General features: G+C 50.4%; 112 protein-coding genes and 6 pseudogenes (2 of these 118 running past the window's edge). 28 read left to right on the forward strand and 90 right to left on the reverse strand.

All coding sequences use genetic code 11. The features are described 5' to 3' along the window. From ACZ41M_RS03345 to ACZ41M_RS03390, 10 genes are all read right to left on the reverse strand, one after another. Nucleotides 1-74: the 5' portion of an IS481 family transposase gene (locus tag ACZ41M_RS03345; RefSeq protein ID WP_464729930.1), read on the reverse strand. 1,003 nt of this gene lie to the left of the window's left edge; the window shows 74 of its 1,077 coding nt (coding positions 1-74); it begins with the start codon at nt 72-74; the stop codon falls past the left edge of the window. A 49-nt stretch (nt 75-123) separates the two neighbouring features. Further along, a complete protein-coding gene (locus ACZ41M_RS03350) occupies nt 124-360 on the reverse strand; it encodes a DUF7446 family protein (RefSeq protein ID WP_464730325.1) in 237 nt (78 codons plus the stop codon). Between the two features lie 21 nt (nt 361-381). Beyond that, entirely contained in the window at nt 382-726 is a 345-nt protein-coding gene (locus ACZ41M_RS03355; protein WP_464730324.1) for a hypothetical protein, read from the reverse strand. 18 nt (nt 727-744) lie between these two features. After that, entirely contained in the window at nt 745-2,670 is a 1,926-nt protein-coding gene (locus tag ACZ41M_RS03360) for a DNA topoisomerase 3 (protein WP_464730323.1), read from the reverse strand. Next, the gene (locus ACZ41M_RS03365) at nt 2,667-2,990 is read right to left on the reverse strand and encodes a hypothetical protein (protein WP_464730322.1); all 324 of its coding nucleotides are present in this window, start codon (nt 2,988-2,990) and stop codon (nt 2,667-2,669) included. The genes ACZ41M_RS03360 and ACZ41M_RS03365 overlap by 4 nt, the downstream gene beginning before the upstream one ends. A 247-nt stretch (nt 2,991-3,237) precedes the next feature. Continuing rightward, the gene (locus tag ACZ41M_RS03370) at nt 3,238-3,417 is read right to left on the reverse strand and encodes a hypothetical protein (protein ID WP_464730321.1); all 180 of its coding nucleotides are present in this window, start codon (nt 3,415-3,417) and stop codon (nt 3,238-3,240) included. A gap of 6 nt (nt 3,418-3,423) precedes the next feature. Next, nucleotides 3,424-3,768 (reverse strand): hypothetical protein, encoded by a 345-nt coding sequence (locus tag ACZ41M_RS03375; RefSeq protein ID WP_464730320.1) that lies wholly within the window; start codon nt 3,766-3,768, stop codon nt 3,424-3,426. Between the two features lie 71 nt (nt 3,769-3,839). Continuing rightward, nucleotides 3,840-4,349: a single-stranded DNA-binding protein gene (locus tag ACZ41M_RS03380; protein ID WP_464730319.1), complete on the reverse strand. Its 510-nt coding sequence runs from the start codon at nt 4,347-4,349 to the stop codon at nt 3,840-3,842. 161 nt (nt 4,350-4,510) lie between these two features. Continuing rightward, nucleotides 4,511-5,062 carry a hypothetical protein gene (locus ACZ41M_RS03385; protein ID WP_464730318.1) on the reverse strand — a complete coding sequence of 184 codons (552 nt, stop codon included), beginning with the start codon at nt 5,060-5,062 and terminating at the stop codon, nt 4,511-4,513. After that, nucleotides 5,055-6,194: an AcaB family transcriptional regulator gene (locus tag ACZ41M_RS03390; RefSeq protein WP_464730317.1), complete on the reverse strand. Its 1,140-nt coding sequence runs from the start codon at nt 6,192-6,194 to the stop codon at nt 5,055-5,057. Before ACZ41M_RS03390 ends, ACZ41M_RS03385 begins: the two co-directional genes overlap by 8 nt. 317 nt (nt 6,195-6,511) lie before the next feature. Between ACZ41M_RS03390 and ACZ41M_RS03395 the strand changes: the two are divergent. Further along, nucleotides 6,512-7,623 (forward strand): annotated as a pseudogene (locus tag ACZ41M_RS03395) (IS3 family transposase). Nucleotides 7,624-7,786: 163 nt separating this feature from the next. Further along, nucleotides 7,787-7,909 (forward strand): hypothetical protein, encoded by a 123-nt coding sequence (locus tag ACZ41M_RS03400; RefSeq protein ID WP_464730316.1) that lies wholly within the window; start codon nt 7,787-7,789, stop codon nt 7,907-7,909. Between the two features lie 864 nt (nt 7,910-8,773). Here the strand turns inward: ACZ41M_RS03400 and ACZ41M_RS03405 are convergent. The 7 genes and pseudogenes from ACZ41M_RS03405 to ACZ41M_RS03435 form a co-directional block, all read right to left on the reverse strand. After that, a complete protein-coding gene (locus ACZ41M_RS03405) occupies nt 8,774-10,312 on the reverse strand; it encodes a hypothetical protein (RefSeq protein WP_464730315.1) in 1,539 nt (512 codons plus the stop codon). 11 nt (nt 10,313-10,323) lie between these two features. Continuing rightward, complete coding sequence (locus ACZ41M_RS03410; protein WP_464730314.1) at nt 10,324-11,091, reverse strand: hypothetical protein; 768 nt, start codon at nt 11,089-11,091, stop codon at nt 10,324-10,326. A gap of 12 nt (nt 11,092-11,103) precedes the next feature. Then, nucleotides 11,104-11,667, reverse strand: a complete 564-nt coding sequence (locus ACZ41M_RS03415) for a hypothetical protein (protein ID WP_464730313.1) — start codon at nt 11,665-11,667, stop codon at nt 11,104-11,106. 15 nt (nt 11,668-11,682) lie between these two features. Then, nucleotides 11,683-13,275, reverse strand: coding sequence for a ParB N-terminal domain-containing protein (locus ACZ41M_RS03420; protein ID WP_464730312.1), 1,593 nt, complete (start codon nt 13,273-13,275; stop codon nt 11,683-11,685). Then, nucleotides 13,265-14,197, reverse strand: a complete 933-nt coding sequence (locus tag ACZ41M_RS03425; RefSeq protein WP_464730311.1) for a ParA family protein — start codon at nt 14,195-14,197, stop codon at nt 13,265-13,267. Before ACZ41M_RS03425 ends, ACZ41M_RS03420 begins: the two co-directional genes overlap by 11 nt. A gap of 300 nt (nt 14,198-14,497) precedes the next feature. Further along, nucleotides 14,498-15,609 (reverse strand): annotated as a pseudogene (locus ACZ41M_RS03430) (IS3 family transposase). Between the two features lie 53 nt (nt 15,610-15,662). Continuing rightward, a complete protein-coding gene (locus ACZ41M_RS03435) occupies nt 15,663-16,121 on the reverse strand; it encodes a lytic transglycosylase domain-containing protein (protein ID WP_464730310.1) in 459 nt (152 codons plus the stop codon). A 291-nt stretch (nt 16,122-16,412) separates the two neighbouring features. Between ACZ41M_RS03435 and glnE the strand changes: the two genes are divergently transcribed. Next, entirely contained in the window at nt 16,413-19,160 is a 2,748-nt protein-coding gene (gene glnE / locus ACZ41M_RS03440; protein WP_464730309.1) for a bifunctional [glutamate--ammonia ligase]-adenylyl-L-tyrosine phosphorylase/[glutamate--ammonia-ligase] adenylyltransferase, read from the forward strand. Nucleotides 19,161-19,368: 208 nt separating this feature from the next. Next, nucleotides 19,369-20,130 (forward strand): rhodoquinone biosynthesis methyltransferase RquA, encoded by a 762-nt coding sequence (rquA, locus tag ACZ41M_RS03445; protein WP_464730308.1) that lies wholly within the window; start codon nt 19,369-19,371, stop codon nt 20,128-20,130. Nucleotides 20,131-20,207: 77 nt separating this feature from the next. Here rquA and ACZ41M_RS03450 read toward each other — a convergent pair whose 3' ends face one another. From ACZ41M_RS03450 to radA, 8 genes are all read right to left on the reverse strand, one after another. Next, on the reverse strand, nt 20,208-21,599 hold the full coding sequence (locus ACZ41M_RS03450; RefSeq protein ID WP_464730307.1) for an SLC13 family permease: 1,392 nt from the start codon (nt 21,597-21,599) through the stop codon (nt 20,208-20,210). A gap of 217 nt (nt 21,600-21,816) precedes the next feature. After that, the gene (gene frdD / locus ACZ41M_RS03455; protein ID WP_464730306.1) at nt 21,817-22,164 is read right to left on the reverse strand and encodes a fumarate reductase subunit FrdD; all 348 of its coding nucleotides are present in this window, start codon (nt 22,162-22,164) and stop codon (nt 21,817-21,819) included. Nucleotides 22,165-22,174: 10 nt separating this feature from the next. Next, nucleotides 22,175-22,564, reverse strand: coding sequence for a fumarate reductase subunit C (locus tag ACZ41M_RS03460; RefSeq protein WP_464730305.1), 390 nt, complete (start codon nt 22,562-22,564; stop codon nt 22,175-22,177). Nucleotides 22,565-22,567: 3 nt separating this feature from the next. Next, the gene (locus tag ACZ41M_RS03465) at nt 22,568-23,323 is read right to left on the reverse strand and encodes a succinate dehydrogenase/fumarate reductase iron-sulfur subunit (protein WP_464730304.1); all 756 of its coding nucleotides are present in this window, start codon (nt 23,321-23,323) and stop codon (nt 22,568-22,570) included. Nucleotide 23,324: 1 nt separating this feature from the next. Next, nucleotides 23,325-25,091, reverse strand: coding sequence for a fumarate reductase (quinol) flavoprotein subunit (gene frdA, locus ACZ41M_RS03470; protein WP_464730303.1), 1,767 nt, complete (start codon nt 25,089-25,091; stop codon nt 23,325-23,327). Between the two features lie 297 nt (nt 25,092-25,388). Next, nucleotides 25,389-26,729, reverse strand: a complete 1,341-nt coding sequence (locus ACZ41M_RS03475; RefSeq protein WP_464730302.1) for a vWA domain-containing protein — start codon at nt 26,727-26,729, stop codon at nt 25,389-25,391. Between the two features lie 150 nt (nt 26,730-26,879). Next, a complete protein-coding gene (locus ACZ41M_RS03480; RefSeq protein ID WP_464730301.1) occupies nt 26,880-28,673 on the reverse strand; it encodes an O-linked N-acetylglucosamine transferase, SPINDLY family protein in 1,794 nt (597 codons plus the stop codon). A 63-nt stretch (nt 28,674-28,736) separates the two neighbouring features. Then, on the reverse strand, nt 28,737-30,101 hold the full coding sequence (gene radA, locus ACZ41M_RS03485; protein WP_464730300.1) for a DNA repair protein RadA: 1,365 nt from the start codon (nt 30,099-30,101) through the stop codon (nt 28,737-28,739). Between the two features lie 179 nt (nt 30,102-30,280). On the opposite strand from radA, the gene ACZ41M_RS03490 reads away from it, so the two are divergent. The 5 genes and pseudogenes from ACZ41M_RS03490 (at nt 30,281) to crcB (ending at nt 32,875) form a co-directional block, all read left to right on the forward strand. After that, nucleotides 30,281-30,475 (forward strand): zinc-finger domain-containing protein, encoded by a 195-nt coding sequence (locus ACZ41M_RS03490; protein WP_464730299.1) that lies wholly within the window; start codon nt 30,281-30,283, stop codon nt 30,473-30,475. A gap of 36 nt (nt 30,476-30,511) precedes the next feature. Next, nucleotides 30,512-30,970, forward strand: a complete 459-nt coding sequence (locus ACZ41M_RS03495) for a YybH family protein (protein ID WP_464730298.1) — start codon at nt 30,512-30,514, stop codon at nt 30,968-30,970. A gap of 70 nt (nt 30,971-31,040) precedes the next feature. After that, nucleotides 31,041-31,670 (forward strand): DsbA family protein, encoded by a 630-nt coding sequence (locus ACZ41M_RS03500; protein WP_464730297.1) that lies wholly within the window; start codon nt 31,041-31,043, stop codon nt 31,668-31,670. A gap of 12 nt (nt 31,671-31,682) precedes the next feature. Then, a pseudogene (gene nth, locus ACZ41M_RS03505) lies at nt 31,683-32,306 on the forward strand (endonuclease III); the annotation flags it as partial. Nucleotides 32,307-32,476: 170 nt separating this feature from the next. Further along, entirely contained in the window at nt 32,477-32,875 is a 399-nt protein-coding gene (gene crcB / locus ACZ41M_RS03510) for a fluoride efflux transporter CrcB (protein WP_464730296.1), read from the forward strand. A 61-nt stretch (nt 32,876-32,936) separates the two neighbouring features. On the opposite strand, the gene ACZ41M_RS03515 is transcribed toward crcB, so the two are convergent. Next, the gene (locus tag ACZ41M_RS03515) at nt 32,937-33,167 is read right to left on the reverse strand and encodes a hypothetical protein (protein WP_464730295.1); all 231 of its coding nucleotides are present in this window, start codon (nt 33,165-33,167) and stop codon (nt 32,937-32,939) included. A gap of 16 nt (nt 33,168-33,183) precedes the next feature. After that, on the reverse strand, nt 33,184-33,813 hold the full coding sequence (locus tag ACZ41M_RS03520) for a DUF7677 family protein (RefSeq protein WP_464732126.1): 630 nt from the start codon (nt 33,811-33,813) through the stop codon (nt 33,184-33,186). 192 nt (nt 33,814-34,005) lie between these two features. On the opposite strand from ACZ41M_RS03520, the gene nfsB reads away from it, so the two are divergent. Beyond that, nucleotides 34,006-34,659, forward strand: coding sequence for an oxygen-insensitive NAD(P)H nitroreductase (nfsB, locus tag ACZ41M_RS03525; protein ID WP_464730294.1), 654 nt, complete (start codon nt 34,006-34,008; stop codon nt 34,657-34,659). A gap of 76 nt (nt 34,660-34,735) precedes the next feature. Then, complete coding sequence (locus ACZ41M_RS03530; RefSeq protein WP_464730293.1) at nt 34,736-35,500, forward strand: SDR family oxidoreductase; 765 nt, start codon at nt 34,736-34,738, stop codon at nt 35,498-35,500. Between the two features lie 104 nt (nt 35,501-35,604). On the opposite strand, the gene ftnA is transcribed toward ACZ41M_RS03530, so the two are convergent. From ftnA to ACZ41M_RS03610, 16 genes are all read right to left on the reverse strand, one after another. After that, the gene (gene ftnA, locus ACZ41M_RS03535; RefSeq protein ID WP_464730292.1) at nt 35,605-36,129 is read right to left on the reverse strand and encodes a non-heme ferritin; all 525 of its coding nucleotides are present in this window, start codon (nt 36,127-36,129) and stop codon (nt 35,605-35,607) included. Between the two features lie 85 nt (nt 36,130-36,214). Then, nucleotides 36,215-38,020, reverse strand: coding sequence for an FTR1 family iron permease (locus ACZ41M_RS03540; protein ID WP_464730291.1), 1,806 nt, complete (start codon nt 38,018-38,020; stop codon nt 36,215-36,217). 5 nt (nt 38,021-38,025) lie between these two features. Next, a complete protein-coding gene (gene efeB / locus ACZ41M_RS03545) occupies nt 38,026-39,351 on the reverse strand; it encodes an iron uptake transporter deferrochelatase/peroxidase subunit (protein WP_464730290.1) in 1,326 nt (441 codons plus the stop codon). Nucleotides 39,352-39,460: 109 nt separating this feature from the next. After that, complete coding sequence (efeO, locus tag ACZ41M_RS03550) at nt 39,461-40,360, reverse strand: iron uptake system protein EfeO (RefSeq protein WP_464730289.1); 900 nt, start codon at nt 40,358-40,360, stop codon at nt 39,461-39,463. A gap of 207 nt (nt 40,361-40,567) precedes the next feature. Beyond that, on the reverse strand, nt 40,568-40,846 hold the full coding sequence (locus tag ACZ41M_RS03555) for a putative hemolysin (RefSeq protein WP_464730288.1): 279 nt from the start codon (nt 40,844-40,846) through the stop codon (nt 40,568-40,570). 158 nt (nt 40,847-41,004) lie between these two features. Then, nucleotides 41,005-42,705 carry a bifunctional UDP-sugar hydrolase/5'-nucleotidase UshA gene (ushA, locus tag ACZ41M_RS03560; protein ID WP_464730287.1) on the reverse strand — a complete coding sequence of 567 codons (1,701 nt, stop codon included), beginning with the start codon at nt 42,703-42,705 and terminating at the stop codon, nt 41,005-41,007. A gap of 135 nt (nt 42,706-42,840) precedes the next feature. Continuing rightward, nucleotides 42,841-43,161, reverse strand: coding sequence for a DsrE/DsrF/TusD sulfur relay family protein (locus ACZ41M_RS03565; RefSeq protein WP_464730286.1), 321 nt, complete (start codon nt 43,159-43,161; stop codon nt 42,841-42,843). Continuing rightward, nucleotides 43,158-43,889 (reverse strand): carbonic anhydrase, encoded by a 732-nt coding sequence (locus ACZ41M_RS03570; RefSeq protein ID WP_464730285.1) that lies wholly within the window; start codon nt 43,887-43,889, stop codon nt 43,158-43,160. Before ACZ41M_RS03570 ends, ACZ41M_RS03565 begins: the two co-directional genes overlap by 4 nt. 19 nt (nt 43,890-43,908) lie before the next feature. Further along, entirely contained in the window at nt 43,909-44,595 is a 687-nt protein-coding gene (narI, locus tag ACZ41M_RS03575; protein WP_464730284.1) for a respiratory nitrate reductase subunit gamma, read from the reverse strand. A gap of 24 nt (nt 44,596-44,619) precedes the next feature. Further along, entirely contained in the window at nt 44,620-45,267 is a 648-nt protein-coding gene (gene narJ, locus ACZ41M_RS03580) for a nitrate reductase molybdenum cofactor assembly chaperone (protein WP_464730283.1), read from the reverse strand. 14 nt (nt 45,268-45,281) lie between these two features. After that, a complete protein-coding gene (narH, locus tag ACZ41M_RS03585; protein ID WP_464730282.1) occupies nt 45,282-46,835 on the reverse strand; it encodes a nitrate reductase subunit beta in 1,554 nt (517 codons plus the stop codon). A 126-nt stretch (nt 46,836-46,961) separates the two neighbouring features. Next, nucleotides 46,962-50,678: a nitrate reductase subunit alpha gene (locus tag ACZ41M_RS03590; RefSeq protein WP_464730281.1), complete on the reverse strand. Its 3,717-nt coding sequence runs from the start codon at nt 50,676-50,678 to the stop codon at nt 46,962-46,964. Nucleotides 50,679-50,887: 209 nt separating this feature from the next. Further along, on the reverse strand, nt 50,888-51,643 hold the full coding sequence (locus ACZ41M_RS03595; RefSeq protein WP_464730280.1) for a sulfite exporter TauE/SafE family protein: 756 nt from the start codon (nt 51,641-51,643) through the stop codon (nt 50,888-50,890). Continuing rightward, the gene (locus ACZ41M_RS03600; protein WP_464730279.1) at nt 51,644-52,084 is read right to left on the reverse strand and encodes a DUF2214 family protein; all 441 of its coding nucleotides are present in this window, start codon (nt 52,082-52,084) and stop codon (nt 51,644-51,646) included. 189 nt (nt 52,085-52,273) lie between these two features. Continuing rightward, on the reverse strand, nt 52,274-53,650 hold the full coding sequence (locus tag ACZ41M_RS03605) for an MFS transporter (RefSeq protein ID WP_464730278.1): 1,377 nt from the start codon (nt 53,648-53,650) through the stop codon (nt 52,274-52,276). Between the two features lie 30 nt (nt 53,651-53,680). Then, entirely contained in the window at nt 53,681-54,931 is a 1,251-nt protein-coding gene (locus tag ACZ41M_RS03610) for an MFS transporter (RefSeq protein ID WP_464730277.1), read from the reverse strand. Between the two features lie 266 nt (nt 54,932-55,197). On the opposite strand from ACZ41M_RS03610, the gene ACZ41M_RS03615 reads away from it, so the two are divergent. Further along, complete coding sequence (locus ACZ41M_RS03615) at nt 55,198-56,394, forward strand: NnrS family protein (protein ID WP_464730276.1); 1,197 nt, start codon at nt 55,198-55,200, stop codon at nt 56,392-56,394. Between the two features lie 16 nt (nt 56,395-56,410). On the opposite strand, the gene ACZ41M_RS03620 is transcribed toward ACZ41M_RS03615, so the two are convergent. The 7 genes from ACZ41M_RS03620 to moaC all read right to left on the reverse strand — a co-directional run bounded on the left by ACZ41M_RS03620 (nt 56,411) and on the right by moaC (nt 61,609). Then, nucleotides 56,411-56,689, reverse strand: a complete 279-nt coding sequence (locus tag ACZ41M_RS03620) for a methylated-DNA--[protein]-cysteine S-methyltransferase (protein ID WP_464730275.1) — start codon at nt 56,687-56,689, stop codon at nt 56,411-56,413. Between the two features lie 75 nt (nt 56,690-56,764). Further along, the gene (locus ACZ41M_RS03625) at nt 56,765-57,454 is read right to left on the reverse strand and encodes a bifunctional transcriptional activator/DNA repair enzyme AdaA (protein WP_464730274.1); all 690 of its coding nucleotides are present in this window, start codon (nt 57,452-57,454) and stop codon (nt 56,765-56,767) included. A 77-nt stretch (nt 57,455-57,531) separates the two neighbouring features. Continuing rightward, a complete protein-coding gene (locus ACZ41M_RS03630; RefSeq protein WP_464730273.1) occupies nt 57,532-57,930 on the reverse strand; it encodes a YbaN family protein in 399 nt (132 codons plus the stop codon). Between the two features lie 12 nt (nt 57,931-57,942). Next, nucleotides 57,943-58,404, reverse strand: coding sequence for a CopD family protein (locus ACZ41M_RS03635; RefSeq protein ID WP_464730272.1), 462 nt, complete (start codon nt 58,402-58,404; stop codon nt 57,943-57,945). Between the two features lie 49 nt (nt 58,405-58,453). Then, a complete protein-coding gene (locus ACZ41M_RS03640; RefSeq protein WP_464730271.1) occupies nt 58,454-59,143 on the reverse strand; it encodes a response regulator in 690 nt (229 codons plus the stop codon). Continuing rightward, entirely contained in the window at nt 59,140-61,074 is a 1,935-nt protein-coding gene (locus ACZ41M_RS03645; protein ID WP_464730270.1) for a histidine kinase, read from the reverse strand. Before ACZ41M_RS03645 ends, ACZ41M_RS03640 begins: the two co-directional genes overlap by 4 nt. A 13-nt stretch (nt 61,075-61,087) precedes the next feature. Continuing rightward, nucleotides 61,088-61,609, reverse strand: coding sequence for a cyclic pyranopterin monophosphate synthase MoaC (gene moaC, locus ACZ41M_RS03650; RefSeq protein WP_464730269.1), 522 nt, complete (start codon nt 61,607-61,609; stop codon nt 61,088-61,090). Between the two features lie 135 nt (nt 61,610-61,744). Here moaC and ACZ41M_RS03655 point away from each other — a divergent pair, with 135 nt between their 5' ends. The 5 genes from ACZ41M_RS03655 to mog are packed head-to-tail and all read left to right on the forward strand — an operon-like array spanning nt 61,745 to nt 64,929. Next, nucleotides 61,745-61,993, forward strand: a complete 249-nt coding sequence (locus tag ACZ41M_RS03655; RefSeq protein WP_464730268.1) for a MoaD/ThiS family protein — start codon at nt 61,745-61,747, stop codon at nt 61,991-61,993. A gap of 3 nt (nt 61,994-61,996) precedes the next feature. Beyond that, on the forward strand, nt 61,997-62,476 hold the full coding sequence (locus ACZ41M_RS03660; RefSeq protein ID WP_464730267.1) for a molybdenum cofactor biosynthesis protein MoaE: 480 nt from the start codon (nt 61,997-61,999) through the stop codon (nt 62,474-62,476). Continuing rightward, nucleotides 62,473-63,123, forward strand: coding sequence for a molybdenum cofactor guanylyltransferase MobA (gene mobA / locus ACZ41M_RS03665; RefSeq protein WP_464730266.1), 651 nt, complete (start codon nt 62,473-62,475; stop codon nt 63,121-63,123). Before ACZ41M_RS03660 ends, mobA begins: the two co-directional genes overlap by 4 nt. Beyond that, nucleotides 63,116-64,318 (forward strand): molybdopterin molybdotransferase MoeA, encoded by a 1,203-nt coding sequence (locus tag ACZ41M_RS03670; protein ID WP_464730265.1) that lies wholly within the window; start codon nt 63,116-63,118, stop codon nt 64,316-64,318. The genes mobA and ACZ41M_RS03670 overlap by 8 nt, the downstream gene beginning before the upstream one ends. Before the next feature lie 14 nt (nt 64,319-64,332). Further along, on the forward strand, nt 64,333-64,929 hold the full coding sequence (gene mog, locus ACZ41M_RS03675; RefSeq protein WP_464730264.1) for a molybdopterin adenylyltransferase: 597 nt from the start codon (nt 64,333-64,335) through the stop codon (nt 64,927-64,929). A gap of 5 nt (nt 64,930-64,934) precedes the next feature. Here mog and ACZ41M_RS03680 read toward each other — a convergent pair whose 3' ends face one another. Then, a complete protein-coding gene (locus ACZ41M_RS03680) occupies nt 64,935-65,756 on the reverse strand; it encodes a HesA/MoeB/ThiF family protein (RefSeq protein ID WP_464730263.1) in 822 nt (273 codons plus the stop codon). A 145-nt stretch (nt 65,757-65,901) separates the two neighbouring features. On the opposite strand from ACZ41M_RS03680, the gene moaA reads away from it, so the two are divergent. Beyond that, entirely contained in the window at nt 65,902-66,876 is a 975-nt protein-coding gene (gene moaA / locus ACZ41M_RS03685) for a GTP 3',8-cyclase MoaA (protein WP_464730262.1), read from the forward strand. Nucleotides 66,877-66,893: 17 nt separating this feature from the next. Here the strand turns inward: moaA and udk are convergent, their stop codons facing one another. Continuing rightward, a complete protein-coding gene (udk, locus tag ACZ41M_RS03690; RefSeq protein WP_464730261.1) occupies nt 66,894-67,532 on the reverse strand; it encodes a uridine kinase in 639 nt (212 codons plus the stop codon). Between the two features lie 384 nt (nt 67,533-67,916). Then, nucleotides 67,917-68,203 (reverse strand): annotated as a pseudogene (locus tag ACZ41M_RS03695) (cyclophilin-like fold protein). 290 nt (nt 68,204-68,493) lie between these two features. On the opposite strand from ACZ41M_RS03695, the gene ACZ41M_RS03700 reads away from it, so the two are divergent. Then, on the forward strand, nt 68,494-69,426 hold the full coding sequence (locus ACZ41M_RS03700; RefSeq protein ID WP_464730260.1) for a site-specific integrase: 933 nt from the start codon (nt 68,494-68,496) through the stop codon (nt 69,424-69,426). A gap of 69 nt (nt 69,427-69,495) precedes the next feature. Here the strand turns inward: ACZ41M_RS03700 and ACZ41M_RS03705 are convergent. Further along, nucleotides 69,496-70,032, reverse strand: a pseudogene (locus ACZ41M_RS03705) (restriction endonuclease subunit S); the annotation flags it as partial. A 199-nt stretch (nt 70,033-70,231) separates the two neighbouring features. Between ACZ41M_RS03705 and ACZ41M_RS03710 the strand changes: the two are divergent. After that, nucleotides 70,232-70,603, forward strand: coding sequence for a restriction endonuclease subunit S domain-containing protein (locus ACZ41M_RS03710; RefSeq protein ID WP_464730259.1), 372 nt, complete (start codon nt 70,232-70,234; stop codon nt 70,601-70,603). A gap of 54 nt (nt 70,604-70,657) precedes the next feature. On the opposite strand, the gene ACZ41M_RS03715 is transcribed toward ACZ41M_RS03710, so the two are convergent. The 12 genes from ACZ41M_RS03715 to ACZ41M_RS03770 all read right to left on the reverse strand — a co-directional run bounded on the left by ACZ41M_RS03715 (nt 70,658) and on the right by ACZ41M_RS03770 (nt 86,030). Next, on the reverse strand, nt 70,658-72,256 hold the full coding sequence (locus tag ACZ41M_RS03715) for a type I restriction-modification system subunit M (RefSeq protein WP_464730258.1): 1,599 nt from the start codon (nt 72,254-72,256) through the stop codon (nt 70,658-70,660). A 27-nt stretch (nt 72,257-72,283) separates the two neighbouring features. Beyond that, entirely contained in the window at nt 72,284-73,519 is a 1,236-nt protein-coding gene (locus ACZ41M_RS03720) for a restriction endonuclease subunit S (RefSeq protein ID WP_464730257.1), read from the reverse strand. Continuing rightward, nucleotides 73,506-74,507 carry a virulence RhuM family protein gene (locus ACZ41M_RS03725; RefSeq protein WP_464730256.1) on the reverse strand — a complete coding sequence of 334 codons (1,002 nt, stop codon included), beginning with the start codon at nt 74,505-74,507 and terminating at the stop codon, nt 73,506-73,508. The genes ACZ41M_RS03720 and ACZ41M_RS03725 overlap by 14 nt, the downstream gene beginning before the upstream one ends. A gap of 10 nt (nt 74,508-74,517) precedes the next feature. Next, entirely contained in the window at nt 74,518-77,715 is a 3,198-nt protein-coding gene (locus ACZ41M_RS03730; protein WP_464730255.1) for a type I restriction endonuclease subunit R, read from the reverse strand. Then, entirely contained in the window at nt 77,708-78,286 is a 579-nt protein-coding gene (locus tag ACZ41M_RS03735) for a restriction endonuclease subunit S (protein ID WP_464730254.1), read from the reverse strand. Before ACZ41M_RS03735 ends, ACZ41M_RS03730 begins: the two co-directional genes overlap by 8 nt. Nucleotides 78,287-78,517: 231 nt before the next feature. Further along, nucleotides 78,518-78,817, reverse strand: coding sequence for a class I ribonucleotide reductase maintenance protein YfaE (yfaE, locus tag ACZ41M_RS03740; protein WP_464730253.1), 300 nt, complete (start codon nt 78,815-78,817; stop codon nt 78,518-78,520). A gap of 93 nt (nt 78,818-78,910) precedes the next feature. After that, complete coding sequence (gene nrdB, locus ACZ41M_RS03745) at nt 78,911-80,065, reverse strand: class Ia ribonucleoside-diphosphate reductase subunit beta (RefSeq protein ID WP_464730252.1); 1,155 nt, start codon at nt 80,063-80,065, stop codon at nt 78,911-78,913. Nucleotides 80,066-80,128: 63 nt separating this feature from the next. Continuing rightward, the gene (gene nrdA / locus ACZ41M_RS03750; protein WP_464730251.1) at nt 80,129-82,411 is read right to left on the reverse strand and encodes a class 1a ribonucleoside-diphosphate reductase subunit alpha; all 2,283 of its coding nucleotides are present in this window, start codon (nt 82,409-82,411) and stop codon (nt 80,129-80,131) included. Between the two features lie 468 nt (nt 82,412-82,879). Beyond that, nucleotides 82,880-83,083 carry a DUF3126 family protein gene (locus ACZ41M_RS03755; RefSeq protein ID WP_464730250.1) on the reverse strand — a complete coding sequence of 68 codons (204 nt, stop codon included), beginning with the start codon at nt 83,081-83,083 and terminating at the stop codon, nt 82,880-82,882. A gap of 141 nt (nt 83,084-83,224) precedes the next feature. After that, a complete protein-coding gene (locus tag ACZ41M_RS03760) occupies nt 83,225-84,598 on the reverse strand; it encodes an NAD(P)(+) transhydrogenase (Re/Si-specific) subunit beta (RefSeq protein ID WP_464730249.1) in 1,374 nt (457 codons plus the stop codon). After that, nucleotides 84,595-84,903: an NAD(P) transhydrogenase subunit alpha part 2 gene (locus ACZ41M_RS03765; protein WP_464730248.1), complete on the reverse strand. Its 309-nt coding sequence runs from the start codon at nt 84,901-84,903 to the stop codon at nt 84,595-84,597. Before ACZ41M_RS03765 ends, ACZ41M_RS03760 begins: the two co-directional genes overlap by 4 nt. Before the next feature lie 2 nt (nt 84,904-84,905). Next, nucleotides 84,906-86,030, reverse strand: a complete 1,125-nt coding sequence (locus ACZ41M_RS03770) for an NAD(P) transhydrogenase subunit alpha (protein WP_464730247.1) — start codon at nt 86,028-86,030, stop codon at nt 84,906-84,908. Between the two features lie 130 nt (nt 86,031-86,160). Here ACZ41M_RS03770 and ACZ41M_RS03775 point away from each other — a divergent pair, with 130 nt between their 5' ends. Next, entirely contained in the window at nt 86,161-87,315 is a 1,155-nt protein-coding gene (locus tag ACZ41M_RS03775; RefSeq protein WP_464730246.1) for a methyltransferase, read from the forward strand. Nucleotides 87,316-87,385: 70 nt separating this feature from the next. On the opposite strand, the gene ACZ41M_RS03780 is transcribed toward ACZ41M_RS03775, so the two are convergent. After that, nucleotides 87,386-87,901: a cytochrome b gene (locus ACZ41M_RS03780; protein WP_464730245.1), complete on the reverse strand. Its 516-nt coding sequence runs from the start codon at nt 87,899-87,901 to the stop codon at nt 87,386-87,388. A gap of 100 nt (nt 87,902-88,001) precedes the next feature. Continuing rightward, nucleotides 88,002-89,366: an adenylosuccinate lyase gene (purB, locus tag ACZ41M_RS03785; protein WP_464730244.1), complete on the reverse strand. Its 1,365-nt coding sequence runs from the start codon at nt 89,364-89,366 to the stop codon at nt 88,002-88,004. Nucleotides 89,367-89,516: 150 nt separating this feature from the next. On the opposite strand from purB, the gene ACZ41M_RS03790 reads away from it, so the two are divergent. Together ACZ41M_RS03790 and ACZ41M_RS03795 are read left to right on the forward strand one after the other, a co-directional pair. Then, nucleotides 89,517-90,347 (forward strand): acyl-CoA thioesterase, encoded by an 831-nt coding sequence (locus tag ACZ41M_RS03790; RefSeq protein WP_464730243.1) that lies wholly within the window; start codon nt 89,517-89,519, stop codon nt 90,345-90,347. Nucleotides 90,348-90,367: 20 nt separating this feature from the next. Beyond that, complete coding sequence (locus ACZ41M_RS03795) at nt 90,368-91,165, forward strand: thymidylate synthase (protein ID WP_464730242.1); 798 nt, start codon at nt 90,368-90,370, stop codon at nt 91,163-91,165. Between the two features lie 69 nt (nt 91,166-91,234). On the opposite strand, the gene ACZ41M_RS03800 is transcribed toward ACZ41M_RS03795, so the two are convergent. Together ACZ41M_RS03800 and ACZ41M_RS03805 are read right to left on the reverse strand one after the other, a co-directional pair. Then, nucleotides 91,235-91,795 (reverse strand): uracil-DNA glycosylase, encoded by a 561-nt coding sequence (locus ACZ41M_RS03800; RefSeq protein WP_464730241.1) that lies wholly within the window; start codon nt 91,793-91,795, stop codon nt 91,235-91,237. A 7-nt stretch (nt 91,796-91,802) separates the two neighbouring features. Continuing rightward, a pseudogene (locus ACZ41M_RS03805) lies at nt 91,803-92,657 on the reverse strand (LysR family transcriptional regulator). 160 nt (nt 92,658-92,817) lie between these two features. Between ACZ41M_RS03805 and ACZ41M_RS03810 the strand changes: the two are divergent. The 4 genes from ACZ41M_RS03810 to ygiD all read left to right on the forward strand — a co-directional run bounded on the left by ACZ41M_RS03810 (nt 92,818) and on the right by ygiD (nt 95,137). Continuing rightward, on the forward strand, nt 92,818-93,213 hold the full coding sequence (locus ACZ41M_RS03810; RefSeq protein ID WP_464730240.1) for a DoxX family protein: 396 nt from the start codon (nt 92,818-92,820) through the stop codon (nt 93,211-93,213). A gap of 40 nt (nt 93,214-93,253) precedes the next feature. Next, entirely contained in the window at nt 93,254-93,865 is a 612-nt protein-coding gene (locus tag ACZ41M_RS03815) for an FMN-dependent NADH-azoreductase (protein WP_464730239.1), read from the forward strand. Between the two features lie 14 nt (nt 93,866-93,879). Further along, nucleotides 93,880-94,194 carry a MoaF-related domain-containing protein gene (locus ACZ41M_RS03820; protein WP_464730238.1) on the forward strand — a complete coding sequence of 105 codons (315 nt, stop codon included), beginning with the start codon at nt 93,880-93,882 and terminating at the stop codon, nt 94,192-94,194. A 97-nt stretch (nt 94,195-94,291) separates the two neighbouring features. After that, nucleotides 94,292-95,137: a 4,5-DOPA-extradiol-dioxygenase gene (gene ygiD, locus ACZ41M_RS03825; RefSeq protein ID WP_464730237.1), complete on the forward strand. Its 846-nt coding sequence runs from the start codon at nt 94,292-94,294 to the stop codon at nt 95,135-95,137. A gap of 32 nt (nt 95,138-95,169) precedes the next feature. Here the strand turns inward: ygiD and ACZ41M_RS03830 are convergent, their stop codons facing one another. The 19 genes from ACZ41M_RS03830 to ACZ41M_RS03920 all read right to left on the reverse strand — a co-directional run bounded on the left by ACZ41M_RS03830 (nt 95,170) and on the right by ACZ41M_RS03920 (nt 112,391). After that, nucleotides 95,170-95,721, reverse strand: a complete 552-nt coding sequence (locus ACZ41M_RS03830) for a hypothetical protein (protein ID WP_464730236.1) — start codon at nt 95,719-95,721, stop codon at nt 95,170-95,172. Nucleotides 95,722-95,742: 21 nt separating this feature from the next. Then, complete coding sequence (locus ACZ41M_RS03835; protein WP_464732125.1) at nt 95,743-97,218, reverse strand: Rne/Rng family ribonuclease; 1,476 nt, start codon at nt 97,216-97,218, stop codon at nt 95,743-95,745. Between the two features lie 56 nt (nt 97,219-97,274). Next, nucleotides 97,275-97,898 (reverse strand): Maf family protein, encoded by a 624-nt coding sequence (locus ACZ41M_RS03840; protein WP_464730235.1) that lies wholly within the window; start codon nt 97,896-97,898, stop codon nt 97,275-97,277. 34 nt (nt 97,899-97,932) lie between these two features. Beyond that, the gene (gene rlmH / locus ACZ41M_RS03845) at nt 97,933-98,403 is read right to left on the reverse strand and encodes a 23S rRNA (pseudouridine(1915)-N(3))-methyltransferase RlmH (RefSeq protein WP_464732124.1); all 471 of its coding nucleotides are present in this window, start codon (nt 98,401-98,403) and stop codon (nt 97,933-97,935) included. Nucleotides 98,404-98,426: 23 nt separating this feature from the next. Beyond that, entirely contained in the window at nt 98,427-99,737 is a 1,311-nt protein-coding gene (locus ACZ41M_RS03850; RefSeq protein ID WP_464730234.1) for a homoserine dehydrogenase, read from the reverse strand. A gap of 125 nt (nt 99,738-99,862) precedes the next feature. Next, nucleotides 99,863-101,758, reverse strand: a complete 1,896-nt coding sequence (locus ACZ41M_RS03855; protein WP_464730233.1) for a potassium transporter Kup — start codon at nt 101,756-101,758, stop codon at nt 99,863-99,865. A 25-nt stretch (nt 101,759-101,783) separates the two neighbouring features. Further along, nucleotides 101,784-102,290: a glutathione peroxidase gene (locus ACZ41M_RS03860; protein ID WP_464730232.1), complete on the reverse strand. Its 507-nt coding sequence runs from the start codon at nt 102,288-102,290 to the stop codon at nt 101,784-101,786. Nucleotides 102,291-102,335: 45 nt separating this feature from the next. Next, the gene (locus ACZ41M_RS03865; protein WP_464730231.1) at nt 102,336-103,475 is read right to left on the reverse strand and encodes a type IV pilus twitching motility protein PilT; all 1,140 of its coding nucleotides are present in this window, start codon (nt 103,473-103,475) and stop codon (nt 102,336-102,338) included. Nucleotides 103,476-103,496: 21 nt separating this feature from the next. Beyond that, nucleotides 103,497-103,901 (reverse strand): hypothetical protein, encoded by a 405-nt coding sequence (locus tag ACZ41M_RS03870; protein ID WP_464730230.1) that lies wholly within the window; start codon nt 103,899-103,901, stop codon nt 103,497-103,499. Beyond that, the gene (locus ACZ41M_RS03875; RefSeq protein ID WP_464730229.1) at nt 103,898-104,356 is read right to left on the reverse strand and encodes a hypothetical protein; all 459 of its coding nucleotides are present in this window, start codon (nt 104,354-104,356) and stop codon (nt 103,898-103,900) included. Before ACZ41M_RS03875 ends, ACZ41M_RS03870 begins: the two co-directional genes overlap by 4 nt. Next, nucleotides 104,353-105,822: a metalloprotease TldD gene (gene tldD / locus ACZ41M_RS03880; protein WP_464730228.1), complete on the reverse strand. Its 1,470-nt coding sequence runs from the start codon at nt 105,820-105,822 to the stop codon at nt 104,353-104,355. The genes ACZ41M_RS03875 and tldD overlap by 4 nt, the downstream gene beginning before the upstream one ends. A gap of 60 nt (nt 105,823-105,882) precedes the next feature. Continuing rightward, nucleotides 105,883-106,848: a lipoyl synthase gene (gene lipA, locus ACZ41M_RS03885; protein ID WP_464730227.1), complete on the reverse strand. Its 966-nt coding sequence runs from the start codon at nt 106,846-106,848 to the stop codon at nt 105,883-105,885. A 33-nt stretch (nt 106,849-106,881) separates the two neighbouring features. Beyond that, a complete protein-coding gene (lipB, locus tag ACZ41M_RS03890) occupies nt 106,882-107,568 on the reverse strand; it encodes a lipoyl(octanoyl) transferase LipB (RefSeq protein ID WP_464730226.1) in 687 nt (228 codons plus the stop codon). Next, on the reverse strand, nt 107,568-107,837 hold the full coding sequence (locus tag ACZ41M_RS03895) for an HP0495 family protein (protein WP_464730225.1): 270 nt from the start codon (nt 107,835-107,837) through the stop codon (nt 107,568-107,570). Before ACZ41M_RS03895 ends, lipB begins: the two co-directional genes overlap by 1 nt. A gap of 54 nt (nt 107,838-107,891) precedes the next feature. Continuing rightward, nucleotides 107,892-108,881, reverse strand: a complete 990-nt coding sequence (locus ACZ41M_RS03900; RefSeq protein WP_464730224.1) for a tyrosine recombinase XerC — start codon at nt 108,879-108,881, stop codon at nt 107,892-107,894. A 4-nt stretch (nt 108,882-108,885) separates the two neighbouring features. Next, complete coding sequence (locus tag ACZ41M_RS03905; protein ID WP_464730223.1) at nt 108,886-109,665, reverse strand: DUF484 family protein; 780 nt, start codon at nt 109,663-109,665, stop codon at nt 108,886-108,888. A gap of 62 nt (nt 109,666-109,727) precedes the next feature. Further along, the gene (gene dapF / locus ACZ41M_RS03910) at nt 109,728-110,588 is read right to left on the reverse strand and encodes a diaminopimelate epimerase (protein ID WP_464730222.1); all 861 of its coding nucleotides are present in this window, start codon (nt 110,586-110,588) and stop codon (nt 109,728-109,730) included. Between the two features lie 10 nt (nt 110,589-110,598). Then, nucleotides 110,599-111,528, reverse strand: coding sequence for a lysophospholipid acyltransferase family protein (locus tag ACZ41M_RS03915; RefSeq protein ID WP_464730221.1), 930 nt, complete (start codon nt 111,526-111,528; stop codon nt 110,599-110,601). Beyond that, complete coding sequence (locus tag ACZ41M_RS03920; RefSeq protein WP_464730220.1) at nt 111,525-112,391, reverse strand: lysophospholipid acyltransferase family protein; 867 nt, start codon at nt 112,389-112,391, stop codon at nt 111,525-111,527. Before ACZ41M_RS03920 ends, ACZ41M_RS03915 begins: the two co-directional genes overlap by 4 nt. A 316-nt stretch (nt 112,392-112,707) precedes the next feature. On the opposite strand from ACZ41M_RS03920, the gene metK reads away from it, so the two are divergent. Next, complete coding sequence (metK, locus tag ACZ41M_RS03925; protein ID WP_464732123.1) at nt 112,708-113,877, forward strand: methionine adenosyltransferase; 1,170 nt, start codon at nt 112,708-112,710, stop codon at nt 113,875-113,877. Nucleotides 113,878-114,275: 398 nt separating this feature from the next. Here metK and ACZ41M_RS03930 read toward each other — a convergent pair whose 3' ends face one another. Next, nucleotides 114,276-115,343: the 3' portion of a glycerate kinase gene (locus ACZ41M_RS03930; protein WP_464730219.1), read on the reverse strand. The gene runs 63 nt beyond the window's last position; the window shows 1,068 of its 1,131 coding nt (coding positions 64-1,131); its start codon lies beyond the right edge, outside the window — the gene reads right to left on this strand; its stop codon occupies nt 114,276-114,278.

Consider the following 115,343-nt stretch of genomic DNA (forward strand, 5'->3'; position numbering starts at 1 on the left):
CTGCCCAAAGTTTGGGCTAAATTGAGCAAACCTAATTTATTTTTGATAATCTTGTGACTTGATTGAGTGTTCATTTCTGACTCCTTTGTTTCCTATATGATAAACAAAACGTCAGATTAAGTCTTAACTAATACAGTTAAGCTCACGAATCATCATTTCATACTGCTTACCTTCGTTTTGAAACACAAATCGATGTGAGTCTTGAATCATCAAGTGCTGTGAAACAGCCTTACAAGCCTCCCAAGTCACGTCTTGCTTCTCTAAAAGCCCTGGATTATCTTTGGCTGTCAAGCCGACGTAAATAATCCCAGAGCCTGGTGAAACCCCAATACCGTATCGTTTATCAAGTTGTGTTCCCATGCCATTTTCCTTACTAACCATTCATTTTTGGATTTCAAACCACTCCGGTTTGTAATACTTCACACCATCGTCGCACAACCATCCTGTTTGTACTGATTGAAAAACTCCTCCTGTCAGAACACCTCGCTCAACCACCTTACAATTGTGTTCCTGAACAAATGACTTCCAGTTCAACTTGTCCAATTTTTTTGACTGGACAATATCTCTTATCAAAAGAGAACAGCTGACAACAGATGCGGTTAGAATGATTATCGTGACCTTGGCCGGAATATTAATGTCTGGTTGCCGAATAATGGCAATTGCTAAAACCACAAATAGTGCCAATAATCCCCAAAAGATAACGCTGTTTTCAACTAAATTGCTCATAGTAAATTCCTTCCTTTGTTATTTAACCAATGACTTCCCATGTTCCACCCAAACCTTGACCGCCTTCTCCAGTTCACCCATAAACCGCTCATAACTCATATTCTTGGTGCCTTTGGCCAATTGATCGAGCTGAAACTCCCACAGAGCCGTTGTTTCCGGCTGGGTCAGAGATACAGTCTTTGCATCAGCTGATAGTTTGTTGATCATCATCTGACCTTTGGCGGTAGAGACAATTTTGCTTCCCTGACGTTGCAGGGCATCAATCTCATAAAGCCGTTCGAATATTCCCGCGCGTGTTGCCGGTGTCCCCAGTCCATTGGATTGACTCAGAATCTTCTTCATCACCGGATCAGTCACCGTGGACGCGATATTGATCATCGCCTCAAGCAGAGTGGCCTCCGTAAATGGCTTGGGTGCTGTGGTTTTGCCGGTATTGATGTCGCAACCTACGTTTCGAACGGCGTCACCTTGCGCAACTGGAGGCAATTTTTGCTCAGGCTCTTTGTCTGCATTCTTGGATTTGGACTCATCCTCATCTGTTTGAAATAGACCTTTCCAACCAATCACCCGTTCAACTTTACCTGTCGCAAGAAACGTCTCACCCACACATCCAACCACAATCCGAGTTGCATCAAACTCATAGTCCGGTGCAAATTGCATCAAATACCGATCACGAACCAACTTAAATACTGCCAGTTCTTGTTTACTCAGTACAGACCAATCAAACTTACCATCCACAGCTTTAGGTATGATCGCATGGTGATCATGCTTTGCTACTTGAGCGCTGTTCCAGGCGCGACCCTTACGATTTAAATTCAGTTTTGGCACAAGCTCTGACAAACTGGGATCCATACGCACCAAAGTACCGACCACATCCGTGACTTCAGAGAACTGGTTTTCATCTAAGTATTGGCAATCACCGCGTGGGTAACTGATGATCTTGTGCTTCTCATACAGCACTTGCGCCACATCCAGCACCTGTTTGACGCTAATCTTTAGTTTGCGTGAGGCCTCCTGCTGTAATGCTGCTAAATCATAGGGCAGGGGAGCCAGTATCTTCTTCGCCTCGGTGATCGCTTCGACGATCTCGCCGTCTTCATTCCGACACTTATCGGCGACCGCATTCAGCTGCTTCATATCGACACAATGACCATCTACATCCAGTAAATCGTCCTTGAGCTTGAGTTGTGCTGCAAACTCACCATTCGCGTGTTTGAATGTACCCACCATGGTGTAGAAGGTTTTGGGCTTAAAGTTGGTAATCGCCTGATCTCGGCGCACCACCAAAGCAAGGGTAGGGGTCTGTACCCGACCCACAGAAAACGCCGCGCTCTTCGTTTTGGGTTTGTTCTTCGCGTTATCATCTGTCTTGGCCGTTGACTGTGAACGATCTTTATAAGCCGCTGTGAACACACGGCTGCAATTCATCCCAACCAACCAATCAGCCCGCTGTCTGGCCAAACCTGCCCAATACAAGCCTTCCTTCAGCTCCGCAGAAATCAGTTTTGCCAAACCTTCACGAATACTCTTATCATCCAAAGACTGGATCCACAGGCGTTCCAGCTTCTTACGCTTGGGATCAAACCCACAAAAGTACAATATCGAACGAGCGATCAACTCACCTTCGCGCCCAGCATCAGTCGCAATCACAGCTGAATCACAACGGTTAACCAAACCACGAATGGCAGCGACATGCTTGTCAAAACCATGGGCAATTTTCATTTTCCATTTTTCCGGAATCAAGGGTAGCGCATCAATATCCCAATATTTCAAACCCTCGATGTAATCCTCCGGCATCGCCATTTCGAGAATATGACCCACGGCATACGTCACGCAAACGTTGCCTTGCTCGTAATAAAACCCTTGGTTGCGAACGTCTTTGCCAAAGAGCACACGTGCAATGTCACGAGCTTGAGCCGGTTTTTCGCAGATGAACAATTTCATTGCTTATCTCGCTTCAAAAAAATACTCAGCAGGTCGCTTCCAATTTTGTACGCGACAGAAGAACAAGCAAAGAATAGAGCAATGATCACGATTAACGTCAAAATGCTGAATAAACCACTGGCCATGCCCCCTAAAATAGACTCATCTACTGGTGTATGAAACATACCGCTTGGTGGAAGCATATAGTATTCATAGCCCCCATTAAACTTCAGTTCCAGATATTGGCGTAGTTTCCCAACACCATAGATACAAGCGAATAAAATAAATATTACAACCCAACCCAACATAACCTTAACTGATGCCTTTGTATTGTTACTCATCTAAGTTTTCCTTATTTTTCTGACGAAACCTTTTGAATGCAGCTTCAATAAATATTTCAAAAAAAATAATCAAAAAGAACAAACTTACTGTCAAGAATGCACCAAAACCATTCAACATGTTGTTGTACCGTCGCCCTAAACTCAAGCAAAATAATATGACTACAGTTCTCCATATAGCCTTCAAGAAACTCATCAACAGTTTTTTGACATTCATTATTTATTTCCAATTAATTTTCAAATACATACCTTATTGAGAGATCCCTAAACCCGCCAATACCAACGCCTTGACCCAATACAGCAACATAAAAATACAAAAACCAAACACACCGACTTTAAATGCAATGGCTAAAACCTCAACCAGTAATGCCTTGCTCCAAATCCATAGCTTTTCCGAAGTACTCACGTCCATCCAATCACCTCTGCTCATCAAACTTCAGAACTCAATTCCAGCCTGTCTACAGGACTTGCTCCACTCAGCGATCGTCATATAACCGTCGCGCCAAACACGATCACGCCATTCCTCGCCCATCTGAGCTCCAACCAACTGAATATTTGCAATTCCGATCTGCTCCAATGTAACCTTGGCTTTGAACTGCATAAACCACCAACAAGCCCAACTCAAGAGCAGAAGTACAGCAACAATTAAAGCGTTGATCCAATGTAAAGCCCCAGCAATTAACCCACCAATAAAGATCACGGTTTGTACCAAGAACATTACGGCAAGGATTTTATTTGTCTTTATCAGCCTCTTTATCGCCGAGTTCTGCAACTTCGTCATCGTTTCAAATCCTTAATATTTGAATAAAAGCCCATGGCAATAGTCATTACTTATCGCCATGAGCATACACATTACAGGGGAATATCATCCGATTCCGGTGTTGGGATCTCATACCCAGTACCAGCGGCCACGTCTTCAGGCGAATTACCGACTTCCTTCTTATCCAACAAGCGGAACTCATCACCGATAATTTCCGTTGTCCAGCGATCCACACCTTTTGAATCAGTCCACTTGCGTGTACGCAATCGACCCGTAAGTGCCACATGCGAACCCTTTTTTAAGAGGTCAAGTGCATTTTCCGCATTCTTATCAAAGAACACTACACGATGCCAATCAGTACCGGTTTGTCGTTCACCGGTTGTTTTGTTCTTGTAAAAAAAGTTGGTCGCAACGTTTAATGTTGCAACCATCACCCCAGTCCCAGCAACCATAGCTTTCTCAGGATCACGACCTAAATGGCCAATCAAACTCACATGATTTTCAACACCCATTTCCCACTCCTCAAAAAATGCCGCATTACGGCGATATAAAATTGGTGAGCTACTTGCAGCCAACTGTTGTGAATGACTGCGTTCGCTCATTGAAATTAAAACAGCATTGGTATCAAACGTAATGTACCGTTACATCCCGTCAACGCTACAGCTACTCCTACTGCAATCACAAGACGGAATACCTTAATCATTAAATTCATAACCCCTCCAGCAATATTACGAAAACCATTCAAAATTGAACCCATAAGGATTCATGCTGTGAAATGCAACCATGTAGGCTTAAACGGCAATGAATCATCGACCGATTGCAAACTATCGTATTCGGTTGCCTTCAATAGCAAGGATTCCTTCACTTCATTCACACGGCTCATGACCAAAATACGTTGCCGTTCGATGAACCAATACAGCCAACGCTCTTCAATTGAAAACCGCCGATTAACAAGCTCGGAAAATACCTGTGCCGTGGAAATCATCTTCACAGGCTTAACACGCGTCTTCCATGTGATCTGATATTTCAAAACCGGCTCTTCCATACTCAAATGAGCATTGATGTATGACGCTTCAATAGGTCGCGCAATCCGCTTGAGCTGCATTGGATAAGAAGGGCCAATATGACGTTGTAACAACTCATTACCCCAGACCACAAAATCATTCACCAACAGATCAATCTTCTTCTGGTTTTCCAAGCGAACTATCAGTTCTTGATACACCGTATTTGATTTTTTGAACTCAATAGATTGATCGTTTTGAACCAGCAATCCGTGGTGATCTGGAAAGATATAGTCTTCCCGTGACTCAAACATTTTTCGCCTCGCTTTGTTCCAATGCTTGTACAGATAGGCGAATCTTGTTATTCACATCCAATAGCTTCTTAATATCCGCTTCAGAAAATCCCGTTGGATTTCCAACTGAAAATTTCGGTTGAGTTTTGCGCGTCAGTATGTCATCCTCAATCACTTGATACCCAGCTGCTGCGATCTTTGCAAAAGTTTGAATCATTGCATCATCCGCCGCAAGCCAGTTGCCATAATGCAATTTCTTATTGAATCCATCCTTGAATAAAAACTTCGATTGCACATGAGTGTCATAAAATAAGGTACGCATACAGGTTTGAATTTCCTTACGTTGCTTATTCGCCTGATCGCGTGTTAAAGCGCCCTGGAAGAGCAATGCAAACAACAGACGGTTATAGTCATCAAACTTATGAACCAAGTGTGTGTACTGGATCGCATACGGGCAATTAAAGTCGATCTGAAAGCACTTGGGTTTTGTGCTTTCAACTTCTTGTAACACAAAACCCGACTCAGCCGACTCCGACATCTGACGGCGAATGTTGTTGATCCGTTGATCCAGACTTTGCATAACACTAGCTAATTTACGCTCCAAATATATTAAAGTCTGATCCACATATGGATTCGCGACACGATTTGAAAAAAACAACGCACTGATCTGCGTACATGCTTGTTCGCAACCAACAGAGCCTTGACCTTTACCTTTCTCTGTTAAATAGGATCCGGTATATAGGTTCACCGCTTCACCTGTATGCAACCAAAGCTCAGTCTTGCTAACAGGCACTAATTTACCCAAGCGCGGACGACCTTGACTTTTCTCTTGAGCAGAGATAACGTAATCGTCAAGGTTCATATTCTTCAAAGACATACGAGGAGAAATCATCTTGTTGTCTTTTAAATATCGGAACAACACAATCTTTAAAGAACTCACACGCTTCTCATATTCGCTTATGCGTTCTTTATCCTCAAGTGATGGATCAACTTTTGATTCCAAAATCTGCTTGATAATCTGCTCTTCTTGCATCCAATCATACTGATCTGAGAATGGAGAATCTTCATCAACAGCAAAGTCCGTAGCTGTTGTATTGGACCGATACGGAATGCTCCCCGGCTCAAGAAATACCTGCAAACGATTATCTTTCATGCTTTCCTCAACTTCATTCAAATTGAACCAACCAACTGCCCCTTACCCATTAAATGCTTTAGTCTGAACAGATTTGGTTTACCTACGACTTCATACAAAACAACAGATTTGTTACACCACTTATACAACCATTGCAACTGACCAAACACACTTAACTTTCCGAGCCTTCATCGTTGGCCTGATCCTACACTCCGGAATCATCCAACCAATCTACGACTACCATCTAAGCACCGTCCTAAAGAGTAGGGCGGTAATACCCCCTAAAAAAGCCAGCACCTAAAAGTAGAACCCTTTAAACTAACCCAAAGGAGTTTTACATGAAAGTATCCAAATTCAGCGACAGCCAAATCGCCAGCATTCTAAAACAAGCCGAGTCAGGCGTACCCGTACCCGCACTGTGTCGTGAGCATGGCATCAGCAGTGCCACCTTCTACAAATGGCGCAGCAAATACGCAGGCATGGACGCAAACCTCATGAGCCGCCTCAAAGCCTTAGAAGCCGAGAACACGCGCCTGAAAAAACTCTATGCCGAATCCCAGCTGCACACCGACATCCTCAAGGAGTGCCTTGCAAAAAAGTAAGCGCGTCATCTCGTAAAGAGATGGCGCAACAACTGCACAACGATAAAAACATCAGCATCCGTGCGTCCTGCGAACTCATGAGTATCTCAGAAAAACGCTTTCGCCACATCCCAACGCGCGCGCAAGCCAACGCCATGATAGCCGCTAAACTGATCGAGTTGACCACCACCAAAGGACAAAACACATGGGGCTTTCGATTATGCTACCTGCACATCCGCAACGTCTTGGGCTGGAAATACAACCACAAACGCATCTACCGCATTTACTGCAAACTCGGGCTCAACTTGCGCCTGATTCCCAACAAACGCCTTGACCGAGAAACACCGCAACCACTCGAAGTGCCCGACGCAATGGATGTGACGTGGTCAATCGACTTCACCCACGACAACCTCGAGGATGGGCGCAGCATCCGCTCATGCAACGTCATTGACGACCACAACCGAGAAGGGTTGTTGGCAGAAATCAACTTCTCAATCCCCGCAACCACGCTGACGCGCTATCTCGACCAACTCATTGAATGGCGTGGTAAACCTCAAGCGATACGCTCGGACAACGGCCCTGAATTCATCAGCCACCACTACCAACAATGGGCGCAAAAGCACGACATTAAACTGCTCTACATCCAACCTGGAAACCCACAGCAGAACGCCTACATTGAACGCTTTAACCGAACCATGCGCTATGAATTGCTCAATCAGACATTATTTGAGTCACTCGAACACGCTCAAATCGAGGCGACACAGTGGCTGTGGTGTTACAATAACAACCGTCCTCATATGTCGCTCGGTGGATTCACTCCAGCGCAAACGCGTATGATGGCTTTAACAAACTCACGCGTCCTGCACTAAACGCAGGACTTGTGTTGATTCTACTTTTAGATGCCGCCCTTTTAGGGGGTATTACCGGGCGGTGGACTCCAAACTTCGTGTTATACTTAATATATGTGCAGTACGTTTCACAGACTGATTGCACACATTCTTAACCGTTCCACTTTTATGAAAGGAGTCCACCATGGACAGTAAAACTTCAAAACTACTTAAAACCACTTTTAAAACTGTTGCAATCACCGGCTTTGTCATCGCTGCTCTGTTCATGACCGGCATTATTCAAGTCTTGGTCGATACTAAAATCTAAACAGTATTTAACTTAATCACTCAACGTCCACCTGCTCGGAACAGATTCGCAAGACTCTGAGGTGGAAACCTAAAATACAACAACCCATCCCGTTCGCTCTCGGCTCCAAACTGTAAAGGGGCTTTACAACAACCCATCCCGTTCGCTCTCGGCTCCAAACTGTAAAGGGGCTTTACAACAACCCATCCCGTTCGCTCTCGGCTCCAAACTGTAAAGGGGCTTTACAACAACCCATCCCGTTCGCTCTCGGCTCCAAACTGTAAAGGGGCTTTACAACAACCCATCCCGTTCGCTCTCGGCTCCAAACTGTAAAGGGGCTTTACAACAACCCATCCCGTTCGCTCTCGGCTCCAAACTGTAAAGGGGCTTTACAACAACCCATCCCGTTCGCTCTCGGCTCCAAACTGTAAAGGGGCTTTACAACAACCCATCCCGTTCGCTCTCGGCTCCAAACTGTAAAGGGGCTTTACAACAACCCATCCCGTTCGCTCTCGGCTCCAAACTGTAAAGGGGCTTTACAACAACCCATCCCGTTCGCTCTCGGCTCCAAACTGTAAAGGGGCTTTACAACAACCCATCCCGTTCGCTCTCGGCTCCAAACTGTAAAGGGGCTTTACAACAACCCATCCCGTTCGCTCTCGGCTCCAAACTGTAAAGGGGCTTTACAACAACCCATCCCGTTAAACTTCAAAACTACTAAAACCACTTTTAAAACTGTTGCAATCACCGGCTTTGTCATCGCTGCTCTGTTCATGACCGGCATTGTTCAAGTCTTGGTCGATACTAAAATCTAAACAGTATTTAACTTAATCACTCAACGTCCACCTGCTCGGAACAGATTCGCAAGACTCTGAGGTGGTCAAACTAAGTGATACGGCTCGAACCTCCATGCTTTTGGATCTGAAGTACACGATCCATATTTCTACGCCATACCTCTTTACTCACAACCTGACGTTCAACCTCAATAGGTTTGGTCGCAACTGCCTTACGCAGTTCAAGCACTTCACGTCGTTTTCTGACTTTATGCGCTAACTCCGGCACAAACTGATTCATAAGGTAAAGACTCAATAATCTCCCAAAGTATCGTATTGGGTTATGAATCGGCTTACCTGAATACTCAATGCCAGACACTTCATCCAGAATCATTTGTATCGCTGGAGCATCAATTCTCTGTTGATTGTTCATCAAGTGGTTCAGTACAACGGCTTGATCATCAGGATCTTTGAGGCAGTTCGGCCAATGCAATTGGGTTTTGAGTTCGTTCCAATCCACCACAACCACAGCTGCATTTGCAGTTTGACTTGGTTTCAAGTCGTCAGGGCATTGATGTTGTTGTGGTTTTTCTATGTAATTTTCTAAGGTAGTATTGCCTTTAGTAGTTTTATATATTTGAATTTGACCTTTCGGTACAGCAGTATTTGACCTCTCGGCACAGCTGTATTCGCCTTTTCGGTACGACTGTATTACACCTTTCGGTACAGCAGTATTTGACCTTTCGGTACGGCTAGAGACGCCCTTTTTTGCATCCAGAGACGCCCTTTTTTGCTCTACCTTTCTATTTACATATTCAACCCGCATAGCCGAGATTTGTTCAAATGCTTTGAAACACTGATTGAATTGAATCTCCGTGAATATTTCACGTGACAGATAAAAATGACGCTCTTTAATCAAGCCACGATGCAGTAAATTCTCACGAGCCTTACGTTGCTCCTTGTATGACAGTCCGGTTTGTTGTTGCCATTGCTCAATTGACTTGGTGACGAACCCTTGAACCTTTTGGCTGTATCCATTGAACAAACTTTGGAAGAGGAAGGACAACATTAGCCCGGCATTAATACCACCGGCAATATTGGCTAGAATTGTATGGTAGGGCAGTCGTTGGGACAAAAACTCTTCAAACACACCATGTACTGCACGAATATCAGACAAGGTCAATGAATCCGCTTTCGTTCTAATTTCAAAGGACTGAACCACAAACTGAGTCAAACCTTTCAAATTAAGACGATAGTAGGGCACAGCCGGTACACCAGCCATTTTGAAATCCAAAATGCCCAATGCTTTAAGCTTGCTTTTTGCGGTCAATTGTTCTTTACGACTTAAGCCGGTCTCAAACATCATCTCCTCAACGGTTTTAAAGAACCAGCCATCATCACGCTCAACATTTACACCCTTGCGTGTCCAGTAGATCATCTGTGACAGCAATAATGCAGATTTAACACAACCCAAACGATCAACAAGCCCTTTATAAATAGCAATAGGGCGGTTATTCATTTGCAGATCACGCCATAGATGTTGAGCCTTGCCACCACGCACCACATTCAATACATCAACTTGCAGTTGCTGTTTGACATTCACACCACGTCGTTCGTGTTTGAAGATCGAGAGTCTCGAATCAGTTTTCATATTCAGTCCGATTACATGGCCATTGGGATGGTTTGATTGAATGGCTCACTCCACACCGGTTGTGTCACCTTATTTGAGAGAAAAAGGGAATTGTCGTATTTCTCGGTGAATTCCCATGTCATTTGGCATAGCAGATCAATATTCAAGCGAATCATCAGTTGGCCCGGAAAACCGACTTTCTTCATTTCAATCAGTTTCAGTTTGCGTAGCAACTGCTTGGCACTGCGAATCTCTTTGGCCGACATACCAGACATAGAAATCCACAGAGAATCTTGAGATTGAATCCATTCCGAATGCAATTTACCCGAGTCAATACGATCTGATTCGGGGAGGGAATCAAGCAGAAAAGACAGTAAAATTGCCGAATTAATACTCCCTCCCAGCGACTTGAGCGTTTGCAGATGCAATCGGTTGATATCAACCGATGTCAACAAGTCAAATGACAACTGACTGTTGGCATAGTGCGCTTGCTCTGCCAAAACAGTCAGAGTCTCTACATGAAATGGATCCAAACTGCGAATGCCGTCCTGGATGGTGATGATCCGTTTCTTCCCAAGCTTAAGCAATGTTGCTTTGGCTTCATGCGTGCTGAAGTGCAGATCACTCTGAATATCAGTGATTGAAGGGAAGGGCAGTCCAAGTGACTTGCGCTTCAGAATGTAGTCCACCAATATTGCGGCTTTGGTCGAAGCCAAAGCACGAGCAAAGATAGCGTTATAGCAAATGGGTTCTTTGAAAAAATGTGCCATTGCATTGGCAAGTTGAAGGTCGTTGTACATAAAATATCACTTTCAAATCTGATCATATTCTTTGAGTACAGCATACAATTGAGTCAAGTTGTACTTGCCTTGATAATGCAAGTACAGTTCACGAATTCGCTCGTATGGCTGTAGCTTGATCTGCTTCATCAACTCAAAATATTGTTTGGCAATTGACTCAGTAATTGTCGTGTCATTGATCAGCTGAACTTTTGCAAAAGTTACATTTTTGCCAAGCGCACGTCGATAATTAGCGTTTGTTGTGCTATTCGAAATTGAAGGAAACAAAATATTCAGTAAAGTGTTGCTAGCTCCAACCGAAATCATCCACTCGTAGTATTCCTGTTCAGAATTGAGTATTCGATGTTTTCTCATGGCCGTTTGATATGCAACCTCATTTAATGAGACGTGTAGTTCAAGTGATTCTGATGCGATATCAACTGCTTTATTGAAAGGAAGTGATGCCAAATCTCTTACTTTGTCCTTTACCGAGGGATCAATATTTAATGAGTGCCCTTTGGTATTGATGGCCTCTGTCAAAGCCAAACCAAGTAGGGTTTTATCGTCAATATCAAATGGCTGAATAGGTTTCGTCACAAGATACTCCTTACTTTAAGAGCCAAAATTCATTTCATTGTGGATGATGCGAATTTGCTTTAATACCGCTAGTAGAAGGCTAATCAGAGTTTCATCACCACCATATGTCAACCAGTTCTCCAATGCAAAGGGTGTGGCTTCGCCCAGATGAGACTTCACATATCCCTGCCAAATCGCTGTATCCATAAAAGTCTGCATAAAAAACGACTCGTTAGGGATTGTCATAAATACATCATTTGTCACATCCAACTGATTGCTGATATTGGCTAGCAGCCACCACACATCACGAGCATCCTGATGTATGGCATCCAAAGGATAATATTCACCATCGTATTGCTCCTCACTCGTAAATTCAGGCAATTCGATGTAAAATTGGAAGGGCGAAGCAGGAATTTCTCTGAACAAATGGCCAATGTGACAATGATTCAACAAATCCATGATTTGTTCATGCAATGTCTTATCGTCAAGGTTTACAGAGTCGTTCTGAATTGAGGCTACCCAATTTTGAATTGATGTAGCGTCATTCGCATTAGAACCATCGGTTGAACCAAAATCTTGTCCAAGTGACGCGTTTGAGTCCTCGAATCCTAAACCTTGCTCTGCCGCGTCAGAAACTACATCCTTTTGTCCGTTTGAATCGTTGCCTTCAGTCTCCGTTTTTTGAGAAACATCGGTTGCGCCAGTTGACTGTTTATTGTTATCGGTTGAAGGCAAACGACTTGTTTTTTGTATCAATGCGGAGGCCGCTTCCGGGAAACGCTCAAAGAATGCTTGTTTGATATATTTGATTAAGCTGGTGATGTTTAAGGTTGGTTCAACTTCATTATCAGTTGACTGCGTACCGGCATAAGCATCGAGCGTTGATTCCCAAAACTCACTGAAATCATCAGGTTTTGTCTCAATCAACTTCAACAAATCATTGTAGGTTTTACGTAATTCAATGACCTTGGAGCCCGACAAGTCATAGCACAGTTGCCCCAATTCACGTAGTTTGTTGTTTGCAAAAACGAATTCTGCAATTTTTGAATGTGATACTGCCGCCCCTTTTTGTTTAAAGGAATCAGAAATATTTCTCGCCGATTCTTCGGCAATACCCAATAAATCTGCCGCATGACAATATGCTTGTGCTTTGTCCCAAAACAGTACTTCAGAACGCATTTCATTCTCAATGATATGCGCCAATAAAACGTTCACTGATTGGAAGGCTTCATCGTCCCAAGCTTGGAATAGGGTAGGGATGACCGAGAATTTTTCGTCACCGGTTTCAGCAAACAGCTCTTCTAATGCCGCATGGCGACTATTGCCGCCTTCAATAATCTGGTACCGTGAAGAGCCTGGCTTCTGAGTAATTTTAATGGGTTGTTTGATATGAACTGATCTCACAGACTCCTTGAATGCGATCCATTCATCCTTATTGCGTCGGCGACGTGGATTGTCTTCATATCGATCAATTTGATTAATCGGCACCAAAACCAAACGATCATGGTTATATGTACCATGTGGGTTGCCTTGTGCCGGTTTCTCAACGGCTAAAGATGATCTTACATCCAGATCACCAAACTTTACCGATGGAGGAGTGGCGGTTGCTTTGCTTGGATCAAACGGCATGTTCGGCCTCCGCACACGCATTTGCAACAATGTCACACTGGTTGTTTGGATTCATGCTGTCTTTAGCAGCAATTGCATCAACTTCTGATTGACTGAGATTACCAAAGCAACGGGTGTACGCACCGGTGAAGTTGGGGAATAACTCCCAAACAAGGTGGTGCATCGTTAGGTAGGCAGAATCGGACTTTGCCGCAGAAAAGACTTCGTGACAATGAGCCGGAATCCGCTGAGTAGCGGCTTCGGTATAAGCTTTTGCTGATCGTACCATGGTTTCCAGCATACGAACTTTGCCGTTAAATGCCATGAATGACTGATTGATTTCAGCCGCGATTGCCTTGGCATTCTTAGTCTGATCCATTTTGTAAATCAAAGCCTTCATATTGCCTGGGATCAATCCAATTGCTCGACCGGCATCGAGGCGCTCCAGCATTTCTAACGTTCCAGCTTGAAACTCACGCGCAGAAAGAATATCGGGTGAAATCGGCGACAATAGGTCGTTGCACGCATAAACAGCGGCATCCTGTAATGCACCAACGGCACCTTGAGTATCAATGATCGCTACATCATAGTTATCACAAACGTATGGATTAAATAGTGCGTGCTTAATACGGGCACCGCGATCAATGCGTTGTGGTAACGTTTGCTGGATTTCGCCGCTTGAGTCGTTTGATAAAACGATATGTAGATTGGGTAAAACCGTATCCGATACTTTCAATGCGCTCAATTCAGCATCGTTAATCATATCGACCAAACCGAGCTCAGCTTGATGTCGCAATGCAAAATATTTAGACAAGCTGGCTTGTGGATCGGTATCGATCAACAGCACACGCAAACCAAAGTCCGCTAAAATCGCCCCAAGGTTTGCAGCAAGTGTTGTTTTACCAACACCACCTTTGGTTGAAACAATTCCAATCGTATACATTCACAATCTCCATCAAAGCCTTAAAAGTCCGCCATTACCACCCCTCTTTCCCTCTAAATCAATTTCGCATAATTAGTATTATGTTAAATAAAAAGAATAAAAATATTAAGCGCTTTTAATTCTCTGAAATCAGCTCGTAGACTTCACCATTCCATTTGCCGATCGTTAATTGTAATACGCGCGTAACCGAGTGACTTGTTTGATGTAATTGCGCGTTTCTTGCGGCATATTATCAAAGCCACGAGGTAATACCCCCTAAAAGGGCGGCATCTAAAAGTAGAATCAACACAAGTCCTGCGTTTAGTGCAGGACGCGTGAGTTTGTTAAAGCCATCATACGCGTTTGCGCTGGAGTGAATCCACCGAGCGACATATGAGGACGGTTGTTATTGTAACACCACAGCCACTGTGTCGCCTCGATTTGAGCGTGTTCGAGTGACTCAAATAATGTCTGATTGAGCAATTCATAGCGCATGGTTCGGTTAAAGCGTTCAATGTAGGCGTTCTGCTGTGGGTTTCCAGGTTGGATGTAGAGCAGTTTAATGTCGTGCTTTTGCGCCCATTGTTGGTAGTGGTGGCTGATGAATTCAGGGCCGTTGTCCGAGCGTATCGCTTGAGGTTTACCACGCCATTCAATGAGTTGGTCGAGATAGCGCGTCAGCGTGGTTGCGGGGATTGAGAAGTTGATTTCTGCCAACAACCCTTCTCGGTTGTGGTCGTCAATGACGTTGCATGAGCGGATGCTGCGCCCATCCTCGAGGTTGTCGTGGGTGAAGTCGATTGACCACGTCACATCCATTGCGTCGGGCACTTCGAGTGGTTGCGGTGTTTCTCGGTCAAGGCGTTTGTTGGGAATCAGGCGCAAGTTGAGCCCGAGTTTGCAGTAAATGCGGTAGATGCGTTTGTGGTTGTATTTCCAGCCCAAGACGTTGCGGATGTGCAGGTAGCATAATCGAAAGCCCCATGTGTTTTGTCCTTTGGTGGTGGTCAACTCGATCAGTTTAGCGGCTATCATGGCGTTGGCTTGCGCGCGCGTTGGGATGTGGCGAAAGCGTTTTTCTGAGATACTCATGAGTTCGCAGGACGCACGGATGCTGATGTTTTTATCGTTGTGCAGTTGTTGCGCCATCTCTTTACGAGATGACGCGCTTACTTTTTTGCAAGGCACTCCTTGAGGATGTCGGTGTGCAGCTGGGATTCGGCATAGAGTTTTTTCAGGCGCGTGTTCTCGGCTTCTAAGGCTTTGAGGCGGCTCATGAGGTTTGCGTCCATGCCTGCGTATTTGCTGCGCCATTTGTAGAAGGTGGCACTGCTGATGCCATGCTCACGACACAGTGCGGGTACGGGTACGCCTGACTCGGCTTGTTTTAGAATGCTGGCGATTTGGCTGTCGCTGAATTTGGATACTTTCATGTAAAACTCCTTTGGGTTAGTTTAAAGGGTTCTACTTTTAGGTGCTGGCTTTTTTAGGGGGTATTACCACGATAGCCTTGTCGTTTGTAGCGGTCAACATTGCCCATTCCCCAGTTGTATGCGGCTAAGCTTAAATTTAAATCGCCATCATAGCGTTTGTATAAAGTGGATAGATAACGCGCCGCGGCCTGTGCGGCTGGTTCTGGGTCATGCGGATCACTCAAGCGCAAATCGCGCGCTGTTGCGGGCATGATTTGAAATAAACCTCTTGCGCCGACTGGGCTGCGCGCACGGATTTTTCCTGCGGACTCTTGGTGCATGACGGCCGACAGTAAGCCTTTGGGCAAATCATATCGCCGCTCTAGGCTGGATAAATCAAGTGTGCTGCGCCAGCTTTTGACGCGTTCAAAAGCAACCTTTTCCTGAGGAGTAACCTTCGGTGTGGAACATCCAGATAACCCGAAGCCGAGTGCTGCTGCACTGATTAAAATGTGAATGGCTCGTTTTTTCATGCTGCGAATTATACTCATCTCATTGCAAGCAAGTGGCCAGATAGCCCAAAAATATGAAGGCGAGATGATTTTTGACTGAGCTTGATTGATGATGTGAATGATCTATCGGAGATCAATTGCTCATGAGCTGGAATGATTTTTGGTCGCTCAAAAGATTCGGTGAGCATTTTATTTTTACATCAATCACTTAGTTATTTTAAAGTGCTTTTCATCTGATTATTTATCGATTTAATAGTTGGATGTGATTCAGTATAATGAAGCTCATCTCCTTAATTTCATTGAAAGACCGTTATGAGTTCGCCGCTTTTGTGTGCTTCTTATTCTCACTATGCCCAGTGCATGCTGGATGCTCATCGGGTTACGGCCGAGGAGGTTTCGGGGCTGGTGACGCAGTTGCCTTTGTCGGTTGAGAATATGGCGGCTCTGATTGAGTCGAAACTGCCCACACATCATGATGCGGAGCAAGCGATGGCCGAGGCACTGCGTAAAACGCGGGTGTTGGTCATGTTGGCGATGATGGAGTTTGATTTGTCAAACCCGCCGACTGAGCAGACTTTGGATGTGATTACGCAAACAGTCAGCGCGCTGGCCGATGCGTCTACGTTAAGTGCTTTGGATGTGGCGTACCGTGCTTTGACGGAGATTCATGGTGAACCTCGGTCGGATTCAACCGGTGCCGCGATGCCTTTGTGGGTCATGGGCATGGGAAAACTCTCCGGGCGCGAGTTGAATGTTTCGTCGGACATGGATTTGGTGTTTGTGTTTGAACATGAGGGGGAAACCGTTCCGACGATTGAGGGACAACGCGTCCGCGCCCTCTCGCATGGCGAGTTTTTTGACCGTTTGGGTCGCCGCATGATCAAGCTGTTGGATGATGTTAATGAATTCGGCTTTGTGTTTCGCGTCGATATGCGTCTGCGCCCAAATGGTGCTTCAGGTGCGCTGTGCGTGAGTTTGAGTACGTTGGAGAAGTATTTATTCACGCAGGCGCGCACATGGGAGCGTTTTGTCTGGCTGAAAAGTCGTTTGATGAACCCTTCTTCGCATTCGTATTTGCTGGAGCAAGTGGTCACGCCGTTCGTATTCCGACGCTATTTGGATTACGACGCGATTGATGCCCTGCGCGATGTTCACCATAAAATTCGTGCGAAGGCGGAAAGCCGAGCGGCGAAACATCCTGAATCTGAGGACATTAAAATCGGTTCGGGTGGGATTCGAGAGATTGAATTCAGCGTGCAATTGCCGCAGATCATTAAAGGCGCGCGCTTACCCAATTTGCAACAAAAAGCGACTTTGACTGCCCTGCCCGAGCTGTCTAAAACGGGCTTGATGGATGACGCAGCCATGCGTCAACTGCGCGAGCATTATGTATTTTTGCGTCATTTGGAGCATCGGATTCAGTATTTGAACGATGCGCAGACGCAGCAAATTCCTGTGGAACCGGAGCTGCGCGAACGCATTGCCCGCACTATGCGTTTTGATGATTGGACTCAATTAGAACAGCACATGCGCATCGGACAAGCGAATGTGATGCACCACTTTAACGCCCTGTTTGATGCGGCGCCGGAGCAATCACCGGAGGAGCGCTCATTGAGCGCGCGGCAGTCTGCTGACCCGCAAAATGATGACTGGGCGGCGCTGTGGGCGCGCTTTGACTCGCCGCAGGAGATCAGCGACGTCTATGCACGCATGGAAACGAATCCGCGTCAAAATCAATTGCCCGAGCGTAGCTTGATTCGCTACAAGCAGTTGGTCAACGCGAGCGCGCAGATTTTGGTTAATCGCTATCCCAATCAAATTATTCCGATGGAGTGGCTGCAACGAATTTGGAACTTTTTAGATGCAATTAGCCGCAGAAGCAGTTATTTGGCGCTATTGATCGAGTATCCGAAGGCTTTGGAACGCTTGGTCGAGCTACTGGCCAGTTCGCGCTTTGTCGCCGACTATCTGACGGCGCATCCGATTTTGCTGGATGAATTGCTCAATGTCGAACAGCTGCATCGCGCACCCGATTGGCCTGCGCTCAAAACGCATCTGAATCAGTTGCTCAATCATGCCAAACACCACGACGGCAAACCGGATGTGGAACGGCAAATGGATATTTTGCGCGAAAACCACCACAGCCAAGTATTTCGCCTGCTGGTGCAGGAGCTGGACGGCTTGTGGACGGTGGAACAATTGGCCGATCATCTGTCCGATTTGACCGACGTAATGCTGGATGCGGCTGTATATCACTGCTGGGATGCGTTTGCGAAAAAACACCGCGATGTGCCGAAATTTGCCATCATTGCCTACGGCAAACTGGGCGGTAAGGAAATGGGCTACGCCTCGGATTTGGACTTGGTGTTCATATTTGACGATCCGGCGCAAGAAGCGCTGGAGGTATACAGTCGCTTTGCGCAGCGTCTGAACAACTGGCTCACGGCGCCGACCGGCGCCGGTGTGCTGTTTGATACCGACTACCGTTTGCGTCCGAACGGCGACAGTGGCTTGATGGTCGTCAGCACCAAAATGTTTGAGCAATACCAGCGCGAATCCGCGTGGTTCTGGGAGCATCAGGCGCTCACGCGGGCGCGCTATTGTGCGGGCGATGCGGACATTGGCGCGTGGTTTGAAGATTGCCGTCGCTCGATTTTATCCGCAGAGCGTGATATTCAAAAAGTTCGGGCGGAAATTTCGTCTATGCGCGATAAATTACAGGCCGGACATCCGAACCCAACCGAGCTGTTTGATCTGAAATACGACTCGGGCGGCATGGTGGATATTGAATTTTGTGTACAGGCCTTGGTTTTGGGCTATTCCAACCGGCATCCTGAGTTGCTCGATAACAAAGGCAACATCGCCCTACTCGAACGCGCGGGTCATGCAGGCTTGATTGATGGGGCGCTGGCCAAACAATGCGGTGACGCCTACCGCCACTACCGCCATGTGCAACACACCCTGCGCATGCAAAATATTGCCAAGCCCCGAGTGGTATCTGAAAGCGTTACCCAGCATATTGAAGCGGTAAATCAACTGTATGAAATCGTTTTACGATAGAGAATTTTCTAAAATATTTGATCTATTGAGGTGTTTCTCATGAATTTTCATTATTTATGTTAACCCCAAAACCGTTGGCTCAATTATAATAACGGCAAAGATTAATTCCCCATTCCTGTTATCATCAGGTTCGCCAAAATTGCTATAATTCTCCAAGCTATTCTAGCCATTTTGCTTATTTAATCTAAATAATAAAGGTGAGGTCAACGTGCAAAATATAACATCCGAAATAACCTCCGCAGAGCATCACAACAAAGCAAATCCCAAGGCAACTCCCGTTAGTTCATCGCCCTCCTCTTCAGAGCAATTACCCGAATATCTGGACGAGGTCTACAATTGGGCTTATGTCAACGAGCGCAATGTTGAACGCTTGGATCGCGAGCTGGTATTTAATGTCCTATTGTTTGGCAATGGCCCTCGACTGAAACGAGCGTATATAGATCATATTCAACCCGGAATGCGTGTTTGGCAAGTAGCCCATGTGTACGGTAATTTGGTGATTGATGCCGCGGAAAAAGTCGGATCGAACGGACAGTTTGACATCACGGATATCGCCACGATTCAGATCAACCACACCAAACGCAAAATCGGTCATCTGCCGCAGGCTGCGATTCACCACATTGATGCGGCGCAGTGGACAGGTAAAGACTACGATTTAACCTGTAGTTTCTTCCTGTTGCACGAAGTGCCGGACGATAAAAAAACTGAAATTCTCAACCAAATGCTGCAATCCATTCAGCCCAATGGTCAACTCGTGTTTGTGGACTACCACCGCCCTGCTTCTTGGAATCCGGTCGGTTGGCTGTTGCGTTGGGTCAATGCCAAGTTAGAGCCATTCGCGGAAGCCCTGTGGCACAAAGAAATCAAAGACTTTGCCGATCCTGAGCTGGCCAATCGCTTCGTTTGGCGTAAGCGCACTTTTTTTGGTGGCGTATACCAGGCGGTTTACGCGGAATACAAAAAGCCCTGAGTTTTCCTGATATTCATTGCGCCACGCATATTAAAAAAGCCTGCTGTATGCAGGCTTTTTGCTTACGGCTCAATGATTTATAGCAGGAACAAATACGCCCAGCCGCCGATCAAGCCCACGCAAATCACGTTGAGCACCACACCGACGCGGATCATTTCCTGCTGACGAATCAGCCCCGTGCCAAATACAATCGCATTCGGCGGCGTGGCCACCGGCAGCATGAACGCACACGATGCACCCAGCGCAATCACCATGACCAAAGCTTCTTGTGGAACTCCGAGCTGTGGTGCAATCGCGGCAAAAATCGGTACCAGCAGCGCAGCCGAGGCCGTGTTACTGGTGAACTCTGTCAAAAAGACAATGAACGCCGCACTGGCTAAAACCACGATGAACGGATGCGCCAACACAAATGAGTTTGCCACTTGAGCGCCCAAAACCGCAGAAGCACCCGAGCGGCTGAGAATGGCGCTCAAGGCAATACCACCGCCGAACAGGAACAAAATCCCCCAGTCGGTATTGTCCGCAATTTGTTTCCAATTGGCCAAACCCAACAACACGATCACAATGGCTGCGGTGACGGCAACCCAAGTGTCCGGATTTGTGATTCCGAATGTGTCCTTGAGCTTCGTACCAAAAATCCATGCGGCGGCAGTGCAAACGAATACGATCATGGTCAAAACACGCGGTAATGTCCAAGGAATATATTCCTTTTCCAAGCTCATGGGCTGATTCAAATTAGGACGCAAAACCAGATACATCACCGCAATCATGGCCGGTAAAATGACCAACATCATCGGCAAACCCAATTTCATCCAGCCGGCAAAATCAAGACCTAATGCTTTGGCCGCGATCGCATTGGGCGGAGAGCCGACCAAGCTGCCCAGACCACCGATGCTGGCGGAATACGCCACACCCAAAAGAACAAACACAAAGGTACTGCGGTCTTTGTCCCGATCCAAATGCGACAACATGCCCAATACCAAAGGCAGCATCATGGCCGCCGTCGCGGTATTGCTGATCCACATGGACAAAAATGCGGTCACGCCAAACACCACCAAGGACGCAACGCCCAAATGCCCTTTTGAAATTGAAATGAGCCATAAGGCAATTTTTCGATCCAGTTGCTGGACGTGCAAGGCTGTTGCCAAAGCAAAACCGCCGAAAAACAAAAAGATAATCGGGTCGGCGAATGAGCTGAACGCCCTTTGCGTCGTCATTTCGGGAATACCAATCGCCACGGCCAGCACCGGAATCATCAGAGCCGTGATGGTGATGTGAATCGCCTCGCTTAGCCACAACACAGCGATGAATGTCAGCAAAGCCAAGCCCTTGTTGGCATTGGCCTCATACGGCAACACTTTGTAGACCACCAAAGCCAGTACGGCTGCAATTGCAGTGATGACTAATCCTTTGCCCGTACCTTTGGGGAGCGTATCCGATAGTGTATTTTGATAAACTGCTTTTTTCATTATTTTCTCCTATTAAAATATTTTTTATCAAAATTAATTACCAAAATTTATAATAAAAATTTGAAACAATTATGAATGCAATCGATGTCACACTATTTATTATTAAGGAGCAAATAAGGAGGTTTGAAGCGGTGAATACAAGAGAGATCAATAAAAAAGCGCACCGAAGTGCGCTCTTATTGGATTGCTGTGTGGTGACGAGCGTCACCATCACTTTTTACAGCCCCGCGAACAAGGTCACCAAGCTGCACAAAATCACCACGGCATACAAGGCATAGCGCGTTTTAATGCCGACATGAATGTGAAAATCATGCAAGACATAGTAAAAACGGTGCGCGGTATGCCACAGCATGAGGAACAATACGCCGACCATCAAGATGTAGAAAAACGCATTGTGAAACAGCGGTGATACGGTGTCGTAAAACGTCGCCGGATTCCCCACCAACTCCATCGGCAGCAACAGGCTCAGAATCGCGACCAAGGTAGGCAACACCAATGCGGCGATCATACCGCCTGCGGCAAACAGACTCCAATAAATGGATTTCATATTTTTAGGTTTACTCATGGTGTCCTCCTTATGCGCACGCGATCGTGATGATGAGCAAAATCAAGGCCAATACCGCAAATACAGCCCAGTGTGCGCCCAAAATGGTTTTTTCCGGAACGAATTTATCGCCCTGCTGCACTTTCATCACTTTTGGCGTGGTTTCAAACCAAGTGTAGGTATTGAACAACGCAGCGACCAAAGTCAGCACGGTGAATAAAATCATCAACGGACTTTTTTGCATTTCAATCCATGACAGCCATTTGATTTGCGAAGTGGCCAATGCCGCCACGCCTGCCATCAAATTCAATACATAGATGGCCATTGGGATGCAGGTCACTTCACGCAGCATATAGCGTTGGTAAAACGGCTTGGCCATGAACCAATTGGAGGCCTGTGTGGTGTGATAAGGTTTTCTCATGGTTTACTCCTTGCCTGAAATCAGACCTTTGAGCCAATATTGGCTGGACTGTGCTTTGGCTTGTTGAATCGCGCCGGCCGGATCGACGTTTTTCGGGCAGACTTCGGAACAGTAACCGACAAAGGTACATGGCCAAATGCCGTTGTCCAAATTCATCACGTCAAAACGTTGCTCCGCACCTTCGTCACGCGTGTCGTAGTTGTAACGCAAGGCCAGCGCATTCGCGGCAGGGCCTAAGAACTCAGCGTTGATAGCCACTTGCGGACAGGCTTGGTAACACAACATGCAGTTGATACACATGGTGTATTGTTTGAACTTCGCCAATTCCTTCGGTGTTTGCACATGCGATTTGAGCGTCACATTGGTGAACTCGGTTTGCGGTTTTTCCTTGATGATGTACGGTTTGACCGCATTGAGTTTTTCGATGAACGGCTCGATATCAACCACCAAGTCTTTTTCCACCGGGAATTGATCCAGCGGAGTCACGGTGATTTTGTCGCAATCGGCGTATTCACGCACAAAGGTAGAACAGGCTAATTTCGGCACGCCGTTGACGACCATACCGCAAGAGCCGCAGACTTCCATACGGCAGGACCAGCGGTAGGCCAGATCGGCGGCTTGCTCGTCCTTGATCGAGGCCAAGGCATCCAAAATAGACATGTCTTGCGTCCATTCGATGTCAAAACTTTGCATCCACGGTTTGTCATCCACGTCCGGACGATAGCGGGATACCTCAATAATGATTTTTTTCGCAGTCATATTATTTTCCCTCCGCGGCCGCGCCATACGCGCGTACGGCTGGTTGTGATTTGGTGATGGTCACTGAACTGTAGTCAATCGCCGGTGCGGCATCGCCTTGATAAAACGCCAAACTGTGTTTCAAGAAGTTCACGTCGTCGCGCTCAGGCGCGTCCAAGCGTTGATGCGAGCCGCGTGACTCTTTGCGGTGGTAAGCTGAATGCGCCATCGCTTCGGCCACGTCCAACAGATAACCCAATTCGATCGTGGTCAGCCAGTCGGTGTTGAAGTTGGTCGAATGGTCGGTCACGCGTACATTTTTATAGCGACGTTTGAGTTCGGCAATGCGGTCAATGGCTTTTTTCGTGGTTTCTTCGGAACGGAAAATACCCACGCCCTCTTCCATCATGGCGCCCAATTCACGACGGATGTCCGCCGGTGATTCGCTGCCGTCGGTTTTGTTGCGCAGCGCATCGTATGGTGCGTAGCTGCGCTCTGCCAATGCTTTGATTTGCTCTTGGCTCAGGCTGTGCTGACGGGTTTTCGAGAAGTTCGCGGCTTCTTCACCGGCGACTTTACCGAATACGGTCAACTCAGCCAGTGAGTTCGAGCCGAGACGGTTCGCGCCGTGCAGACCGACTGATGAGCATTCGCCCACGGCGTACAAGCCTGCCATGCGGGTTGCACAACGGCCATTGGTTTCGATACCGCCCATGGTGTAGTGCGCGGTCGGACGTACCGGAATCGGTTCTTTGACCGGATCGACGCCGACGAATTTTTCTGCCAATTCGCAGATGAACGGCAAACGTTCGTGCAGGTATTTTTCGCCCAAGTGACGCAAATCGAGGTATACGACATCGCCGCGTGAGCTTGGAATCGTACGGCCTTTTTGTTGCTCATGCCAGAATGCTTGCGACAGGCGGTCGCGCGGACCAAGCTCCATGTATTTGTTTTTCGCTTCGCCAACCGGTGTTTCAGGACCGAGACCGTAGTCTTGCAGATAGCGGTAGCCATCTTTATTGGTCAAAATACCGCCCTCGCCACGACAGCCTTCGGTCATCAAGATGCCCGAACCCGGCAAGCCGGTTGGGTGGTATTGCACGAATTCCATATCGCGCAAAGGTACGCCGTGACGATAGGCCAATGCCATGCCGTCACCGGTCACGATACCGCCGTTGGTGTTGTACAAGTACACGCGCCCTGCACCGCCGGTGGCGATGATTACGCTTTTCGCTTGAACGGCGATGGTTTCACCGGTTTGAATGTCCAAACACAAAACGCCGTGCAATTGGCCGTCCTCGACCAATAAATCCAAGGCGAAATGCTCGTCCAAGCGGTGAATGCTCGGATACTGTAAAGAGGTCTGGAATAAGGTATGCAGAATATGGAAACCGGTCTTGTCGGCGGCGAACCACGTACGTGGTACTTTCATCCCGCCGAAACGGCGCACGTTCGGTTGACCTTCCGGTGTACGCGACCACGGGCAGCCCCAGTTTTCCAACTGGATCATTTCCTGCGTGGCATGATTAACAAAGTATTCCACCACGTCTTGTTCGCACAGCCAGTCACCGCCGGAGACGGTGTCGTGGAAGTGGTAATCCAATGAGTCGTCCTCACGAACCACGCCTGCGGAGCCGCCTTCGGCCGCGACGGTGTGGCTGCGCATGGGGTAAACTTTGGAAATGAGGGTGATTTTGGTGTCGGGTTGTGTGCGTGCGACCTCGATTGCGGCACGTAAACCTGCACCACCGGCGCCGATGATCGCAACATCGGTCTGTAGAATCTGCATGATGACCTCTCTTTTTTATCGATTCAGAAAGTGCGCTCGATGCTCTTATTCAAACAACGTCGGTTGGACTGGCTCAGTACCTCATCGCATCTTTGACTGAGCATTTCGAGGCAATGAAATTATACACCCGTTAGGTTACAAAACTATATCAGTTCTGATAATCAAAACTTATTTTTATATTTATGGAATATCGCAGAACTATTTATTGGATGAGCGTGATTTACAAAAAAATGGTCGGCCATTTTTTTAAACGGCCGACCCCAAAATATCGTTCAGAGATGTTTTTTCTGTAACCGTTTACTTAATTTGTCTTTGCAACGCTTTTTCCACAGCGTAATCAAAAGCGTCGGCTTTGCCCTTTTGCTCACCCTGTTCGCGCAAATATTGCTCGCGCTTTTGTGACAATTCGCTGATCTCTTGACGAATGGTTGCGCGCTCATCGATTTTTTGCTGAACATACGCTTTGCGTTCGGCCTGGGTCATGCCCTGCATTTCGCTTGGCAGCTCTTCGGTTTTCACACGATCCAGATCAATGGATTTGTTTTCCACCGCTTGTACCAAGTCGCTGGAATGATAAGCCGCTTCGGTATTGATGGATTTATTGATGGCGCGATCTGCGCGAGCGCTGATGGGCGCGGCGTTAAATGACGCGGTATAGCCCATCGCGTCGCTCGCAACTTTTTCACGCGCCGAACCATAGTACACGCCTTTACGTGCCATATCATCGCCCAATTCGGCCAAGCGTTTATCGTACGGAGTCACCACGGCTTGTACACCGCCGTTTTGCGCAATGGCGAAATATTCACCGCCACCTTTGCGCGCCACTTCGCGCCAAATCGGTGTGGTAGACTGGATGTTACCCACTTGAATGGCATTTACGGTGATGCCGCGATCTTTGGCTTGCGCTGCGGTTTTTTGCACGCTTGGGTATTGCTTGTAATCGTCATGCGGTGGCGCATCGCCAACCAAGAATAAAACCTGTGACAAGCGCCCCACACCATTGACCGAACCATAATCGGTATTACGTGACTCGCGTCCACTCCAACCTACGGCATTGAGCGCATCGCTCATCGCCAGACGCACATGCTCCGGCTCATCACCGCCGCCCTCGGCGCGAAAATTCATCAGCTTGCTGTACACCGCGTCCAAATCCGATGACAGCGGCGTGATGCGCGTGACGTAATCGTCTCCCACATCACGGTAGGCAACCAAGCCGACGCGCACCAATACTTTTTGATTGGACGCTTTTTGACGTTGGGTCACATCATTGATGATGCGCCAGACTTTTTGCTTCGCCCCCTCAATCAAGCCGCCCATCGAGCCGGTCGTATCCACGGCGAAGACCAATTCGATCGTTCGGTCATAGTTTTGATCGGGAACAAACGGCGGCAACTGCGGATAATTCGCAGGCTTCTCATTGAGCGCGCCACGCACGATGTCTTGAATATCGCTGTCGTTGCTCGCAACTTCGGCGCTCGGTGGCGTCCAAATCGGGCGCAAGCCCGCATCCAAACTCAACATATCCGGAAACACTTCAGGCGTGGTTTTGACCGCAGCGGAAGATGACTGAGCCGCACTGATACCGAGCATACCGATGAGTGCGGCAATCATGAGGCGACGAGGCGTGGCTTTTGACATGAGATAATCCTTGATGACGTGGTTATATCCAATGATAGACAGGTCTCTAACGCTCGATATTTTGAACGGTTGACACTGATTAACAAACAAAAACCAGGCCAGTCAAGTGTCTTGTCATTTGAATGGTGGTACTGCAAAAAATGTAGCGCTTTAGATAAAGCCTTTTTGACACATTATTTGCTGATAAGCTTGCTCCAGATTGCGTACATAGGATTCTGTATCAAACAAAGCGCAGGTGTCACGATTATGCATTAGTCTATTCTTTAAAGCACGCAGCTCGTCAGGGTTTCGCGCCAAATGTATTGCCATGCGTTCGTAGCCATCTTGAGAATCTGTGACCAACTCGGGTAAATCCGCTGCACGCAGCAAACTGGCTGCAACGCGCGACGCAAAGCTCTGCCCCATGTGCGTGAGTACTGGTAATCCCGCCCACAGTGCATCGCTCGCAGTTGTATGAGCATTACATGGGAAGGTATCTAAGAATAAGTCAGCTTGTTGATGGCGGGCTAGGTGCTCGGCCAAAGGTGCTCGTTTAGCAAATATCAGTCGCTTGCTATCAAGTCCCCGCGCCTCTGCTTCCTTCCGAAGGTTTTTGGCTGCGATAGGATTGCCCTGTAACAGCCACAACACACTGCCTTCAACTGCATTCAATATACGAATCCAACTATCAAAAGTCTCCGGCAGGATCTTGTAATTGTTGTTAAAGCAGCAGAATACAAAAGCATCTTCCGGCAGCCCCAATTCTGCTCGTGTCGGCGTATAATTTGCGATTACGCGCTGGCGGTCATTGGGCTGATAGCTATCGGGCAGGCGTATCACTTTTTCGGTGTAGTGCTGTTCTAACTCCGGTGGAATCAACGTATCGTCGGCGATGATATAATCAATGAATTCCGCCCCCATGGTTCCCGGATAGCCTAAGTAGTTGACCTGAATGGGGGCGCAACGTTCGGCGAAAATGCCCGCGCGATGACTCCCCGTGTAGCCTTTTAAATCAATCGCTATATCAATTCCTAATTCTCTTGAACGGCGAGCAACTTCTTGGTCTATTTTATTTCGAACCGTATAAAAACAATCAAATGAGCGGATCAATCTTTCCCGCATTTCATCTTCTTGGTTCGGACCAAATGAAAACGCATAGACTTCAAAGCGTGATTTGTCGTGTAACTCGAATAACCGTGCCATCAGATATGCCGTGGCATGATTGTGAAAATCAGCAGAATAGTAAGCAATGCGTATTTTTTGTGATGGTATACTTTTTCGCTCAATATGATGCTCGGTATGCTTTGAAAATTTCAACCTTCTATACTGTTGCGCAGATGTTTGCTGTAATTCTGGCCGGTTGAGTAATATAGAGGCGACAAATGGCGTTGTGACCGGCTTCCCTTGCTCAAGTTGTGCAATATAAAGTTCAATCTCGTCTATTATCCCATCCCAGTTACATGAATTTAGCTTCATGTTCAAATATCTTCCGAATAGGAACTCATAATATGGGTTAATTTCAAGAGCTTTTTTATATGCCTCCAAAGCTAAACCAAAAGATTGTTGTCGTTGAAAAATTATCCCGCGATTATAATGAAACTCTGCATTATTAGGCTCGATGCGAATTGCTTCATCAAGGTAATTTAATGCTTCGTCCAATAAATCATTATTGATTAATTCAAGGGCTATTACGTTATAAACACCGACGTTGCCGGGATTTAGTTCGAGCGTTATTTTAAAACTGGCTAGAGCATCTTTTAATCTATTAAGTCTTAGTAAAACTCTTCCTCGATTATAGTGAGCCTCACTGTACTTTGGCTGATATGTGATTGCCTTGTCGAAGCAATTCAATGCTTCATTAAACCGCTTTTGTGCAAGCATCTCTACACCACAACCATTGTGTCCGACTACATCAAAAGGATCAAAAACCAATTTTTTTTGGTATGTTATAAGGCTATTTTTCATGGAATTCAATTAGTTCAAAAATGAATTTTAGTGATTTTTATTTTATACATGACTTCAGTTGATTCACTCGACTTCTCTAATCCGCGCCAATGCCTGATCAATTCTCTCCACGGCAATAATATTCAAGCCGCTGATTTTTTGCTTCGGCGCGTTTGCTTTTGGAATCAGTGCGTGGGTGAAGCCGAGTTTGGCCGCTTCTTTTAATCGCTCTTGTCCGCGCGGTGCGGGACGTACTTCACCGGCCAAACCGATTTCGCCGAACACGACCAAGCCTTTGGGCAATGGTTTATTGCGCAACGAGGACACGATTGCCAGCAGTACCGCCAAATCCGCCGCCGGCTCGGTGATTTTCACGCCTCCGACCGCATTGATGAATACGTCTTGGTCAAAGCACGCCACGCCTGCGTGTCGGTGCAGCACAGCCAGCAGCATCGCCAAGCGATTTTGCTCCAACCCGACCGATAGACGCCGCGCGGTCGGCGCGTGTGAGGCATCGACCAGCGCTTGGACTTCGACCAGCAACGGTCGCGTGCCCTCTTGCGTCACCATGACGCAGGAACCAGCCACATCCTCTTTGTGCTGTGACAGAAAAATCGCTGACGGATTGGTTACGCCTTTCAGCCCTTTTTCGGTCATGGCGAACACCCCCAGCTCGTTGACCGCGCCAAAACGGTTTTTGATTGCGCGAATCAGGCGAAACGATGACTGTGTGTCGCCCTCAAAATACAATACGGTATCAACGATGTGTTCCAGCACGCGCGGCCCCGCGAGGCTGCCCTCTTTGGTCACATGGCCAACCATGATCAGCGTGATGCCGGTCGCTTTTGCCACCCGTGTCAGTTGCGCCGCGCACTCGCGCACTTGCGCCACCGAGCCAGGCGCGGAGGATAATTCGCCCGAATACATGGTCTGAATCGAGTCAATCACGGCGACGTCGGGTTTGAGCTGCATCAAGGTATTGATGATGCTGTCCAAATTGATTTCGGCTTGAAACTGCATCGGCGCATTGGCCAAATCCAGCCGCTGCGCGCGTAATGCGACCTGCGCACCCGACTCCTCGCCGCTGATATACAGCACCGGTCGGGTTTCCGAGAGCGAGGCAAGCGATTGCAACAGCAAAGTGGATTTGCCAATACCCGGGTCGCCGCCAATCAAAATCACGCCGCCGGGCACCAAGCCTCCACCCAACACGCGATCAAACTCGGACACGCCGCTGGAAAAACGCGGCACGTCCTGCGCGTGAATTTGCTTGAGCGCTTGCACGGGCGAAGCGGGAGCGAGCGCGGAGAAACGGTTGTTACTCGCTTTTTCGGGCGCGGTTTCGACGAGCGTATTCCACGACTGACAGCTCGGGCATTGCCCCGACCATTTGGCCGAGACGCCGCCGCATTCGCTGCACACATACTGATTTTTTGCCGGTTTTGCCATGATCTCAATTCTAAAAATAATTACATCGATTATAACAACACGCGCACCATGCCGCGATCATTCATACTCACGATGAGTGATTTTTTCACGATATGCCCTTGGATGACGTTCAAAAACAGTGCTTTGTTATATAATGCACGAATTATCTTTGCTTAGATTTGGACTCATAAGGATTAACGATGAATACAACTACCGACGCACCTGTTATTGAACTTTTCGCCAGCGATTTGCCGGTTCATTGCCCGAATCCTTCGATGACGCAGTGGAGCAGCCATCCGCGCGTGTTCATCAAACTGATTCACGGTGAAGGCAAATGCCCGTACTGCGGCACCGTTTATCGTCTGAAAGCCGGTGAAAAAGTTGCGCATCATTGATCGGCATCGCTGATTTTTCAACGCATAAGGTAGCACATGCCCAAACGCAAACCACCCAAATCGGTGTTGGCTATGTTTGTCAACGCCTCCGAGCTGGAGCAGGCATTCTACGCCGCTCTGGCGCAAGGCGATGTCGAACAAATGATGGCATTATGGGTGGACGATCAGTCCGCCATTTGCATCCTACCGAATTTCCCCTATGCGCAAGGTCATCTCGCCCTGTCGGAAACCTGGCGCACCTTGTTTGAAATCGGTCGATTCAAAGCGCAGGTACTGGCCAATCACACCTTGGACACCAGCCAAACCGCCGTACACAATCAATTGCTGCACATTGAATTGACGCTTAATCAGGATGCGGCGGTACAGCACTTTAACCTGCACAGCACGCTGGTTTTCTCCAAAACCAAAGACGGCTGGCGAGTGTCTCTATTTCATGCCAGCGTGGCTTTGGACACCAATAAGCTGGTGGATGAAATGCCCAGGCTGCTGCATTAAATTAATTCGTAATTAACTTTCAATAAACAATATAATCAATTGATTATTAATCATTTTTATTTAGGATTTCATGAGCAAACGCATTGACTTTTATTTTGACTTCACCTCACCTTATGGCTATTTCGCCAGCACGCGTATCAACGCATTGGCAGCGAAATACGGCCATCAAGTTGACTGGCATCCGTATGTCGGTGAAGAGTTCAAGCCATCCAACAGCGGCACGGGACTATCCCAAATCCCTGCCAAACTGAAATACCAAAAGCGCGATATTATCCGCACCGCGCAATTTGAACAGATTCCCTATCAAGAACCGAGCGTGACCACGCTGGATGCTCGCCATGCTGCACGCGCCGTGCTATGGGTCGAGTCGAGTTTGGGCGAAGCCAAAGGCATCGAATTGGCACAAGCCATTTTACGAGCCTATCACGTCGAGGGAAAAAATATCAGCGATACGCAGACCATCGGTGCGCTTGCCCAAAACATCGGTTTGAACAGCGAAGAAGTGTTGGCCGGCATCAGTCACGCCAGCACGCGCGAGCAATTCCGCGCCGAGGTTGATCTGGCAACGGCCAAAGGCGTGTTTGGCTCGCCGTTTTTCATCCTCGATGGCGAACCATTCTGGGGCTTTGACCGCATGGATCAGCTCGAAGCTGCGCTCAAGCGCAAAGAGCTGGGTAAAGAAACCAGCGAAAACGCTTAAAAAAGTCCGATCATGCGCCCCGCCGACCGAGCCGAGATGTTTCGCCGCCTGCAGCAGGCGAATCCGCACCCCACCACCGAACTGAGCTACACCAGCCCGTTTGAATTACTCGTTGCGGTCGTGCTCTCGGCGCAGGCCACCGACATGGGCGTGAACAAAGCCACTGCCCGCCTCTATCCGGTAGCCAATACACCTGAAGCGATTCTCGCACTCGGCGAAGAAGGTCTGATTTCATACATCAACACCATCGGCCTGTATCGCAGCAAAGCCAAACACGTCATCGGCCTATGCCAGCAACTACTTGAGAAACACAGCGGCGAAGTACCGAATGATCGTGCCGCACTCGAAGCCCTACCTGGCGTTGGACGCAAGACTGCCAATGTCATTCTCAATACCATTTTTGGCGAACCCACGATGGCGGTGGACACGCACATTTTCCGCCTCGGCAACCGCACCGGCCTTGCGCCGGGAAAAAATGTCTTGGAAGTCGAGAAAAAACTGCTGAAAAACATTCCCAAAGAATATCTGCTGGATGCGCACCATTGGCTCATTTTGCACGGGCGCTACGTCTGCCAAGCGCGCAAACCCAAATGCGGCGAATGCATCATTGAGAATCTATGCGGCTTTAAAGAGAAGAACCTGCCTGAATACCTAAACACCGAACCAATGGCCAAGGCAAGTAGGTCAGCCAACAAGTCTGCTAAAGCCAAACAAGCGCCAGCCAAAACCATCAAAAAATCGACTGCATCAAAGGCTGCATCAAAGGCGGCTACAAAAACCACAAAGCCCAAGGCCAAAGCCAAAGCATGAGCAACCTACTCTCCGTATTTTTGGTCGGACTGGGCGGTGCATTCGGCTCCATCGCCCGCTACCTCGTGGGCAATGCGACCATGCGCTGGGCTGCGCCACACAATGCGGTTGGCTTTCCGTGGGGAACGCTGTTGGTCAATATCCTCGGCTGCGCCGCCATTGGCGTACTCGCCGTTGCCATCGAGCGCCTGACTTCGCTCAACACCGAACTGCGGCTGCTGCTGATTACCGGTTTTCTCGGCGGCTTTACCACCTTCTCCAGCTTCGGTTTGGATACATGGGCGCTAATGCGCAAAGGCGAATGGCTGTATGCCACTGCCTACGTCAGTGCGAGCGTTGGGCTGGGCATTTTGGCTGTGGCGCTGATGTTTGCCTGGATGGGAAAATCAGCCTAATTTGCTTTTATTGCAAGAAACAAAAAAGCGTGCATCCCTGTACGCTTTTTTATTGATTGAATTAAGACCTCGTAACCGGTCTAATTGGATCCATTTGCTCCGGACTAATATGTTTTGAATAATCAATCTGCATTTCAGACTCGGGCAGATTAAAAACCTTTGCCAAGTGCTCCGGCGAAACCACAGATAAACCCCGCTCCAAATCTTCTTCTTTAAAATCGCCTGCTTGAACGAAATACAATATCCCGACACACTGCCAATGCGGCTGCAAATATTGCCCGTTTTTTATCATCGTGTTTCATTTCAGCTCAATATAACTCGATTTCCCAGTCAGCGAATGGTGTCTCGGCCGACCGACCACTGATGTATTGGGCAATATACTGTGCTGCTCGATGCTGCGCCTGCTGTGCATTGAGCACGTTTCCTTGCGCATCCATTTCAATTACGTTGGCAAAAATCGCATACACCCGCTCCAACGCACTGGGCTCACGAAATATCGCCGAATAATCAAATCCTTCTAATAGAGGATGAGCCACCGAGCCATTGACCAGCCAATAGGAAAATTTCCTCAGTGCACCTTTAAATGATGGACTCAAACGTTGCATAACTGTGGCCAGAACATCGTCCGCACTCGACATCTGTGCTGCTAAAAGAATGCTCTGAATCTCATGACGCACAGGCGCAGTCAATGGCACGGCGGGATGCGCACAATAATCTCGCAATACGCTCAGTGCCATTGATCCGACTTTGGATGAGCCGTCCCACTCTTTTTCATCATTGTTCAACGCATCCAACGCTATTTGATACACAGCGATATCATTGGGATCAAAATTTATCGACCAGTGCTCACCAAACACCTCATGAATCGCCTTTTGCTCCGCGATTTTGCGCTGTAATGCGATCAACCAATGATCGCGCACGTTTGCAGAAATCCCCATCACCACCACCTATTAATGATTATTGCGATAACCGCTGTCATTGTAGGGCAAATACCAGCCCACTTTAGCAAAAATCACGGCTATTTGATGAGCGCCGGATCAATACTGAGCAAATGCCAATTGCTTCTTAATCCGATGAGCAATACAATGCACCGTATCCATAATTTCTCAATCCGATCTCAAGGAGACAGCATGCGCATTACCGATTTCGCCACACAACGCCGCACCACCAAGGCTTTTGATCCGAGCAAAAAATTGACCGATGAGCAAATGGCTCAATTGCAGACATTGTTGCAATACGCACCCTCCTCGACCAATTCGCAGCCGTGGCATTTCATCGTTGCCCACTCGGATGAAGCGAAAAAGCGCATTGCGAAATCCACCGACGCCGGTCATGTATACAACACACCAAAAATTCTGGATGCGTCGCATGTCATCGTGATGTGTACCAAAACACTGATGGATGAGGTTTATCTGCAAATTTTGCTGGAGCAGGAAACCAAAGACGGCCGCTTTGCCAATGAGCAATTCCGCCAAGGTCAGCACACCGGTCGCAGTTTTTACGCGAATATGCACCGCTTTGAGCTCAAAGACGCGCAGCACTGGATGGAAAAACAAACTTATATCGCGCTGGGTTATCTGTTGCTCGGCGCCAGTACCATGGGCATTGATGCCTGCCCGATCGAGGGCTTTAATCCGACGGTGCTCAACGAGGAATTGGGCTTGCGTGATAAGGGTTATAACGCCTCGGTGATCGTTGCTCTGGGAACGCATACGGAGAATGACATCAATCAAACCTTGCCAAAATCACGTTTGCCTCAGGAATTTATTTTTTCGAGCATTTGATTTATCGTAGGAATTAAAATACAGGTCGGGCTTTGCCTGACCTGTTTGCTTTTAGATTTACCCATCGGGAGAACGCATGAATATTCTCATCACCGGCTCGGCTCATGGAATTGGTGCCGCCACTGCGCGTCAGTTTGCCCAAGTTGGTCATCATGTCGGCGTATTTGATATTGACGCGACGGGTGCGCAGGCTTTGGCGACACAATTGGGCGACAACGCCATTTCAGGTGCAATGGATGTGTGCTCTGCGAGCGACTGGGATCGTGTTTTGCGGCAGTTTACCGAGCATTTCGGTTCATTGGATGTGTTGGTGAACAACGCCGGATTGCTGTGCTCGGGTAAATTTGAGCAGATCGAACTGTCGCGCCATCTGGACCAATTGCAGGTCAATGTCAATGGTGTTTTACTCGGCTGTTACAAAGCACGGCCTTATTTGAAGTCGCATGCCAATGCCAAAATCATCAATCTCTCCTCCTCGGCGGCGATTCACGGTCAGCCGGATTTGGCCAGCTACGCCGCCAGTAAATGCTTTGTGCGCGGTTTGACCGAGGGGTTGGATGCAGAATGGGCCAAAGACGGCATTCGGGTGATCGATATGATGCCGCTGTTTACCGCAACCGACATGGTAGTCGGGATGCAAGCAGGCAGTATCGAGTTGATGGGGGTTCGATTGCAGCCGGAAGACGTTGCCCGAGCCATAGTCAAAGTCGCTGAAAAACCCAATACCCGCTGGCAAAATACCCATCAGCCGGTTGGCTTGCAGGCCAAAATATTGCATCGTTTGGCCGGATTTACCCCCGAATGGCTCAATCGCCAATTTCATATTTTCATGAGTAAATAAGTTGCGTACTCGCGCTGTTGTGTCTACAGCCATGAAACAAAGGCCGCAGTAGCGGCCTTTTGTTTTGCTCGGTAACGAGTTAGCGAGCTTGTCTCAAATGGGGGTCAATTGCCCGCAGCCGTATCCACCGCGTTTGGATTCTGCGCCATTTTCAACAGTTCATTGTCCAAATGGTACAAGGCGCTGGTTGAATCGCCCAGTAATTTGAATTTATCCAAAATGGAGTGGAACAATTTTTCTTCTTCGTGCTGCTCGGCAACGTACCATTGCAGGAAGTTAAACGCTGAAAAATCCTTTTGCTCAAACGTCACCGCGACCAACTCATTGATTTTGCGGGTAATCAACTGCTCGTGCTCATACGTTGCTTCAAACACCGCTTTGAGTGAATCAAACTTGTGCTGTGGCGCGTCAATCTGACCAATCAACGCCATCGCGCCGGTGTCGTTTAAATACGCAAACAGTTTGTGCATGTGCATCATCTCTTCAGTCGCGTGGCTGAACAAAAATGCCGCCGCCCCTTCAAATCCTTGATTGCTGCACCATGCGCTCATTTGCAAATACAGGTTTGATGAATAAAATTCCAGATTGAGCTGTTCGTTGAGTTTTTTGACAATCGGTTCGGATAACATCTTGATTCCTTTCAGTTAATGGGCGGTTGGGTGAGGTATTGCATACTACTTCGTCTGTTGATCATCGGCAACTGTACAAAAACAATTAGGCTTTATGATGAACAGCGTCGGGTATATTTTTGATCGATCGATGGACAGCGAATTGAATCACGACAATCAAACCGATGTACAACGCTTGCGCCGCCAATGTCTCGACGGTCGGATAGATGCCCAAAGCATTGCTCTCCAGCCAAGTGCTGGGCAATGGGGTCATCGGCACGATGCCCGTCAATTGTAGCGCATGTAGACTGATGCCGAGGATTTTGAAACCGAGCGCATAAATCAGCCATGTCAGAATACGGAACATTTTCGCCACCGGCAAGGTAACGCTGGTTTTGGCCATTATCCAGGCCAAAGCCAGCAGCAGCACGATTGCCGCTGCGATACCGCTCAAAAATGCCTGCGTGCTGATTTTTGGCAAAATACCCGCGTAAAATACGATGGTTTCCGCACCCTCGCGAAACACCGCCAGAAAACTCAGACCAAATAGCGAGATCAGACTGCCGGTGGACAAGGCTTTGCCCATATGTTTTTTAATATAGGCATTCCACGATTGGATGCTGGATTTGCTGTGCAACCATGCCCCCACCATCAGCATCATCAGCACAGCGGCGATGCCGACAAAGCCTTCCAATTTTTCACGACTTGCGCCTGCGCTGACGGCGGGAAATAGTTTTTGCAAGGCCAATGCGCCCAAAATGCTGGCGATCAGTCCGGCGACCACACCGCCGTAAATCCATTTTTTCCCTTGCGGCTGTTGAGCGACATTCAGCGCACTGACCAGCGCCATGACGATGAGCAGCGCCTCTACGCCTTCGCGCAGCAGAATCAGCATGGCGTCAATCGCGCCATACTGCGCTTGCGGATTGATCTGCTCCAATTCGTCAATCAAATGACTCAGAGTGTTTTGTTGTGCCGCGTCGTTGCCATGCGCCAGTATCACCGGAATTTGATTCTCTACGCGGCTGTACAGGCTCGGATTGCGCGTGCTGACTTCGCCTTCGATATTCGGCCAAATCGTAATGAAGGTGGTGAGTTTTTCTTGCCCTTGGCTCAATTGCCCCGAGCGAAACGCGCCCAAACCATCGCGCAGCAACTGCACCCCGCCGTTAAAATCGTAGGTACTCGACGCTGCGGCAACGGTTTCGCCGCTGTTGTAGCTGTCGATGGCGGATTTCAGGTGTTGCGATTGTTGGCGGATTTTATCCAAATCCAAAGGCGCAGTTTCCAAGGCCACGCGCATCAGCGCCATCGCTGTTTCCATCTGGCCGTAATGCCCCATGCTGGTATTGCGTACGACGCGCTCGTTGCCCAGCCATGCCGCGTTGAACTGCTGATAGGCGGCTTTGAGCGAAGCCGCATCATGGGCAGAGGCCTGTTCAATCGCCTGATTTAGCTGCTCATACGCCGGCACCATTTGCTTTTTGAATGCTTGCCGTTTGGCGCTGTAGTCCACCGGATTTTGCTCTTGCTCAAAGGCATACAAAGCATTGGACAACGCGGACAGTTGCTCGGGTTGCGGATGATTGATCGCTTGAGCGATGGCTTGGTTGACCGCTTGTCCTTTGACCGTTTGGCTCTGGGTTGTATTCTGAATGGCATTAAATGCGTTTTGTAGCTCGATCAGGTGCGCTTTGGCTTGCTCGTCGCGGCCGCTTTTGCTCTCGGCCATGGCGTCGGACAATGTGACGTACAGATGGCTCATCGGCACGCGTTTGCTGCTCGCGGTCTCTGCTTGAACGCTACCCGTCTGCGCCTGTGACCCATTCGGCATAGCCGCGAGGCAAAATGCGCTGATCAGCAGTACAAGAGCGATCCATCGTTGGGTATTTGCGCGAATGGTGGTGTGCATGGGATTCATCCTTGTTTGCTTTCCAACAACGCTTGGCCTAGGTATTCGCCTTCCTTCACTCCGCCAAAGCAGGCAAACAGCCCGCTGCCGATGTGCGTGGTGTACTCGTTCATGCGGTCGATTTTGCCCAAGGCCGATTGGATGGCGATAAACTGTGCGGGTGATTTTTGAAATGAAATGAACAACAAACCCGTATCAAACTGCCCTGTTTTCGGGTCAATACCACTGGAGAATGAGTAGGAGCGGCGCAACATCTGCAAGCCGGTTTTCTTGGCCAGTGCCATGTGTGAATTCTCGGGAATCAGCGGTTTTCCGCTCGGATCGGTGCGCTGCATATCGGCGCTATCAAACTCACGCGCAGCCCCCATCGGCGCGCCCTCGGCTCGCGTGCGTCCGAAGGTTTCTTCCTGCCCTTTCAGACTGGTGCGATCCCAAGTTTCCAAGTGCATTTGAATGGTGCGCGCGACGAGGTAGGAGCCGCCATTGAGCCAATTCGGTTGATTCACCCAGATGTGTTGCTCGGCATTTTTCAGGGCTTCTTGGTTGGCCGTACCGTCTTTGAACCCAAACAGATTGCGCGGGGTCGCACTGGCTTGATCGTAGGCGTTAAACCCCGATTGGCTCCAACGCATGGTGATATTGGCACGCGCCTGCCGTACCAATTGACGCACCGCATGAAACGCCACCTGAGGATCATCGGCGCAACTTTGGATACAAATATCACCGCCGCTCAACTCGGACTTGAGCTGGTCGCGTGGAAACAGCGGCAAATCGCTGAACTCCTGCGGCGCCAGCGCGGACAATCCCAGCTTTTTGAGAAAGGATGGGGAAATCCCAAATGTCAGTGTCAAACCATACGCGCCCAAACTATCGGCCTCGCCGGTGTCTTCGGGCGGTACAAATGGGTTATCGCCATACGGCATAATATTTGCACCTTGGGTCAATTTTGCCGAAAACGCCGTCCACTTTTTAAACATGTCTTTGATCGCCTCGATGTCCTCGGTGTGTAAATCCATGACCAAAAAGTAAATGTGCTTTTGTGCGGGCGTGACAATCCCCGCCTGATGCGCACCGTAAAAAGGATGCGTTTGCTGGGCGATGGCGTTGTAATTGACCGTGGGCTTTGACGGTACGAGCGCTGAATCTTTGGGTACATTTTTGCCACAGCCGGTCAGCAAACCACCGACCAAACCGATGGAGCCGATCGAGCCGATACCGATGGATTGGAGAAAACGGCGACGCGCGTGTGGCATGGATGATTGTGCAGATGAAATGGTTTCGACTGCTCGGGCGGAGGCGGCGGAATGAACCGTTGATTGGGATGAGGACATGATGAGTTGGATTGGGGGCGAAAACACGACGCATTGTTTTGACTGTCTCGCAATGAATCGAGTTTAAATGCGTCGTGTTGGTTAAGTTGATTAAAATTACTCGGTATCGTTATTTAAGTACGATACCCATTTGTGCCAGCGGCTCGCCCAGTTTGTTCACCGCTTCGGCCAAGGCTTTCGTGTCCTGTTTCGAGAGCTGATTGTACGGTTTGTAACCATGCTCACCGACTTTGTGCTGTGCAAGCAGATCATCCACCGCTTTGAATTTTTCGCTCAAATCTGCGACCAGCGCAGGATTTTTTTGCTGTAATTTGGGTTTGAAAATATCGAAGATTTTTTCAGCGCCTTCAATATTGGCTTTAAAGTCGTACAAATCGGTGCGTGAGAAAATTTCCTCTTCGCCCGTAATTTTGCTGGTGGAAACTTCATTGAGCAGGTCAACCGCGCCTTGAACCATCAATTCACCGCTCACATCGGCCGTTGGGATTTTTGCGCGCAACTCTTTGATGTCATTGACCAATTGCTTGCCCAATTGTTCTGTGCCTTTGGTGGTGTTTTTCGTCCAAAGGATTTTTTCGATGGCGTGAAAACCGGTCCAAGCCTCGCCTTTTTCCAAATCGGCTTCGCGGTTGTCAATGCGTGGGTCCAAATCACCAAAACTCTCGGCAATCGGCTCCGAGCGTTCAAAATACATCCGAGCCAGCGGATAGAGTTTTTTTGCCTCAGCGACGTTGCCCGCATTCAGATGACCTACGAATTTTTCGGTCTCAAGCAGTAATTGGTCAATTTGCCCTTCCACCCATTTTTTGTATGCTTGGGTCTCTGCGTTTAAATCATTGGCTACTGTAGAAGTTGCTGCAGGGGTTGCCGCAGTAGGTGCCGCTGGACTGGCAGAGGCGACTGTTTGTGTGGGTGATTTTTCTGCTGTTTGATCCGTTTTGTCACATGCGCTTAATGTCGCTGCGGTCAACGACGCTGTGAGTAGCAAGGCCAATGCGGGATATTTCATAACCATCCTTTACGAGTTTTATTAAACATAATGAGAACTGTTCGCATTATCATTAACATTTAAATCGTCGTCAAGGCATTTCAATAAAACCTGTCAGAAATCCCCCACACATCATCATTCCGTAAAAATGCAAAAGAAAAGGCAAGTCAAACGACTTGCCAACCTCTTGTCATCTTTGCCATCTTTATCATGCGCCAATTCGTGCAATCAAAATGCCCCATGATCGTGACGGTAGAGCTCCCACTCGCCTATCGTTTTGCCGTTGGGTAAATGACATACGCCGTATTCGCTGCCATCGGTTTGGCGCTTGATTTCCGATTTACCGCCCTGCTTGACGCAGTATTCAGATGCGGGATTGGGCATGCCGATGGGATTATTGGGCGTGGTTGTTGATGAAGGGATTTGATTCATTGAGTGTTGTGCGCAAGCGCCTAAAATGATTGGGCACATTGCGCTGATGAATAAAAACTTTTTGGCATCATTCATGATTTTTGCATCCTTAATTGATTAAAAAAATATGGTTTGCATGAATAAAGCCTAAGCTGTGCTTTGGTTGACCCTACTTTACTCCAATCTGTAACCACAACGCGGAAATAACAAAGGCGCAGTGATGTGCGCCTTTGCTATGAAGTTACCACAAGCGATTATTCACGCGTTACAGCATGGAGTGGGTTTTTCGGATCGTAGTTTGCTGGATCGAGCGGCATGTGGTTAGAGATGTAATCTTTGAGCACATTCGCATCGGTAAAGCCTGAGTTGACCCAAGTCGGATGCACGCCTTTGAGCTTCGGATAGCCATCGCCACCGGCTGAGGCAAAATCATTGAGCGCCATACGGTACGTTGCCGTTGGGTTCAGTGGTTTGCCGCCAATCATGACGTTGGTCGCTTCGCCTTTAACGTATTTCATCGACACATTGGCAAACTGCGGGAAGCCGCCCGAGCCAGCGGTCATTTTGCCCAAGGCATTCAGGTAGTTTTGTACCTCGGCGCCGCTCAAATCAACGTAGCTGATTTGGTTCCCAAACGGTTGTACCTTGAGCACATCGCGGTAGGCTAAATCGCCCTCTGGCAGTGACTCACGGATACCGCCTGAGTTCATCACCGCAAAGTCGGCTTTGACTTTTTCGCGCATGGCGGTACCGATCAATACGCCGAGGTTGGTCGGCTGGCTGCGCACGACGTCGCGCTTGCCCATGAATTCACCGGTGGATTTACCCACTTTGATTTTTAGGGCTTCCTGACCTTTGTCTTGGAATGGCGTCAGGAGTTTCAGGAGTTTCGGATCTTCGGAGATTTCGCTGGCATACAGTACTTTGGTTTTTTCGCCTTTGTCATTGGTCACGGTTTTTTTCAAGTTGACCGGAATCAATTGGTATTTGACCAAATTGAGTTTGCCGTTTTTGTACTCGAAATCTGCACGGCCAACGTATTTACCCCACTCGTGCGCCTGTACGATCCACGCGCCGTTTTGCTGGTCAGGACGGCATTCGCCACCTGGGACATACGCGTCGTTACGCGTGTTTTCCGCGGTCATACACACCGGATTTTGCGAGTGGCCGCCGACGATCAGGTCAATGCCTTTGACCGCGCGCGCCAGCTCCACATCGCCTGGTGCATTCGAGCCGTGTTTGCCATCGGTGTAATGACCCATATGCGTTGCCGCAATCACGATGTCCGCACGCCGACGCAGTTGCGGTACAAGCTCGCTGGCCTCAACGATCGGGCTGCGAAATTCGATGCTGTCTTTGCTGGCCGGATTCACTTGCGCCCCGCTGCGCCATTTGCCTGCGTATTTCAGGTTGTCGGGATTGACCAATTTACCCGTGTCATTGGTGGTCAAACCCATGACGGCCACGCGCACGCCACCTTTGTTAAAAATTTTGTACGGTTCAAACATACGTTGGCCGCCACGGTAAGTATTGGCCGAGAGGAATGGAAAGCCCGCCCAGTGCGCTTGCTTTTTCAGCACGTCCAAGGAGTTGTCAAACTCGTGATTGCCCAAGGCCATCGCATCATAGCCAATGGCTTTCATGCCTTTGAAATCCGGCTCGGCATCCTGAATATCCGATTCCGGTACGCCGGTGTTGATGTCGCCACCGCTCAATACCAACAATTGGCCGCCCTGCTTTTTGACCTCTTTGCGAATTTGATCGACCAGTGTTTTTTGTGCGGCCAGACCGTATTCACCGTCTTGGTTCTTCCAAAAACGACCGTGGTGATCGTTGGTGTGCAAAATGGTCAAACGCACACCCGCGTTGTTTTGTGCGGGTTTGGCTTGGGCAGATACGGCAAAGGTGCCGCCCAGCATGGCGAGAATGGCAATGGCCAATGGGGTGTGTTTCATGAAAGGCTCCTGTTGTTTGTGCTTAAAATTAAAATGGTTATCTAAAACAGCTAAAGCGTGAGAATTTTAAAACAAAAGGACGCATTTCTGCGTCCTATTTTGCTGTTGTGATGGCATATTTGAGCTATTCATCGATCAAAACGTCAGTGTTCGATCCGCCCAGACGATCATTTCGACCAAATCATTCATACTTGAAATCGGACAAATCTCCGTAGACGCAAGCTCGCGTCCGCGTTTACACGTGCCGCAGCAGCCAACGACTCCACCAGCGTCGTGAAAAATCTGCAACTGCGCACGGACATCAAAGGTTTCATGCACAATGCCCTCTATTTCCACGCCCGCACTCATCAGAAAAATCCGCACTTCGTGCCCCGCCTTGATCGACGCATTGGCAAAACGAACGCCATTCCACGCTTTTTCCGGCTCATGGGTTTCAATCAAAATCCCGAATTTCATGCTTTTTTCTCCCGCTTTACCGCACACACCAACGGCGGTACGAGCGATACAAACTCGCCGCGATCACTGTCATAACCCGACAAAGAGCCGCTGCGCATATCAAAGTACCAGCCGTCAACTTGTACCGCCCCTTCGGCGACCTTCTCTGCCAACCATGGATAGGACAACAGATTGCTCAACGAGACCAATAGCGCCATTTGCTCGCAGATTTCATACGCATCACGCTGCGGGTTTTTGCGAAACGCGGTGACTGCCGCCTGTTTCGCGGTCTGTGCGATATCCAACCACTTTGCCAGCGAGCTGCCATTCGGTGCAGAGTCATCCATCAGTCCGCGAATACCGCCACAACCCTTATGCCCGAGCACAATCACGCGCTTGACCTGCAATACTTGTACGGCAAATTCTAAAGCCGCTGCCACGCTGGCGTGTTCGCTGTTCGGGTCAAACGGTGGAACGAGATTGGCGACATTGCGCACCACAAACATCTCGCCCGGCTCGGTACCGAGTAAGGCAGGCGGATGCACCCGCGAGTCACAGCAGCCGATGACCAGCGTGGTCGGCTTTTGTCCGGCCTTGAGCTGCTCGTACAAAGCCGCATCATCACCGAAATAGCGTTGCTGATAGCGGCTAAACCCTTGCAACAGCACATCCTGCATCGCCCCTGCTGCGCCAGCGTTTTCACCGATTAACGTCACTTGTGCTGCCGCACTCGCCGATGAATCATCCATTGCCCGCCTCATGCGCAGTTTATTTACGCGGACGAACCAACTGCCATGAGCGATTCAGATACGTCACCGTGCCAAAGCCGCTCCATGCATGAACCAAACGTGTGAATGGGAACACCACGAACAGACTCATCCCGAGGAATAAATGCAGCTTGAATACCCAGGACGCATGCACGATATAGCTCGCCGCATCGCCACGGAAGGTCACAATGTGCTGCGCCCATGTCATCAGCGCCACCATTTCTTCGCCATCCAAATGTTGCGCAGACACGAAAATCGTGGACAATCCGGCCAACACGGTCGCGAGCAACCACAGTAAAACCAATTTATCGCGCCACGTGGTGTTTTTCGCCAGACGCGCATTGCCGAATCGACGTGCGAGCAAAATCAGCAGACCGAGTAAACACAGCACGCCCATAATACCGCCCGCGACCATGGCGAATACCTGTTTGGTGCTGTGCGAGATGCCCAGCGCATCCCACACCGCCACCGGCATGAGCAAGCCGACCAAATGCCCGAAGAACAAGCCCAAAATCCCGATATGAAACAAAATATTGCCCAAGCGCAATGAGCCTGCGTGCAGCACCTGCGATGATTCGCTTTTCCAACTGTACTGCTCGCGCTCAAAGCGCACCAGCGAACCGAACAGGAAAATCACGGCGGCAATGTACGGGTAAATCCCGAATAAAAATTGATGTAAGTAATCCATCGTTTTCTCCACTCCGACGGCGCATCACTGCGGCCGTTGGGCATAAAAGTTAATCGGTGCTACCGCCGGTGTCGCCATGCGCTGATTGAGCAATGGCTCCACGCCTTCGGCATTCGGCCCGAAGGTCTCCATCGCCTCGTCCATGTCACGAATCGGCGGTACGGTCAGCGGCTCTGGTACAACCGGAGAGCGCGCGACCAGTACCTCAAACACCGAGGCATACAGCGACTCATTGCCTTTGAGCTTATGGCCGATATGCGCCAAGACATGCACCGCCTCGCCGAGCAAAGTTTGCGCTTCGGATGGTGTGCATTCGGATAAAAACTCCAAAAACAGCGGCACATAATCCGGCAGCTCGTCCGCCATCACGTCAAATCCATGTTTGCGGTACTCGTCCAGCAAATCCACCATCGCCTGCCCGCGTGCACGGTCTTCTCCATGTACATGCTCGAACAAATGCAGCGAATGCGACGGCGTGCGGTCAAAAGTTTGCACATAGCGTTCTTGCAAATGAATCAAATCGGTGTGTGCCATCTCATCGAGCAAAGGCGTCAGTGCAGGCACAAAATCAGCGTATTCATCGGCCAGCAGCGCGCGAATCTCGGGAATGCCCGCCAGCATTTCCGCTTGCGGATAGCACAGCAAGGCTGAGAGTATTTTGTAGAGTTTCATCAGTCGCCCTCCCCTTAACCACGATTTTGATTGTTTTCACGATCACGACGCAGATCATGAAATACGATTGGCGTGGCCTTTTTCTTACCAAATAGATTCGCTTCCGACGTGCCGGTTGAGCAGCCATTGCCAAAGGTAAAGCCACAACTGGATTTGTCATCGAACGCGTTTTCCACCATCTCTTTGTGCGAGGTTGGGATGACGAAGCGATCTTCGTAATTCGCAATCGCCATGATTTGGTACATTTCCTCGACTTGCGCACCGGACAGATGCGTGCCTTTGAGCGTGGTTTCATCGACCTTTTGCTCCACCGATTGGGCGCGCATATAGCGGCGCATCGCAATCATGGTTTCCAAGGCTTTCAACACCGGCGTTTCATTGCCTGCGGTGAGTAAATTGGCCAAGTATTTCAATGGGATACGTAAATCTTTCACATCCGGGATGATGCCGTTTTCCCCTACGAGACCGTTTTCCACCGCCGATTGAATCGGTGACAGAGGCGGGATGTACCACACCATGGGCAAGGTGCGGTATTCGGGATGCAGCGGGAACGCGACTTTCCACTCCATCGCCATTTTGTACACCGGCGAGTTCTGCGCCGAGTCAATCCAGCTTTGCGGAATGCCCTGTTTCAAGGCTTCGGCCTGAATCGCCGGATCGTTCGGATCAAGGAATACGCCCAATTGCGCTTCGTACAAATCCTGCTCGTTTTCAACGCTGGCCGCCTGCTCGATTTTGTCCGCGTCGTACAGCAGCACGCCGAGATAGCGAATACGGCCGACGCAGGTTTCCGAGCAGACCGTTGGTTGACCGCCTTCGATGCGCGGGTAGCAGAAGGTGCATTTTTCCGCCTTGCCCGACGTCCAGTTGTAGTAGATTTTTTTGTACGGGCAGCCGGAAATACACATCCGCCAGCCGCGACATTTATCTTGGTCGATCAACACGATACCATCGTCTTCGCGTTTGTAGATCGAGCCGGAGGGACAGCTCGCCACGCAGGTCGGGTTCAGGCAGTGTTCGCACAGACGAGGCAAATACATCATGAAGGTGTTTTCAAAGGCCGCGTGCATGTCTTTTTGAATGCCCTCAAACAGCGCGTCTTTGGCGCGTTTGGCAAATTCGCCGCCCAGATCATCTTCCCAGTTCGGCCCCCATTCGATTTTTTCCATCTTCTCACCGGTCAAAACGGAGATCGGCCGTGCGGTCGGCGGGGTTTGCATTTCCGGCGCGTTTTGCAAATGCTCGTAGTCGTAGGTGAACGGCTCGTAGTATTCATCAATTTGCGGCAGATTCGGGTTGGCAAAAATATTGGCGAGGATTTTGAGTTTGCCGCCTTGGCGCGGTTGTAACTTGCCATCGGGTTTGCGCACCCAGCCGCCATTCCATTTGTCTTGGTTTTCCCATTCTTTCGGGTAGCCGATGCCCGGCTTGGTTTCCACGTTGTTGAACCACGCGTATTCCACGCCGTCGCGGCTGGTCCAGACGTTTTTGCAGGTGACCGAACAGGTGTGGCAGCCGATGCATTTGTCCAGATTAAGGACCATGCCGATCTGTGCTCTGATTTTCATAGTATTCTCCATTAGCGCGAATGAATGAACCTCGTATACTTCGTTGCGCTCGCTTGCTGTACAAGTTGTACTATCTGCGCTCGCGCGCCTTGTCTACAAGCCTCATTCATTCGCTTAGCTTGATCATTAAGCCGTTATCGAACTCAAATTCGCAGGCTGATCCATCCAGTCCACTTTGTCCATTTTGCGCACGATGACGAATTCATCACGGTTCGCACCGACCGTGCCGTAGTAGTTAAAGCCGTAAGACTGCTGGGCATAGCCACCGATCATGTGCGTTGGTTTGAGCACTGCGCGCGTGACCGAGTTGTGAATGCCGCCGCGTTTTTTCGATACTTCCGCACCCGGGACATTGACGATTTTTTCCTGTGCGTGGTACATCAAAATCGCGCCATCGGGAATGCGTTGGCTCACCACCACGCGCGCGGTCAAGGTTCCGTTAAGGTTGAATACCTCAACCCAGTCGTTGTCCACCAAATGGGCACGTTTGGCATCTGCTTCCGACACCCAAACGTGCGGTCCGCCGCGTGAGAGTGTGAGCATGCGCAGATTGTCGCTGTAGGTGCTGTGAATGCCCCATTTTTGGTGCGGCGTGAGGAAGTTCAGCACGATTTCAGGATTGCCATTGCTGTGTTTGCCGAGCATCATGTCGGTGGTTTTCAGGTCTACCGCCGGACGATAGACGCAGAAGCCTTCGCCGAATTTGCGCATCCATTGGTGGTCTTGGTAAAACTGTTGGCGACCGGTGAGTGTGCGCCACGGAATCAGCTCGTGTACGTTGGTGTAGCCGGCGTTGTAGGATACTTCTTCGGACTCCAGCCCCGACCAAATCGGTGAGGAAATGATTTTGCGCGGCTGTGCCTGCACATCGCGGAAGCGAATCGTGTCGTGCTCGCGCGGTTTGGCCAAATGCGTGTGGTCAATGCCGGTGAATTTACTCAACGATTCCCATGCTTTAACCGCCACATGACCGTTGGTTTCCGGCGCGAGGGTCAGGATCATTTCGGCCGCATCAATCGCGGTATTGAGTTTTGGCTGACCTTTACCCGCACCTTCGGTGGCGACTTTGTTCAGGCCACGCAGGATGTCCACTTCGTGCTCGGTTTTCCAAGTCATGCCTTTGCCGCCATTGCCAACTTTTTCCAGCAACGGCCCGACCGAGGTGAATTTATTATAAATTTGACTGTAATCGCGCTCCACCACGGTCATCATCGGCATGGTTTTGCCTGGAATCGGTTCGCATTCGCCTTTTTTCCAGTCTTTCACGTCGAACGGTTGTCCCAGCTCTTGCGGTGAATCATGCATCAGCGGGGTCAATACGAGGTCTTTGCGCGTGCCGATGTACTCGCCCGCGATTTCGGAGAATTTTTTGGCGATGCCTTTGTAAATTTCCCAGTCGGTTTTGGACTGCCACAGCGGCTGAACCGCTTCACTCAGCGGGTGAATGAATGGGTGCATATCGGACGTGTTCAGATCGTCTTTTTCGTACCAAGTCGCAGTCGGCAAAACGATATCGGCGTACAAACAGGTCGTAGACATGCGGAAATCGAGCACCACGAGCAAATCGAGCTTGCCCTGTGCCGCCGGACGCACGGTGATTTCCTGCGGGGTGATGCAGTCCGCTTCGTCGCCGAGTACCGCATTTTGTGTGCCGAGCAAATATTTAAGGAAATATTCGTGGCCTTTGCCGGAGCTGCCTAAGATATTCGAGCGCCAGACAAATAAATTGCGCGGGAAGTTGTTCGGATTGTCCGGGTCATTGCACGACATATCGAGCGTGCCATTTTTCAGACCGTCCACCGCATATTGCACCGGATCAACGCCCTGCTGCTGCGCCTGATCGGTCACATCCAGCGGATTGGTACTCAACTGCGGCGCAGACGGCAGCCAGCCCATGCGTTCGGCTTTGGCGTTGTAGTCGATCATGCTCATCGGCTCTAATTTGCCATGATGCGACGGCGCGAGAATCTCGCTCATGCCAAGTTTTTCATGGCGCCATTGGCTGGTGTGCGCGTAGAAAAACGAGGTACCATTCATCTGACGCGGTGGACGATGCCAGTCCAAACCAAAGGCTAACGGCGCCCAACCTGATTGCGGACGTAGTTTTTCCTGACCGACGTAGTGACACCAGCCGCCACCCGATTGACCGATACAGCCGCACATCATCAGCATATTGATGATGCCGCGATAATTCATGTCCATGTGGTACCAGTGGTTCAAACCCGCGCCGACGATGACCATGCTCTTGCCGTGCGTTTGGTGCGCATTTTGTGCGAATTCACGCGCCACCTGAATCACCATTTCAGCTTTGACGCCGGTGTGTTTTTCCTGCCATTTGGGCGTATACGGAATATCCTGCATATAGTCTGTCGCGACCGTATCACTGGCAAACTCGGCCACGCCACGATCCACGCCGTAGTTCGCCACCAATAAATCAAATACCGTTGCCACCAAGACCGACGAGCCATCGGCCAAAGTGATGCGGCGCGCAGGCACTTTGCGAATTTGGATGTCTTTGGAATTCGCTTCGTTCACGCCTGCGAAATACTCAAAGCCCACTTCGGCCACAGCGTCGTGTTTGCCGAGCAAGCTGAGCTGCGCTTTGACCTCGGCGCCATTGGCATCCTCTGATTTCAGATTCCATTTGCCCTGCTCGCCCCAACGAAAGCCAATCGAGCCTTTCGGCGCCACGATGTCGCCGCTGTTCTCATCCACGACCAAGGTTTTCCAGTCAGGGTTATTGTCCTGCCCTGCGTTGCCGGACAAATGGCTGGCGCGTAGGAAATACTCGGGCAGCAGTTTGTCGCCGTCGTCCTTGAGCACCACCAGCATCGGCATATCGGTCAAGCGGCGACAGTAGTCTTGGAAATAATCCGACGGATTGTTCAGGTGGAACTCTTTCAAAATCACATGCCCCATCGCCATTGCCAGAGCCGCATCCGTACCCTGTTTCGGCGCGAGCCAGATGTCGCCGAATTTCGCCATTTCGCCAAAGTCGGACGATACCGCCACGGTTTTCGTGCCTTTATAGCGCACTTCGGTGTAAAAATGCGCGTCCGGCGTGCGCGTCATCGGCACGTTTGAACCCCAAACCATCAGATAAGTCGAGTTATACCAATCGGCAGATTCGGCCACGTCGGTCTGTTCACCCCAAATTTGTGGCGAGGCCGGTGGCAAGTCACAATACCAGTCATAAAACGACAAACACGCGCCACCAAGTAAAGACAAATAACGTGAGCCAGCCGCATAACTCACCATCGACATGGCGGGAATCGGAGAGAAGCCTATCACGCGATCGGGACCGTAGTTTTTCACCGTGTAGGCATTGGCCGCGGCGATGATTTCCTCCACCTCGTCCCAAGTCGCGCGCACCATACCGCCGAGGCCACGTTTGGCTTTATACTGTTTCGCACGCTCAGGGTCTTGGCTGATGTATTCCCACGCGCCGATCGGCGTCATGGTTTTACGCGCTTCGCGCCATAGGCGCATCAGATGCCCGCGTATCATCGGGTATTTCACGCGCTGCGCCGAATACACATACCAGCTATACGACGCACCACGCGGGCAGCCGCGCGGCTCGTGGTTCGGCAGATCAGGCCGCGTGCGCGGATAGTCGGTCTGCTGGGTTTCCCAGGTAATCAAACCGTTTTTTACATACACCTTCCAACTGCACGAACCCGTACAGTTCACGCCATGCGTCGAGCGCACGACTTTATCGTGCTGCCAACGGCTGCGATAGGCGTTTTCCCATTTGCGGTCTTCATCCACCACCGCCCCATGCCCGTCTGAAAACGTGCTTTTCACTTTACCGAGAAAGTTTAATCTGTCTAAAAAGTGGCTCATACTGCCTCTCTATGGTCTGATAAAAAATGCCGTCCTGAGAAATACACAATTTCCTCAAGGTACGGCATCAGTTTAGGAGAGATGAAGCACAATACCCATTGCCTGAACGTGGTGTCTATGGTGTGCAATGGGTGGGGAGTAGACTAATCCTTTTGGGGGAGAAGGTTTTTTACATTGAACTCATTGGGTGCCAAATGTCATAGCAACTATCAGGTCAATAGCATCTTCAAGCCCGAAATCAACAGCACCACGCTTAAAAAACGCTGGATCATCGGCACATTCAAACGTCGGCTGCCCAAATGCGCGCCGATAAAGCCCCCGATAACCACCGCCAAAGCCCAATACGGCAAATCGGGAGACAAACGCGGCTGATGGCTCAGTACGCCCAGCAGCCCCGAAATCGAGTTGACCAGAATAAACATCGCCGCTACGCCTGAAATCACGCGCACCGGCGCCCAATTCATGCGCAACAGCAAAGGACTGAGGAAAATACCGCCGCCCACGCCAGTCAGACCCGAGAGCAGCCCCAAAACCGCACCGACGATGGCCAAAATCAACGGCGAGACGACTTTAGGCTCCGGCTGAGTGGTTTTGAACGAACGCATCCACGAATACAGCACCGCATAAATCAGCACCACGCCAATCATCGGTTTGTACCAATGCGCGGGCAAAGTCATGGTTCCGCCGAGAAAGGCGAACGGAATCGAGGTCACCGCGAGCGGCAAAAATATCCGCCAAGAAAATGCCCCCGCACGATAAAACTGATACACCGCAATCAGCGAGACCAAGATATTCAAAGCGAGCGCGCTGGGCTTCATCACCGCCGGTGCAATCCCCACCAGCGCCATAATTGCTAAATAGCCAGAAGCACCCGCATGGCCGACACTGGCGTACAACAAGGCAATCACGCCCATCATCAGCGTAACCAGCAAGCTCCAAACCCAAGGCTCCATCCACATGTCCATTTAGCGCACTCCCACGCCATACGCCATCATCAGCCCCAAAATCGGGAACAGCATGATGACATGCGCTTGTATCATCATCCGACGTCGCATTGCATCCAAATCATCGGGGCAAAACGACGGACTCAGTCGCCAGCGGCCATAGGCTTTTTGCACTTTGAGCGACATTAAACTGATGGCAATAAACGCCAGCAATTTGAACCAAAAAATCGGTTGCGTGCTGTAAAAAGCCCAAGTTTTCACGCCAAACGCCGCGCGCGCCAAACCGCTTAATAACACCGCCAGCACGCTGCCCCAATAAAAATAACTCAGGCGCAGCAATCGCGGCACAATCGTTGCATCCCACCACGAAGCGCGGCACAAGGTGATTTGACTGCTCAAAAAAACCACCAGTCCCAGAAAGGCACTGATATGAATCACCCCCAAAAGCAGCTCAGCGTACATTCATCTATCCCTTAGTCGATTAAGCAAAACTCAAAAGAAGCGCAGCCCGCATGATTGAAGCGAATTTCACGCGCATCCGATGTCCATTCTAACTGAGATTGGAACCGTTTCCCATTAGCCAAAAGAGCAAGCCCTCGATAAAAAATCAAGGGCTTGTTCTTGAATGCAGACGCACCGATTAAAACCCCATCAGCACGGCGTTTGTGCATTTTTACGCGAGTAATACCACCAGTTAATCAGCAAACACAGCACGTAGTAAATGATGAAGCCAATCAGTGCCGCTTTCACACCACCCGTCGCAGAAATAGACAGGCCATAGCTTTTCGGTACGAAAAAGCCGCCGTACGCACCAATCGCCGCACTAAAGCCCAACACCGCTGCCGCTTCCTTGTTCGCATTGGTCTCGATTTGCGTTGCACTCACGCCTTTTCCGGCCAAGCGCGCCGCCACGGTGCTGAAAATTTTCGGCACTTGCGCGAAAGTCGATGCATTGCCCACACCGGTCAAGGCAAACAGAGCGATAAAACAGGCGAAAAAGCCGTTGAAATTACCGCTACCGTCTACGCCTTTGACCGGTAAAAAGTGAATCACGCCGAATACCGCGACAATCATACCGATGAATACCCATGTGGTCACGCGCGCCGCACCGAGTTTATCCGACAGCTTGCCGCCGATCACGCGCGAAATCGCGCCGATGAGCGCACCCAAAAACACATAGTTGGTCGCATTCACCTGCGGGAACTGCCCTTTCATCAGCAGGCCAAAACCCGCCGCAAAACCAATAAACGAGCCGAATGTACCCAAATAAAGCACGCACATCAACCATGTGTCTTTGCGTTGGAAAATCACCGATTGCTCTTTGAACGAAGCCTTCGCGCTGGACAAATCATTCATACCGAACCACGCGGCGATGGCGGAAATCGCCACCAACGGTACCCAGAAAAACGCCGCATTTTGCAACCAAATCTGTTTCACCTCGGCGCCCTTGGTGAAGGTTTGCGCCTCACCCAATGCCAATGCGCCCATGGTCACCACCACCGGCACGACAAATTGCACCACCGACACGCCCAGATTACCCAGACCCGCGTTGATGCCCAGCGCCGTACCTTTTTCCGCTTTCGGGAAAAAGAAGCTGATATTGCTCATGGACGAGCTGAAGTTCGCGCTACCAAAACCACACAACAAAGCCCAAATCTGCATTTGCCACAGCGGAGTATTCGGGTCTTGCACCGCAAAACCCAAACCCAGCAAAGGAATCAGTAAGGTCGCAGTTGAGAACGCCGTCCAACGGCGGCCACCGAAAATCGGCACGACGAAGGAATAAAAAATCCGCATGGTCGCACCCGACAGCGCGGGCAAACCGGCCAAAGTGAACAGCTCTTCCTTAGAATATTTAAAACCGATATTCGGCAAATACGTCAAGGTCACACTCAAAATCTGCCACACCGCGAAAGCCAGTAACAGCGCCGGTACCGACAGCCACAGATTGCGCCGCGCGACGGCGCGTCCTTCGGATGCCCAAAAGTTCTTATCTTCGGGCTTCCAATTGGTAATTAATTTAGCCATTTTGTTTCCAATCAAAAATATCATGCCTACTCATGACGAATGCTTAATCTCACGATTGCGCACATCACGGAACGAAAAATACATCCACACCAAACTCACGCACACCGTGCCATACAGCAGCATGAAAGAGGTCGAGCGAATACCGGTCAAATCCACCAGCGCACCGAACATAATCGGCAGGAAAAATCCGCCCAAGCCACCCGCCAAACCGACTGCGCCCGAAACCGCGCCAATGTCCTGCGGAAACTCATCGGCAATAAATTTAAACACCGAGGCTTTACCCACCGCCATCGCAATGCCCACGCCGAATAAAATCACGGTAAACACAGTCGCGTTCAAACCCAGATGGAACGATTTCGGCCCTTGAGTGCTTTGCACCACCAATTCGGTTTGCGGATACGACAGGATGAAAAACGCCACCCAGCAGACCCACATCACCGCCCAAGTCACCTTCAGCGCGCCGAATTTATCCGACAAATAGCCGCCAAACGCACGCAACACACCACCCGGCAAAGAAAAACACATCGCCAGAAAACCCGCTGTCGCCAAGCTAAAGCCATACTCATTGACGTAGTACTTCACCATCCACAACGCCAGCGCGACGTAGCCGCCGAATACCACCGAGTACAGTTGGCAATAGCGCAACACGGCGGGGTCTTTCATCAATTTCAATTGCGAGGCCAAAGTCACATTCGATGGCACCAAATGTTTCGGATCGCTGTAACTGAAGAACCAAAACAGCACCGCCGTCGCCAGCATGATCGCTGCATACACCGTCGGTACCATTTGCCAGCCTGCCCACGCAATAATCGCTGGGGCAATCAATTTGGTCAGGGATGAACCGGCATTGCCCGCACCGAAAATCCCCATGGCCATGCCCTGCTGATCACGCTCAAACCAGCGTGCCACATACGGCGTACCGACCGAAAACGAGCCGCCAGCCAGACCGACAAACAGGCCAATCACCAAAAAGTGCCAATACTGCGTGGCATAGCTCATCAGAAAAATCGGAATCACGGTGGCGATCATCAGGCAAAAAAATACAATGCGTCCGCCGTATTTATCCGTCCAAATGCCCAAAGGCACGCGAATCAGCGAGCCGGACAACACCGGCGTCGCCGCCAAAATCATGGTTTGGGTTTCGTTGAGATTGAGGATTTTTTGCAGGGGCACGCCGAGCACCGCGAACATCATCCACACCATAAAACAAATGGTGAATGCGAAGGTGCTGGCAATTAAAACCGACCACGCATGTCGTCTGCTGAGTGGGTCTTGCGTCATTATTTTCTCCATAATCGTTGCTGACGCTCGCAGATTACGCCCCTCGGTCAACAATCGCCATTCTCTGAATGGGGACAATGCACCGCAATTACGGTGTAGCACGACTACGCCAAATGGATTAGGTCACCTATCCCTATGGCCATCGACAGACAAATCCGACTAGTTCACTCGGGAAATGGTTTTGCGGTATGGAACGTCGTACAATGTATCCGACTGAATTCATCAACTATTTGAATAATCTATTCACCACCGATTGAAAGCGCTTTATGGCTCAACTGATTTCTATTGACGATCTGACACAGAAAAAACCGCTCAATCCCAAGGGCTTTGCCTTATTTGAACTGGCATTCCGCCCTTTTTTCCTGTTGGGCAATTTGTTTGCCTTGCTCTCGATCATACCGTGGGTATTGGCGCTGCATGGCACGCTGGCGTTGCCGCAGCTCTCCACTTGGTGGCACGCGCATGAGATGATTTTTGGCTTTTCGCTGGCGATTATCTTGGGGTTTTTGCTGACGGCGGCACAGACCTGGACGGGCGTACCGAGCGTGCGCGGCCGCTGGCTGGCGTTGTTGGTTCTGTTGTGGCTGTTGCCGCGTATGGGGCTGGTATTTTTGCCCGATGTGCCTCTGGCGGTCTGGGCAGCATCGGACTTTTTGTGCCACTTGGGTGCGTGGTGCGTGCTGGCGCGCATGATTATTCAGGTGAAACAATGGCGCAATGCGCCGTTTTTGGCGCTGCTGTTGCTGTTTGCCCTGCTGAGTTTAGCGAGCTATTATGCACAAGCGACGGAACAAATGGTTTGGGTCACGCGTATTCACTATGCCAGCGTGGGCGTGATTGCGGTGGTGCTTAATCTGATGGGTGGTCGTGTGATTCCCGCTTTCACGCAGAATGCGACGAAATACGGTCGCAAACCCGAGTCACCCTGGCTGCTGCGTTTAAGTAATACCGGCTTGTTGCTGATGGCGGTGTTTTGGCTGCTGGATGCGCCGATGGCACTGCAAATCACGGCAGGATTGACCGCATTGGTACTGTTTTATCGCTGGCATGGTTGGGGCTGGTACGCCACGCGAAATAATCCGCTGCTGTGGTCTTTGCATCTGAGTTTTGTTTGTCTGCCCTTGGCTTGCACCCTGCTCGCCTTCGCTTATCCGGCTTCGGGGGCATTGCATGTATTGACCGTCGGTGCGATTGCGGGATTGATCGTGGCGATGACCTCGCGCGTTGCGCTGGGTCACACCGGGCGTATGCTCAAAGCGCCGCGCTGGATGCCGTTGGCGTATGGTTTGATGTTTTTGGCGGCTATTTTGCGCGGCTTGGCGGGCTTAATCCACGTTTGGCCGCGCGCGTATTTGCCTTTGATTGATGCGGCGATGCTGTGCTGGGTCGTTTCGCTACTGATTTTTTTGCTGTACTACACGCAGATTCTGCTGCGCCCACGTTTGGATGGTAAGCCGGGTTGATCGGTACGCAAAAATATCACAACAAAATGGCTTGTTCCAGTTCGAGTAGTTTTTGCTTGCGCCAGATGCCGCCACCATAGCCGGTCAATGAGCCATTGCTGCCAATCACCCGATGGCATGGCACGATGATGGAGATTTTATTCATGCCGTTGGCATTGGCGACCGCACGGACTTTTTTGACGTCTCCCAGCAGCTGCGCCTGCTGCGCATAAGTCCACGTCGTCCCGTAGGGAATCTGCATCAGTATGTGCCAAACCTGCTGCTGAAAATCGCTTCCCACCCAATCCAGCGGCACGCTAAACTCGGTTCACTCACCTGAAAAATACTCTGTAAGCTGTTGTTCCAAAATAGAAAAGTGTGGATTTTCGCCTTACAAAATATGTGCGTTGCGCCTTTTCGCAATGTCTTTCAACTCGGTTTCAAGCATTTTGCGGTCACTGAATTCGAGCAGACAAATGCCGCGCTCGCTGGCGCAGGCGATCATCGTGCCCAGCGGTGTTTCGATGCGTTTTAGGTTCACCACATGGTGCTGTTTCGAGTGTGTCGGCGATACGCCGAAAATCGTTTTAAAACTGTCGGAAAAACCGCTCAGGCTCTCAAATCCGCTGTCATATGCCACGTCCAATATCCTTTCGCCTTGCTGTAATTTTTTAAACGCCGAATTGATGCGAAGCATCCGCTGATACGCCTGAAAGGTCATACCATGGTGTTTGACAAACCAACGGCGCAGGGTCGCCGGCTCAATGCCCCGCTCGCGCAAATCCGCGTCTCTGAATTTTTGCTCTGGACGCTCGGATAAAGCCTGCATCAGCGCACGGATGTATTCGGGCGTTTCGTTGAGGTATTCCAGTGGTTTGCAGATTTTGCATGGGCGGTAACCTTTGAGAATCGCCGCTTTGGTATTGTCAAAAAACTCAACGTTTTCAAATTTAGGCTTGCGCGCCGTACAGGTTGGTCGGCAAAAAATCCCCGTGGTTTTCACGCCCATCCAAAAGACGCCTTCAAAACTGGCGTCTTTGTCCAATGAGGCGCGGTACATCCGTTCGGCAGTCGGTTTCATAGGTTTTAATCAAAAGAGTGAAGATGGTGTCCACATTAAAGCCAATGCGAATGCAATGACAACCGAAAAATGAACAGCTATTTTTGAACCTCTGCCTCAGCGCCCAGCGCCTGACTCGGCTCAGGCCGCGTGGCAATGAATGTCGCCACCGACAACCCAATCGCCAACAACATGATTTTCAGCCACACGGTCGGAGCGAAATACAGCGCCAGCGCAAAGCCGATGGCCATCATCAGAAGAGATTTGCGTTTACTGGCTCGGCTGATCGCACGCTCACGCTCCCAATCCTGCAAGGAGGTGGCAAACACCGAACGATCGCGCAACCAATGATACAGCGGCGGATAACCGCGCGCAAAGCAATACGCTGCCAATAAAATAAAGGGAACGGTCGGCAGAATCGGCAAAAAAGCACCGATAATGCCCAATATCAGGCTGATTAACCCAATCAATAAATAAACGGCTTTGACCAGCAGCATCGCAATCCCTGTTTAAACGCCGCCGAACACCGCGCCGAAGCGAAATGCCACGCCCAAATAGACAAAACTCACGGCCAACAGCGTCACCATCAAAACGTGCAGGCAGAAAAATCGCACGCCTGCACCCTGCGGCTGGCGATAGAGTTTCGGAATCACACGAAAGCGCGCATGCGCGGCCACCAAAGCCGTGAGCAGCAACGCAATGAGTTTATAGCCAATCAAGTGAATGGGTGCTGCGTGCGGATCAAACCACTGCGCCATATCCGAGCTGTACGCCCATGCCAAGTGCAGTCCGGTAGCAATTTGTACGCCCAAAGCGGTCATGCCCAGCGGCTCATATTTGTGCTCAAATGTCAGTAATTCACTGGCATCGCGCAAACGCCACGCCTTCGGCACAAAGCGAATTGCCAAAATCAGATGACCGCCGACCCAAATAGATGCGCCCAGCAAATGCAAAAACAGCACCAACGCCATAAACCTCTCCTATTTTTATTCATTATTTGCGATGGTCGCTATTTTACCCTTATTCGGTTGGTATTTTGTCCAAACCGTGCTCAACCGCATAAACAGCGGCCTGTACACGCGAGCTGAGATTCAGTTTGCGCAAAATGCTCTGCACATGCACCTTGACGGTGCTCTCGGCGACATCCAAACCACGCGCAATGTGCTTGTTACTCACGCCTTTGGCCAGCCACGCGAGGGTTTCGCGCTCGCGCGGAGTCAGGGATTCAATCTCGGTCGATTGCTTATTGCTCTCGGGGGAACGCAAGCGTGCGACTAATTTCGCCGTCATTTCCGGCGACAGCACCGAGTCGCCATCGACCGCGCGGCGAATCGAGTCCAGCAGAAAATCAACGTTGATGTTTTTGAGTAAATACCCGCGCGCACCGATGCGCATGCACTCGGTCAAGTCGTTGCCATCCTCGGACACGGTAAGCATCATCACCGCCAAATCAGGCTGACTGGAGAGAATTTGCGACAAAGCTTCTTTACCATTCATCACCGGCATATCGATGTCCATCAGCACCACGTCCGGACGCAGCAACGCCACCAGCTTGATGCCCTCCAGACCATCGGCCGCCTCGCCGACGATTTCAAAATCCTCTTGCCGCTGCAATAGACTGCGCAAACCACTGCGAAACAGCGCGTGATCGTCCACCAGTAAAATTTTGGTCATGCGCTGCTGCTCTGAGTGAAGGTGTTGGGTATTCATAATGTGACATGCTCCTTACCGGGCAAAATGAGTTCGACGCGCGTGCCTCGCCCCAAATGTGAATGAATCTGTACGCTGGCGTTGACCAATTGCGCACGCTCGTGCATGATCGCCGTACCCACATGGCGCGTGCGTTTGCTCTCCAAGGTGTCGGCTTCAAAGCCAATGCCGTCGTCCTCGATGCTCATGACGAAATCTCCCGCTGCATTCGCTTGGTGGTGAATATCGACCCGCACGTTTTGCGCTTGCGCGTGTTTGCGTACATTGGAAAGCGCCTCTTGCAAAATAAAAATCACCTGCAATTGCTGTTGTGGGGAAAGCCAACATTCTCCACCTTGAATATTGAGCCGCGTGGTAATGCGCGCCTGCTGCTCAAAGCGTTGCAATACGCTGTGCGCGGCCTCGACGAAATCTTGCTTGTTAAGCCGTGTGCGGAAATTGAGCAATAACTCGCGTACATCCTCGTAGGACTCCTGCACACCGTTTTTAATGAATGCCAAATTTTCCTGCGCCTGCTCATCCTGCTGATTGTTCAGCGCATCTTCGAGCATTTGCACCTGCATATTGAGGAACGACAGGGTTTGTGCAATCGAGTCATGCAGGCCTTGCGCCATCAAGTTACGCTCCTCGACCACGGCAAATTGCCGATCGCGCGCGATCAGCCGTTGGTTTTCGATCGCCACTCCCAATTGGCTGCACAGCGCTTCGATCACGCGCTGCGTCGCTGGATTCATCGCCTGATCCGAGCGAAAGTACAAATTAAAAAGCCCCAGTTCATGGGTGTAAAACATCACCGGAAACATCATCACTTGAGCAAAACCGGCCTTCTGGCATTGCGTCGTGCGCCCCCACATCATTTTATTCGGATGCAACACGATGGTTTGTTCCTGATGCAGTGCGTTGCACGCGCAACCATTTAAATCGGTACAGATTAACGTTTGATCGCTCGGCTGATCCAAGCCAACGCTGGCCAAATAGTTGAGCTTATTCAACTGATTGTCCAGCAAACGAACACTCCCTGCCTGCGCTCCTGAAATGCTCAAAATCCGCTCAATAAAACCACGGCTCATTTCCTCGATGGTGTGCGACTCGTGCAAATACGCGGTCACGGCGTAGAGCGTGCTCAATTCCTGATTGCGCTCGCCCAACGCATGGGTTTTTTCCGCGACTTTATCCTCCAAATGGGCGTACAAATCCTGTAAACTTTCCGCCATTTGATTGAAACCTTTGGAGACCAAGCCAAACTCGTTTTGCTGATGCGAAATCACGCGAGCTTTCAGATCGCCGTCGCTCAGCCGCACGATGCCCGCGCGCAGCCCCTCCAAAGGTCGAATCACCAGCTTAAGTAATAGGTGAATGCCCGTAAAGGCGGTGAGAAAGGTCATGAAAATCAACAGCATCTGAAACAGCCGCAGCAGACGGATATTACGCGTATTGTCATCCTCGATCAGTTTCACCACACGGTTAATCGAATTGGCATAGTCGTCCAGCATCTGTCGATTATCCGCGTTGATGCTTTGCTGCGTTTGCGTCAGTTGTGCATACCACGGCAGCATTTGCTCATACCAGTGCTGCTCCAAGTTTGCCACCTGCGCGCGCAGTTCGCTGTTATCCGGTAAAAACAATTTGCCATGCCCGACATTGCGCAGATTGAGCAAAACGTGTTCAAACTCCGCCTGTTCGTCGCGCAGCTCGGGCGAATTCGGCGCTTGGTTATGCAGCAAAGCCATTTGAAACGTGCGTTTGCGCAGACTGCCCGCGTCGTTGATCGCCATGCCGCCGTTTTCCAACTCCCACGACAACAACAAGGTGTAACCCGTGAAAATCAAGGCGAAAATCAGCCAAATAATCATCCCGAGCAAAAGCTGGAATGACAAACTTTTGAATTTGGAAATTGAACGAAAGGCGGTCAATAAATTGTCTTGAACCATGTCAATTCGCCTCTCATTGATCATCCTTTTCGAGACTTTCAGGCAAGTGGGGATGCACAAAAGTACCGCTTTTGCCGCCTTCCTTGCGCAGCAGCATCACGCCGCCGATGCTCATGCTTTTATCCACCGCTTTGAGCATATCGTATACCGTCAGCAGCCCCACGCTCACGCTGGTGAGCGCCTCCATTTCCACGCCGGTTTTGCCGTAGGTTTCCGCAGTCACATCCATATGCAGCGTGTTTTGAGCCGGATCGAGGCGAAAATCCACCGCCACGCGCGTCAGCGCCAGCGGATGACACAGCGGAATGAGCTGCGCCGTCTGTTTACTCGCCGAAATGGCCGCAATACGCGCCACACCGAGTACATCGCCTTTGTGCGACGTGCCTGCGTTCAATTGCGCAAACGCCGTCTCGCTCATCGTGATGTGACCGGTCGCTTGCGCCACGCGACGGGTTTCGTTTTTCCCGCCGACGTCCACCATGTGTGCCTGTCCGTGCGCATCAAAGTGCGTTAGTTTTTGTGCTGTATCGTTCATAATCATGTGCTAAATTGTTGATGTATCTACCATATCATACGCCTGCACGATCGTCCATAAACCTTTTGGGGGATAACAGCGCCATCGTAAATGGGGATAATGGGATCGGTCAAACCAGTATTTTTAGAGGTTCTTATGATTCATATTCGTTATTTCGGGGTATTGCAAACGCGATTGAGCACCCGTGAAGAACAATTGCCTTGGCACGGCGGGGACAGCGACGCACTACTCGCCCAACTGCGCGCACGCGGCGAACCGTGGCTCAGTGAATTAGCTCCCGAACGAATTTTTAAAATCGCGCTCAATCGTCAACTGATTCACACGAACACCGTCATCGCTGATGGCGCCGAGGTCGGTTTTTTACCGCCGGTAACGGGAGGCTGACGGATGATTCATACCGCTTCGAGTTGTTGGCGCGAGGTGCGCATTCAAACGCAGCCCTTCTCTCTGGGCGAGGAAGAGTCACGTCTGCGCGCGCAGGCGCATAACGCGGGCGCATTGGTCGCATTTCAAGGCATGGTGCGCGAATTTGACCATGCGCAATCTCTGCGCGCTCTGTTTTTAGAACACTACGACGGTGTGACCGAAAGCGAGATTGAGCGCATTATCGACGAAGCGGCGGCGCGTTGGCCTTTATCGGTAGTGCAAGTGATCCACCGCGTCGGCCTACTGCACGCGAGCGAGCCGATTGTGCTGGTCATGGTCTGCGCCGAGCACCGCGCCGAGGCGTTTAACGCCGCGCAATTCATCATGGATTATCTGAAAACCCAAGCGCCGTTTTGGAAACGCGAACACCATGCCGATGGCTCTGAGGCATGGGTTGAAGCCAAAGCCAGCGATCAACAGGCGAGCGAACGCTGGTCATGAGCGAGCCATCAATCACCCACTCAAAAATCGCCGGATTGATTCTCGCCGGTGGACAATCGCGCCGCATGCAGGGGCAAGATAAAGGCTTGCAGATGCTGAATGGCCAAATGTTGGTGGCGCATGTCATTGCACGCCTGCGTCCGCAGCTTGGGCAAGTTTGGTTATGCGCCAATCGCCACCTGTCGCAGTACGAGACGTTTGACCTACCGGTATTTTCCGACGAAACCGCCTATCTGGGCATGGGGCCGTTGGCGGGTATTGCGAGTTTCACTGCCCATTTACCTGATGAATACACCCATGTGCAAATTGCGCCGTGCGACACGCCGTTTTTGCCTGCCGATTTGAGCGCGCGTTTGTATGCCGCCGCGTGCGCACACGACGCGCTGGCTGTCTATCCGCAAACGACCGAAGGCGCGCATTACAGTTGCGCCCTGCTGCATCGCTCTTTGCTCGCGTCTGCGGCATCGCATTTGCACCATGATTTGAACAACCGTCAGGGTCAGCGCAGTTTGCATGGCTGGTTGGCGCAACATCGAGCTTTGGCCGTAGCAGGCTTTGACGAAGCGGACTTTGCCAACATCAACACCCCCGAACAATTACAATTACACACTGAGCACACTGACTTTTTTGGAGCGAACCATGCTTGATTATCCTTTGGCGCTTGAACAACTGCTCGCCGAAGCCCTCACGCGCCGCACTGCTGTGGCCGAGCGTTCCTTGATCGACAGTCGCGGGCATTATTTGGCGCAGGCGATCAGCGCACAGCACGACATGCCGCAGTTTGATAACAGCGCGATGGACGGCTACGCGCTGTGCCTACACGACTCCGAAGAACAACTGTCGTACCGCCTGATTGGGCGCATTGCCGCAGGTGATTCGGCGGAGCCGATTCAGTTAAAACTCGGTCAAGCCGCGCGAATTTTTACCGGCGCGCCGATTCCGCATGGTTGTAATGCGGTGATTCCGCAGGAAAATACCCAAACCACCGGTGATGAATTGGTCTGCTTAAAAGCACCGAAAATCAATGACAACATTCGCCGTCGCGGTGAGGATTTTGCCTTCGGTACGGAGATTTTGCCGCAAGGCCATTTACTCACCCCCGCCGCCATTGGTTTGGCCGCCGGACAAGGCTACGCCGCATTACCCGTGCATCGTCCGCTGCGCGTGACCGTGTTCTCCAGTGGCAATGAGTTGCTCGAACCCTCACAAGCGCTGCACAGCGGCGCGATTTACGATGCGAACCGCTACCAGCTCATCACTTGGCTCACCGCGCTTCATTGCGAGGTGCGCGATGGCGGCATTTTGCCCGACGATTTGGTACGCACCGCCGAGCAATTGCAGCAGGCCAGTAGCAACAGCGATCTGATCATCACCAGCGGCGGCGCATCGGTCGGCGAAGAAGACCACCTCAAAGCCGCGATCACTCGCATTGGCAAACTGACGCAGTGGAAACTGGCGATCAAGCCGGGCAAACCGTTTGCTTGGGGCGAGATCGGCCACGCGCGCGTGATGATGTTGCCGGGCAATCCGGTGGCGACCTTTGTCACCTTCAAAATGCTGGTGGAGCCGAGCCTGCGTGTGATGATGGGCGCTCACCCGAACCAAGCTTTGGCCGAGCCAATCAGAGCGCGGGCGAATTTCAGCGCCAAAAAAGCCGACAGCCGCCGTGAATTTCTGCGCGGTATTCTGTGGCACGATGCACAAGGCGTCGCGCACGTCGACCGAATGAGTAACCAAGGCTCGCACATGCTCTCCGCCTGCGCACAGGCGAACTGCTTGATCGAAGTTGCCGCCGGTGTGTTGGTTGAGCAAGGCCAACTGCTACCTGTACATATTATTTAGAACGGAACTGATTCATGAATAATTTGAATGATTTGAATGGTTTAAGGCCCTTGAAAATCGGCCTTGTCTCCATTTCCGACCGCGCCAGCAGCGGCGTGTATGCGGACGAGGGTTTACCCGCGTTGCAAGACTGGCTCACGCGTGCGGTGCAAAATCCATTGATATTTGAATTACGTCTGATTCCCGATGAGCAAGCGCTGATCGAAGCGAATTTGGTCGAGCTGTGCGATGTGTACGGCTGCGAGCTGGTGTTCACCACCGGCGGCACCGGCCCTGCGCCGCGTGATGTCACGCCGCAAGCAACCTTGGCAGTTGCCGAGCGCGAGATGCCGGGCTTTGGCGAACAAATGCGGCAAATCAGTCTGCATTATGTGCCGACCGCCATTTTGTCACGGCAAACTGCTGTCATTCGTGGCCAATCACTGATTGTCAATTTACCCGGCCGCCCGAAATCCATCGCCGAGACGTTAGAAGGCGTGCGCGATGCCAACGGCACTGTCATCGTGCATGGCATTTTTTCCGCTATTCCCTACTGCATCGAACTGATGGGTGGAAGCTACATCGACACGCACGAAGCGGTATCGAAAGCCTTTCGACCGAAAAAGGCCTAACTTTCCTAATCCTGCTGGGTGTGTGCGGCGCATACCGGACAATCGGAATTTTTGCTCAAGCCAAAATTGAGCCATTCGCCATTGAGCGCATCAAAAGTCTGCAATTGCCCGATGGCGGCATCGGCCAAGCCCAAAAGCACGCGCAGCGCCAAACTCGCCTGCATCGCGCCAATGACGCCCACCAGCGGTGAAAATACCCCGAGCGTCGCGCATGCACCGTCATTGACCTGCTCGGTGGTTTCAGGAAATACACAGGCGTAGCACGGAGCATCCACCCTGCACGGATCATACAGTGCGATTTGCCCCTCAAAGCGCACCGCCGCGCCGGACACCAGCGGAATGCGCGACTGAACCGCCGCTCGGTTGATCGCATGACGCGTAGCAAAATTATCCGTGCAGTCCAAAATCACATTTACCGAATGGTCCGCACACAGCGTTATCAAATCCGCCAGAGCCACGCGCTCATTCACCACCCGCACCTGAATGTCGGGATTAAGCTGCGCAATCCGCGTCGCCATGACCATGCTTTTCGGCTCGCCCAAATCCGCCATTTGGTAGCTCACTTGCCGTTGCAAATTCGACAGTTCAATCACGTCCGCATCAATCAGAGTCAATCGCCCCACGCCACTGGCGGCCAAATACGGAATCGCCGCGGAGCCAAGCCCACCGCAGCCGACAACCAATATATGACTGGCGAGCAAACGCGCCTGCCCTTCAAGGTCAATTGCATCAAGCAAAATATGACGCGAATAGCGCGCCAGTTGCGCATCATCCAAGTCATTTAAATCCATTGTGAGCGGTTTTCGCTCGTGTTCAGCAGCATTCATCGGTCAACTTTAAAAAACTCTTTTATAATGCACCGCAGTATACCCTCAACCAATGCGCATCGGGCATCCACCATTGGACGTAGTGTCATCGCAGCGCGTCAATCATACAATACAGGACATAACGAGACACCATAGGACTATCGTCATGCTACAAGACCGCTTCGGCCGCACCATCGACTATCTGCGCATCTCCGTGACAGATCGCTGCGATTTGCGTTGCGCCTATTGCATCCCGAAAGGTTTTCGTGGCTTCGAGATTCCCGAGTCATGGCTCAGTATCGAGGAAATCACCCGCGTGGTCCATGCGTTTGCGCAACTGGGCACACGCCGCATTCGTCTGACCGGCGGCGAGCCGCTGCTGCGCAAGGACCTCGTACCACTGGTGCGTCAGATCAGCGCGATTGACGGCATTGACGATCTATCGCTCTCGACCAACGCCACGCGACTGGCGATTCATGCCTATGAACTGCGGCGCGCGGGCTTGAACCGCATCAATGTCAGCCTCGATTCACTGCGCGGCGAATGTGTGCGTGAAATCACCGGCAACGACAGCCTGCCCAAAGTACTCCACGGCCTGCGCATGGCCAAAGGTGCGGGATTCGAGCAAATCAAGCTGAATATGGTGCTGCTGCAAGGCGTGAATGAGCAAGATGTCGGTGAAATGCTTGAATACTGCATCGAAAACGGCTTTACCCTGCGGCTCATCGAAAACATGCCGATGGGTTCGTCCGCTCGCAGCATGGGCTACGCCAGCGCGCAGCCGATACTCAACACACTCAAACACAAACATCAGCTCATACCGCTGGATAAAACTTTGGGCGGCGGCCCGGCGCGTTATTGGCAGACTGCCGACGGACGCTGCACCATCGGCCTGATCACGCCGATTTCCCAACACTTTTGTGACACCTGCAACCGCATTCGCATGGCGGTTGATGGTACTTTGTATATGTGTTTGGGGCAGGAAGAAAAATTTGAACTGCGTCCGCTGCTTCGCGCCGGCTGCTCGGACGAAGAACTCCAAAACGCCATTCGCCAAGCGATTGAACTCAAACCGGAAAAGCACGAATTCAAAGAAAAACCTGAAAAAATCGTGCGTTTTATGTCTATGACGGGCGGTTAAAACCTACACAGTTGCAATCACTTTTGCGCAATGCGCTGTTGCAAAATCAGACTGATTTTAGCGATCAACACATCCACCGCCACATTGTTGCGCTCATCACTCGGAATGATGATGTTGGCATAGCGTTTGGTCGGCTCAACAAACTGATTGTGCATCGGTCGAACCTGCCCCGTGTACTGCTCCACCACCGACTCCATCGAGCGCCCACGCTCCAGACAATCGCGCTGCATCCGCCGAATAAAGCGCAAATCCGAATCGGTATCGACGAATAATTTGATGTCCATCAGATTACGGATTTTTTCATCATACAGCGCCAAAATGCCTTCGAGGATAATCACATCCACTGGCGCTTGGTGCTTGGTATGTGTCGCGCGGTTATCGGCAGCATAGTCGTATTGCGGCAGCTCCACCGCTTCGCGTCGGAGCAAGGCACTCAATTGCGCATACATCAATTCATTATCAAACGAAAACGGATGATCGTAGTTTTGCAAACGACGTTCCGCCGGAGATAAATCCGACTGGTCTTTGTAATAATAATCCTGCTCAATAATGGTGATGGGGTAACCACTGAAATGCTCGTACAGAGCACGCGAAACCGTGGTTTTACCGGAGCCGGAGCCGCCGGCGACGCCTATGATGATGGGTTTTGTATTCATAAAAAACTGTCTGAATGTCGGTCAGTCGTGCCCAACCCAATATGTCATTGGATATTACGCGCCAAGATTCGTGGCATACGATAATTGAGACGGATTGAAAGCCATAATTATATAAGAATCAGGTTTAAAAACCCACCTATCCGGCGGATAAAACCACTCATTTCACAGATATCCGCCACGGCGTTTAGGACAAATACGCCCGCTTCAATCGCTGCCCTATCCAGTGCGCGGTGACTTGCAAAGGCTAGCCTTCATCCAATCAACTTTATTGCAACTTTATCTTCAGCACCTATTTCAAACGGACTGTGAAAAGCGCTTCGAGCTTATCGGACAAATTTTTCTATGGTGATATTCCGAGCGGCCGCCAGTGTGCTGCAATCACCGTCAAACCGCCAGATACAGTAGATCGGCCGCGTCGTTCAAGTCATCCCGATAAAACAGCGCCAGATTATCCCACTGCGCGTAATAGGTGATATCGCCCTCCTTGCCTTGATAACGCTCGGGGGCGCTAGTGGTGTCGAGTTTGAATGCTGGATACGCGATTTTTCGCAGACGGCGTAGTCTTCCAACGGCAGAGTGAGCGGCAGTTGCGCCATTAGGCTGCAGTGGGCGGGATTGTCGGCCAGCGTGGCAGTGCGGGTTGTGTGATCCAAGGTGATTTTAATTTTCATCTCTTTGGCTCCAATCAACAGCGTGTTTTTTCAACGATATTTTGGATTTCGTTATACACCACGCTATCGGCGGCAATGGTTTGGTTTTCGAGGAACGATAAGGTCTTGTTGTTTCTCTGATTTATGGATGCGAACCTTCTGAATACGGATAAACGTCTTCATCAAGCATTGACAAAGCAGACACTTTATTTCAAAAAACACCACTGATTTTTTAACATATTTACAGAAAAGCAGAAAAATCTTTTTATAATTTATTGCCTTAATAAGAGGCGTAAACCCAAAAGGACTTTATGATGAAACCATCAACATCTGCTTCTCCTCTTTTTTCCGATTATTTCAACGACTGGGTCGCCACCTATAAAGAAGGTGCAATCCGTCTGGTTACGATGAAAAAATACCGCTCCACACAGCACTGGATTAAAACCCTTGCGCCCAGCTTACACATTGGTGAAATTACCCGGATTGCCTATCAGAAATTGCTCAATGATTATGCGCAAACGCATGAACGACAAACCACGCTGGATTTTCATCATCAGCTCAAAGGCGCCATTCTAGATGCGGTGGATGACGGCTTGCTTGATAGTGATCCGAGTCGCAAAGCCATTATCAAAGGTAAAACGCCGAGAGGCAAAAAAATCAAATACCTCAATCAGTTTGAATTGCAGGCTTTGCTGAATAGCCTGAATTTATCGCCAACCCTGAATTGGGACTGGTTTATCCTACTGGTGGCCAAAACCGGCATGCGCTTTTCCGAAGCCTTGGCGGTGACACCGGCCGATTTTGATTTTGCCCACCAAACCCTGCAAGTCAACAAAACATGGAATTACAAGGAAAAAGGTGGCTTTTCCCCCACCAAAAATCGCTCTTCGGTGCGCAAAATCCAGATTGATTGGCAAACCGTGATTCAGTTTTCGCAACTGGTGAAAAACCTGCCGCCGGAGCAGCCGGTATTCCATCATCCAAACCCAATTTACAACTCCACCATCAACGGCATCTTGGCGCGCTTGTGCCACAAAGCCAATGTTTCCGCCATCACCATCCACGGCTTGCGCCACACCCATGCCTCTTTATTGCTTTTTGCCGGGGTATCGATTGCCAGCGTGGCGAGAAGGCTCGGGCATTCGAGCATGACCACCACGCAGCACACTTATATTCATATTATTCAAGAACTTGAAAATCAAGATACCGATATTGTGATGCGGCATTTGGCTGGACTTTGCTAACCAAAAACAGGCGGATATCGTGTCCGCTTGTTTTATTTTTGACGCTTTTTGAAGCACCGGCTTACGTTGATGAGAAGCGATAGCCGCGTCCAGCTGTCTGAAAAAGTCGCCGATGGCGGTTTGTTCTTCTAATGCTGGAAATGACAAAACAACAGAGGATAGTCGCCCAGTATTTATACTCAGCACTTTTGAGCCTTGTGCTTGTTTTTGGATTTGCAGGCGAACATTACTAGACTGAAATAAATAACCGTTAAACCCTTTTGAAAATTTTTTTTCGCTGGGTCTTGCCAGCAAAGTGTGTAATCCCGAAAGCACTTTTTCATTATTTAAGTTAATAATTTCAATACTTTTCCCAACATCTTTCAAATCTTCTGAAGCATCTGCAAAAACTAAATCTCCCTCTTTGCAATAAAAATCTTCTGAAATTTTATCTATATTCATTGCACTATTTATAAACGGAACTTTCTCCTTAGCTATATCAAATAATGCTTGAAATTTTGTATGAATATCACCGTAATGAATATTTCTAACTTTGCCATTTTCATAGTTTAAATTCTCTCTAGAAAATGAATTAGTTATCTTAAATTTTACGCATTCCCCCAGCTTTCGCTGTTCCCAAGCGTGTGTCTTTTATCGTTCAAATTTAGGAAGCTATTTCACACACGCTTGGGAACAGCGAAAGCTGGGAGAAATTCTAGAAATAAATCAAATTCCAGTTCCGAAGCCCTCAAGCTCATATATTCGTTTAGGTATAAGAAGTCACGGCAAAGGCACATTTCATGAGCAGGTAGAGGCAGGCTCAGGGTTGGCAGTTGATACTATGTTCAAGGTAGAAACGGATAATTTAATTATTAACATAACATTTGCTTGGGAATTGGCATTGGCAGTAACCGATGCCGAAGATGATGGAAAGCTGGTTTCACACAGATTTCCTCAATATAAATTCAAAAGCCAATACTCGCCTACTTTCTTTAAGAATTTAATATATGACAAAAAATTTAAAAGTGATTTGATGCTTGCTTCACCAGGTGGCGCAGGGAGAAATCGGGTTTTGAAAAAGTCTGAATTTTTAGATATTGAAAGAACTGTACCCAAACAAATTGAGGAACAAACCGCCATCGGCAACTTCTTCAAGCAGTTGGACGCGGCTATCGCTTCTCATCAACGTAAGGCTTAAAAATCAAACAGCCATTGCGACTGCGTCCCGCAATGGCTGTTTGACCACTAAATTTTAAATTTTCACACCTAATAATCTCAATTGTTCGTGAATTTCTTGCTCCAGCTTGGCAATTTCGCGGTTGTCTTCGGCCAGCTGCTGCAAAACCAGATTCAGATCAATTTGCTCTTCTTCTTCAAAGGTATCCACATAGCGAGGGATATTCAAGTTGAAGTCGTTTTCCCTGATTTCTTCAATCGAGGCAACATGAGCATATTTTTCAATATCTTGCCGTGCCTTATAGGCGGAAATAATTTTTTCGATATGCGCATCGTTTAACTTATTTTGATTTTTGTCTTTTTCAAAATCATGGCTGGCGTCGATAAATAAAATATCCTTGTTTTGACGGTTTTTCTTGAACACTAAGATGGTGGTGGGAATGCCCGTGCCGTAAAACAGATTGGCAGGCAAGCCAATCACCGTATCAAGGTAATTTTTTTCAATCACGGTTTGGCGGATATGTCCCTCCGCTGCGCCACGGAACAATACGCCGTGCGGCAGCACAATGGCCATGGTGCCGTTGTCGTTCAGATGGTAGATGCTGTGTAGAATGAAGGCATAATCGGCCTTGGATGAAGGTGCCAGCTTGCCGTAGGGGCTAAAACGGGGATCTTTTAATTTGGTGTCGGCATTATCCCATTTGGCCGAATAGGGCGGATTGGCCACCACGGCATCGAAAGCGCGCGGCTGATCCACACCTTTATCGTCCGGCCCGTCCGGCCAATCGCTCTCCAGGGTATCGGCATTGTGCAGGGTCATATTGTGATAATTCACCCCGTGCATCATCAAATTCATCCGTGCTAGGTTGTAAGTGGTGGTATTCAACTCCTGCCCGTAAAACTTGATAGCGCCTTCTTTTTCGCCACCGGGCAACTCACCGCGCACAGTCAGCAGCAGCGAGCCTGAGCCCATGGCCGGATCGTATACCGCAAAAGCCTGTTTGGATGGGGCTACATTGTGGGTAACCAGCTTCGCCAAAATTTTGCTCACTTGGTGTGGGGTATAGAATTCCCCCCCTTTTTTACCCGCTGATGCGGCAAACTGGCCGATGAGGTATTCATAAATTTCACCGAGAATATCTTTGCCGTCATCTCCCTTGTATTGCACGCTATCCACCAATTTTGCAATACCATTCAATGCTTTGGCGCGGGCGATGGTGGAATTGCCTAAGCGGGAATCGCCCAAATTGATGTCGTTAAACAGGCCGCTGAAATCCTGATAGGCTTCTTTATTTAGCTCGGCGTTTTTATTGAAGCTGTCGAATAGGGTTTGGTAATCGCTTGGAACTACCTGATTGTTATCGATTTTCTCAATCAACGATGCCCAGGTGTTTTCCGGATTGATGGCATAGCCCAAAGTGGCGGAAATATCCTGCAAGTAATCGTCCAGATCATCGCCTGATGCCTGTGCTTTATAGGCTTCATTCAGCGATTGTCCCTCCATCAAATCCAGCACATCGCCACCCAGCAGGTAGGCTTCTTGCCGTTCGGATAAATAGCGGTAAAACATAAAGGCCAAAATATAGTTTTTGTATTCCGAGGCGTCCATATTGCCGCGCAATTCATTGGCCATGGCCCATAGCTTGGCGGTAATAGTTTGTAAATTATTGTTCATGGTGAATTCTCTTGTGTAATTGGTTGTTTATACAAACATTTGTTGCAATAAACCCTTTTTTAGGGCTTGCATATGTTCGAGTTTACGTTGATGAGAAGCGATAGCCGCGTCCAGCTGGCGGAAGAAGTCGCCGATGGCGGTTTGTTCTTGGATTGATTTTGGTATTGCTAGCGTTGTTGTAAAAAACTCTGAAGCTGAAATATTTAAAAGTCCATGATTTCTTGCACCCTCAACCGCAATGCTTGCCACTTGGTTATGCCAGTAGTTTGTGTCGTAATAAGAAACTAAAAATTGAGAATTAATGTTAGTTGGTTTAAAAACAATATAAAGTGTTGATAAAACACCATAATCATAATTATTCAATCGCTTAACAGCTCCCCAAGGATAGCCATTAGAATAACTTTTGTTATAAGCAAACTCGCCATTTTTAATTAAGTAATATCCACTAATATTTTTACTTGCAATTTGCTTATCAAAAAATTCTGTTTGTGCAATAAGTCCATACTGTGCAGAAATTGTTAATGGCAATTTACTTATCATTTCAGTATTTTTTCTAGTAACTCTTTCTGCCACTTCCCCCAGCTTTCGCTGTTCCCAAGCATCAGTAAAATTCGGGAATCTAAGCTCCGGAAATGCCTCTCCATCCTTGGGAAACATTTTTTGCAGTAAACTTTTCTTTAATTCCTTTACCCTCTCCAACTTACGCTGATGAGAAGCGATAGCCGCATCCAGCTGCCTGAAGAAGTTGCCGATGGCGGTTTGTTCTTGTGGACTTGGAATATAAATATCTTGATTTCTCACCAAATCAGAATTCAAATTGACTTGGCTTCCTGGCTGCCCATATTTTTTCCAATTTTCTCTAAACGCATCTAACCATTGAAACATGAATTCTTGTTCAAACTTAGGATTTAGAAATATCAAAAAGCCGTCATGCACGCCTGTCTTGACGTAATTCACTACTGGCTTGCCGACAGTAGCAGCAATACTTAAAAGCAAATGTGGTTCAACCAGAACTCTGGTTTTCTCTTGCCCTAATTTTGAAATACGCTGTGCTAAATATTTTATTCGTCCATCTTGCTCAGTGACATCTGAAATTCGTAACCAGCCAACATCTGAATCATTATCAAACCATTTTACATCTTGAATAGGACGAGGGCTTGCGCCACGAACAATATCAGCTAGCTCCCCCAGCTTTCGCTGTTCCCAAGCGTCATTGAAGCCGGGGAAGCGTAATCTCGGCACTTGCCGCTTATTTTTTTCCACTTTTTTCTCCTTGAATGCGTTTCACCGCTTTATCAAAATCTGAGGTGATTTTTTGCTGTTTATTGAATGCCTGATATTCTCCCACCGCTCTTTGTGCTGCTTGCTTTTGGCTGATTTTGCCTTTGTGCGGCAGGATGTCGTAGCGGTTAAAGGCTAAGAAATCATCAATGCTTTTGGCAAAATCCTGCATCCCCAATAGATGTTCGTCTTCCAGCAGGCGCTCTACGTAATCGAAATAGGCGGATACGCTGCGTTCCAGTTTTTTAATTTCTAGCTCTGAAAGGTAGTTTTTGGCTACGACCACATCCGATTGCAGAATCCGCCCGTCGGGGGCATTTTTCCATGTGGTCAGCCCCATGTGGTTTTTTGACTGATCGGCGTGGGTGTAAACAATCTCTGCTGCGGTTTGCCCCGTAATAGCGTAATGGAATTTATTTTGCACGGTTGCGTAAAATTCTTGGGTAATGCTTGCGTTTTTGTCGTAATCATAAGAAATTTCGGCAAAAACATCGGTGATCTGCTGCCAAATACGGCGTTCGCTGGCTCGAATGGAGCGGACGGTTTCCAGCAAGTCGCGGAAATAGTCTTTGCCAAAAGCATTTTCTCCCCGCTTCATCCTTTCGGCATCAATTACAAAGCCTTTTTGGATATAGTCTTTTAAAATGCTGGTTGCCCAAATGCGAAATTTGGTGGCTTTTTGGGAATTAACGCGGTAGCCGACGGAAATAATGGCATCAAGGTTGTAGTGTTCAATTTCCCGCGTAACCTGTCTGCTGCCTTCTTGACGAACTATTCGGAATTTCCGAATAGTTGGATTTTGTTCTAACTCGCCACTTTCAAAGATATTTTTCAAGTGTTCGTTAATGGTCGGCACGCTGACAGAAAACAATTCGGCAATACTTTTTTGGGTCGCCCAAAGGGTTTCATCTTGAACCAATACCTCCGTCTGCCCGCCCTCATCATAAATCAGAAACTGTATTTCATTCATGGCTTGCTCCTCATTGGTTTTCTGCCATTTGGTCAGCCAGTCGGTAGATAGCCTGACGCAAGTCGTTGCGGTAGCGGATTTTGTTTAAATCGCGGATTTCCGGCTCGCGCGCCAGTATGCGGTAGTTTTTGCCGGCTTCGGTGATCAGGTCGCGCAGTTGACCGGTGTTGTCCAAATCTTGCATGCCGTATTGGTGGCGGGAAAACATTTCGCGCATTTGGGTGCTGTTGATGATGTCGGTAATACCCCATTTCACCCTAAAATCAATCAGGATATGGTCGAGTATGACATTATTGGCTGCCTGAATAATGCTGTTGCTTTCGGTCAAGTTTTCAACCGGGTAGTGCTCTGCCTGATAGCTGCCGTTATAGATGGCGGTGGCGGCATTGGTGATTTCTTTGGCATAGCTGCGGTCTTCCAGCCCGCTGGCAAAGCGGTTGATGTCTTCACGGGTTTGGGCGGCGGCTTCCATTTTTTGCTCGTGTACTTCGTTCAGCAGGCGCGTTACCAGTTCGGTGAGGTAGTCGTAGTCGATTTTCACGTCTTTGACATGGGTCATGCGCAATTCGATTTGGCGCAGCGGGATTTTTTGGGTGGCGGCCAGGTGTGCTTTTAGCTCGTTCGCCAGCACGGTGGTGAGCATGGTTTCCTGCTCGGTACTCATGCCTAATTGTGCTAATAATACCTCAGGCTTATCATAATCAAAGCCTGATTCATCCTCATTCTCCTCTGGATTATATTGTTTAAGTTTAGACATACCATTGTTATAGGCGCGTAGTAAATCCACCATATGATCTTTATCTTTTTCAGAAGGAGGTAATTCTTGAAAGCCTTTGGTCAATACGTCCAATTTTGCGACAACCGCCTTGACTTCGGCAAGCATATCTTTAAATGGTTTGGCTAATACGTTTTCGCCACCATCCTCAATCGGTTTATCTCTTAAATCCGCTGACTTTATGTTGGCATAGATGGCAAGGGCATTATTCATCAGCTTTTCGTTTTGCGCCGGCCAGCGGTAATTGACGATGCGTCCCCACGGCTTTTCTTTCATGTCGGCAATACGGTTGGTGCGCGAATAAGCCTGTATCAGCCCGGCACCTTTCAAGGTGCGGTCCACATAAAGCGTATTTAACTCGGGCGCATCGAAACCGGTGAGCAACTGGTCGACCACAATCACCAAGTCAAGAAAGTTTTTATCAGCGGCGGATTTGTTCAGACGGCTGGTGACATCTTGGGTGTAGCCTATTACATCATCCATGCCGAATTGGGTGCCAAATGCGTGATTATATTCTTGCATGGCGTAGTGCAACCCTTGATTATTCGCCAACATGCCGTCGTTATTGCTGCCGTTGTCGCTGAAAGTAACGGCAACTTTGAGGGTGGGCAAACCTGCGGCTTTGCGCTCTTGATTGACGCGCTGGAATTCGCGGAAATACATCATCGCCATCGGTGTGCTGGCCTTGCCGCCGCCCACATGGGTGGTGAACAGGGCGTTGTATTTGCCGTCATTGGAGCGGTTGCGCCAGTTTTTGAAAATATCGGCCACCACTAGGCGCACATGCTCGATGTTTTCATCGTAGAAGCTCGGTTCCACGGCATCATCCATGTCTTCTTGGGTGAGGTTGTCGATTTTTTGGCGGATTTGTTCTTCCGTCCAATTCGGATAACGTTCACGATAAAAAGCAGGCAGGTATTGGGTTTTCATCTGCTCTTCGTCGATGGTAGTTTCAAAATCCACCTTAAAACCGAGCACATTGCGGTCGGCAATGGCTTCGCGGATGGTGTAGGCGTGCAGCAGCGGGCCGAAAATATCTTCGGTGCGTAGGCCGGTGGTGGTGTCGTCAAACATAGGCGTGCCGGTGTAGCCTATCCAGGCAGCGCGTTTGAAGGCTGCCTGAATGGCCTTGAAACTGTCGCCGCCGGTGGAGCGGTGGGCTTCATCTACAATAAAGACGATGTTTTTATCGGGTGCCTGAAAATACTTGCGCTTGATTAAAGTGTCCAGCTTTTGCACCGAAGTAACGATAATGTCGTTGCCACGGCTTTTCAGTTTGCGGCTTAAATCGGTGGTGGTGTGCGTGCTCTTCACCACGCCGCTTTGGGCGACATCGGCAATATCGCCATCAGGATCGTAGGCTTGGTAGTTTTCGCTGGTTTGGCGGGTGAGCGCGATCCGATCCACCACAAATACCACTTTGTCGACATGTGGCATGCGGCTGGCGAGCCAAGCGGTTTTGAAGCTGGTGATGGTTTTGCCCGAGCCGGTGGTGTGCCAAATATAGCCCACTTTGTTGCTGCCGAATTCAAAGTCAACCTGTTTCAGACGGCTGATGATGTTTTGGGTGGCATACACTTGATACGGACGCATCACTTTGAGCGCCTGCTTGTTTTTGGTGCCATCCAAAATCATGTAATTAGTGGCCATTTGGTGTGCCATCGGGATGCTCAACATGGCATCGGCAAAGGTTTTCCAGTCGCGCACAATGGCGTTGTCGCGGTTTTGCCAATTGAAGGCGAAGTCTTTGTTGAATTTGTCGGCAGTGGTGTTAGCCATGTACTTGACGTTGTTGGGCGTGATGGCCACCAGGATTTGCAAGGTGGAAAAGATGTCGCGATACTGGTTTTCATCGATGTATTGGTGCATCTGGTTGAGTGCCTCGTTCACATCGCGGGTGTCGCGCTTCTCTTCAATCTGAATCACCGGCAGCCCGTTAATCAGCAAGGTGGTGTCGAAAATGCGGTTTTGCTTACCAATGATTTTGGCCGGGCGGCGGATTTGGTTGACCACCTGATAAACAGTGTCACCCGCGCCGACTTGCTTTTGGTCGAACACGGTAAGAAACACATGGCGGCCATCGTCCAGATCGATTTCAATTTGTGACACGCCGTTTAAGCCGTAGAGAAATTGCCCCGCCAGATAGGGCGTGTGCAGCTCGGAAATAATCTTTTTCACTTGGTTGAATTCCACCACGCTCAAAGGATAATCCAACGTATTTTGATTGTGTTGTTCCAAAATGGCTTTGAAATTCGCCCACAAATCATCGGTGGTTTTGATTTCGGGATGATGGCGCCAGCGTTTGGTGGTATAGATATAATCCGCCGCCTGTTCGGCTACAGCGTGGCCGCCTGTTGCATGATGATTACGATGGCTAATCACCCCGCTGCTCAAATATTGGATCAGCTCGGATTCAAATTGCTGTTCATTCATAATTCACCACCCTTTCAATTAGCCCTAATGTGATTTTGGTTTCTTGCGTCGCCACTCGGTTTTTCAATGCCTGCAACCGCAGCTGCATGATGTACACCTGACCGATGATTTTTTGTTTTTCCAATGGCGGCAAGGCGTTGATTTGCAGATTCTTCAGTTGCGCCAAGGTGTATTTCAGCACGCTGGAACCTTGCAAGCCCGCCGCCCATTGCCTTTTAATGTGCTGGTCCTCATTGAGCAGATACAGCAAAAATTGCTTATCCAGCTGCTTGCCGGGGGTGAGCTTGATGTAGTTTTGCGTTTGGATATAATCTTGATGATGGCGGCTCACTATTGCCGCAGTGCCGGAAATCAGGCTGAACACGAGATCCCCCGCCGCCAGCGTACAAACCTTATTCCAAGTGGCTACGGTTTTGATATCCGTATAGACAGGCTCGATGCCAGATAAATCGGCATTCAGATGATGCTGCGCATACCAGACATAACGAGGCGCCTGCTGATCGGGCGACTCTACCACTCGGAATTGAGGCGAGCCGCTGGCAAATCGAACCAATTTTTCCAGCTTTTCCATAAATAATTCCTTTTGTGATTTTTTTAAATCACATAAAATTTCCCATATCATAAGCTGATATGCTTATTCTTGCAATATAATTTTGTGATTTCTATAAATTACATTTTTTTGTTTTAAAAATGCAAATAAAGGCCGTCTGAAATCTTTAGGCGGCCTTTATTTGCACTATGGATTTATTGGATTAGGTCTATTTTACATATGCGTTCTGTCCAAGACTGAAATACCGCTTAATCAAAACAAATCCGGCTCAAACAAATCGCCCTGCTCATGTTGTAATGTGACGGTACGCCGCACATCCAGCGTGAGGTCTGATTTCACCGTACAACAGCACGGTAATACCTCATCATAGCCGATGAAGGCCAGCGGCAGGTCGGCGTAATCGACCGAGCCGGAGAGCAGTTTCACCCGACAACTACCGCAGTAACCCGCACGGCATTGATACTCGACCTCATGGCCGGTGCGCGCGAGTGCATCCAGCAGGCTTTCGCCTTCTTTGAGTTCAAACGAGTAGTCGTGGGTGGTGATACGCATGGGAGATATTGGGATTGGACGCTTAGAAAAAATTCAGGCGCACAACCCAAAGGAAAAACCCCGAGCGATGCGCCTGCTGTGATTTTAAGCGAATTACAGCTCGAAGTCGCTCAGATCGCTGGAATTGATTTCGGCGTTGATTTGACCCACCAAATAGGAGCTGACCTCGACTTCTTGCGGGGCGACTTGCACGTTATCCGAAGACAGCCATGCGTTGATCCACGGAATCGGGTTTTGCGTCGCATGGACAAAAGCAGGCGTGAGGCCAACCGCACTCATGCGCAGATTGGTGATGTATTCGACGTACTGCGCCAAAATATCTTTGTTCAGGCCAATCATCGAGCCGTCTTTGAATAAATATTCGGCCCAGTTTTTCTCCTGCTCGGCAGCGCGTTTGAACAGATCAAAGCACTCCTGCTCGCATTCACGGGCGATTTCAACCATCTCCGGGTCATCCTGACCGCTGCGCATCAGATTCAAAATATGTTGTGTGCCGGTCAAATGCAGGGCTTCGTCACGCGCAATCAGCTTGATGATTTTCGCATTGCCTTCCATCAATTCACGCTCGGCAAAGGCAAATGAGCAGGCAAAGCTGACGTAGAAACGAATCGCTTCAAGCGCATTCACGCACATCATGCACAAGTACAGTTTCTTTTTCAGATCGCGCAACGACACGGTGTAATCACGGCCATTCATGTGATACGTGCCTTCACCGAACATTTGATAAACCTGCGTCGCATGAATCAGATCATCGTAATAATGCGAAATTTCCTTCGCACGTTCGATGATATGCTCATTGCGCACAATGTCGTCAAAAATCACCGATGGATCGGTCACGATGTTGCGAATGATGTGGGTGTACGAACGTGAATGCACCGTCTCTGAAAACGACCAAGTTTCAATCCAAGTTTCCACCTCAGGCAAAGACACCAGAGGCAGCAGCGCGACGTTCGGACTGCGCCCCTGAATCGAATCAAGCAAGGTTTGGTATTTCAAGTTACTGATGAAAATGTGTTTCTCATGTTCCGGCAGTGCTTGATAGTCCGCGCGATCACGCGAGACATCCACCTCCTCCGGTCGCCAGAAAAAGGACAATTGTTTTTCGATCAACTTCTCAAAAACAACGTGCCTTTGCTGGTCATAGCGCGCCACATTAACGTTTTGCCCGAAAAACATCGGTTCTGCGATTTGGTTATTCGGCGTTTGACAAAACGTACTGTAGGGGTGACTCAGGTGAACGTTACTCATTTTATACTTCGCAATAAATTATTTTTAAATCAACAGGCTATATTCTATATTTAAACCAAAACATTAGATTTTACAAGCGCCTGATGCACAGTCATCGTCCGCGACTTGAACATCAAATTGCGCATCATCCGCACCATCACGGGTGTTGTGATAGTACAAAGTTTTCAAACCGTATTTGTAGGCCATCAGCAGATCGGTTAGCAATTGTTTCATCGGCACGCGGCCATCTTCGAAACGCTGCGGATCGTAGTTGGTATTCGCAGAAATCGACTGATCGACGAATTTTTGCATCACCGCTACCAACTTCAGATAGCCCTGATTGTTCGGCATTTGCCAGAGCAATTCATATTTGGATTTGAGTTGCTCGTAATCCGGTACGACTTGCTTGAGCACACCGTCTTTCGAAGCTTTGACGGTCACCAAACCACGCGGCGGCTCAATGCCGTTGGTCGCATTGGCAATCTGGCTGGAGGTCTCAGACGGCATCAATGCGGTCACGGTGCTGTTGCGCAAACCGTCTTTGACGATGGCTTGACGCAAACCTTCCCAGTCGTAGTGCAGCGGCTCGGCGCAAATGCCATCGACGTCTTTTTTGTAGCTGTCAATCGGCAGAATGCCTTGCGCATAGGTGGTTTCGCTGAATGCTCCGCATGCGCCCTGCTCACGCGCCAGCTGATTGGAGGCTTTGAGCAAGTAGTATTGAATGGCTTCAAATGTGCGGTGGGTCAAGCCCAGCGCGGAATCATCCGAGTAGCGCACGTCATTTTTCGCCAAATAGTAGGCAAAGTTAATCACACCCACGCCGAGCGAACGACGCTTCATGCTGGCGATATAGGCTGCTTTGATTGGGTAGTCTTGGTAATCCAGTAAAGCGTCCAGCGCACGAATGATCAAATCGGCCAAGTTTTCCAGCTCGTCCAGATTTTCCAACGCACCCAAGTTGAACGCGGACAAAGTACACAGCGCGATTTCGCCCTCTTCGTCATTGATGTCATTCAGCGGCTTGGTTGGCAAAGCGATTTCCAAGCACAAATTCGACTGACGCACCGGTGCGAGTTTCGGATTGAACGGGCTGTGGGTGTTGCAGTGATCGACGTTTTGGATGTACACGCGACCTGTACCGGCGCGCTCTTGCATCATCAGGCCGAATAGATCAACCGCTGGAATGCGTTGTTTACGAATGGTTTCGTCCTGCTCGTATTGCTCATACAGGCGCTCGAATTCGTCCTGATCGGCAAAGAATGCTTCGTACAAGTCCGGCACATCGTGCGGTGAAAACAGTGTGATGTCCTGGTTTTTGATCAGACGTTGGTACATGGTTTTGTTCAACTGTACGCCGTAGTCCATATGGCGCACGCGATTTTCTTCTACGCCTCGGTTGTTTTTCAGCACCAGCAGCGATTCGACTTCCAGATGCCACAGCGGATAGAACAAAGTGGCCGCACCACCGCGCACGCCGCCTTGCGAACAGCATTTAACCGCCGTTTGGAACAGTTTGTAGAACGGAATACAGCCGGTGTGCTGTGCCTCGCCACTGCGAATCGGGCTGCCGAGTGCGCGAATGCGACCGGCATTGATACCGATACCGGCGCGTTGCGACACGTATTTGACAATCGCGCTGGTAGTCGCGTTAATCGAGTCCAAACTGTCATCACATTCGATCAATACGCAGGAGCTGAATTGACGCGATGGTGTGCGCACGCCGGACATAATCGGCGTCGGCAAGGAAATTTTGAAGGTTGAAACCGCGTTGTAAAAACGCTTGGCGTAGTCCAGGCGCGTCGCTTTCGGGTAGTTGGCAAACAGGCACATGGCCACCAACATGTATAAAAATTGCGGACTTTCGTAGACTCTCTTGGTCACGCGGTCTTGCAACAGGTATTTACCTTCGAGCTGTTTCACTGCCGCATAGGCAAAGTTCAAATCACGCTCGTGTTGAATCTCGGCATCTAACTCGGCGAACTCCTCCGGTGTGTAGTCCGCCAAAATATGCGCGTCGTATTTGCCCATTTGGGTCAATTTGCTGACATGATCGAATAGCGACGGAGGCTCGTACTGACCGTAGGCGATTTTGCGCAAATGGAAAATCGCCAAACGCGCTGCTAAGTATTGATAATCCGGGTATTCGGGCGAAATCAAATCCGCCGCAGCCTTGATGATGGTTTCGTGAATATCCTGTGTACGAATGCCGTTGTAGAACTGAATGCGTGATTTGAGCTCCACTTGCGAGACCGAAACGTTGTTCAGCCCTTCTGCCGCCCAAGTAATGACGCGGTGGATTTTATCTAAATCAATGGGTTCTTGGCGACCGTCTCGTTTGGTGACCAGGATATTGTCTGTGTTCATAGGGCGTGAACCTTTATAAATTAATTGTAATCGTCGGTTAAATAAAAGCTTTTAAATCCTATAAGCGCATGGCGTAACGGATACAGCGAATGCAAGGACTGCTCACATGCTCGCACGAAGCTGTACGAAAGCACGCAGATGACAGACATTGATTCACTCAAGGTATGTGCCTGCTTTTGGTTCGAAAGCCTGCACATCAGCACGTCGCGGTAGGTATCTGACTTTAGCACTTGGAACGCTCGAGCAGTGCCTCACAGTTGCGCCACAGTCCGTGATTTTCACACGGTTCCCTACATCCAATCAGGGGTTTTTCAAGCATTCGCGCGTGGATGTGATGGGTGCATCATATCAAAAATTTGAGCACACTTGTAGCATGAAAGCAGGGATTTTTTTAGCCGAAAATGGTGCTTTTCCCTTGACTTTGAGGCGAACTGCTCAAGCCCTGCATATTTACTGGCTCAGGATCACTTAATCCAGATCAATGTCCAAAATCGACATCGTCAAGGTGTAAGAAATTTCCCCGTCGTCCTCGTCTTTATAAATCGTCGCGATGAATTCGTCGTGCAAATACACTTCGGCACTGTCTTTGGCTTTGCTCAATTTGAGGCGAAAATCCGAGCCGAATTGATTCACGAGGTAGTTTTCCAGTTTGATGAGTTCTGTTTTGTCCATTTTATTGATCCATTGGGTTTGAGATATTTGATGTTTTAAGTACGACCCTGAATGATACCCGATTTTGTCAGGCATCAAATAAAAATGGGCACAACGCCCAGGCCGCACCCATTTTTATTTTAAAATCAATCAGTTGCAATTCTATTCTAAAGCTTTCAGATTCTGAATGATTTCACCGGCCATAGGCTGTGCATCACCGTACAACATACGACAGTTATCGGTGTAGAACAAAGCGTTTTCAATACCGGAGTAGCCCGTGCCTTTGCCGCGCTTGATGACAATCACGTTTTGCGCGTAATCGGCGTTCAAAATCGGCATGCCGTAAATCGGGCTGGATTTGTCGGTACGTGCGCTTGGGTTCACCACGTCGTTCGCGCCGATGATCAGGGCGACGTCGGCTTGGCCGAATTCTTCGTTGATTTCTTCCAGATCAAAAATCTTGTCATACGGTACACCCGCCTCGGCCAACAGCACATTCATGTGCCCCGGCATACGTCCTGCGACCGGATGAATGGCGAATTTGACTTCTACCCCCGCTTTTTCGAGCAAGCCCGCCATTTCCCAGACTTTGTGCTGCGCATGCGCCACCGCCATGCCATAGCCCGGCACAATGATGACTTTGCTGCCATAACGCATCAATGATGCGGCATCAATCGCCGAAAGCTCCTTCATCGAACCTGCAATCGCCTGACCGCCCTGCGCTTCGCCGGTGATCGGCGTAAACAGGATGTTCGCCAGCGGACGGTTCATCGCTTTGGCCATCAATTGGGTCAACAGCGTACCCGCAGCACCGACCACGATACCCGCGATGATCAGCGCCGGATTGCCCAAGACATAACCCTCAAAGCCCACTGCCAAGCCGGTAAACGCGTTAAACAGTGAAATCACCACTGGCATATCCGCGCCGCCAATCGGCATGGTCACCACCACACCCAAGACCAGCGCGACGATGAAAAACAGCACGATCAGCCAGCCAGAAGCCGGTGCAAACGCGACCATCATAAAACCGAGCATAATCGCCGCCACCGCCAAAGCGACATTCACGGTATTTTGCGCGGGCAGGCGATGCGCTTTTTTGATCAAACCTTGCAATTTGCCAAACGCCACGCATGAGCCGGTGAACGACACCGCACCGATCAACGCACCCAATACCGCCAAAATCAGTGTGCCGGTGCTGTGTACATCGCCTTTGGCAAACTCAATCGCGGCAATGGCCGCCGCCGCGCCACCACCCATACCGTTGTAAATCGCCACCATCTGCGGCATATCGGTCATTTGTACTTTTTTACCGGAAATCCATGCGGCAGACGCGCCAACCACCAAGGCCAGCAACATCAAGCCAATATTGTTCAGATGCGGCACAAAAAACGTACCGAAAATCGCCAGCAGCATGCCCACACCCGCCCAAACAATCCCGCGACGCGCGGTGGTGGGCGAGCTCATGCCCTTCAAACCAAAAATAAACAACAAAGCACCGGCAAACCATGCCGCTTGTACATAAAACGGAATGCTCATGATTGCCCCCCTGTCTTGTTATCAGACGGCTCTTTTTTCTTAAACATGGCGAGCATTCGCTCGGTTACCACATAGCCGCCCGCTGCATTGGCCGCGCCTAATGCGACTGCGAAAAAGCCAATCGCCATTTCCAGCGGCGTTTCCGCATGACCCAAGGCAATCATTGCCCCAACCACGACCACGCCGTGAATGAAGTTGGAGCCGGACATCAGCGGCGTGTGCAAAATCACCGGTACTTTACTGATGATTTCGTAGCCGACAAACGCAGCCAACATAAAAATATAAATCGCGAGCATACCATCCATGATTATTCTCCCAAAACTTGTTTGACGCCGGTGTGTACGGTCGCACCGTCTTTGCACAACAACGAACCGGCAATCACTTCGTCCTGCCAATCAATATTCAACTCGCCGTCTTTGATGAACGGTGACAAGAAGTTGTACAGATTTTTGGCGTATAACTCAGAGGCATGCGTCGGCATACGCGACGGCAAATTCACCGGCCCGACGATGGTCGCATTGTGTGCTTGAATGGTTTGACCAGCCTGCGTCAGCGCGCAGTTACCGCCGGATTCGGCCGCCATATCGACCACCACCGCGCCTTGTTTCATGCCTGCGATCATCGCTTCGGTGATGATGAGCGGCGCCTTTTTACCCGGAATCGCCGCCGTGGTAATGAGTACATCGGCGGTTGCAACCGCTTTGGCAAGGCGTTCGGCCTGCTGGGCTTTTTCCTCTTCGGTCAATTCACGCGCATAGCCACCCGCACCATCCGCTGAAACGCCGGTATCGACGAATTTCGCGCCGAGTGATTCGACCTGCTCTTTTGCCGCCGAGCGCACATCATACGCATCCACCATCGCGCCCAAACGCTTACAGGTCGCAATCGCTTGCAAACCGGCAACACCCGCGCCAATCACCAATGCGCGCGCCGGACGAATCGTGCCTGCCGCTGTGGTCAGCATAGGGAAAAATTTGGCGCTGTGCGACGCACCGATCAGTGCGCATTGATACCCCGAACACGCACCCTGCGACGACAGCGCATCCATGCTTTGCGCGCGTGAAATACGTGGCAATAGTTCCAAGGCAAACGCAGTAATCTGGCGTGCATTCAGCGCCGCCAAGCGCTCTTTGCTCTCGTATGGTTTGAGCAAGCCAATCAATACTGCGCCGTGCGGCATTTGCTCGATTTCCTCTAACGTCGGCGGTGTCACGCGCATGATGATTTGCGCATTTTGGTAGGCCTCGGCCTGCGCTTGGGTCATCTCGGTATTGAGATAATCCGCATCGACAAAGTGGCTGTTCAACCCTGCCCCTTGCTCCATGCGCAATTGTGCGCCCAATGCGGAAAACTTTTTGGCCGTCTCAGGCACCAAAGCCACCCGATGCTCGCCTTCCAAGTGTTCGCGCCCCACTGCAATCGTGATTGGCATAATGACACTCCGTTATTTGATCGAAAGCATTATTCTACCACCGCAAGCCCGCGAAACAAACCGATTCACGCACAATCCCCATCACTTTTTCTGCGCATCTTTTACAGTAGTCTTTATGTTATAGTGCCTCATGCACACAAACTACCTCCATTGGCACGAAAACGATGTGCCGTACCAAGCCCGCTGGATTTCAGAAGCCAACCATCCGCCACCCAAACACCTCACTTTGGCCGATGACACCCTGCCTGCCGATCAAGCCTATCGGCTCGCCAGCGCCGGTCACGGACTGCTTTGGCGCGGTGATTTTCAAAATGCGCGGCATTTGTTACAAGCGCTCATGCGCCGTATAGACAAACCGAAAAAGTCGGCGAAAAAAGTCGTACCCGCAGCAACGCCATTGGAGCAGTTTCATCGCCATCGCATGGCGCAAGCACAGCGCGCATATATACTGAACGCCATCCTGATTCCAGTCCAAGCCGACCATCGGATTGACCTACGCCGCGCACCCGATGTCGCACAAGCCTGTGCTGAAGTATTGGGTGAGCAAACCGAGCCATACGTATTGTCGTTGCGCCAATTGCAGGCACTCATCGCCGCTCATGAATGGCGCAAAAAAGGCGTGTTGATCCCTGCGTTGAACGCACACATCCACCCGCACTACGGCGTTTTTTCACCGATACGCGGTGAATATCTGGAGCTGCTCATTCAGGCCGAATTACCGCCCAACTGCACCACCGCGTGGGACATCGGCACTGGAACCGGTGTGATTGCGGCCATTTTAGCCAAACGCGGTATCCCCAATATCACTGCGACCGATACCGATGAGCGCGCTTTGCGCTGCGCTCGTGAGAATATCGAGCGATTGGGCTACACGCGACAGATTCAAATACAAAAGGCCAACCTGTTTCCCGATACACTTGATGTGCCTAATACCCATGCGGATTTGATCGTCTGCAACCCACCGTGGCTACCCGCCAAAGCCAGCTCGCCAGTGGAGCATGCGATATTTGACGCGGGAGGCGCGATGCTCAAAGGCTTTTTGTCCGGCGTAGCACAGCACTTGAGCGAACACGGTCAAGCATGGCTCATCATGTCTGATTTGGCCGAGCATCTCGGACTGCGCCAGTCGGATGAAATCCCACAATTGATCGCACAGCATGGTTTAACCTTGGTACAGCGGCTTGATATTCGCCCGAAACACGGCAAAGCCTTCGATACAAGTGACCCACTGCACGTCGCGCGCGCGCAGGAAGTTACTTCGTTGTGGTGTTTGCGCAAAGCGTAAAAAATGACAAATAGACACAAAAAAGCCACCTAATCCGGTGGCTTTTTTTGAATCAAGAACAACGCATCCATCAAAATGGTGACATACGCGAGAGTACATCATCTTTGGTTTTGATTTTATGATATACCGCACCGACCACATGCAATACCAGCAAAATCACAAAAACCGCCGCGCCTGTTTCGTGCATTTCACCCAAGGTATGCGCCAACGGCTCGTTTTTTTGGATCAGTGTAGGCAGATTAAACAGACCAAACACGCTCACCGGGAAACCTTTGGCATTGCTGATCAGCCAGCCGACAAATGGCATGGCAAGCATCACAACCATCAACAAGCCATGAACGGACTTTTCGACCCAATGCAAAGCGCCATGATTTACCGATGGTGGAATTTTGCCCATATTGCGCATGCGATTGATAATACGCACAATACCGAAAATAAAGACCAATGCGCCCAATGATTTGTGCAACGGCATCAAGCCGCGATTATCGCCCATCATCCAGCCGACGACCAAGGTAGCGATCATCAATACAGCCAACAATGCATGAAAAACAATCATTGACATCGGATATTTTTGCTTGGTGTTCATAACCTCTCCTAAAGATATTGTGCGAAGCGTACGTTTTGAAAGTGGCGAATTATACCCGAATTTGTTCCGAGCATTCTTCGCCTTGTTCTGCGTATGTGACTTATACTTGACGCGCCAACTGCGCCGCGATCCCGATATAGTTCGCCGGTGTCAATTGCAACAAACGCGTTTTTTCGTCTTCGGGAATGGCGAGATTTTGGATGAACTCTTGCAATGCCTCGCGGGTAATGCCCTTGCCACGGGTCAACTCTTTGAGCTGCTCATACGGATTTTCAATACCATAGCGGCGCATCACGGTCTGAATCGGCTCGGCCAACACTTCCCAAGTCGTGTCCAAATCCGTGTTCAATGTGTCCGCGTTCAATTCCAGTTTACCCAAACCGCGCAGACACGCATCATACGCGATCAGTGCATAACCCAAACCCACGCCCATATTGCGCAGCACGGTCGAATCGGTCAAATCACGCTGCCAGCGCGAAATCGGCAGTTTTTCGGACAGATGGCGCAACAAGGCATTGGCCAAACCCAAATTACCTTCCGAGTTTTCAAAGTCAATCGGATTGACTTTATGCGGCATGGTCGATGAGCCGATTTCGCCCGCTTTGGTTTTTTGCTTGAAAAAGCCCAGTGAAATATAGCCCCAGATATCGCGATTCGCGTCGATCAAAATGGTGTTAAACCGCGCCAATGCGTCGAAATATTGCGCCATATAATCATGCGGCTCAATCTGAATGGTGTACGGATTGTAGGTCAAACCCAAATCGTTTTCGATCACAGCGGTGGAAAAAGCCACCCAGTCGTGATTCGGATAGGCGGAAAAATGCGCGTTGTAGTTACCAACTGCGCCATTCATTTTCGCCAATAATGCAACCTCGGCGAATGAGTCACGCGTGCGTTGCAGGCGATAGGCGATGTTCGCCATTTCCTTACCCACCGTGGTGGGCGACGCTGGTTGACCATGCGTGCGCGAGAGCATCGGCTGCTCGGCCAATTCGTGCGCAAGCTGTTTGAATCGCGCAATCAGCGCATCCATTTGCGGCAAAAGCACTTCCGCACGGGCTTTTTTCAGCATCAAGCCGTGCGAGGTATTATTGATATCCTCCGAGGTGCAGGCAAAATGCACGAACTCGGCGGCGGCTTTCAATTCATTGCCAAACGCGGTCATTTTGTCTTTGAGGTAATATTCCACCGCTTTCACGTCGTGATTGGTGGTTTTTTCAATGTCCTTGATCGCCTGTGCATCGACTTCACCGAAATTGGTCACAATACTGTTCAAATATGCCACCGCCGCATCAGAGAATGCAGGCAATTCGGCAAAACCTGCGCGTGACAAGGCAATGATCCAAGCGACCTCGACCTGAACACGATGGTGCAGCAAGCCAGCCTCGGACATAATCGGGCGCAGCGCGTTGACCTTGGCAGCGTAGCGACCGTCAATCGGGGAAATGGCATATAAAGCGGACATGATGTGATTCCTCTTAATTTAAAAATGAATGCCGGCATTTTAACCTTTTTAAGCGATAAAACCCAGAACTTGTGCGCACAACGCCCTAAAAATGAATCGAATTGGCTATAATTCGCCCTTGATCTTGCTGGATATTAAAAAAGGATATGGATGAACAACGCACAGCATTATTTGCGCCAAGCCTACCACGGCAACGCCGATACGACCTACACCTTGCCCGATGACTGGGCGCAAGGCCGCGCCAGCTTTGGCGGGTTAATCGCAGGCATGCTGCTCGCCGCAATGCGCCGCGATGTGCCGGTGGAGCGCGTTCTACTGTCCATCTCCTGCACCTTTGTCGGACCGATCGCCACCGGTGAGCCGTTTATGATCGAAACCGAACTGCTGCGCAGCGGTAAAAACGCGGTGCAAATGCAGGCGCGTATTATTCAAAACCAAGTCGCACAAACCGTGTTGATCGCCTCGTTTGGTCTGTTGCGCGAGTCCGCCGCGCACATGCCTGCCCTGCCCGCGCCTGCGACCACCGCACCCGATGAGTTGCCCTCTATGCCGTTCATTCCGAATGTCATTCCCAACTTTGTTCAGCATTTCGATATGCGTTGGGTTTTTGGCGGTTTGCCTTATTTTGGCGAAGGCACGCGCGAGATGGGCGGCTGGTGGCGTTACAAAGATTTTGATGGCGCGCATGATGACACAGACGATGGCAGCGCCGCCATTTTGTCCGAAGCGCATTACGTCACGCTGCTGGATGCGTGGCCACCGGCCATTTTGCCACTGATTAAAAAGCCTGCTCCCGCCTCCAGCATGACGTGGTTTGCGCAGTTTGTTCAGCCGCTGCCCTTGTTCCAAAACGACTGGATGCTGTATCGCGCGGACGTCGCGCATGCCGCCAATGGCTACGGGCAAACGCAAGCGCACATTTGGAACGCGTCAGGTGAGCTGCTGATGGTCAGCAGCCAAACTGTGGCGGTGTTTGATTAAAACTAAATTGAGATAAAACGATGAAACAATATTTAGACCTCATGCGCCATGTGTACGAGCACGGCACCGACAAAACCGATCGCACCGGAACCGGCACACGCTCGGTGTTTGGCCATCAAATGCGCTTTGATCTGACCGAAGGCTTTCCGCTGGTCACCACCAAAAAAGTACATTTGAAATCCATCATTTACGAGCTGCTGTGGTTTATCCAAGGCAACACCAACAACCACTGGCTGACCGAGCGCGGCGTGAGCATCTGGAACGAATGGGCGCGCGAAGACGGCTCGCTCGGCCCGATTTATGGCCACCAATGGCGCTCATGGCCTGACCATCACAATGGCGGCACAATCGACCAATTGGCACAAGTCGTCGATCAGCTCAAAAACAACCCCGATTCACGCCGCATCATTGTCTCGGCGTGGAACGTCGCCGACATCCCGCACATGGCTTTGCCACCGTGTCATGCGTTTTTCCAATTTTATGTCGCCAACGGCGAACTGTCGTGCCAGTTGTACCAGCGCAGCGCCGATATTTTCCTCGGCGTACCGTTTAACATCGCCTCCTACGCCCTACTCACGCACATGCTGGCACAGCAATGCGGATTGGTCGCCAAAGAATTCATCTGGACGGGCGGTGACTGTCACCTGTACAGCAACCACTTTGAACAAGTGCAAACCCAATTGGCACGCGAACCTTTGCCTTTGCCTCAGCTCCAAATCAAGCGCAAACCCGATTCGATTTTTGACTACGAATTTGACGATTTTGAAATTGTGAACTACCAAAGCCACGCACCGATTCGCGCCCAGGTCGCTGTCTAAAAGCGAAACGGTTCAATATACCAAAAGCAAAAAGCCGCAATCACTGCGGCTTTTTTGGTAACTCGGGCGTTAGACCATCATTCCAAATGCAAATGAATCATCAAATAGCGTTTCAATTATAGCACCCAACACCAAAAAATCTTCTTTCAATATCGGTCGCATATGCCCATTGTGCAGTGCGGCGGCGGGATGGTATAACGGCAGCAGCATAAAGTTGATGCCTTCAAGCGTCATTTTGAATGGCTGTCCGTGTACTTGGCTGATTTTGAACTCGGGTAAAAAGCAGTTGAGACCTATGCGTCCGAGCGTCACCACCACTTTGGGTTGGAGCATCTGAAGTTCGCTCAGTAAATACGGCCAAAATGCCGCAATTTCAACCTTATTCGGGTCGCGATTGGACGGACGAAACTTGACCACATTGGTGAGGTAAATATCCTCTCGACCCAAATTCACCGATACCAGCAATTCGTCCAAAAATTTACCGCTGGCACCGATAAATGCTTTGCCTGTTTCGGCTTCATTCATCCCGGGCGCATCTGCGATCAGGACAATACCATTTTTAGTATTGCCGCTGCCCCAAGCCAATGGCTGCCGGAATCGTTGTGTCAACGCTTCTTTGAGTGCATCCATCATTGTCCTAACCCATGTTAATCTGATTCAAACGTTCGCTCAAAAAGTCGATAAAACAGCGAATTTTCACGCTGAGAAAGGCGCGGTTCATATAGGCCGCATACAGTATCGGCGAGGGTTTGTCCAAGGGAAACAGCGGTACCAACTCACCCCGCGCCACGGCATCGTCCACCAGCCATTTTGGCAGCGCGCCAATGCCCATGCCCACTTTGATCATTTCCGCGAGCATCACGGTATTGTTGCTGTCGTGGTTCGCAAGCAATGGCACACCCAGCTGGGTGTAGTTGGGCAATACGCCTTGATGCGTCGTCAATTCGGCCTCGCTGCGCGGTGTGCCGTGCTGCGCCAGATACGCAGGGCTGGCAACGTAGTAAAAGGGAATTTCGGTCAGAGGTTTGACGATGAGGTTTTCCTACGGCGTACCCACCACGCGCAAAGCCAAATCGTAGCCCTGCGCGATCAGATCGGTGAAGCGATTTTCCAAATCCAAGGAAAGTTGAATCAGCGGGTACTGCGCCTGAAACTCTGCCAGCAGTCGTGCAAAGTATGGCGTTGCGAACCACAGCGGCGCGATGATGCGCAGTTTGCCCTGTGGTTTGACCGTGCCTTGCTGCGCAACGGTGCGGGCGGTGGCGAGCGTATCGAGCGCATGACAGCACTCGGCGTAGTAGCTCTGACCGATTTCGGTGAGGCTTTGCCGCCGATTATTGCGATTGAGTAATTTCGCCTGTATGTATTGTTCGAGATGATGTAAATGTTTGCTGGTCATGGCGACCGACATATTCAAATGCTCGGCTGCTTTGGTAAAACTCCCCTGTTCAACCACCGCGCGAAACACCATCATGCTTTTAAGCGTATCCATTTTGGCTTTCCATTATTAACTATTAGGAAAAATTATATCAATAAAATCACTATCGTTTTCCTAAATAATCGCTTCTATAATACTTCCATTCCGAGTGTTTTACTCGGATTAATGTTTGATAAATGATGAACGACAACGAATTTTTTATGGGAGTTTGACAATGAATGCTTTGAATAAATATCAACCTTATGCTTTGGCCGCGCTGCGCATCGTCGCCGGTTACACCTTTTTGCTACATGGCACGGCGAAATTATTGGGCGTGCCGCACGTCGCGATGTTTGATGGTTTGCAGTTGATGTCGCTGATGGGTTTGGCCGGTATTTTGGAAATCGTTGGCGGTCTTTTGCTGATTCTGGGTTGGTTCACGCGTCCGGTCGCGTTTTTATTGTCCGGTCAAATGGCGGTGGCGTATTTCATGGCGCATGCGAAAGCCGATAACGTTTTACTGCCTTTGTTAAATCAAGGTGAGTCTGCCGTATTATTCTGCTTTATCTTTTTGTTTTTGGTGTTTGCCGGTGCAGGCGCATGGTCCATCGACAACCGCACTTCAAAATAACCGACAACATTACAAACAACTGATTTAAAAGGAGATTTACATGAACAACCTCTTAGTTATCCGCAGCTCGGTTAATGGCGAGAACAGCGTTTCCAATCAAATGCTGGACGCATTCCTCACGCAATTGCGTGCGAAGCATCCGAATCTGAACGTACTCGAGCGTGATTTGGCACAGAACCCCATTCCCGCTTTGACACCCGAAACCGTAAGTGCGATTCGCGCCGGCGTGACCGAGTCTGCCAATCAAGCGCAAGCAGATCAATTGGCCAACACGCTGATTGAGGAAATCAAATCTGCTGACGCCATCGCCATTGGGATTCCGCGTTACAACTTCCACGTACCAGCGACACTCAAAGCGTACATCGATTACATTGCCCGTCCACGCATCACCTTCCAATACGGTGCGAACGGCCCCGAAGGATTGTTGCCGCACGACACGCCGGTGTATGGCTTCGTCGCCAGCGCGGGTTATTACAGCAACAATCCCGAAACCGACTACCTCAGCGCTTGGCTGAAACAGGTCTTTGGCTTTGTCGGCGTGAACAATCTGGAGCTGATTCACACCGAAGGCTTTGCCATGGGCGAAGAGCACGCGAAAGCCGCTTTTGCCAAAACGCATGAGCGCATTGCCCAGATCGTGGCCAATAGTTAATCAAAGGAGTGATCATGAATAGCAAGCAGCATTTGGGTTCATTTATTTACCACTACAATGGCGGCGAAACCGAATACGCCGTGCGTTTTGACAGTGACAACGCATTGCATTGGGAATGCATCACCGGTGAGGAAAAAGGTCGCTCGGCGGATGAAACCATCACGCGCCTCGTTATCCGACCCGACGTACATTTTCTCAGTTGGACCGAGGCGGACGGCTTAGTGGTTACTCAGGTGGTGGATTTCACCGCCCTGACCGTCCATGCCGTTTTACTGATCGGCGATGAGCGCATTGTATTGAATGGCTCGGTGACGCGAGTAGCTGCATAAGCAACATCACCGCAGCGTGAATCGCCGCTCGTTTGCCCAACATTTGTTGGGGCTTTTTGCCCTCAGTTCGACTCCTTGGGCTTTTTCAGGAAATACCATGAACACACACGTTTTGAATGCGCAAGCGCTTGAATTACTCAAGCAGTTTCCCAACAGCGAGCCAATGCCTGTACTGTTCTTAGGCCACGGCAGTCCGATGTACGCCATCACCGACACCGAATTCGGTCGTGCGATTGGCGCGCTCGCAGGCAAAATACCCAAGCCGCACGCCATTTTGTGCATCTCCGCGCACTGGGAAACGCGCGGCACATGGCTCACCGCCATGCCCAATCCGCGTACCATCCACGATTTTGGCGGCTTTCCGCAGGCGCTGTTTGACGTGCAATACCCTGCGCCCGGCAGCCCCGCTTTGGCTCAAGCGACGCAACAGCTCATCCGCAGCGCCCCAGTCGGTTTGGACGAGGACGAATGGGGCTTGGATCATGGCACATGGTCGGTGATTCGTCATCTGTACCCGAACGCCGATATTCCCGTGGTGCAATTGAGTTTGGATCATTTCAAAAGCCCGCAGGCGCATTACGATTTGGCCAAAGAACTGGCGATTTTGCGCCGCAAAGGCGTGCTGATCGTGGGCAGCGGCAACATCGTGCACAACTTGCGTCTGCTCGAATGGAACCGCGACGAAACCGAAGCCTTCGGTTTTGATTGGGCGCTGGAGACCGATCAAAAGGTTAAAGACGCAATCATGAGCGGCAATCATCCCTATCTGATCGATTTTCGTAACAACGGTGAAGGATTCAAGCTCTCCATCCCGACAGCGGAACACTATTTGCCACTGCTGTACACGCTGGCTTTGCAGGAAAAATCAGACAACGTACTGATTTTCAATGATAAACCCGTGCAAGGTTCATTGACCATGACTTCGGTGGCGTTGGGTTTATAAATCAAAACTGAGCAAGCTATTTGCTCAGTTTTTTATTCCCTGAGTAGAATAATTTTAATAATTTTCTTGGTGAAAATCATAGCATATGCCGGAGTAGCCATAAAAATGAATGCGTTAAAGGCTCTACCCATCAATCCGCCGCTCAATGCGTTTTGACGCCAATCATTCATATTAGGCTGAATGGGCATACAGAATAAAAAAATTAATATACCTAAGCCAATGATATATTTAAATAAATTCGATGGATCGGCTTCTGCCCATAAGCTTGTATTAACGATGCTATTTTGAGGGTTCAGATATTTTTCCATATGCCACCCGACCACCAAAGCCAGCGGAGCAAATAGCCAGCAGCCCGCATAAAAAATACCAAGGTAGTTAGAATAGGCCGGTAAATAATTTTTGATATTCCTCATGACTGGAACAACTGCGGCCACTCGATCAATCAATGACACAGCCCATTCGCTATCGGCCCATTCAGGCTTGAAAAAGAAAGACATCAGCAAGGTATATAAAATAGGTAATGCAATCAAGACAAATTCATAATCACGTCTTTTGTTAAACAATTTCCCTATAGCGAACGCCATCTGATAACCTGTTCTATGAAATCACATCAGAATAATATCGTACTGCTCTTGGAAAAACATACTTTGCGCCTGAAGCGAAATCGGTTTGCCAATCTGACTGGACAAGGCCGCCAAGTGCGGTGCCACTTCATCAAGCAGCATGTCAATCACATCGGGATGCGCCACCACGCGAAACGCGCTGGCATTGAATTGACACGCCTCGCGGCGAATTTCGCGCAGCACATCGTAGCACACGGTGCGCGTGGTTTTGATGATACCCTTGCCCTGACACATCGGGCACGGCTCACACAGCAGTTGTGCCAATGATTCACGCGTGCGTTTGCGCGTGACTTCGACCAAACCGAGCGGGGAAAACGGGTGAACCGCAATACGCGTGCGGTCACGAGAAAACTCCTCTTGCAGTACGCGCATCACATGGTCATTGTGCCCCGCATCCATCATGTCGATAAAGTCGAGAATAATGATCCCGCCCAAATTACGCAGACGCACCTGATGCACAATTTCTTTGGCTGCCTCTAAATTGGTTTTCAAAATGGTGTCGGCAAAGTTGCGGCCCGAGACGTAGCTACCGGTATTTACATCGATCGTGGTCATCGCTTCGGTCTGCTCGATGATGAGGTAGCCGCCGGATTTCAAATCCACTCGGTGTTGTAAGGAGCGGTTGATTTCCTCCTCTACCTCGTAGGTATCAAACAGAGGACGCTCAACCGGCGCCAATTTTAAGCGAGGCAAAACCGACGGCATATAGGTCTGTGCAAACGCTTGCAACTGCTGCAAGGTGTCGGCATTATCACAAATTACGCTTTGCGTATCCTGCGTCACCATGTCGCGCAACACCCGCTGCGCCAGCGTCAAATCGCGGTGAATTAGCGTCGGCGCGGAGCGCTTGCGCTTTTGTTCGTTGATTTCCTGCCATGTGCGTTTGAGGTAATTGATGTCGTTTTGCCATTCTTCAACAGCCGCATCCAAAGCCGCTGTGCGAATGATGTAGCCGCCATCGGGATTGTCACCCAATAGCTCGATCATCCGATTTTTCAGCTCAATGCGTTCTTCGTCGCTGTCCACTTTTTGTGTCACGCCGATGCCTTCTTCTTTGGGCAAATACACCAGCAGGCGACCGGCAATGCTGATTTTGGTAGACAAGCGCGCGCCCTTCGTGCCAATCGGGTCTTTGATAACCTGTACCAAAACCGTTTGTCCGTCGAATAACTGCGTCTCAATCGGTGGTAACTGATTCACCGTCGTCTGGCTCGCGGTCGGGCTGTGCGTGGCAATCGCCATGTCCGCCACGTGTAAAAACGCGGTACGCTCCAAGCCGATTTCGATGAATGCAGACTGCATACCGGGCAGAACGCGAACGACTTTACCCAGATAAATATTGCCGACCAAGCCCAAACTGCTTTGTCGCTCAATGAAAATTTCCTCAACCCGGCGGTTTTCCAGCAGCGCCACGCGCGTTTCCGCGTCGCAGGTATTGATCAAAATGTCTTGTTTGATGCTCATGGTGTGTGCTTTTTAATTATTGTTTATGTAATGATACAACTTGAGCATGATTATGCCTGATTTTGCAACGCTCTGAGCATCTGTGCGACCTCAAAAATCGGTAAACCCTTGACCGCAGAAAAGCTACCGCGCAAGTGCGCCACAAAACACGCGGCAAAACCCTGAATCGCATACGCACCGGCTTTGCCAAACGGCTCACCACTCTCAATATACGCTTCAATCTCCTCAGGCGTGATCGGACGAAAGCTCACATCACTGCTCACCACCTGCTCGATCATCGCGCCCTGCCATGCAATCGCCACCGCCGTATGCACCTGATGCGTTTGGCCAGACAGTCGCCCCAGCATCACCCGCACCTCCTGTGCATCGACCGGTTTACCCAAAATCTCATTGCCAAATGCCACCGTGGTGTCTGCGCACAAAATCGGACGGCTTTGCTGCTCGGACGAACCCAGCTCAGCGATCTGTTGACGCATCATTTCCGCCTTGGCACGGCACACCCGCTGCACATAACTGAGCGGAACTTCATTCGGCAACACCGCTTCCAAAGTCTCTGCGGCATGTGGATCTAAAGGCAAAACCACCTCAAACGGTACGCCGATTTGCCGCAACAATTCTGCTCGACGCGGACTTTGCGACGCCAAAACAATGGCGGGAAAATGAAAGGGATTCATCGCCAATCCTCAGAAAGTAGATACAAACAGCGCATCACGCGCGATGGTAGGGATGATTGATATTGATGGTGTATGCACGATACAGTTGCTCAGCGAACAAGACGCGCACCATACCATGTGGCAAAGTCAGACTGGACAGGCGAATCAAACCGTCGCATTGTGCTTTGAACGCTGGCTCCAAGCCATCTGCACCGCCGATGATAAACACCACATGATGGTGCTCGGTTTGCCAGTGCTGCAATTTTTTTGCCAAACCCATGCTGGTCAAATCCTGACCGCGCTCATCCAAAGCCAAAACCAGCGCACCTTTCGGTATCGCCGCTTGGATTTTCACTGCCTCCAAAGCCATCGCCTGCGCGACGGTTTTGCCCTCACGCGCTTCAGGTTTGAGTTCCTTGCATTCGAGCTTGATTTCGCGTGCGGGTAAGCGTTTGGCATATTCGTCAAACGCCTCAAGTACCCACGACGGCTGTTTGTGGCTGACGGAAATCAGTGTGATGGTCAGCATGACGCTGTTAGCTCAATTGATTAGTTCAATTCTTCCACGCGCAGTTTGACCACATCGCCCGTGACGCTGGCCAGAGCCATGATTTGCTGGCAAGCAGCATCCACATCGGCCTCTTTGCAGATATGCGTCATGACCACGATTTGCGCCTCTTTGCGTGCATCGTCCACTTCGGTTTGCAACATGGCATCCACGGAGATATTGAGATCGGCCAAAATGCGGGTTACATCGGCGAGTACGCCTTTTTGGTCTTTCACGGTCAAACGCAGGTAGTAGCGGGTCTGTACCGCAGACAGCGGCAGAATCGGAATGTTTTCCAAAGCATTGGGTTGGAACGCCAAATGCGGCACGCGGTGCTCCGGATCTGCGGTATGCAAACGGGTCACGTCAATCAAATCGGCCACAACGGACGAGCCGGTCGGCTCGGAACCGGCGCCTGCGCCGTAGTACAAAGTCGAACCGACCGCGTCGCCTTTGATCATCACTGCGTTCATCACGCCGTTGACATTGGCGATCAATTGGTGCTCGGGAATCAGAGTCGGATGCACGCGCAACTCGATGCCTTCAGGCGTACGCTTGGTCACGCCGAGCAGTTTGATGCGGTAGCCGAATTTTTCAGCGTAGCTGATGTCGCTGGCAGCCAATTTGCTGATGCCTTCGATCGACGCGGCTTTGAAATTGATCGGCACACCAAATGCCAATGAGCTCATCAGCGTGATTTTGTGTGCCGCGTCCACGCCTTCAACGTCAAACGTCGGGTCGGCTTCGGCGTAGCCCAACTCTTGCGCCACCTTAAGCGCGTCGGCAAAAGTCCAGCCTTTTTCACGCATTTGCGTGAGGATGAAATTGGTGGTGCCGTTGATGATGCCGGCGATCCATTCAATGCGATTGGCTGACAAGCCTTCGCGCAAGGCTTTGATCACCGGAATACCGCCGGCAACGGCCGCTTCGAATGCGACAGTGACGCCTTTGTCCTGCGCGGCTTGGAAAATTTCGTTGCCGTGCTCGGCGAGCAAGGCTTTGTTCGCCGTCACGACGTGTTTACCATTGGCGATTGCTTCCAGCACGAAACTACGCGCCGGCTCGTAGCCGCCGATCAGTTCCACCACGATGTCTACATCGGGATGCGAGGCCAGTTGGGACAGATCGTTGATGACTTCTACGCCACGCTCTTCCAAATGTGCTGCGCGACCGGGCGTGCGCTCGCACACCACCGCCACCTCGATGCCGCGCCCCGCGCGACGGGTGATTTCTGCCTGATTGCGTTCCAAAACTTTAACCACACCGGATGCCACGGTGCCCATGCCTGCAATGCCAATTTTAATCGGTTTCATAATACGGTTTCTTTTCCATCAATCTTGATACAAGAAAACATGCACGACATGAGTCATGCATGTTTTGAGCTCGGGTATTGTAAACGATTCCCGATATTTACTCTACTGTTACCCGCCCTGCCGGGTTAAATTTCAATCTGTGTGCCCATTTCCACTACACGATTGGCCGGAATCTTGAAGTGATCGGTCACGCGAACGGAATTGCGCATCATCAGGGCAAACAATTTTTCACGCCACAAGGCCATGCCCGGCAAATTGCTCGGAATCACGGTTTCGCGGTTGATGAAGAATGAGGTATCCATGATCTCCATTTTCAGGCCGTGTTTGGCACAGCGCGCCATGATGTCATCCAAGGTTGGCTCCTCTTTAAAGCCGTAAAAGCCATGAACCACATAGATATCTTTGCCAATTTCCTTGATGTCCAGTTTTTCATCCTCCGCGACAAACGGAATATCCTCGGTGCGCAGACTGAGAAACACCACGCGCTCATGCAACACGCGGTTGTGTTTCAAGTTATGCAGCAGCGAGTTCGGAACCATCGACAATTCAGAGTTCATAAATACCGCTGTTCCCTCAACCCGTTGCGGCGGATATGCCAAAAGACTTTGGATAAACGGCTCCAACGGCAGATTAACACCATCGGTACGTTGGTGAACCAAGGTTTTGCCACGTTTCCAAGTCATCAGCAATGTAAACACGGTCAAGCCCAACAAGGCTGGGAACCAACCGCCGTCGAGGAATTTCGCCAAGTTGGCAATCCAGAACGACGCATCCAAAAAGAGCAGCGCAGCAAACAAAGAAAACGCCACCGGTTTAGACCATTTCCAAATGGTCAGCATCACCACCAGTAACAGCACATCGTCAATCAACATGGTGGTGGTTACTGCAATACCGTAGGCCGCGGCCAGATTACTCGAGGTTTTAAAGAACAGTACCGCAAATAAAACCAAACCACACAATATCCAGTTCACAAACGGCACATAAATTTGGCCGCGCTCGCTCGCATTGGTATGCACGATTTTCAGACGTGGGCAGTAGCCCAGTTGAATCGCCGCGCTGGTCAGTGAGAACGCACCCGAAATCACCGATTGCGAGGCAATAATGGTCGCTGCGGTCGCCATCAACACCATCGGCATCAGCGCCCACTGCGGCAGCATCATGAAAAACGGATTGGCTGCGCCGTCAGGATTGCCCAGCAGATATGCACCCTGGCCAAAATAATTGATTAACAAAGACGGCAACACCAAGCCATACCATGCCAATACAATGGGTTTTCGGCCAAAATGCCCCATATCCGTATACAGCGCCTCACCACCCGTTACAGCCAAGAATACCGAACCCATGACCAAGAACGCTTTACCTTGGTTGGCGATAAAAAATTGAATCGCATAATAAGGACTCAAAGCTTTAAAAATTTGCGGATGCTGGATAATTTGCAATATCCCAAAAAATGCCAAGCAGAGGAACCACATCACGCAGATCGGTCCAAAAAACTTACCAATCAGGGAAGTACCATGCTTTTGCATCGCAAACAAAACGACAATGATCACAACAGCAATGGGCAAGACGAACTCTTCCAAGCCTGGCGAAACGACATTTAAACCTTCAACCGCCGACAAAATCGACACCGCTGGCGTAATCACCGAGTCTCCATAGAACATCGATGCGCCCAGCATACCGACAATCAGCACCCAACGATACTTAGCATTGCCCTCTTTGCCGCGCAAAGTCAAGGCCATCAAGGCCAAAATGCCGCCCTCGCCGTTGTTATCCGCGCGCATGATAAAAGTGACATATTTGATCGAGACAACCAACACCAGCGACCACACCAATAAGGACAAAATCCCCATGATGGTCGGCAAATCATGCGCCAGTTGATAATGCTCCCCCAAACTCTCTTTCATGGAGTACAAAGGACTGGTACCGATGTCACCGAATACGATGCCCAAAGCAGCCAAGGCCAAAGCGTGTAAGGCCTGCTTGCCGGGCAAATGATGATCGGAAGTATGTGCTGTGTTCATATTTATTCTCGAATGCGAATCAAGGTTAATTGGATAAGTCAGGTGACTGGGCCAGTAAGGCCTCAATACGGTCGCTCAGTTGCAATGGCGGGGTTTTTGGCGCAAAACGCTCGACGCTTTTACCATCGCGGGCGATTAAAAATTTAGTGAAATTCCATTTGATGGCGGTGCTGCCTAAAATCCCCGGCGCGCGGGCTTTCATCCATTGCCACAGCGAGTCGGCCTGAGCGCCATTGACCTCAATTTTGTCCATCACGGGGAAAGTCACCGAAAAACGCTCGCAAAAGGTTTGAATCTCCTCGTTTGAGCCGGATTCTTGCTTGAGAAATTGATTGCACGGAAAGGCAATGACACGCAAACCACGTGCATGATAGCGCTCGTGTAAAGCCTGTAGCTCGGCGTATTGCGGCGTAAAGCCACAGGCACTGGCGGTATTGACCGCCAATACCACGCAACCTTCATAGGATTTGAGCGAAACCGCTTGTCCCTGATGGTCTTTGACGGTAAAGTCTGAAAAAATCTGTTGGCTCATAAGAAGCTATCTGTATCGACACGCTTTGACATGAATGCCATGCCGTCAATAAATCCTTTGGTTGGCATCGGGATAAGGGCTGATCCAGCCATTTTCGATCAAACCCTGACGATGCTGTTCAAATGTAAACATCTTGCTCGCCGCGCCTGTTTGCATGACGGCCTGTAATTGTACTTCTTTTTGTTCGCTAATCAAATGTTTCACTGCTGTGGTTGTGGTTAAAACCTCATAATTGGCGATGCGTCCTTGCTTTGCCTTCGCATGACTCGATGGCACCAAACGCTGCGACACCACACCCAACAACACCGCGGAAAGCATGTGCCGGATGAAACTTCGGCTTTGCGCCGGAAAAATATCCACCATACGCGACACCGCGTCCACCGCATTCGCACTGTGCAAAGTACCCAAGACCAAATGCCCCGTCTCTGCCGCGCGCAAAGCCAATTCCACACTGGCCAAATCGCGCAACTCGCCCAGCATCAAAACATCGGGATCGCGCCGCAAAATATCGGTCAAAGCATCGTGGTAGCCGCCAAAATGCGAACTCAGCTCACATTGGTGCACCAGTCCCTTGCCATGCGCAAACACATATTCAATCGGGTCTTCAATCGTGATGATGTGGCTGGCAAATTGCTTGCTGCATTGTGCGATCCAGCTTGCCAAAGTGGTGGATTTGCCGCTACCGGTCGGCCCCGTAACCAACACCAAACCACTGGAAAAAGGCGATATCTGCCGCAAAAACTCGGGCATCATGATGGTTTCCGGTACGGGAGCGCTCTGCGAAAGCAAACGCAAGGCCAAAGTCTGCCCCTGCGTCGTCGAGTAAGCCGTCACACGCACGCGTGTGCGCAGAGTCGGTTCATCCAAAGTGAAATGCATTTGCTGGTTTTGCGCGGGCTGTTGCTTGGTTTCGATGGCTGGCGTGGAGGATGTGGCTTGTGCGACATCATCCGAACTGGTTTGAGATGACGCCAACTGCTGAACCAATTCGGCAATCTGCTCGGCGGAGACCGGCGACGAACACTCCTTCAGAGTACGCAACTGCCCCGCTATCCGAAAAATCGGCGGATGATTGGGCGAAAGATGAACATCACTCGCACCGGTGGCGACACCCTCGGCGATGATCTGTTCAATTAACTGTTTAATCAGCGTATGAGACTGTGTATGACGCAAAGTCGAAGACATATTGCACCCAATAGCGTTTCGTTATGATCCATTCGTTTCATGAGATCTGCGATCTGAACGCCACCAGCGCGTTTTAATCACACCCAACTGCACAAACAGCATATTAAACACCAAAACAATCCACAGTGACCAGATTTGATGAGAAATAAAGTGTGCGCCACGCATGACCTGTGAAAAGCCCAACACCATGGACAGCACAACCGCATACGCCGCAAATGCCCCCGCTGAAAGCCACGGGCTGCGCGGCGCCGCTAAAGTCACCTCATCACGCCATAACGCGCGCGGCCAACCGCCCACGAAGCTCACCACCAGCATGGACAAACCAACCGCCGCATGGCCTGCCGGCCAGCACGCCTGAGTGCGTGCCGCCCACGGGCGCGGATCGAGCAAATGCACATACGGCAAGGTACCGCCAAAATCGCTCAAACTCCACGGACACGCCTGATTCGTCCATTTTTTAAAGCACTGAGCACTACCGGCGTGAGCAAACCGATGAAAAAAATCGCGCACCAGCGCAACCACTCATCCCGACGAATCCCCGCCAAGCGGTTTTGATGGCGCAAAACAAAACCATAAATAATTTGCAACAGTGCCCACAGCGGCAATAAAAACATCATCCGCTTCGGAAAAATATGCCACCAGAAGTCAAATTGCGCCGAATCGCGCAGAGGAAAACCAACGCCCGCTTGGTAAAACTGACGACTGACCCAAAACTCCACGGCCAGCCCCCAGCGGGAAAACTCCGACCACCACAGCAAGACCACGCCTGAAATCAGCAACGCCAGCCACGCCCATCGAATACGTCGCTGCGCCCTATGTTCAAATGCTGGCTCGAACAACAGCGCGTCGCCATGCGCCTTGATCTCTTTGGCCGCGCTCACAGCTGCGATCCGCCCACGGTCAGCCCATCAATGCGCAAAGTCGGCTGACCGACGCCAACCGGCACGCTTTGGCCGTCTTTACCACAGGTACCCACGCCGCTATCGAGCGCCATGTCGTTGCCGATCATTTTGATTTTGGTCAAGGCGTCCGGCCCGTTGCCAATCAGTGTCGCCCCCTTGATCGGCGTGGTGATTTTACCGTTTTCGATCAAATACGCTTCAGAGGTGGAAAATACAAATTTGCCATTGGTAATGTCCACCTGACCGCCGCTGAAATTCGGCGCGTAAATCCCGTGTTTGACCGAAGCGATGATTTCCTCCGGCGCATGTTGACCGCCAAGCATATAGGTGTTCGTCATGCGTGGCATGGGCAAATGCGCGTAGGATTCGCGGCGTCCATTGCCTGTGCGACGGGTTTTCATCAGGCGCGCGTTCATCGCGTCCTGCAAATAACCTTTTAAAATACCATCTTCAATCAGCGTCGTACACGCCGTCGGACAACCCTCGTCATCGACATTGAGCGAACCGCGACGCCCAGCAAGTGTGCCATCGTCCACCACGGTCACGCCTTTGGCTGCGACCCTTTGGCCGATTTTGCCGGAAAACGCGCTCGAACCCTTGCGGTTAAAATCGCCTTCCAAACCATGACCGATCGCCTCGTGCAATAGAATCCCTGGCCAACCCGCACCCAAAACCACCGGCAAAACGCCCGCCGGCGCGGGTTTCGCCTCCAGATTCACCAAAGCCTGCCGCACCGCTTCCCGCGCATACTGACTCAAAACCTCATCGGTGAAGTAGGAAAAATCCTGCCGTGCGCCGCCGCCCATCGAGCCTTGTTCACGGCGGCCATTGGCCTCGACGATCACCGCGCAATTGATGCGCACCAGCGGACGCACATCAGCCGCCAGCGTGCCGTCGGCACGCGCGATCAGCACCACGTCGTATTCCGCGCTCAAATTGGCCATGACTTGACTCACACGCGGGTCTTGCGCACGCGCGAGTTTCTCCAATTTTTCCAGCAAGGCAACCTTTTGCTGAGAATCCAAACTGGCGATCGGATCCTGCGCATGATACAAATCGCGCGCATACGGTTTGAGCGCATGGCTCAAATTTGTCGTTTTGGCTTTGGTTCCGCGCGCCGAACGACTCGGGGCTATGTCGCGGGTCACGCGTGCCGCATCCAGCAATGCCTGCAAATGAATATTGTCCGAGTAGGCAAATGCGGTTTTGTCGCCAAACACGGTGCGAATGCCGACGCCTTGGTCAATATTAAAGCTGCCTGCCTTAACAATACCCTCTTCCAAACTCCAGCCTTCGGAACGTGTGTACTGAAAATAGATGTCCGCATCGTCCGCGCGATGCGCCGAAATCTCGGCAAACACGCGGTTCAAATCCTCGATCTGCAAACCATACGGCGTGAGCAAAATGCTTTGCGCCGTCGTCAAATTACTTTGGTGTAAGCTCATAAATCTGTCTCAATTTATATTGATAAACAAATAGTTATCATTATTTATTCAAGTAAAATATTAAACGCCAGCTTGATGCGCCTGCGCATCCGCGTGATAGGATGAGCGCACCATCGCACCGACCGCAGCATGGGTAAAACCCATTTCGTAGGCCTTCTGTTCAAACATTTTAAACACATCGGGATGCACATAGCGACGCACGGGGATGTGGTGTCCCGACGGCGCGAGGTATTGACCAATGGTGAGCATATCAATGTCATGCGCACGCATATCGCGCATCACTTCGAGAATCTCTTCGTCGGTTTCACCCAAACCGACCATCAAGCCACTTTTGGTGGTGGTGTTCGGATATAAGGTTTTGAAATCTTTGAGTAATTTCAATGAATGTAGATAGTCTGCGCCCGGGCGCGCCTCTTTGTACAAACGCGGCACGGTTTCGAGATTGTGGTTCATCACGTCCGGTAAAGCGGTTTGGAAAATGTCCAGCGCAATCTGTAAACGTCCGCGAAAATCGGGTACGAGCACTTCGATCTGAGTATTGGGTGATAGCTCGCGCGTGTGGTTGATGCAGTCTGCAAAATGCTGCGCCCCGCCATCGCGCAAATCGTCGCGATCGACCGAGGTGATGACGACATATTTGAGCTTGAGCGCGGCAATGGTTTTGGCCAAATTATGCGGCTCGTTCACGTCCAACGGATCAGGACGGCCATGCCCCACGTCGCAAAACGGACAACGACGCGTGCATTTGTCCCCCATGATCATGAACGTCGCCGTGCCTTTGCCAAAACACTCGCCGATATTCGGGCACGAGGCCTCTTCGCATACGGTGAACAATTCATGTTCGCGCAGAATTTTTTTAATCTCGCCAAAGCGCGTGGACGAAGATGCCGCCTTCACGCGAATCCACTCGGGCTTTTTCAGGGTTTCGCTGTGCTCAACCTTGACCGGAATGCGCGATACTTTATCAAACGCTTTTTGCTTTTTGGTCGGGTCGTATGCGGTATTTTTCTCTAAGGAATCGGTCATGGTTTTCTCTAATGAATTACGATTTAATCAATATCAATCAATGACTGGAGCATTCGGCGAGCCATTGGAACTCGTCGCCTGCCATTGTGTGATCAGGTGCTGGCTCAAACGTTCGGCCACATCCTTAAACCCGGCCTTCACGCCCATACTGCGCATGTCGGTGGTTTCCAAACCTGCGTAGCCGCACGGATTGATGTCCAAGAATGGTTGCAAATCCATCGCCACATTCAGGCTCAAACCATGATAGGTACAGCCGCTTTTCACCTTCAGACCCAGCGCGGCGATTTTCGCGCCGACGTGCTGTTGTCCGGCCACGCCGCTGATGTAGATACCTGGCGCGCCTTCATGACGCTCAGTGTGCAAACCATACTCGGCGAGGGTTAGGATAATCGCTTCTTCAATGCGCCGCACCCATTCTTTCACCATCATGCCGCGACGTTTCAAGTCAAACAGCATATAAATCACTACCTGCCCCGGGCCATGATACGTAATTTGTCCGCCGCGATCGGTCTGCACCAGCGGAATCGCGCTCGCGTGCAACAAATGCGACGGCAAACCCGCCTGCCCGAGCGTAAACACCGGCGGATGCTCGACAATCCACAGCTCATCGATAGTATCCGCCGTGCGCTGCTCGGTGAACACCTGCATCGCGCGAAAACACGGCTCGTAGTCCACACGACCTTGGTGGCGCACCTGCGGAAGGCTCACATCCTGCGTCATTACAACACCACTTTGACCATAGGATGCGCGGTCAATGCGCGGTACAAATCATCCAACTGCGTCTGACTGGTTGCGTTGATCGTGCAGGTTAATCCCATGTAGTTGCCCGAAGACGACGGACGCATCTCAATGCGGGCCGGATCAAAATCAGGCGCGTGTTGCTGCACCAATTCGGCAATGCTTTGTGCGAAATCAGCGGCATTTTGACCCATGATTTTCAGTGGAAAATCGCAGGGAAACTCAAGTAAGGTGGTTTTTTCTTCGGTCATGACGGATAGGGCTATAAAAATGAAACAATAAAGCCGTATTGTACGTGGTTTGTACTATTTTTTCTTGGCTCGCGGGTGCGCAGCATCGTAAATTTTCGCCAAGTGCTGAAAATCCAAAGCGGTGTAAATCTGAGTGGCGGAAAGATTGGCGTGGCCGAGCATTTCCTGCACCGCACGCAGATCGCCGGAGGACTGCAAAATATGCGTGGCAAACGAGTGGCGCAGCATGTGCGGATGCACATGTACGGGCAGACCCAGCGCCTGCGCGTATTTGCCCAGACGCAACTGCACCGAGCGCGTGGTCAGGCGCGTGCCGTTTTGTCCGATGAACAGCGCGGGCGTTCGCGCAGCACCTTTGACCGTGGCGCGCACATCCAGCCAACTGCGCACCGCCTGCGCCGCCGGTGTACCCACCGGCACGATGCGCGGTTTACTGCCTTTACCCAGCACATGCACCTGCAATTCGGTTAAATCCAGCCAACCGTCGCCCTGCTGCTCGCTCGGCGTATGTTGATTCGGCGGCACGATATCAAGCGCGACGATTTCCGACACACGCAAACCAGAGGAATACAATAGTTCAATCAATGCATGATCACGCGCCAGCAATTCAGGTTTAACGCCCTGCAAACCCGCTGCGGCGGTATTTGTCCCCGCCAAGCGCACCGCATCATCGACCGATAGCGCTTTGGGTAGGGATTTGGCGGCTTTGGGTGCGCGAATACCTTGCACCGGATTGAGCGCCAGACCGCGCTCAAGCACCATCCAACGAAAGTACGAGCGCCAGCTTGACAGATAGCGCGCAATGCTTTTCGGACTGTGCGCTTGACTGTGCAGCTGCATGATCATCTGCCGAATATGATGTGGCGTGAGCGCATGAACCTCGTGCCATTGATTTTTTTGAGCCATCTGCATGAGCAGATGCAGATCGCGCGCATAGTTTTCGCAGGTTTTGGTGGACAAATGCTTTTGCAACGCAACCCATTGCAAGTAGCTTTGCATGGATTCGGGCAAGGTGCGTGCGAGCGATTCGGCCACCGTGCTCATGAATTTAGGAGCCTACCGCCGGCTGTTGCAAGCGGCTGAGCGCCGAGCCGACCATCACACCGATATTCTGTAAAAAGTGCGTGCCCATGTCAGGCGTGAAGCGTTGCGCGTCGTCCGCACCGAACAGCAATACGCCCAAACATTCAAAGCGCCCCGCGCGCAAACCCCACAGCGGCACGATTGCGAGCGATGCGACTTGGCCGCTGGGGCTTTGTTTAGCCAGCAAACCCTCGATTTCAAATCCCTTGCACGAGCCGCAATACGGCGTACGCAGGCTGTTGGCAAACACCACCACACTATCCGACCAGCCTTGCGACGCGGGGTAAAACATGCTGCGCGTGCGCTCGTCCCAGACCATGACCTGTACCGCATCCAAAGCAAAATGACTGCGCAAATCCTCGGCGATCAGTGCAGGCAATTCCTCTGCCGTCACTGCGGCCAACCAGCTCGACACCAGCGAAAATAATTTGTCGTGATTTTTTTGATTGTGCGTGGCCTGCACCAATAATTGCTCCAAACGCGCCTGATGCTGATCGGCCTTGTCGCGCAGCACATGCGCCTGCCAGTTTGCCATCGAAATCACATTGCCATTTTTCTGCGTGGGCAAGGACAATTTCGCCAGAGAATCCGCGTAGTCGCTGAAAAATTCGGGGTGCGATTGCAAATACGCCAGCACCTCGCTCGCCAACATCGGCGATTCACCACCCAGTGCCTCGACGCCACTGTCCAATGCATCCATTTCATCCGCCATCGTCATTGTTTTGATTGATTCTCTGCTGCTCATTTGTTCTCTAACCTATTGATAATCATTAAATTTTAATTCAAATTGATGCGCTTGAATGACACCTAAGCAACATTCACCGTGCCATCAAACACCAGCACCGCAGGCCCTGTCATCATGACCGGCGCATCCGCGCCCGCCCAAGCGATGCTCAGAGCACCACCGCGCGCCGTCACATGCACGGGCGAATCGAGCAGGCCACGGCGAATACCGGCCACGACCGCTGCGCAAATGCCCGTACCGCAAGCCAACGTCTCGCCTGCACCACGCTCGAACACGCGAATGTGTACATCATGACGATCATTCACCTGCATGAAACCGACGTTGACCTTTTTCGGAAACATCGGATGGCTTTCCAAAAAGGCGCCTTCGTGCTGCACCGCTGCGGTGTCAATGTGCTCCACCACCTGCACCGCGTGCGGATTCCCCATGGAAACCAAGGACAGCCAGTGCGTCTGCCCGGCAAACGCCACGCCGTACAGCGTATCCTCGCCCATCGTTTGCGTTGGCAAACCTTGAACCCAAGCAGGTAAATCCTCCGGCGCAACGCGTGGCGCGCCCATATTCACGGTGACGGTATCGTCATCGTTGAGTTTTAAACGCATCACTTGGCCGGTGCACAAATGCACGCTGACCTCGCGTTGATCGGTCAAACCCTTTTCCACCACAAATTTGACAAAGCAGCGCGCGCCATTGCCACAGTTTTCAACCAATGAGCCGTCCTGATTATAAATCGTATATTTAAAATCCACGTCCGCCATATCGGACTTTTCCACCAGTAAAATCTGATCCGCGCCGATACCAAAATGTCGATCGGCCAAATCGCGCCACATGCGCGGCGTAATGCCCGACACATCCTGTGAAATGCCGTCAACGACAATGAAGTCATTGCCCGCGCCGTGCATTTTGCTAAATTTCAATTCCATAATGTTTTACTCAGTAAACGCCCGCCATGCCTTCGGGACGAGTTTTAAATCGTTTGTGCATCCACAAATACTGCGCCGGATCCTCGCTGATACGCGCCTCGATGAACTCATTCATAAATCGCACCGCCTGCGCCTCATCGCCAACGCTGTCGGGATAGCCGTCCCACGCAGGGTAATACTGCATGATGTAGCGCGTCTTGCCCTGCTTCATCGACTCGGGATCAATTCGCGTAACGCACGGCACAATCAGCGCTTGGGTTAAATTTGCCAGTTTGGGCAATGCGGTCAAAGTCGCCGCCTGCTGCCCAAAAAATGGTGAGAAAATCGCGTCCTTGCGCCCAAAATCCATATCCGGTAAATAATACAGCGGGATATTTTCGCGCAATAACTTGATCAATTTGCGCACCCCATCTTGCCGCGAATACAAATACGCCTGACCCGAACGATTGCGCCCTTCCAGCATGAGTTGGTCAAACACCGGATTGGATTGGCGCTGATACATACTCACCGCCGGATATTCAGCATTAAAACGCACACCGCCCGCATCCAGCCCGACAAAGTGCGGCGCGAGCATAATGATCGGACGATTTTGCGCCAAAGCCTCGTGCAAATGATGTTCGTCACGCGGCTGAATATGACTGAACAACGCCTCTTTTCGGCCAAACCAAAACAACGAGCGATCCATCAACGCCTGTGCAAAATAATGCATCTGCTGCTGCGCTACCTGCTCAACCTGCTCGTCCGACCACTCGGGAAAACACAAGCGCAAATTGGTGCGCGCGATGTGCATACGGCTTTTCGCAAAACGTGTGGCTAAAAAAGCCAGCCCCTTGCCCAATTGATACCTCAGCCCATCCGGCCAATGCGCCATACTTTTGAGCAACCACGAAGCCATGTGCGCACCCCAGTACTTTGGCGCATTCAAATTCTGCTCGCTCATTCGGCCTCCCCATGCTCAGGCGTAGACGGCGTCACGAATGGCGCGCCTTTATAGCGATTGTAATTCCACAAATATTGTTCGGGCGCCATGCGAATCAAACGCTCCATGTGCGCGTTAATCGTCTGCACATCCGCCGTTATATCGCCAGAATCCGGCACATCCACCACCTCGAAATACAGTTCAAACCGATGCGGCGCATCCACGCGTTTGGCAAACATCACCACCAAGCCTGCTTTGGCCTGATGCAATAATTTCACCGGCAGCGTCATGGTTTTCGCCGGACGACCGAACCAGTCGGCGAGGACGAATTCACCCTGTCCGCTCGGCACTTGATCGGGCAGCAGCCCCACCACATGACCCTGTTTCAAATGGCGCAGCAGCATACGCACGCCTTTCAGATCCGCCGTCGCCATCTGCACACCCAGACGTTCGCGTCCCGCGAGCATGACGGCCTCCGCCTCGGCAAATTTTGGCTGGCGGTACATCGCCATGAACGGCACACGTTGCCCAATCCACAGCGACAGCAATTCAAACGCACCCATGTGTGGCGTCAACATCACCATGCCGCGCCCTTGCGCACGTAGCTGCTCGACCGCTTCCCAACCGCTCACCTTAATCTGCGGCAATAATTGCGTCACCTCATCCGACCACAGATAGGCCAATTCGGCGCCACCTCGCCCCGATTCCGAGGCATTTTTCAGCCAAAATTCAGGCGCATCATAGCCCGCCTGCGCGGCATTTTCAGCCAGACGCTGCGCATAGGTTCGATCAAAACGATAAACCATGCGGCCGCCCCATGCACCCACGGCGTACAGCCAAGACAAGGGCAACAAAGACATCAACCACAGCAAAAAACGAATCATCCGAACAACCTTTTTATCCTTTTTGGCTTTAGAAACAGACCCGATGCATCCCTCACAACGTGACAGACTGCACCTAAAAAGTGCAAAACCGATCCACGCGTTTGCGAGAAAGCAGTAAAGCCGTTATAATATCAGCGTTTTACAACTTAATTGCTGGTTTAACGACAACTTACGGGGCAATTAAGTCTGCAATACAGCGCGAATCCCATGATTCTGCGCACCGTTAAAGCGTCGCTGAAAAGACATTTTCATTCTCTACCAGCGTTCGCTCAATTTCCCGACTATTTTTATAGAAAGTCACACCATGAGCAACCATTTGGGCAGCAATTACCTTTTCACTTCCGAATCCGTTTCCGAAGGCCATCCAGACAAAGTATCCGATCAAATTTCCGATGCGATTCTCGACGCCATTTTGGAACAAGATCCCACCGCGCGCGTCGCCGCCGAAACCCTGTGTAACACCGGCTTGGTCGTACTCGCGGGTGAAATCACCACCAACGCCGTGATTGACTACATCGACATCGCGCGCAACACACTCAAACACATCGGCTACGACGACACCGACTACGGCATTGACTTCAAAGGCTGCGCGGTACTGGTCGCCTATGACAAACAATCGCCCGACATCGCGCAAGGCGTGGACTCAGCGCACGATGACAACCTCGATCAAGGTGCGGGCGACCAAGGGTTGATGTTCGGCTACGCGTGTAACGAAACGCCGGAACTCATGCCGCTGCCGATTTACCTCGCCCACCGACTGGTGGAGCGCCAAGCCGACTTGCGCCGCGATGGTCGTCTGCCGTGGTTGCGCCCCGACGCCAAATCACAAGTCACCATCCGCTACGAAAACGGTATTCCCACCGCTGTGGACACCGTGGTTTTATCCACCCAGCACCACGCCGATGTGAGCTTGGAAACCGTGCGCGAAGGCGTGATTGAGGAAATCATCCGCCCCATCATTCCGGCCAACCTAATCAAAGGCGACATCAAATATCTGGTCAACCCGACCGGACGCTTCGTCATCGGCGGTCCGCAAGGCGACTGCGGCCTGACCGGTCGTAAAATCATTGTTGATACCTACGGCGGTGCCGCACCGCACGGCGGTGGCGCATTCTCCGGCAAAGACCCATCCAAAGTCGATCGCTCAGCCGCCTATGCCGGTCGCTATGTGGCGAAAAACATCGTCGCAGCGGGCTTGGCGGAAAAATGCTTGGTACAAATATCCTACGCCATCGGCGTTGCGCGTCCGACCTCGGTCATGATCAACACTTACGGTACAGGTAAAATTTCTGATGAACGCATCACCCAATTGGTCAACGAATACTTTGACCTGCGTCCAAAAGGCATCGTAAAAATGCTCGATTTGCTGCGCCCGATTTACTTCAAAACCGCAGCATACGGTCACTTTGGCCGCGAAGAGCCTGAGTTCACTTGGGAAGCGACCGACAAAGCCGCCTTACTGCGCGATGCGGCGGGTTTGAAGTAAGCCTTTGCCAAGCTACTAACAAAAGCCCGCATCATGATGATTCGGGCTTTTTTAAAATTCAATCCACTCATCAGCTTTAACTGCGAGATCTTTTTAATAAGAAAGTTCGAACAAAAAACCAAACCTGAATAAAAATACAAATAAACACGCCTATCAAGTAAGCCTTTTCAGTACCTGCAATCCAGGCAAATACAACGCCTCCCATCCATGCCAATAGCACAAAAGGCGCACTTAGCCACAATCCTATGCTTGATGAGATGCCTCCAATCAGATTCGTCACAGGAAAAATCAGCGAATAAAGAGTGATTAAGAGTACATGAGATTTTGTCAATGGCGCTATTTTTATCATATCAGTCTAAGTAAAAGTTCTCGGCAAGTTGAAAAAATTGAATATCACGTCAGAGAAGCTGGTACAAACGAGCAATATTTTCAGCACCAGAAATTAAATTTTCTTGCGCATGCAAAAATATTTCTTCACGACTTACTAACTGCCGAATAATCGGAAACACCGCATCTACGCCGTGGTCATACACACAGCGATAATCATCGCCCAAACTACCGACGATCGCAATCACGGGTTTATTGAATTGTTTGGCAACAGCGGCCACGCCCATCGGCGTTTTGCCCCGTATGCTTTGCGCATCCATGCGCCCTTCACCGGTGATCACCCAATCCGCATCGCGCACGCGCTCGGCCAAGCGCACCGCTTCGGCGACAATCTGCACGCCGGATTGCAGCTGCGCGTGAGGCAACAGCATCAAGCCGCCACCCATGCCGCCCGCCGCGCCAGCACCTGCGATATTCGCAATGTCGCGTCCCGTCTGTTGCACCACCACCGAGGAAAAATGCGCCAGCGCCGCGTCTAATTGCGTCACCTGCGCGGGCGTCGCGCCCTTTTGCGGGCCAAAAACCGCACTTGCGCCACGTACGCCACACAGCGGATTGTCCACATCACACGCAACCTGAATGCGAATATCGGCCAAGCGCGCATCCAGTTGGCTCAAATCCATCTGCACCAGCGAGGCCAATGCCGCACCGCCCCATGCAACGGAACGCCCCTGCGCATCCAAAAACCGCACGCCCAGTGCCTGAAGCATCCCCGCACCCGCATCATTGGTCGCGCTACCGCCCAACCCCAAAATAATGTGTTTCGCGCCCTGATCCAAAGCAGCTTTGATCAATTCGCCTGTGCCGTAGCTGGTCGTGGTCAATGGATTTCGTTGCGCGACAGGTACAAGATGCAGCCCTGAAGCCGCCGACATTTCGATAAACGCTGTTTTGCCATCACCCGATACGCCGAAAAAAGCCCGCACGCATTCGCCCAACGGCCCCGTGACGCTCACGCGCTCAATGCGTCCTTGCGTCGCATCCACCAGCGACTGCACCGTACCCTCGCCACCATCGGCCATCGGAATCAGATCGTACTGCGCGTGCGGAAACACGCGTTTGAACCCTGCTTCAATGGC

The sequence above is a fragment of the Puribacter membranae genome, from assembly GCF_055380425.1.

Coding starts and splice junctions, on each gene's coding strand:
- ACZ41M_RS03350 (WP_464730325.1), bottom strand. CDS start 360: ATGGGAACACAACTTGATAAACGATACGGTATTGGGGTTTCACCAGGC.
- ACZ41M_RS03355 (WP_464730324.1), bottom strand. CDS start 726: ATGAGCAATTTAGTTGAAAACAGCGTTATCTTTTGGGGATTATTGGCA.
- ACZ41M_RS03360 (WP_464730323.1), bottom strand. CDS start 2,670: ATGAAATTGTTCATCTGCGAAAAACCGGCTCAAGCTCGTGACATTGCA.
- ACZ41M_RS03365 (WP_464730322.1), bottom strand. CDS start 2,990: ATGAGTAACAATACAAAGGCATCAGTTAAGGTTATGTTGGGTTGGGTT.
- ACZ41M_RS03370 (WP_464730321.1), bottom strand. CDS start 3,417: ATGAGCAGAGGTGATTGGATGGACGTGAGTACTTCGGAAAAGCTATGG.
- ACZ41M_RS03375 (WP_464730320.1), bottom strand. CDS start 3,768: ATGACGAAGTTGCAGAACTCGGCGATAAAGAGGCTGATAAAGACAAAT.
- ACZ41M_RS03380 (WP_464730319.1), bottom strand. CDS start 4,349: ATGAGCGAACGCAGTCATTCACAACAGTTGGCTGCAAGTAGCTCACCA.
- ACZ41M_RS03385 (WP_464730318.1), bottom strand. CDS start 5,062: ATGTTTGAGTCACGGGAAGACTATATCTTTCCAGATCACCACGGATTG.
- ACZ41M_RS03390 (WP_464730317.1), bottom strand. CDS start 6,194: ATGAAAGATAATCGTTTGCAGGTATTTCTTGAGCCGGGGAGCATTCCG.
- ACZ41M_RS03400 (WP_464730316.1), top strand. CDS start 7,787: ATGGACAGTAAAACTTCAAAACTACTTAAAACCACTTTTAAAACTGTT.
- ACZ41M_RS03405 (WP_464730315.1), bottom strand. CDS start 10,312: ATGAAAACTGATTCGAGACTCTCGATCTTCAAACACGAACGACGTGGT.
- ACZ41M_RS03410 (WP_464730314.1), bottom strand. CDS start 11,091: ATGTACAACGACCTTCAACTTGCCAATGCAATGGCACATTTTTTCAAA.
- ACZ41M_RS03420 (WP_464730312.1), bottom strand. CDS start 13,275: ATGCCGTTTGATCCAAGCAAAGCAACCGCCACTCCTCCATCGGTAAAG.
- ACZ41M_RS03425 (WP_464730311.1), bottom strand. CDS start 14,197: ATGTATACGATTGGAATTGTTTCAACCAAAGGTGGTGTTGGTAAAACA.
- ACZ41M_RS03435 (WP_464730310.1), bottom strand. CDS start 16,121: ATGAAAAAACGAGCCATTCACATTTTAATCAGTGCAGCAGCACTCGGC.
- glnE (WP_464730309.1), top strand. CDS start 16,413: ATGAGTTCGCCGCTTTTGTGTGCTTCTTATTCTCACTATGCCCAGTGC.
- ACZ41M_RS03450 (WP_464730307.1), bottom strand. CDS start 21,599: ATGAAAAAAGCAGTTTATCAAAATACACTATCGGATACGCTCCCCAAA.
- frdD (WP_464730306.1), bottom strand. CDS start 22,164: ATGAGTAAACCTAAAAATATGAAATCCATTTATTGGAGTCTGTTTGCC.
- ACZ41M_RS03460 (WP_464730305.1), bottom strand. CDS start 22,564: ATGAGAAAACCTTATCACACCACACAGGCCTCCAATTGGTTCATGGCC.
- ACZ41M_RS03465 (WP_464730304.1), bottom strand. CDS start 23,323: ATGACTGCGAAAAAAATCATTATTGAGGTATCCCGCTATCGTCCGGAC.
- frdA (WP_464730303.1), bottom strand. CDS start 25,091: ATGCAGATTCTACAGACCGATGTTGCGATCATCGGCGCCGGTGGTGCA.
- ACZ41M_RS03475 (WP_464730302.1), bottom strand. CDS start 26,729: ATGTCAAAAGCCACGCCTCGTCGCCTCATGATTGCCGCACTCATCGGT.
- ACZ41M_RS03480 (WP_464730301.1), bottom strand. CDS start 28,673: ATGAAAAATAGCCTTATAACATACCAAAAAAAATTGGTTTTTGATCCT.
- radA (WP_464730300.1), bottom strand. CDS start 30,101: ATGGCAAAACCGGCAAAAAATCAGTATGTGTGCAGCGAATGCGGCGGC.
- ACZ41M_RS03490 (WP_464730299.1), top strand. CDS start 30,281: ATGAATACAACTACCGACGCACCTGTTATTGAACTTTTCGCCAGCGAT.
- ACZ41M_RS03495 (WP_464730298.1), top strand. CDS start 30,512: ATGCCCAAACGCAAACCACCCAAATCGGTGTTGGCTATGTTTGTCAAC.
- ACZ41M_RS03500 (WP_464730297.1), top strand. CDS start 31,041: ATGAGCAAACGCATTGACTTTTATTTTGACTTCACCTCACCTTATGGC.
- crcB (WP_464730296.1), top strand. CDS start 32,477: ATGAGCAACCTACTCTCCGTATTTTTGGTCGGACTGGGCGGTGCATTC.
- ACZ41M_RS03515 (WP_464730295.1), bottom strand. CDS start 33,167: ATGATAAAAAACGGGCAATATTTGCAGCCGCATTGGCAGTGTGTCGGG.
- ACZ41M_RS03520 (WP_464732126.1), bottom strand. CDS start 33,813: ATGGGGATTTCTGCAAACGTGCGCGATCATTGGTTGATCGCATTACAG.
- nfsB (WP_464730294.1), top strand. CDS start 34,006: ATGCGCATTACCGATTTCGCCACACAACGCCGCACCACCAAGGCTTTT.
- ACZ41M_RS03530 (WP_464730293.1), top strand. CDS start 34,736: ATGAATATTCTCATCACCGGCTCGGCTCATGGAATTGGTGCCGCCACT.
- ftnA (WP_464730292.1), bottom strand. CDS start 36,129: ATGTTATCCGAACCGATTGTCAAAAAACTCAACGAACAGCTCAATCTG.
- ACZ41M_RS03540 (WP_464730291.1), bottom strand. CDS start 38,020: ATGCACACCACCATTCGCGCAAATACCCAACGATGGATCGCTCTTGTA.
- efeB (WP_464730290.1), bottom strand. CDS start 39,351: ATGTCCTCATCCCAATCAACGGTTCATTCCGCCGCCTCCGCCCGAGCA.
- efeO (WP_464730289.1), bottom strand. CDS start 40,360: ATGAAATATCCCGCATTGGCCTTGCTACTCACAGCGTCGTTGACCGCA.
- ACZ41M_RS03555 (WP_464730288.1), bottom strand. CDS start 40,846: ATGAATGATGCCAAAAAGTTTTTATTCATCAGCGCAATGTGCCCAATC.
- ushA (WP_464730287.1), bottom strand. CDS start 42,705: ATGAAACACACCCCATTGGCCATTGCCATTCTCGCCATGCTGGGCGGC.
- ACZ41M_RS03565 (WP_464730286.1), bottom strand. CDS start 43,161: ATGAAATTCGGGATTTTGATTGAAACCCATGAGCCGGAAAAAGCGTGG.
- ACZ41M_RS03570 (WP_464730285.1), bottom strand. CDS start 43,889: ATGGATGATTCATCGGCGAGTGCGGCAGCACAAGTGACGTTAATCGGT.
- narI (WP_464730284.1), bottom strand. CDS start 44,595: ATGGATTACTTACATCAATTTTTATTCGGGATTTACCCGTACATTGCC.
- narJ (WP_464730283.1), bottom strand. CDS start 45,267: ATGAAACTCTACAAAATACTCTCAGCCTTGCTGTGCTATCCGCAAGCG.
- narH (WP_464730282.1), bottom strand. CDS start 46,835: ATGAAAATCAGAGCACAGATCGGCATGGTCCTTAATCTGGACAAATGC.
- ACZ41M_RS03590 (WP_464730281.1), bottom strand. CDS start 50,678: ATGAGCCACTTTTTAGACAGATTAAACTTTCTCGGTAAAGTGAAAAGC.
- ACZ41M_RS03595 (WP_464730280.1), bottom strand. CDS start 51,643: ATGGACATGTGGATGGAGCCTTGGGTTTGGAGCTTGCTGGTTACGCTG.
- ACZ41M_RS03600 (WP_464730279.1), bottom strand. CDS start 52,084: ATGTACGCTGAGCTGCTTTTGGGGGTGATTCATATCAGTGCCTTTCTG.
- ACZ41M_RS03605 (WP_464730278.1), bottom strand. CDS start 53,650: ATGGCTAAATTAATTACCAATTGGAAGCCCGAAGATAAGAACTTTTGG.
- ACZ41M_RS03610 (WP_464730277.1), bottom strand. CDS start 54,931: ATGACGCAAGACCCACTCAGCAGACGACATGCGTGGTCGGTTTTAATT.
- ACZ41M_RS03615 (WP_464730276.1), top strand. CDS start 55,198: ATGGCTCAACTGATTTCTATTGACGATCTGACACAGAAAAAACCGCTC.
- ACZ41M_RS03625 (WP_464730274.1), bottom strand. CDS start 57,454: ATGAAACCGACTGCCGAACGGATGTACCGCGCCTCATTGGACAAAGAC.
- ACZ41M_RS03630 (WP_464730273.1), bottom strand. CDS start 57,930: ATGCTGCTGGTCAAAGCCGTTTATTTATTGATTGGGTTAATCAGCCTG.
- ACZ41M_RS03635 (WP_464730272.1), bottom strand. CDS start 58,404: ATGGCGTTGGTGCTGTTTTTGCATTTGCTGGGCGCATCTATTTGGGTC.
- ACZ41M_RS03640 (WP_464730271.1), bottom strand. CDS start 59,143: ATGAATACCCAACACCTTCACTCAGAGCAGCAGCGCATGACCAAAATT.
- ACZ41M_RS03645 (WP_464730270.1), bottom strand. CDS start 61,074: ATGGTTCAAGACAATTTATTGACCGCCTTTCGTTCAATTTCCAAATTC.
- moaC (WP_464730269.1), bottom strand. CDS start 61,609: ATGAACGATACAGCACAAAAACTAACGCACTTTGATGCGCACGGACAG.
- ACZ41M_RS03655 (WP_464730268.1), top strand. CDS start 61,745: ATGATTCATATTCGTTATTTCGGGGTATTGCAAACGCGATTGAGCACC.
- ACZ41M_RS03660 (WP_464730267.1), top strand. CDS start 61,997: ATGATTCATACCGCTTCGAGTTGTTGGCGCGAGGTGCGCATTCAAACG.
- mobA (WP_464730266.1), top strand. CDS start 62,473: ATGAGCGAGCCATCAATCACCCACTCAAAAATCGCCGGATTGATTCTC.
- ACZ41M_RS03670 (WP_464730265.1), top strand. CDS start 63,116: ATGCTTGATTATCCTTTGGCGCTTGAACAACTGCTCGCCGAAGCCCTC.
- mog (WP_464730264.1), top strand. CDS start 64,333: ATGAATAATTTGAATGATTTGAATGGTTTAAGGCCCTTGAAAATCGGC.
- ACZ41M_RS03680 (WP_464730263.1), bottom strand. CDS start 65,756: ATGAATGCTGCTGAACACGAGCGAAAACCGCTCACAATGGATTTAAAT.
- moaA (WP_464730262.1), top strand. CDS start 65,902: ATGCTACAAGACCGCTTCGGCCGCACCATCGACTATCTGCGCATCTCC.
- udk (WP_464730261.1), bottom strand. CDS start 67,532: ATGAATACAAAACCCATCATCATAGGCGTCGCCGGCGGCTCCGGCTCC.
- ACZ41M_RS03700 (WP_464730260.1), top strand. CDS start 68,494: ATGATGAAACCATCAACATCTGCTTCTCCTCTTTTTTCCGATTATTTC.
- ACZ41M_RS03715 (WP_464730258.1), bottom strand. CDS start 72,256: ATGAACAATAATTTACAAACTATTACCGCCAAGCTATGGGCCATGGCC.
- ACZ41M_RS03725 (WP_464730256.1), bottom strand. CDS start 74,507: ATGAATGAAATACAGTTTCTGATTTATGATGAGGGCGGGCAGACGGAG.
- ACZ41M_RS03730 (WP_464730255.1), bottom strand. CDS start 77,715: ATGAATGAACAGCAATTTGAATCCGAGCTGATCCAATATTTGAGCAGC.
- ACZ41M_RS03735 (WP_464730254.1), bottom strand. CDS start 78,286: ATGGAAAAGCTGGAAAAATTGGTTCGATTTGCCAGCGGCTCGCCTCAA.
- yfaE (WP_464730253.1), bottom strand. CDS start 78,817: ATGCGTATCACCACCCACGACTACTCGTTTGAACTCAAAGAAGGCGAA.
- nrdB (WP_464730252.1), bottom strand. CDS start 80,065: ATGAGTAACGTTCACCTGAGTCACCCCTACAGTACGTTTTGTCAAACG.
- nrdA (WP_464730251.1), bottom strand. CDS start 82,411: ATGAACACAGACAATATCCTGGTCACCAAACGAGACGGTCGCCAAGAA.
- ACZ41M_RS03755 (WP_464730250.1), bottom strand. CDS start 83,083: ATGGACAAAACAGAACTCATCAAACTGGAAAACTACCTCGTGAATCAA.
- ACZ41M_RS03760 (WP_464730249.1), bottom strand. CDS start 84,598: ATGAGCATTCCGTTTTATGTACAAGCGGCATGGTTTGCCGGTGCTTTG.
- ACZ41M_RS03765 (WP_464730248.1), bottom strand. CDS start 84,903: ATGGATGGTATGCTCGCGATTTATATTTTTATGTTGGCTGCGTTTGTC.
- ACZ41M_RS03770 (WP_464730247.1), bottom strand. CDS start 86,030: ATGCCAATCACGATTGCAGTGGGGCGCGAACACTTGGAAGGCGAGCAT.
- ACZ41M_RS03775 (WP_464730246.1), top strand. CDS start 86,161: ATGCACACAAACTACCTCCATTGGCACGAAAACGATGTGCCGTACCAA.
- ACZ41M_RS03780 (WP_464730245.1), bottom strand. CDS start 87,901: ATGAACACCAAGCAAAAATATCCGATGTCAATGATTGTTTTTCATGCA.
- purB (WP_464730244.1), bottom strand. CDS start 89,366: ATGTCCGCTTTATATGCCATTTCCCCGATTGACGGTCGCTACGCTGCC.
- ACZ41M_RS03790 (WP_464730243.1), top strand. CDS start 89,517: ATGAACAACGCACAGCATTATTTGCGCCAAGCCTACCACGGCAACGCC.
- ACZ41M_RS03795 (WP_464730242.1), top strand. CDS start 90,368: ATGAAACAATATTTAGACCTCATGCGCCATGTGTACGAGCACGGCACC.
- ACZ41M_RS03800 (WP_464730241.1), bottom strand. CDS start 91,795: ATGGATGCACTCAAAGAAGCGTTGACACAACGATTCCGGCAGCCATTG.
- ACZ41M_RS03810 (WP_464730240.1), top strand. CDS start 92,818: ATGAATGCTTTGAATAAATATCAACCTTATGCTTTGGCCGCGCTGCGC.
- ACZ41M_RS03815 (WP_464730239.1), top strand. CDS start 93,254: ATGAACAACCTCTTAGTTATCCGCAGCTCGGTTAATGGCGAGAACAGC.
- ACZ41M_RS03820 (WP_464730238.1), top strand. CDS start 93,880: ATGAATAGCAAGCAGCATTTGGGTTCATTTATTTACCACTACAATGGC.
- ygiD (WP_464730237.1), top strand. CDS start 94,292: ATGAACACACACGTTTTGAATGCGCAAGCGCTTGAATTACTCAAGCAG.
- ACZ41M_RS03830 (WP_464730236.1), bottom strand. CDS start 95,721: ATGGCGTTCGCTATAGGGAAATTGTTTAACAAAAGACGTGATTATGAA.
- ACZ41M_RS03840 (WP_464730235.1), bottom strand. CDS start 97,898: ATGAATCCCTTTCATTTTCCCGCCATTGTTTTGGCGTCGCAAAGTCCG.
- ACZ41M_RS03850 (WP_464730234.1), bottom strand. CDS start 99,737: ATGAAACCGATTAAAATTGGCATTGCAGGCATGGGCACCGTGGCATCC.
- ACZ41M_RS03855 (WP_464730233.1), bottom strand. CDS start 101,758: ATGAACACAGCACATACTTCCGATCATCATTTGCCCGGCAAGCAGGCC.
- ACZ41M_RS03860 (WP_464730232.1), bottom strand. CDS start 102,290: ATGAGCCAACAGATTTTTTCAGACTTTACCGTCAAAGACCATCAGGGA.
- ACZ41M_RS03865 (WP_464730231.1), bottom strand. CDS start 103,475: ATGTCTTCGACTTTGCGTCATACACAGTCTCATACGCTGATTAAACAG.
- tldD (WP_464730228.1), bottom strand. CDS start 105,822: ATGAGCTTACACCAAAGTAATTTGACGACGGCGCAAAGCATTTTGCTC.
- lipA (WP_464730227.1), bottom strand. CDS start 106,848: ATGACCGATTCCTTAGAGAAAAATACCGCATACGACCCGACCAAAAAG.
- lipB (WP_464730226.1), bottom strand. CDS start 107,568: ATGACGCAGGATGTGAGCCTTCCGCAGGTGCGCCACCAAGGTCGTGTG.
- ACZ41M_RS03895 (WP_464730225.1), bottom strand. CDS start 107,837: ATGACCGAAGAAAAAACCACCTTACTTGAGTTTCCCTGCGATTTTCCA.
- ACZ41M_RS03900 (WP_464730224.1), bottom strand. CDS start 108,881: ATGAGCACGGTGGCCGAATCGCTCGCACGCACCTTGCCCGAATCCATG.
- ACZ41M_RS03905 (WP_464730223.1), bottom strand. CDS start 109,665: ATGAGCAGCAGAGAATCAATCAAAACAATGACGATGGCGGATGAAATG.
- dapF (WP_464730222.1), bottom strand. CDS start 110,588: ATGGAATTGAAATTTAGCAAAATGCACGGCGCGGGCAATGACTTCATT.
- ACZ41M_RS03915 (WP_464730221.1), bottom strand. CDS start 111,528: ATGAGCGAGCAGAATTTGAATGCGCCAAAGTACTGGGGTGCGCACATG.
- ACZ41M_RS03920 (WP_464730220.1), bottom strand. CDS start 112,391: ATGATTCGTTTTTTGCTGTGGTTGATGTCTTTGTTGCCCTTGTCTTGG.